The 85,249-nt window shown below is 70.8% G+C and carries 67 protein-coding genes and 1 pseudogene (1 of these 68 only partly in view); 41 read left to right on the plus strand and 27 right to left on the minus strand.

The genetic code is table 11. The features are described 5' to 3' along the window. From ACFY0P_RS08455 to ACFY0P_RS08495, 9 genes are all read left to right on the plus strand, one after another. Positions 1-714, plus strand: the 3' portion of a protein-coding gene (locus ACFY0P_RS08455; protein WP_388908682.1) for a transcriptional regulator. It extends 591 nt beyond the left edge of the window; the window shows 714 of its 1,305 coding nt (coding positions 592-1,305); the start codon falls outside the window, past its left edge; the stop codon is at positions 712-714. A gap of 66 nt (positions 715-780) precedes the next feature. Beyond that, on the plus strand, positions 781-2,301 hold the full coding sequence (locus tag ACFY0P_RS08460) for an aldehyde dehydrogenase family protein (RefSeq protein WP_388908684.1): 1,521 nt from the start codon (positions 781-783) through the stop codon (positions 2,299-2,301). A gap of 15 nt (positions 2,302-2,316) precedes the next feature. Then, the gene (locus ACFY0P_RS08465) at positions 2,317-2,694 is read left to right on the plus strand and encodes a DUF779 domain-containing protein (RefSeq protein WP_388908686.1); all 378 of its coding nucleotides are present in this window, start codon (positions 2,317-2,319) and stop codon (positions 2,692-2,694) included. Between the two features lie 10 nt (positions 2,695-2,704). Further along, the gene (locus ACFY0P_RS08470; RefSeq protein WP_388908688.1) at positions 2,705-3,718 is read left to right on the plus strand and encodes a zinc-dependent alcohol dehydrogenase; all 1,014 of its coding nucleotides are present in this window, start codon (positions 2,705-2,707) and stop codon (positions 3,716-3,718) included. Between the two features lie 51 nt (positions 3,719-3,769). Then, positions 3,770-4,885 (plus strand): NAD(P) transhydrogenase subunit alpha, encoded by a 1,116-nt coding sequence (locus ACFY0P_RS08475; RefSeq protein WP_388908690.1) that lies wholly within the window; start codon positions 3,770-3,772, stop codon positions 4,883-4,885. Beyond that, positions 4,882-5,202 carry an NAD(P) transhydrogenase subunit alpha gene (locus ACFY0P_RS08480; protein WP_388908692.1) on the plus strand — a complete coding sequence of 107 codons (321 nt, stop codon included), beginning with the start codon at positions 4,882-4,884 and terminating at the stop codon, positions 5,200-5,202. The genes ACFY0P_RS08475 and ACFY0P_RS08480 overlap by 4 nt, the downstream gene beginning before the upstream one ends. A 5-nt stretch (positions 5,203-5,207) precedes the next feature. Next, entirely contained in the window at positions 5,208-6,626 is a 1,419-nt protein-coding gene (locus ACFY0P_RS08485; protein WP_388908865.1) for an NAD(P)(+) transhydrogenase (Re/Si-specific) subunit beta, read from the plus strand. A gap of 870 nt (positions 6,627-7,496) precedes the next feature. Further along, entirely contained in the window at positions 7,497-8,366 is an 870-nt protein-coding gene (locus tag ACFY0P_RS08490; protein ID WP_388908694.1) for a universal stress protein, read from the plus strand. A gap of 100 nt (positions 8,367-8,466) precedes the next feature. Further along, entirely contained in the window at positions 8,467-10,008 is a 1,542-nt protein-coding gene (locus ACFY0P_RS08495) for an AAA family ATPase (RefSeq protein ID WP_388908867.1), read from the plus strand. Between the two features lie 132 nt (positions 10,009-10,140). On the opposite strand, the gene ACFY0P_RS08500 is transcribed toward ACFY0P_RS08495, so the two are convergent. Together ACFY0P_RS08500 and ACFY0P_RS08505 are read right to left on the minus strand one after the other, a co-directional pair. Continuing rightward, entirely contained in the window at positions 10,141-10,425 is a 285-nt protein-coding gene (locus ACFY0P_RS08500; RefSeq protein WP_388908696.1) for a hypothetical protein, read from the minus strand. 482 nt (positions 10,426-10,907) lie between these two features. After that, entirely contained in the window at positions 10,908-11,882 is a 975-nt protein-coding gene (locus ACFY0P_RS08505) for a site-2 protease family protein (RefSeq protein WP_388908698.1), read from the minus strand. 703 nt (positions 11,883-12,585) lie between these two features. Between ACFY0P_RS08505 and ACFY0P_RS08510 the strand changes: the two genes are divergently transcribed. Next, positions 12,586-12,927: a hypothetical protein gene (locus tag ACFY0P_RS08510; protein ID WP_388908700.1), complete on the plus strand. Its 342-nt coding sequence runs from the start codon at positions 12,586-12,588 to the stop codon at positions 12,925-12,927. 70 nt (positions 12,928-12,997) lie between these two features. Here the strand turns inward: ACFY0P_RS08510 and ACFY0P_RS08515 are convergent, their stop codons facing one another. Next, on the minus strand, positions 12,998-13,744 hold the full coding sequence (locus ACFY0P_RS08515; protein ID WP_388908702.1) for an SDR family oxidoreductase: 747 nt from the start codon (positions 13,742-13,744) through the stop codon (positions 12,998-13,000). Between the two features lie 102 nt (positions 13,745-13,846). After that, on the minus strand, positions 13,847-14,743 hold the full coding sequence (locus ACFY0P_RS08520) for an RNA polymerase sigma-70 factor (protein WP_388908704.1): 897 nt from the start codon (positions 14,741-14,743) through the stop codon (positions 13,847-13,849). A 274-nt stretch (positions 14,744-15,017) separates the two neighbouring features. On the opposite strand from ACFY0P_RS08520, the gene ACFY0P_RS08525 reads away from it, so the two are divergent. The 3 genes from ACFY0P_RS08525 (at position 15,018) to ACFY0P_RS08535 (ending at position 20,531) form a co-directional block, all read left to right on the plus strand. After that, a complete protein-coding gene (locus ACFY0P_RS08525) occupies positions 15,018-16,631 on the plus strand; it encodes a purple acid phosphatase family protein (RefSeq protein WP_388908706.1) in 1,614 nt (537 codons plus the stop codon). A 383-nt stretch (positions 16,632-17,014) separates the two neighbouring features. After that, complete coding sequence (locus ACFY0P_RS08530) at positions 17,015-18,922, plus strand: FHA domain-containing protein (RefSeq protein ID WP_388908708.1); 1,908 nt, start codon at positions 17,015-17,017, stop codon at positions 18,920-18,922. A 667-nt stretch (positions 18,923-19,589) separates the two neighbouring features. Beyond that, positions 19,590-20,531 carry an Ig-like domain-containing protein gene (locus ACFY0P_RS08535; RefSeq protein WP_388908869.1) on the plus strand — a complete coding sequence of 314 codons (942 nt, stop codon included), beginning with the start codon at positions 19,590-19,592 and terminating at the stop codon, positions 20,529-20,531. Here ACFY0P_RS08535 and ACFY0P_RS08540 read toward each other — a convergent pair. After that, positions 20,502-21,428 carry an EamA family transporter gene (locus tag ACFY0P_RS08540; RefSeq protein WP_388908710.1) on the minus strand — a complete coding sequence of 309 codons (927 nt, stop codon included), beginning with the start codon at positions 21,426-21,428 and terminating at the stop codon, positions 20,502-20,504. The two genes, ACFY0P_RS08535 and ACFY0P_RS08540, sit on opposite strands and share 30 nt — an antisense overlap. A 40-nt stretch (positions 21,429-21,468) precedes the next feature. Here ACFY0P_RS08540 and ACFY0P_RS08545 point away from each other — a divergent pair, with 40 nt between their 5' ends. Further along, positions 21,469-21,993, plus strand: a complete 525-nt coding sequence (locus tag ACFY0P_RS08545; RefSeq protein WP_388908712.1) for a MarR family winged helix-turn-helix transcriptional regulator — start codon at positions 21,469-21,471, stop codon at positions 21,991-21,993. A 618-nt stretch (positions 21,994-22,611) separates the two neighbouring features. Here ACFY0P_RS08545 and ACFY0P_RS08550 read toward each other — a convergent pair. The 3 genes from ACFY0P_RS08550 to ACFY0P_RS08560 form a co-directional block, all read right to left on the minus strand. Continuing rightward, on the minus strand, positions 22,612-24,465 hold the full coding sequence (locus tag ACFY0P_RS08550; protein ID WP_388908714.1) for an arabinofuranosidase catalytic domain-containing protein: 1,854 nt from the start codon (positions 24,463-24,465) through the stop codon (positions 22,612-22,614). Between the two features lie 247 nt (positions 24,466-24,712). Next, entirely contained in the window at positions 24,713-24,979 is a 267-nt protein-coding gene (locus ACFY0P_RS08555) for a hypothetical protein (RefSeq protein ID WP_388908716.1), read from the minus strand. Between the two features lie 148 nt (positions 24,980-25,127). Continuing rightward, positions 25,128-26,648, minus strand: a complete 1,521-nt coding sequence (locus ACFY0P_RS08560) for a catalase (protein ID WP_388908718.1) — start codon at positions 26,646-26,648, stop codon at positions 25,128-25,130. Between the two features lie 381 nt (positions 26,649-27,029). On the opposite strand from ACFY0P_RS08560, the gene ACFY0P_RS08565 reads away from it, so the two are divergent. Continuing rightward, entirely contained in the window at positions 27,030-27,236 is a 207-nt protein-coding gene (locus ACFY0P_RS08565) for a hypothetical protein (RefSeq protein WP_388908720.1), read from the plus strand. Positions 27,237-27,338: 102 nt separating this feature from the next. Here the strand turns inward: ACFY0P_RS08565 and ACFY0P_RS08570 are convergent, their stop codons facing one another. Both ACFY0P_RS08570 and ACFY0P_RS08575 read right to left on the minus strand, forming a co-directional pair. After that, a complete protein-coding gene (locus tag ACFY0P_RS08570; protein ID WP_388908722.1) occupies positions 27,339-28,955 on the minus strand; it encodes a cation acetate symporter in 1,617 nt (538 codons plus the stop codon). Beyond that, a complete protein-coding gene (locus tag ACFY0P_RS08575; RefSeq protein WP_388908724.1) occupies positions 28,952-29,371 on the minus strand; it encodes a DUF485 domain-containing protein in 420 nt (139 codons plus the stop codon). The genes ACFY0P_RS08570 and ACFY0P_RS08575 overlap by 4 nt, the downstream gene beginning before the upstream one ends. Before the next feature lie 673 nt (positions 29,372-30,044). Between ACFY0P_RS08575 and ACFY0P_RS08580 the strand changes: the two genes are divergently transcribed. Continuing rightward, positions 30,045-31,229, plus strand: coding sequence for a type III polyketide synthase (locus ACFY0P_RS08580; protein WP_388908725.1), 1,185 nt, complete (start codon positions 30,045-30,047; stop codon positions 31,227-31,229). Between the two features lie 33 nt (positions 31,230-31,262). Here ACFY0P_RS08580 and ACFY0P_RS08585 read toward each other — a convergent pair whose 3' ends face one another. Further along, positions 31,263-33,392 (minus strand): SpoIIE family protein phosphatase, encoded by a 2,130-nt coding sequence (locus tag ACFY0P_RS08585; RefSeq protein ID WP_388908727.1) that lies wholly within the window; start codon positions 33,390-33,392, stop codon positions 31,263-31,265. Positions 33,393-33,603: 211 nt separating this feature from the next. Here ACFY0P_RS08585 and ACFY0P_RS08590 point away from each other — a divergent pair, with 211 nt between their 5' ends. From ACFY0P_RS08590 to ACFY0P_RS08615, 6 genes are all read left to right on the plus strand, one after another. After that, positions 33,604-34,206: a winged helix-turn-helix domain-containing protein gene (locus ACFY0P_RS08590; RefSeq protein ID WP_388908729.1), complete on the plus strand. Its 603-nt coding sequence runs from the start codon at positions 33,604-33,606 to the stop codon at positions 34,204-34,206. After that, a complete protein-coding gene (locus ACFY0P_RS08595; RefSeq protein WP_388908731.1) occupies positions 34,203-35,459 on the plus strand; it encodes an MFS transporter in 1,257 nt (418 codons plus the stop codon). The genes ACFY0P_RS08590 and ACFY0P_RS08595 overlap by 4 nt, the downstream gene beginning before the upstream one ends. Before the next feature lie 11 nt (positions 35,460-35,470). Next, a complete protein-coding gene (locus ACFY0P_RS08600) occupies positions 35,471-36,388 on the plus strand; it encodes an aminoglycoside phosphotransferase family protein (RefSeq protein ID WP_388908733.1) in 918 nt (305 codons plus the stop codon). Positions 36,389-36,548: 160 nt separating this feature from the next. Then, positions 36,549-37,052, plus strand: a complete 504-nt coding sequence (locus ACFY0P_RS08605) for a DUF1203 domain-containing protein (protein ID WP_388908735.1) — start codon at positions 36,549-36,551, stop codon at positions 37,050-37,052. A 106-nt stretch (positions 37,053-37,158) separates the two neighbouring features. Further along, positions 37,159-37,374, plus strand: a complete 216-nt coding sequence (locus tag ACFY0P_RS08610; RefSeq protein ID WP_089106991.1) for a DUF4177 domain-containing protein — start codon at positions 37,159-37,161, stop codon at positions 37,372-37,374. A gap of 707 nt (positions 37,375-38,081) precedes the next feature. Then, positions 38,082-42,356, plus strand: a complete 4,275-nt coding sequence (locus ACFY0P_RS08615) for a discoidin domain-containing protein (protein WP_388908737.1) — start codon at positions 38,082-38,084, stop codon at positions 42,354-42,356. A gap of 691 nt (positions 42,357-43,047) precedes the next feature. Here ACFY0P_RS08615 and ACFY0P_RS08620 read toward each other — a convergent pair. After that, positions 43,048-44,679 carry a phosphodiester glycosidase family protein gene (locus ACFY0P_RS08620; protein WP_388908739.1) on the minus strand — a complete coding sequence of 544 codons (1,632 nt, stop codon included), beginning with the start codon at positions 44,677-44,679 and terminating at the stop codon, positions 43,048-43,050. 225 nt (positions 44,680-44,904) lie between these two features. On the opposite strand from ACFY0P_RS08620, the gene ACFY0P_RS08625 reads away from it, so the two are divergent. The 3 genes from ACFY0P_RS08625 (at position 44,905) to ACFY0P_RS08635 (ending at position 46,950) form a co-directional block, all read left to right on the plus strand. Further along, positions 44,905-45,645, plus strand: a complete 741-nt coding sequence (locus ACFY0P_RS08625) for an SDR family oxidoreductase (RefSeq protein WP_388908741.1) — start codon at positions 44,905-44,907, stop codon at positions 45,643-45,645. A gap of 62 nt (positions 45,646-45,707) precedes the next feature. Further along, on the plus strand, positions 45,708-46,607 hold the full coding sequence (locus tag ACFY0P_RS08630) for an SDR family oxidoreductase (RefSeq protein ID WP_388908743.1): 900 nt from the start codon (positions 45,708-45,710) through the stop codon (positions 46,605-46,607). 10 nt (positions 46,608-46,617) lie between these two features. Beyond that, entirely contained in the window at positions 46,618-46,950 is a 333-nt protein-coding gene (locus ACFY0P_RS08635) for a nuclear transport factor 2 family protein (protein ID WP_388908745.1), read from the plus strand. A gap of 102 nt (positions 46,951-47,052) precedes the next feature. Here the strand turns inward: ACFY0P_RS08635 and ACFY0P_RS08640 are convergent, their stop codons facing one another. Then, a complete protein-coding gene (locus ACFY0P_RS08640; RefSeq protein ID WP_388908747.1) occupies positions 47,053-48,699 on the minus strand; it encodes a ricin-type beta-trefoil lectin domain protein in 1,647 nt (548 codons plus the stop codon). A gap of 365 nt (positions 48,700-49,064) precedes the next feature. Further along, complete coding sequence (locus ACFY0P_RS08645) at positions 49,065-51,689, minus strand: PA14 domain-containing protein (RefSeq protein WP_388908749.1); 2,625 nt, start codon at positions 51,687-51,689, stop codon at positions 49,065-49,067. 157 nt (positions 51,690-51,846) lie between these two features. Here ACFY0P_RS08645 and ACFY0P_RS08650 point away from each other — a divergent pair, with 157 nt between their 5' ends. The 6 genes from ACFY0P_RS08650 to ACFY0P_RS08675 all read left to right on the plus strand — a co-directional run bounded on the left by ACFY0P_RS08650 (position 51,847) and on the right by ACFY0P_RS08675 (position 60,886). Next, positions 51,847-52,860, plus strand: coding sequence for a LacI family DNA-binding transcriptional regulator (locus tag ACFY0P_RS08650; protein WP_388908751.1), 1,014 nt, complete (start codon positions 51,847-51,849; stop codon positions 52,858-52,860). 142 nt (positions 52,861-53,002) lie between these two features. After that, positions 53,003-54,100, plus strand: coding sequence for an ABC transporter substrate-binding protein (locus ACFY0P_RS08655; RefSeq protein ID WP_388908753.1), 1,098 nt, complete (start codon positions 53,003-53,005; stop codon positions 54,098-54,100). A gap of 1 nt (position 54,101) precedes the next feature. Further along, complete coding sequence (locus tag ACFY0P_RS08660) at positions 54,102-55,619, plus strand: sugar ABC transporter ATP-binding protein (RefSeq protein ID WP_388908755.1); 1,518 nt, start codon at positions 54,102-54,104, stop codon at positions 55,617-55,619. Beyond that, positions 55,612-56,574 carry an ABC transporter permease gene (locus ACFY0P_RS08665; RefSeq protein WP_388908757.1) on the plus strand — a complete coding sequence of 321 codons (963 nt, stop codon included), beginning with the start codon at positions 55,612-55,614 and terminating at the stop codon, positions 56,572-56,574. Before ACFY0P_RS08660 ends, ACFY0P_RS08665 begins: the two co-directional genes overlap by 8 nt. A gap of 62 nt (positions 56,575-56,636) precedes the next feature. Continuing rightward, on the plus strand, positions 56,637-57,602 hold the full coding sequence (locus tag ACFY0P_RS08670) for an ABC transporter permease (protein ID WP_388908871.1): 966 nt from the start codon (positions 56,637-56,639) through the stop codon (positions 57,600-57,602). A gap of 44 nt (positions 57,603-57,646) precedes the next feature. Continuing rightward, complete coding sequence (locus ACFY0P_RS08675; protein ID WP_388908873.1) at positions 57,647-60,886, plus strand: TIM-barrel domain-containing protein; 3,240 nt, start codon at positions 57,647-57,649, stop codon at positions 60,884-60,886. A 56-nt stretch (positions 60,887-60,942) separates the two neighbouring features. On the opposite strand, the gene ACFY0P_RS08680 is transcribed toward ACFY0P_RS08675, so the two are convergent. Continuing rightward, a complete protein-coding gene (locus ACFY0P_RS08680; protein WP_388908759.1) occupies positions 60,943-62,802 on the minus strand; it encodes a glycoside hydrolase family 2 protein in 1,860 nt (619 codons plus the stop codon). A 217-nt stretch (positions 62,803-63,019) separates the two neighbouring features. On the opposite strand from ACFY0P_RS08680, the gene ACFY0P_RS08685 reads away from it, so the two are divergent. From ACFY0P_RS08685 to ACFY0P_RS08700, 4 genes are all read left to right on the plus strand, one after another. Continuing rightward, positions 63,020-64,084: a LacI family DNA-binding transcriptional regulator gene (locus ACFY0P_RS08685; RefSeq protein WP_388908761.1), complete on the plus strand. Its 1,065-nt coding sequence runs from the start codon at positions 63,020-63,022 to the stop codon at positions 64,082-64,084. A gap of 119 nt (positions 64,085-64,203) precedes the next feature. Beyond that, on the plus strand, positions 64,204-65,547 hold the full coding sequence (locus tag ACFY0P_RS08690) for an extracellular solute-binding protein (protein ID WP_388908763.1): 1,344 nt from the start codon (positions 64,204-64,206) through the stop codon (positions 65,545-65,547). Positions 65,548-65,558: 11 nt separating this feature from the next. After that, positions 65,559-66,506, plus strand: a complete 948-nt coding sequence (locus ACFY0P_RS08695; RefSeq protein WP_388908765.1) for a carbohydrate ABC transporter permease — start codon at positions 65,559-65,561, stop codon at positions 66,504-66,506. An 11-nt stretch (positions 66,507-66,517) separates the two neighbouring features. After that, positions 66,518-67,384: a carbohydrate ABC transporter permease gene (locus ACFY0P_RS08700; protein WP_388908767.1), complete on the plus strand. Its 867-nt coding sequence runs from the start codon at positions 66,518-66,520 to the stop codon at positions 67,382-67,384. A gap of 49 nt (positions 67,385-67,433) precedes the next feature. On the opposite strand, the gene ACFY0P_RS08705 is transcribed toward ACFY0P_RS08700, so the two are convergent. Beyond that, positions 67,434-68,006 carry a TetR family transcriptional regulator C-terminal domain-containing protein gene (locus ACFY0P_RS08705; RefSeq protein ID WP_388908769.1) on the minus strand — a complete coding sequence of 191 codons (573 nt, stop codon included), beginning with the start codon at positions 68,004-68,006 and terminating at the stop codon, positions 67,434-67,436. A 180-nt stretch (positions 68,007-68,186) separates the two neighbouring features. Here ACFY0P_RS08705 and ACFY0P_RS08710 point away from each other — a divergent pair, with 180 nt between their 5' ends. Next, positions 68,187-69,206, plus strand: a complete 1,020-nt coding sequence (locus tag ACFY0P_RS08710; RefSeq protein WP_388908771.1) for an alcohol dehydrogenase catalytic domain-containing protein — start codon at positions 68,187-68,189, stop codon at positions 69,204-69,206. A gap of 53 nt (positions 69,207-69,259) precedes the next feature. Here the strand turns inward: ACFY0P_RS08710 and ACFY0P_RS08715 are convergent, their stop codons facing one another. Beyond that, on the minus strand, positions 69,260-70,615 hold the full coding sequence (locus tag ACFY0P_RS08715; RefSeq protein WP_388908773.1) for a mycothione reductase: 1,356 nt from the start codon (positions 70,613-70,615) through the stop codon (positions 69,260-69,262). A gap of 297 nt (positions 70,616-70,912) precedes the next feature. Beyond that, positions 70,913-71,812 (minus strand): NAD-dependent protein deacetylase, encoded by a 900-nt coding sequence (locus tag ACFY0P_RS08720; protein ID WP_388908775.1) that lies wholly within the window; start codon positions 71,810-71,812, stop codon positions 70,913-70,915. 333 nt (positions 71,813-72,145) lie between these two features. Between ACFY0P_RS08720 and ACFY0P_RS08725 the strand changes: the two genes are divergently transcribed. Beyond that, positions 72,146-73,252, plus strand: coding sequence for a hypothetical protein (locus ACFY0P_RS08725; protein ID WP_388908777.1), 1,107 nt, complete (start codon positions 72,146-72,148; stop codon positions 73,250-73,252). A 176-nt stretch (positions 73,253-73,428) separates the two neighbouring features. After that, positions 73,429-73,869, plus strand: a complete 441-nt coding sequence (locus ACFY0P_RS08730; protein ID WP_388908779.1) for a VOC family protein — start codon at positions 73,429-73,431, stop codon at positions 73,867-73,869. Positions 73,870-74,088: 219 nt separating this feature from the next. On the opposite strand, the gene ACFY0P_RS08735 is transcribed toward ACFY0P_RS08730, so the two are convergent. Continuing rightward, on the minus strand, positions 74,089-74,718 hold the full coding sequence (locus ACFY0P_RS08735) for a hypothetical protein (protein ID WP_388908781.1): 630 nt from the start codon (positions 74,716-74,718) through the stop codon (positions 74,089-74,091). Positions 74,719-75,105: 387 nt separating this feature from the next. Continuing rightward, on the minus strand, positions 75,106-76,533 hold the full coding sequence (locus tag ACFY0P_RS08740; RefSeq protein WP_388908783.1) for an RICIN domain-containing protein: 1,428 nt from the start codon (positions 76,531-76,533) through the stop codon (positions 75,106-75,108). 704 nt (positions 76,534-77,237) lie between these two features. Here ACFY0P_RS08740 and ACFY0P_RS08745 point away from each other — a divergent pair. Beyond that, positions 77,238-78,668, plus strand: a complete 1,431-nt coding sequence (locus tag ACFY0P_RS08745) for an MFS transporter (protein ID WP_388908785.1) — start codon at positions 77,238-77,240, stop codon at positions 78,666-78,668. 41 nt (positions 78,669-78,709) lie between these two features. Here the strand turns inward: ACFY0P_RS08745 and ACFY0P_RS08750 are convergent, their stop codons facing one another. Then, positions 78,710-80,134, minus strand: coding sequence for a glutamate decarboxylase (locus ACFY0P_RS08750; protein ID WP_388908787.1), 1,425 nt, complete (start codon positions 80,132-80,134; stop codon positions 78,710-78,712). Positions 80,135-80,980: 846 nt separating this feature from the next. Between ACFY0P_RS08750 and ACFY0P_RS08755 the strand changes: the two genes are divergently transcribed. Continuing rightward, positions 80,981-81,169: a hypothetical protein gene (locus tag ACFY0P_RS08755; protein WP_388908789.1), complete on the plus strand. Its 189-nt coding sequence runs from the start codon at positions 80,981-80,983 to the stop codon at positions 81,167-81,169. Here ACFY0P_RS08755 and ACFY0P_RS08760 read toward each other — a convergent pair. The 6 genes from ACFY0P_RS08760 to ACFY0P_RS08785 form a co-directional block, all read right to left on the minus strand. Further along, positions 81,148-81,327 (minus strand): hypothetical protein, encoded by a 180-nt coding sequence (locus ACFY0P_RS08760; protein WP_388908791.1) that lies wholly within the window; start codon positions 81,325-81,327, stop codon positions 81,148-81,150. The two genes, ACFY0P_RS08755 and ACFY0P_RS08760, sit on opposite strands and share 22 nt — an antisense overlap. A 209-nt stretch (positions 81,328-81,536) precedes the next feature. Then, a complete protein-coding gene (locus ACFY0P_RS08765) occupies positions 81,537-81,911 on the minus strand; it encodes an STAS domain-containing protein (protein WP_388908793.1) in 375 nt (124 codons plus the stop codon). Between the two features lie 393 nt (positions 81,912-82,304). Then, a complete protein-coding gene (locus ACFY0P_RS08770; protein ID WP_093498613.1) occupies positions 82,305-82,475 on the minus strand; it encodes a hydrophobic protein in 171 nt (56 codons plus the stop codon). Between the two features lie 612 nt (positions 82,476-83,087). Next, positions 83,088-83,429: an ANTAR domain-containing protein gene (locus tag ACFY0P_RS08775; protein WP_388908795.1), complete on the minus strand. Its 342-nt coding sequence runs from the start codon at positions 83,427-83,429 to the stop codon at positions 83,088-83,090. Between the two features lie 166 nt (positions 83,430-83,595). Continuing rightward, a complete protein-coding gene (locus ACFY0P_RS08780; RefSeq protein ID WP_388908797.1) occupies positions 83,596-84,030 on the minus strand; it encodes a DUF2267 domain-containing protein in 435 nt (144 codons plus the stop codon). Positions 84,031-84,456: 426 nt separating this feature from the next. Beyond that, the gene (locus ACFY0P_RS08785) at positions 84,457-84,900 is read right to left on the minus strand and encodes an Hsp20/alpha crystallin family protein (RefSeq protein WP_388908799.1); all 444 of its coding nucleotides are present in this window, start codon (positions 84,898-84,900) and stop codon (positions 84,457-84,459) included. Between the two features lie 127 nt (positions 84,901-85,027). Here ACFY0P_RS08785 and ACFY0P_RS08790 point away from each other — a divergent pair. Next, positions 85,028-85,249 (plus strand): annotated as a pseudogene (locus ACFY0P_RS08790) (type III effector protein); the annotation flags it as partial.

Consider the following 85,249-nt stretch of genomic DNA (forward strand, 5'->3'; position numbering starts at 1 on the left):
CGCGGTGCCGCACTGGCCGCCGAGGCGCACCTCGCCCGCCCACCCGCGTCCGTACCCCTCCTGGGACCGGCCGCCGCTCCGGCTGAGATCCGGCTCACTGCACTGGGCCGGGACTGCGCCGTGCTGGAGTACGGGGACCATGTGCTGCGACTCAGCCCGCGGCACAGCGAGATCGTGCTGGCCCTCGCGCTCGTGGGCCGGGGCATGACCGGGGAACAGATCGCCGTGGACCTCTCCGAGCGCGAGATCCCCGCCTCGACGCTGCGCGCCGAGATGACCCGGCTGCGGGCCGTGCTGGGACCGGACCTGCTCGGGTCCCGCCCGTACGCACTGCTCCGCCCCGTGCGCACCGACGTCGACGACGTGTCCCGGCTGCTGGCCGCGGGCCGCGTCCGCGAGGCGCTCGACCGCTATCCCGGCCCGCTGCTGCCGCGCTCCGACGCACCCGTCGTCGTAGAGCAACGCCGGTGTCTGGAACAGCAGTTGCGTGGAGCCGTGCTCGCCGCCGGGGACGCCGGCCTGCTGCGCCGCTGGGTCGGCGCGACGTGGGGGGCGGAGGACACCGCTGCCTGGACGGCGCTCGCCCACACGCTGCCCGGTGGCTCCCCGCAGCGCGCCGCCGCGGCTGCGCGGGCCCGCGCGCTGGATCCCCGAGTGCGTGCGTTCCCCCAGGTCCGGTCGTATGCAGCGGTGTTGCAGCGTTCCCGCTCCTAGCGTCCTGAGTATCACCACTCGTCGTGATCGAAACGGGACGCGACAGGGAGAGAGAAGGGGACGGTCATGAAGTACCAGCCTCCGGGCACGCCGGGCAGCGTCGTGGACGTCGCCCCCCGCTACGAGAACTTCATCGGCGGCAAGTGGGAGGCCCCCACCACCGGCGAGTACAAGCCCAACCTGTGCCCCGCCACCGCCAAGCCCATCTGTGACATCCCGAAGTCGGCAGCCGAGGACATCGAACTCGCCCTGGACGCCGCGCACGCCGCCAAGGACAAGTGGGGCGAGGCCTCCACCGCCCAGCGCGCCGCGGTCCTCACCAGGATGGCCGACGCCATCGACGCCCACCGCGAGGAACTCGCCGTCGCCGAGAGCTGGGACAACGGCAAGCCGGTCCGCGAGACCCTGGCCGCCGACCTCCCCCTCGCGGCCGACCACTTCCGCTACTTCGCGGCCGCGATCCGCGCCGAGGAGAGCGAGATCACCGAGATCGACAAGGAGACCATCGCCTACCACTTCCACGAGCCGCTGGGCGTGGTCGGGCAGATCATCCCGTTCAACTTCCCGCTGCTGATGGCCGCGTGGAAGCTCGCGCCGGCGCTCGCCGCCGGCAACGCCACCGTCATCAAGCCCGCCTCGCCGACCCCGTGGTCGATCCTCAAGCTCATGGAGGTCGTCGGCGACATCGTCCCGCCCGGCGTGCTCAACGTCGTCAACGGACCCGGCGCCGAGATCGGCAAGGCCCTCGCCACCAACAAGCGCATCGCCAAGGTCGCCTTCACCGGCGAGACCACCACCGGCCGCCTGATCATGCAGTACGCGGCCCAGAACATCATCCCCGTCACACTGGAGCTGGGCGGCAAGTCGCCGAACATCTTCTTCAACGACGTCGCCGCCAAGGACGACGACTTCCTCGACAAGGCCGTCGAGGGACTCGTCCTGTACGCCTTCAACAAGGGCGAGGTCTGCACCTGCCCCTCGCGGGCCCTGATCCAGGAGGACGTCTACGAGGAGTTCATGGGCCGCTGCCTGGAGCGGATCCGCGCCATCAGGCAGGGGAACCCGCTCGACACCGCGACCATGATCGGCCCCCAGGTGTCGAAGCAGCAGGTCGAGAAGATCGCGTCGTACGTCGAGATCGGAGAGAAGGAGGGCGCCGAACTCCTCGTCGGCGGCCACCGGACCGCGCTCGGAGGGGAGTTCGCGGACGGCTACTTCTACGAGCCGACCGTGCTCAAGGGCCACAACAGGATGCGGGTCTTCCAGGAGGAGATCTTCGGACCCGTCCTCGCCGTCACCACCTTCAAGGACGAGGCCGAAGCCCTGGAGATCGCCAACGACACGCTGTACGGCCTCGGCGCCGGCGTGTGGACCCGGGACGGCGCGCTCGCCTACCGGATGGGCCGCGCCATCAAGGCCGGCCGGGTCTGGACGAACTGCTACCACCAGTACCCCGCGGGTGCCGCCTTCGGTGGCTACAAGGTCTCCGGCATCGGCCGGGAGACGCACAAGATGATGCTCGACCACTACAGCCAGACCAAGAACCTTCTGGTCAGCTACGGCACCAAGCCGATGGGGCTGTTCTAGAAGGAGCGCGGTGACATGTCCGTCAGTTCGGCGAACCTCGAGAACGGCACCGCCGGACGCGTCACCGTCACCCCGGCGGCCCGCAGGGCGATCGACGCCCTGCTCGCCGCCCAGGGCGGACCGGTGATGTTCGTCCAGTCCGCCGGCTGCTGCGACGGCAGCGACCCCATGTGCTTCCCCAGCGGTGAGTTCCTGCTGGGGGAGGGCGACATGCTCGTCGGCGTGGTGCACGGCTGCACCTTCCACATGAACGCCGACCAGTACGAGGCACTCGGCCGCCCCCGCCTCGTCCTGGACGTCGAACCGGGCACCCCGGGCGGCTTCTCCCTCGCGGCCGGGGACGGACTGCGCTTCGTCACCCGGACCAAGGCGCCCGGACGCCAGACCAGTTGAGGAGCAGATCATGAAGGCAGCGGTCGTCACCGACTTCGGCAAGCCCCTGGAACTCCAGGACCTGCCCGTACCCACCCCCGGTCCCGGCGAAGTGCTCGTGCGCATGGAGGCCTCCGGGCTCTGCCACACCGACATCCACGCCGCCCACGGCGACTGGCCCGTCAAGCCCCACCCGCCGTTCGTCCCCGGCCACGAGGGCATCGGCCCCGTGGAGACCGTCGGTGCAGGCGTCCCCGAGGACCTCCTCGGCAGGCGGGTCGCCGTCCCCTGGCTCGGCTCGTCCTGCGGCACCTGCCGCCACTGCGTATCCGGCTGGGAGACCCTGTGCGAGTCCCAGGTCAACTCCGGATACTCCGTGGACGGTTGCTACGCGGAGTACACCGTCGCGAACGCAGGCGCGATCGTCCCGGTCCCCGACGGCGTGACGTCCTTCGACGCGGCCCCGCTGACCTGCGCCGGCGTCACCACCTACAAGGCCGTCAAGGTCGCCCGGGTCGTGCCCGCCGAACGGGTCGCCGTCTTCGGCGTCGGCGGCCTCGGCCACCTCGCCGTGCAGTACGCGCGTCTGGTCGGCGGACTGGTCACCGCGGTCGACCTGGAGCCCGACAAGCTGGGCCTGGCCCACCGGCTCGGCGCCGACCAGATCGTCAACGCCCGCACCCACGACCCTGTCGAGGAGATCAAGAAGGCCGGCGGAGCGGACGTGGCCGTCGTGCTCGCCGCCGCCCCCAAGGCCTTCGAGCAGGCCTACCGGTCTCTCAACCGCGGCGGCCGCCTGGTGATGGTCGCCCTGCCGGCCGACAACGCGGCGGTCACCGTACCGATCTTCGAGACCGTCCTCGGCGGCATCTCCGTCCTCGGCTCCATCGTCGGCACCCGCCAGGACCTGGCCGAGGTGTTCGCGCTGCACGCTGCCGGTCGCACCCAGGTGATCGCCGAACCCCGGCGCCTGGACCAGGTCAACGACGCGTTCGACGAGGTCCTCGGCGGACGGGCCGAGGCCCGGCTCGTCTTCCGGTTCTGAGAGTTCCGCGGCCCGGCGGATGCGCCGGGCCGCGGGGAAAGGCAGCAGATCATGGCCACCGTCACCGTGGGCGCCGTACGCGAGCGGGCACCCGGCGAACGCCGCGTCGCGCTCGTCCCCGAGGCCGTCACCCTCCTGCGCCGGGCCGGCGTCGACGTCCTGGTCGAGACCGGGGCGGGCTCCGGCGCCTGGTTCACCGACGCCGACTACACCGACGCGGGCGCCACCGTCGTACCCCCGGACGAGCTGTACGCCCGGGCCGACGCCGTCCTCTGCGTGGCACCGCCCGACCAGGACACCGCCGAGGCCCTGCGCCCTGGGCAGACCCTGATCGGCCTGCTCGAACCGCTGCGTCACCCCGACCTCGTCGACAACCTGCGCCGGCGCGGAGTACGCACGGTGAGCCTCGACCTGCTGCCCCGCACCCTCAGCCGCGCCCAGTCCATGGACGCGCTCACCTCACAGGCCAACGTCGCCGGCTACAAGGCCGCCCTGCTGGCCGCCGACTCCTACGACCGCTTCCTGCCGATGCTGACCACCGCGGCGGGCACCATGCGCCCGGCGCAGGTCCTGGTCCTCGGCGCCGGAGTGGCGGGACTGCAGGCCGTCGCCACGGCCCGTCGCCTCGGCGCCGTCGTCACGGCGTACGACGTACGCCCCGAGTCACGAGGGGAGGTGGAGTCACTGGGCGCCCGGTTCCTCGACATCCAGAGCCGTCCCGAGGAGGAACCGGGCACCCGGCGGGGAGGCTACGCACGGGAGCTGACGGCCGAGGAACAGCAGGAGCAGCGCACCGCTCTCGACGGGCACATCGCCCGCTCCGACATCGTCCTCACCACCGCCCAGGTGCCCGGCCGCAAGCCCCCGCTCCTGGTCACCTCCGCCGTCCTGGAACGCATGCACCCCGGCTCGGTCGTCGTCGACCTCGCCGCGAGCGAACTCGGCGGCAACGTCGAGGACTCCGAACCCGACAAGACCGACGTCCTGCCGAACGGCGTGACCGTGATCGGCGCCGGACATCTGCCGTCCGCCATGGCCACCGCCGCGTCCACCGCCTACGCCCGCAACCTCGTCGCCCTGCTGCGCCACCTCGTACGCGACGACGCGCTCGTCCTCGATCCCGACGACGAGATCACCAGCGCCCTCCTCGGAGGTGAACCCTCATGAACGACCTCGACATCCTCACCGCGATCACCGTCTTCGTGCTGAGCGTCCTCGTCGGCATCGAGGTGATCAGCAAGGTGCCCGCCACCCTGCACACGCCCCTGATGTCCGGTTCGAACTCGGTGCACGGCATCGTCGTCATCGGCGCCATGCTGACCGCCGCCGAGTCGCACACCTGGCTCGGCTACGCCCTCGCGTTCGTGGCCATGGTGTTCGGCGGGATGAACGTCGTCGGCGGCTACGCCGTCACCGATCGCATGCTGGAGATGTTCCGGGCCAGGCCGCCCGAGACACCGAAAGACGAGAAGGCCGGGGTGTGACCGCCATGGACACCGTCTCCAACGCCGTCCACTACGTCTTCCTCGGCACGGCCGCCTGTTTCGTCCTCGGCCTGCACCTGATGAACCACCCCCGCACCGCCCGCCGCGGCAACGCCCTCTCCGCCGGTGCGATGGCCGTGGCCATCGCCGCCACCGTCTGGCTGGTCATCCACGAGGGCACCATCACCACGACCGGGTGGCTCGTCCTCGTCTCCGGCGTCCTCGTCGGCGCCGCGCTCGGCCTGTACGCCGCACGCGAGGTCAAGATGACCGCCATGCCCCAACTGGTCAGCGTCTTCAACGCCGTCGGCGGCGGCGCGGCCGCGCTCATCGCGGTCAACGACCTGCTTCAGGCCGACGACGCGGCCGCGCTCGGTGCCCGGGTGTCCCTTCCCGGCGCGCTGGACATCGTCATCGGCGCGGTCACCTTCTCCGGGTCGCTCGTCGCGGCGGGCAAGCTCCAGGGCGTCGTGTCCGGGGCGCCGGTGGTGTTCCCGGGAGCGCGGCTGCTCAACACAGTGCTGCCGGCGTCCTTCGTCGCAGGCACGGTCTGGCTGGTGCTGGCCCCCGACTCCCGTACCGCTCTGTACGGGCTGACCGTCGTGGCCCTGCTCTTCGGCGTCACCATGGTGCTGCCCATCGGCGGCGCCGACATGCCGGTGGTCATCGCCCTGCTGAACGCGTTCACCGGATCCGCGGTCGCGATGGCCGGCTTCGTCCTGGACGAGACCGCCCTGATCATCGCGGGCATGCTGGTCAGCTCCTCGGGCGGCATCCTCACCAAGCTGATGGCCGACGCCATGAACAGGTCCGTCCTCAACATCGTCGTCGGCGGCTTCGGTACGGGTGCCGGCGCACCGGCGGCGACCGGCGCGGACGGTGTCCCGGCCCAGGTCCGCCCGGTCTCCGCGGACGACGTGGCGATCCAGCTGGCGTACGCGAGGAAGGTCGTCCTCGTCCCCGGGTACGGCCTCGCCGCCGCCCAGGCCCAGCACGAACTCGGCGACCTCGCCAAGCTGCTGACCGATCACGGCGTCGACGTCAGCTACGCCGTCCACCCGGTGGCCGGCCGCATGCCCGGGCACATGAACGTGCTGCTGGCCGAGGCCGACGTGCCCTACACCCAGCTGAAGGAGATGGACGAAGTCAACCCCGAGTTCGCGCAGGCGGACGTGGCCCTCGTCATCGGGGCCAACGACGTCACCAACCCCGCCGCCCGCAGGCCCGGCAACGCGATCTCCGGGATGCCCATCCTCGACGTGGACAAGGCGAAGAGCGTCGTCGTCATCAAGCGCTCGATGGGCCACGGCTACGCGGGCATCGACAACGAGCTCTACACCGATCCCAGGACCGGGATGTTCTTCACCGACGCGAAGCGGGGCCTGACCGAACTGAAAGCGGCGGTCGGGGAGTTCGTCGGCTGACCCCGCGCCACGGATGGGCCTGCGCCGGTGACGGCGGGGCCCATCCGTCGCGTCGCGGCGGAACCTCCGACGGCATCGGCGCCTCGCACATCCGGATCACGACCGATCCGACCGGGTGCGTCAAGGGCGCCTGCTCCCGGCAGCCGGCCAGGCGGTGGGCGGGTACCCGCTGGTCGTACGCCACGAGGCGGCTGCGGTTGCGGACCGCGGGAACCCGCTGGGCCGGAGCGACCGGTACCACGAGGACGGCGAGGAGCGGATCCGTGCCACCTGGTTGGTCACGGTGTCCGTGATCGCGGCCAACAGGTGGGAGGTCACGGCGGCCGGACAGGACGTGTACACCCGGCAACCGCCGTCCCGGGAGTTGGCCGAGCGGCGCCCGCGGCATGCCAGGGGTCCTCCGACAGGTGGCGGGCGACGTCCGCCCCCGGTGGTTCTCGACAACCGGCACTCGCCGGATCCTGTGTTGGCTTGCCCTGCTCAAGCCGGCCGGCGGACATGGTCCGGGGATCCTTCCCCTGCCAGGCACTCCACCACGATGTCCCGGTCGGTGGTGATCCCGTACCGAGTCAGTGCTGCGCTGCGGACGGCCCGTGTCCGCCGTCGGGCAGTGGGCGGTCTCGTGGGGAAGGTGGTGGCGGTGGTATCGGTGACGAGCGCCACCGGCGCCTTCGTCCATTCGCGTCGCCTGCCCCTTTCGTGCGGGATTCCACGCCCCTGAGGCCCCTCCTCCGCGTGCGACGGGAAGGGGATCGGGGGGATCCTCGAATGGGAGAACCGCGTTCGGTATGCAGGCGACACCCGGACCATCCGCTCGAACGGACCTGTTCACCGTCGTTTCCAGCTTCATACGAGACGGAGGCCGCCACTATGCAACCAGTCGTCACCGTGGGCCTCGACGGCTCGCCCGAGAGCCTCGCCGCTGCCCGCTGGGCCGCCGACGAGGCTGAGAACCGCAGGCTCACTCTGCGCCTTCTGCACGCGTGGCCGATGCTGGCCCCCGAACCGGCCCGTGTTCCCGCAGAGGTCGACCAGAACTACTGGGCGAAGCGTCTCGTCCACACCGCGCAGGCCGAGCTCCAAGCCCTCCACCCAGGGCTGTCCGTCGTGGGGAGTCTGGTGGCCGACGATGCTCAGAACGCCCTCCTGAGAGCGGCGTCGGAGTCCGAGATGACGGTGCTCGGTTCGCGAGGTCTGGAGCCTGTGGAGAGCTACTTCCTGGGCGACGTCAGCATGCCCGTCGTGGCGCGGGCCGACCGGCCGGTGGTGCTGGTCCGTGCCGAGAGAGCGGAGGAGGGACCGCCCTCAGCCGTCCGGGGCCGCGTGGTCGTGGCCCTGAAACTGCACGGATCCTGCGACGAACTGCTCGATTTCGCCTTTCACACCGCTGCGGCCAGGGGCGCTCCTCTTCTGGCCATCCATGGCCGAAGCGTTCCGCTCCATGCCCGTCTGCCCTGGGGCGTGGACCACGACATCGCAGAAGAGATGACGCGGGACGTGCAGGAGCAGCTGAGCAAGGCGCTCCGTCCCTGGCGCGAGAAGTACCCGCGGGTGGAGGTGGCCGACGGCATCGGCCTCGAAAGCCCGGCCAAGGCCGTCGTGCAAGCGGGCGAAGGCGCCGCGCTGCTGGTCGTCGGCCGGCGGGAACGCCGTCATGGTCTGGCGCCCCACCTGGGCCCCGTGGCACAGGCCGCCATCCATCACGGGCGCTGCCCCGTAGCCGTCGTTCCTCATGACTGAGCCCGGTCTCCGCGGGACACCGGCGCGGCCGCTGCCGCAGCCGGACGAGTCAGCGCTCCGCTCCACACCCCAGCACGACGGCGGGCCGCCGCGCGCCGGGGTGTGCGAGACCCACAGCGCGACGCTGTTCTTCCTCGGCGACCGGGCCTACAAGGTCAAGAAACCGGTCGATCTCGGATTCCTGGACTACACCACCCTCGCGGCGCGCCGGGCCGCGTGCGAGCGCGAAGTCGACCTCAACCGCAGGTTCGCTCCCGATGTCTACGTGGGTCTGGGCGAGTTCCGCAGCCCCGATGCGGAGGCGCCCGAACCGCTCGTGGTGATGCGCCGCATGCCGGAGGACCGCCGCCTCTCCCGCCTCGTTCGGGAGGGGGCTGCCGTGGACGACGTCCTGCGGACCGTCGCCCGGCACCTGGCCGCGTGGCACGCGGTCGCGCCCCGCGGCCCCGACGTGGACGAAGAGGGTAGGCGGGACTCGCTGTCGGCACGGTGGGAGGCAAGCTTCGCGGAGGTCCGCGCCCTGGCCGCCGACGTTTCCGGGCCGGAATGCGGCACCGAGGCCGAGCAGCTGGTGCGCCGCTATCTCGCCGGTCGAAGGCGGCTGTTCGACGCCCGTATCGCGCAGGGGCGGGTGGTCGACGGCCACGGAGACCTGCTCGCCGAGGACATCTTCTGCCTCGACGACGGACCCCGCGTCCTGGACTGCCTCGAGTTCGACGACCGCCTCCGTCGTCTCGACGGCCTGGACGACGCCGCGTGCCTCGCCATGGACCTCGAACGGCTCGGCGCCCCGCAGGCCGCGGCGTACTTCCTCGCCCGGTACTGCGAGTACTCCGGCGACCCCGCGCCCCCTTCCCTGTGGCACCACTACGTCGCGTACCGCGCTTTCGTCCGCGCGAAGGTCTCGATGATCCAGGCCCGTCAGGGCGCGCCCGGCGCCGAAGCGGACTCGCGGCGGCTCGCCGCCATGGAATTGCGCCATCTGCGCGCCTCCGCCGTCTGCCTCGTCCTCGTCGGCGGACTCCCGGGCAGCGGGAAGTCCACCCTCTCCGGGGCGCTGGCCGACCGGCTGGGCGTCACCCTGCTCAGCAGCGACCGCATCCGCAAGGAGCTCGCCGGCATCCCGGCCGGGCAGTCCGCGGCAGCCGGCTACGGCGAGGGGCTGTACACGTCCGAGTGGACGGCCAGAACCTATGCCGCCCTGCTCGACCGCGCAGCCGTCCTGTTGTCCCTGGGCGAGTCCGTGGTGCTGGACGCCACCTGGTCCGACGCCGGGCAGCGGGAAGCGGCCGTGCGGACGGCCGAGCGCGCCGCCGCCGACCTGGTGGCCCTGCACTGCCGCGTTCCGGACGATGTGTCGGCGGCCCGCCTGAGCACGCGCTCGCCCGGTGTGTCCGACGCCGGACCTGACATCGCCCGCGCCATGGCCGCCGGGGAAGCGCCGTGGCCGGAAGCCGTACCGGTCGACACCAGCGGTGCGCTGGAATCCGCGGTCGAACGGGCGCTGACTGCCGTACGCCCGTGGGAGGTCGGCCAGGCCCCGGTCTTCCGCCGAGACCGCTCGGAAGCGGGCCGGCAGTGCACGGGCGGCCGTGCTGCCCGGGAGTACGACGCGGGAGACCGTGGAGGAGCGAGGGAGTGACCACCGTACAAGCGCTGCTCGCCCACCACGGCCGGGCACCCCGGTCGGCAAGGTCACGGACCGCCGCCCCGTCCCGCGCATGACGGAGCATCCGGGGGCCCGGGAACGGAAGACCGCCGGTCCCGCCGGTGTTCAGAGACGGTCGTGCTGAGGGACGGCGGTGCCGCCGCCTGCTCGCACGGCCTCCACCACCTCCTGATGCAGGTTTCGGCTGTTCTGCTGAGAAGGGCACGGGACGGGGCTGCCGGTCAGGGTGAGCCACTCGGAGGTGCCGCTGTACTGGATCTTCACATCGGCCTGCCTGCCGTTCCAGGTGGTACGCACGGTCAGCTCCCCGGTGACGACCCCGGCCTCGTCGGTACGGACGCCCCCCTGTCCCGTGAACACGCCTGTCGTCGTCCACGATGTCTGGACCATGGCGCCTTCAGCCTTTCTTCGTGAGTGCGGAGGCCGATGCTTCCACCGGCTCCCCGCGGGTCCGCGGCTTCGGCTCGAACGCCGCACCGCGCCCGTCCCGCGTCACCTCCGACGAACCGCTTGTGACCGGGAGCCGCCCCTCGGAACGCCAGCGGCGGCGAGCCCACACGTGCCGACCCGCTGGTTCACGGTGCCGCCAGTCTTCGTCCGCGATCTGGGCGCAGACGTCTTGGACCACCGGCATCACCGCGTTCGGCAGCTTCAGACCCGCTCCCACGCCGACGGCGCGCCTCCTCGTGACCCGATCCGAAGCGGAGTGCCTCGGCGCGATCGGGCCCTGCGGACATCATGAGCGTCAGGCCTGCGCGACGACAGGGCCGAACGGTCCTTCACGGGACCGGTCGGCCCAGCCAGTGACAGCGGGAAGCCCTCTCTGCTCGGTCGAAAGTGTGCCGGCAGCCGCACTGGCTGGGCGGTTCGCCTCAGCCCGGACGGGGTACCACGGCCACCGCGCCCTGTGCGACGTGCAGCAGGAGGGCGTGGGTGACCCTGCCGAGCTGCAGCCCGAAGTGGCCCTGCCGACGCCTGGTGCCGTCCGCAGCCAGCACCGGGAAGGCCGCATGACGGTAGGGGCCGAAGGGGCCCTCGGCCAGGAAGTCGCAGAGGGTCACCGTCGCCGCGACGGTGACCGGGGCCGGTGTCATGACGCGACGGACGGGAACGCCCTCCAGGACGCCCCGGAGCTGCGCCTGCCGGGACTCCGCCGTGGCGGCTGCGATGAGGAACCAGCCGATCAGCGCGGCCCACAGGCCGGACAGGCTGCCGGCGAACAACACGTCCGCGAACCCGGTCAGCACCATGAACCAGCCCAGCGCCCGGCCCGCTGCCGAGGCACCGCGGGTGGCCCGCAGCCGGTCACCGGTGCGGTGCCACAGGTACGCCCGCAGCAGCCGGCCACCGTCCAGCGGGGCCGCGGGCAGCGCGTTGAAGACGGCGAGCAGGATGTTGATCGCGGCGAGCCAGGCGACCGCCTCGACCACGAGCCCGGACGCGTGCAGCGAGTCCAGTCCCACGGCGGCCCCGGCCAGCACACCTCCGGCCAGCAGACTGGTGAGGGGGCCCACACCGGCGATCCGCAGCTCGGCGGCCGGCGACGGCGCCTCGCCGCGCAGCCGGGCCGCGCCGCCCAGCATCCACAGTGTGATGCCCTCCACCTCGACGCCGTTGCGCCGGGCGACCACGGCGTGCGCCAGTTCGTGCGCGAGCAGCGAGCCGAGGAACACGACGGCGGTCAGGACGGCGAGACCCCAGTACGCGACCGGGGAGTGACCGGGGTGGGCCGCCGGGAACCGGCCGTGCGCCAGTGCCATGGTGATCAGCGCGACGATGACCAGGACGCTCCAGTGCAGGCCGACCCGGACACCGGCGATCCGGCCGAGGGACAGTGTCTCGTCCATGGACCTCGCCTCGCCTTCCGGCCTTCCGCATGGCGCGGAGCACACCCGCGGCACCTACAGCGTGCGGCGACGGCCACTTGATCCGGAGGGGGCCGACCGGCTCTCAACGGGGACACTCGGCCCCGAACACGGTCGCCGGGGAGGGGCGGTTCCATAGGCCCCGCCCTCCCGGGCACGGCCCGGCGCCACCGAGCCACCGACCGCTCGCTCACCCGCAGCGCGGCGGCTACCTCGCGGTTCTTCTCCCGAGCGTCAAAGCGGACGACAGCCCGCGGGCACGGTCGGCCTGGCGCTCGGTGTCGGTTGCAGGCGCGGGACCGGGGCGCAGCACGTCGGCGTGGGCGCGGACGCACGCCCGTCCTCATGGCCTCTCCTTCGGCGCGGTCGGCCGTCGCGGCCGCACGAAGAAAGCCAGGCGCCGGCCGACGTGATCGATTCCGTCAACTGACGTAGTTCGCAGAACACGCGGTACCCGTACGGCGCCGAGACCCTTGCGGCCGCGTGCGGAAGTTGCCACGCTGGACGTTCACCGCTTGTTCCGGCTCTCACCACGGCGTTCGCGAGACCGCCGGCCCCGACCAGTCAGTCCCGGCTCGATACGTTCGTGCGCGCAGCTCTCCCTCCCGGCGCTGATGCGCGTACACCGCGCCCGAGCACCACAGCGTCTGACCGGACGGCCGCCGCCTCACCTGTGGAGCACACCATGGACACGAGCGAGGAGGCCGCCCGCGGCCTGACCGACATCCAGGAATTCCTCTACCAGCAGGCCCATCTACGAGCGGCACGCCGGCGCGTCTCGGCCTTCGTCGCACGGGAGCCTGGGCTGTCCCAGGAGCAGAAGTCGGACATCGAGCGCTGGTATCTCCAGGAACAGACCTACGTGGCCCACATGGTGACCGAGCACATCGCCGCCAGCGTCAGCGCGGTGGAACAACGGCACCGCGCCCGCTTCGGACGGTGGCTGCGCGGCACACTGACCGCGATGCTCCTGGTCACCGCGGCGATGGCACTGTGCGTCACCGTGGTACTGGTCGGCGCGTCATAGGCCGGCAGCACACGGAGCAAGGGGCCCCGCGTCCGCGCCGGGCCCCTCCATGCCGGTGCCGATGCCGGCCCTACTTCTGCGCGGCGAGCCAGTCGGCGAACCTGACCTTGCCGAGGTCCGCGTCCGGGCCCGGCAGAAGCGTGTCCTCCTGGAGCTCGGCGCCCCAGTAGGTCGCCTGCGGGTCCGTGACGATCTTGCGGGGGTCGTCCTGGGCGGCGAGGCCCATCCGGATGAACTCCTCCAGTTCGAAGCTCTCCGGGCCGCCGGTCTCCACCACGCCGTTCACCGGGGCCCCGACCGCGGCGCGGCCCACGGCCGCGGCCACGTCGTCGGAGACCATCGGCTGGATCCGGCCGGCGGGCAGGCGCACGGTGTCGCCCTCGGTGACCCCGTCGGCGAGCCCCTTCGCGAACTCGAAGAACTGGGTCGCGTGGACGATGGAGTAGGGGATGCCCGACGCCTTGATCAGCTCCTCCTGGGCCTGCTTGGCCCGGAAGTACCCGCTGCCCTGGAGCCGGTCGGTGCCCACCACGGACAGCGCCACATGGTGCCGCACCCCGGCCTCGGCCTCCGCCTTCAGGAGGTTGGCCGTGGAGGCGCGGAAGAAGTCCATGACGGCCTGGTCCTCGAACGAGGGGGAGTTGGACACGTCGACCACGACCGACGCGCCGTCCAGGGCCTCGGCCAGGCCCTCTCCGGTGAGGGTGTCGACGCCGGTGCTCGGCGCGGCGGCGACCGCCTCGTGACCCTGCTCGCCGAGTCCGCGGACCAGCTTCGAGCCGATGAGCCCGGTGCCACCGATCACTACGACCTTCATGACGGAATTCCTCTCGGGATCTCTCTGGTGCTTCCATCAGAAGAGACCGGACAGCCCCCTCACGTGTGACACGCGGTCCGGGAAACCGGAGGAACGGGTGCGTCACCCGTCCAGCGATGCCACGTAGGGAGCCAGCTTGGCGGGGTTCATCACCCACAGGAGGCGTTCGATGCCGCGCTCCGACACGTCGGCGGAGAGCAGGGCCACCGCCGTCCCCGAGGCCGAGACCAGGACCGCCGGCCTGCCGTTGGCCTCGACCCAGCGCACCTGGGCCTGCGGCCAGAAGCGCGGGGCGAAGGCGACGAGGTACTTGGAGACGTGCGGCAGCCCGGACACCGGGATCCGCGACGCCCCGCGGATGCCGCCCCCGTCGGCGTAGCTGACCACGTCCTCGGTGAGGACCTCCTCCAGCACCGACAGGTCGCCGCTCTGCGCGGCGGCGAGGAAGACCTCGAGGAAGCGCCGGTGCTCGGCAGGGCCGACCGGCTCCCGGCGCTCCGCCGCCAGCCGTTTGCGGGCCCGGCTCACCAGCTGCCGGGCATTGGCCTCGCTGGTCTCCACGATGTCCGCGATCCGCCGGTACGTGTAGTCGAACGCCTCCCGCAGCACGTACGCGGCCCGCTCCACCGGGTTCAGCTTCTCCAGCAGGAAGAGCACCGCCATGTCGAGCGCCTCCGCGCGTTCGGCGCCCAGCTGCGGATCCAGGCTCGTGTTGACGGGCTCGGGCAGCCAGGGTCCGACGTACGACTCCCGGCGCACCCGGGCCGACTGCGTGAAGTTGATCGCCAGCCGGGTGGTGACCGTGGCCAGGAAGGCGGCCGGCTCGTGGACACCGGAGCGGTCGGTGTTCTGCCACCGCACCCACGCCTCCTGGACGATGTCCTCGGCCTCCACGGCGCTGCCGCTCACGCGGTAGGCGATACCGAAGAGCTGCGGACGCGCCGCGACGAATGCCTGCGTCGCCCGGTCCAGGGAGTCGGCGTGGTCACCGGCGCGCATCCATGTCCTCCAGGGTCGGACCAGCATGCTACAAGCCGGTCCGGCCCCGGCCGGCGCACCGTGGGCCGGGGTGTCGGCGGCCCTCGAAGGTCCTCGGAGCTCCCCGACGGTCAAGGGCGGGGCAGCGGCCGGTAAAGGCGCGGGCAGGTGCCGGTGATGTCGGCCTGATGCCTGACATGTGATGGCCAGGTGGTCATGTGGTGTTCATGTGGCAGCAGTTGGGCTGGGCAAGGGTGCGGTCGTTGTCTGCTCAGCTGCTCGTCGGGAGGGCGTCATGACCACACACACAGAGTCCACAGAGGACAGATCGGCGGAGGGCCCGGAGGGGCTCAGCCGTCGGCACGCGCTGGGTCTGCTGGGGACCGCGGGGGCGGGCGCGGCCGCCGGCGGCCTGCTGGGGGCGGGTACGGCACAGGCCGCACCGCTCGCCGCTCCGGCCTTCCACCTCACCGCGGACTCCTCCGGCGCGCCCCCCGTCCAGGGCCTGCACCTGACCTTCGGGGCGGACCCGCGCACCCAGATGACGGTGTCGTGGATCACGGACCGTCCGGTGACCAAACCCGTCGTACGGTACGGCACCCTGGAGCACGGCTTCGGCTCCAGCAAGAAGGCACAGACCGTCACCTACGTCGACGGCACCTCGAACCGCACCGTCTACGTCCACCACGCCCTGCTGAAGGGGCTCACCCCGGACACGGACTACCTCTACCTCGCCACGCACGAGGGGGCGACCCCCGACAGCGGCACGTTCCGCACGGCTCCGCAGGGCCGCCGCCCGGTCACCTTCACCAGCTTCGGCGACCAGTCCGCCCCGCAGGTCACCTGGGCGGCCGACGGCTCCGTCGGCCTGGACGCCAACTCCACGCCCGCGACGAAGGACATCGTCACCGGCATCGAGCAGGTCGCCCCGCTGTTCCACCTCCTCAACGGCGACCTCTGCTACGCCAACCTGGACGTCGACCGGGTGCGCACCTGGAACAACTTCTTCACCAACAACACCCGTTCGGCGCGCTTCCGCCCCTGGATGCCGGCGGCCGGCAACCACGAGATCGAGAAGGCCAACGGCCCGCTCGGCCTCGGCGCCTACCAGACGTACTTCTCGCTGCCCTCCACCGAGACCGACGCCGAACTCGCCGGCCTGTGGTACGCGTTCACGGCCGGTTCGGTGCGGGTCATCGTGCTGCAGAACGACGACAACTGCCTCCAGGACGGCGGCGACATCTACATCAGCGGCTACTCCGGCGGCCGCCAGCTCGCCTTCCTGGAGAAGGAACTGAAGGCGGCGCGTTCCTCGAAGGACGTCGACTGGGTGGTCGTGGCCATGCACCAGGTCATGGTCAGCTCCTCGGACGCCAACGGCGCGGACCTCGGCCTGCGCGAGAAGTACGGCCCGTTGTTCGACCGCTACGGCGTCGACCTGGTGCTCTGCGGTCACGAGCACAACTACGAGCGCTCGCTTGCCGTGCGCGGCGTGGTGAACGGGAGCGAGACGCTGACGCCCAACCCGGTCTCCCAGGCCACCGACGACATCGACGCCGACCTGGGCACCGTGCACATGATCCTCGGCGGCGGCGGTGTCTCCGGCACCACGAACCAGAAGTTCTTCAACGACGGCACCGGCAAGGTGATCACCGCCGTGTCGTCGACCGCCGGGTCGAACGGCAAGCGCACCTCCACCTATGTGAAGGAGCAGGCCGTCTGGGTGGGCGTCCGGGACGTGGAGCACCCCTACGGTTTCGCCGCCTTCACCGTCGACCCCGGCCGGCACCCCGGTGACACCACCCGGATGCACGTCACGTACTACAACGTGAACAAGCCGAACGGCGACCTGTCGGTCTTCGAGAACTTCACCCTGCACCGCAAGCGCTCCGACGGCCACGCCGGCTGATCAGCCACCAGCGGGAAACGCGGGCCGGGCGGCAACCGCCCGGCCCGTGCCACGTGCCGGTTCGAGCCGGCCGGCGGCCTCCCTCATCGGTGTGGCCGAAAACGGCGAACTCCCGCTGCGCAGACACGAGATCACGGCGCGGTGCCCACTGGAACTACTTGGCTGAGCAGGGATAAGCTCCCGGATGGGGGCGAAATGGTGAGGAAAGCCGGACGTCGCCTGCAGAACCGTGGCGCCGTCATATCCGATCGATCTCACGGTTCGGCAACATGTCAAGCGTGTCGCTGTTCCGCCGGTTGACTGCCGCCCGGCGTGGACGCGCGTGGCAGTGTCCGGCGGTGCCGCAGTGATGTCGAGGTCAATCACTCCTGGAAGGAAGTGCCGTGGCACCGGTGCTGGTCGGACTCGAAGGTCTGCTGGCGGGGGAGCGCATCCCGGTCCTGGACACCCGCGTCACCTTCGGGCGCAACGCGGAGAACACCGTCGTCATCTCCAGCCTGAGCGTCTCCCGCTTCCATGCGGAGATCGTCTTCGACGAGGACAAGGGTTACGTCCTGCGCGACCTGGAGAGCAGCAACGGCACACTGGTCAACGGGGAGGAGGTGGAGTCCCGGCTGCTGCAGCCCGGCGACGAGATCACCCTGGGCGACCAGGAGTTCCGTTTCGAGGTGGCGGACGCCATGGAGACGCTGATGGCGCTCTCCCTGCCCCGCTCCGTCACGCACGCCGGGCAGAAGAGCGAACAGGGGCCCGTACTCAAGGTCACCGTCGCCGGCGGCGGCCCTGTCGGTCTGTCCCTGGCGCTGCTCCTCGAGCATTTCCTCGGACCCCAGGTGAAGATCACCGTCTACGAGGGCAGGTGGCGCAAGCAGGGCCGTACCGTCGTCTGGAAGGGCCAGGACGAGGGCAACGTACGGCGCCAGCAGGTGGTGACCGTGCAGAGCCGCCAGTACCTCGCGTGGCCCGAGGAGGTACAGGCGCGCCTCTTCGACCCGGAGCACTACACGGAGATGTGGCCCTCCGGTCCCGACTCGGTCGGCGACCACAGCCCGCGCAACATGCGCATCGCCTACATCGAGGACCGGCTGCTGGAGCTGGCCAACGAGAAGCGGGACCGGATACGCCTCATACCCGCCCGGTTCGACGCGGCGGAGCAGCAGGAGGCACTCGCCTCCCAGCACGTGCTCGCGATCTGCGACGGCGGCCGGTCGCGCACCCGCGAACACTTCGCCGCCCGCTTCGGCAAGGCCGACGAGTCGATCTACTCCCTCGAGGGCCGCCACCTGCAGGACGTCGTCCTCGGCCTGCGCGTGAAGTCCGGACTGACCGACCCCATGGCGGTCCTGCTGACGGTCGCCCAGAACCGCTTCCTGCTCAACTCGCTGCGCGGCGAGGGCTTCCTCAACATGCGGCTGACCGACGCCGAGGCGGCCGAGGTGATCGGCCTGGACCCGGTGCGCCGGGTCTTCGAGGAGTGCATCGCCTCGCGGCCGTGCCTGATGGACCGCGACGAGTACGGCGACTTCCAGTGCTCGACGCACGGCACGCTGTTCCTGCCCGCCCTGGTCAAGGGCTCCGCCCTGTGGCGGCGGGTGCAGGAGGGGCTGCTGCTGTACGGCGTCGAGGCCGACGACCTGTCGGCGGTCACCAGCTTCCGCCTGGACATGGTGCAACGCCCCCGGTTCTCCGCCGAGTTGCTGCCTCCCACCACCACCTCGCCGGGCACGTACGGCTTCCTGCTGGGCGATGCGGCCAACGCGATCCACTTCTGGCCGGGCCGCGGCCTCAACAGCGGCCTCGCCTCCGCCATTTCGCTGGCCCGTTCCCTGAACGGGGCATGGAACGGCAGGTCGTTCCGGGACGCGGACTTCCTGCGGCACGAGGCGGCGATGTCCATGCTGCAGTACCGGCACAAGAGCCGGGCCTGGAAGGCGATGGTCACCACCGACGACCGGGGCGTCACCTGGGCGATCAAGGACATCATCGGCCACGGCATCGACGGGATCCCCGAGGAGCCCGACCGCGAGGCCGACACCAAGACGCTGCTGGAGCGCATGCAGGCCATCCGCGACCGCCTGGCTCCCCGCCTGCCCGGCATGCCGGACGACGAGGCGATCCTGGAACGCCTGCGCACCCTGCAGCCCGCCACCCTGCGCATGCTCGTCCTCAGCGGTGCCTGGGACACGCTGACGATGGGCGGCGAGGAGGTCGACATCGACATCTTCTACGGCCAGGACTCGTCCGCTGCCGCCGCGGCAGTGGAGGCACTGGAACCTGCCGCCCAGGCCTGAGCGCTCCGCTGGAAGCGCCGGGATGTGCCGTCCGCCGGCTCCGCCGCGTGGGCGCGGTCGTGGCTGATCGCGCCCACGCGGCGGAGCCGCACAGGGACACAGCCCCGCGTCCCTCCGGGACGCTGCGAACCGCCGCGGACTTCGACGGACCCGCTGGGTACGCCGGTTGCTCCAGGCCCCGGACACCCCGCCCGCCGGACCGCTCGTACCGGTGGACGGGGTGGGCCTTCGGCCCTGTCGTCGTGCACGGGCGGTCAGCTGTGCGGGCGGTGGCCCTTCTCCTGGCGCGGGAACCGCCGGTCCGCGCCCGGCAGCGTCGGCTTCGGCAGCGTCGCCACCCGATGACGGACGTCATGGCGGGCGCTCGGCACTCCTGATTCGCTGCCGTGCATCTCCCCGCCGGTCCCGCCCGGCGCAGGACAGCGCTGCGGCGCCCGTGGGGACACTTTCGGCGCGCCGGGCTCATCGCGCGGCGCCGGACGCCCCGCGCCGGTGGTCGGCCATCGATTCTTGATCCATGTTTTACGTCCCCGGGGGAACTGGAACCCGTGCTGCAGGAGTCTGACGGACAGTGGGGCCTGTCGAGGCCGCAGAGCGAGACGAGTGAGTGGGGCAGGGCGTGGGACGGCGCAAGGGTGGCATAGGCATCGCAGTCGGTACGGTCGCAATGCTGGTGGGCGTGACCGCCTGCGGCGGCGGGGGCGGCAGCGACAAGGCGAGCGGGGACGACGCGAAGGCGTCGGGGAAGCCGAGCGCGAGCGCCTCGCCCAGCCCCACGAAGCCCGCGGGCCCGCCGATGCTGCTGGACACGATCACTCCGCAGACCGGCACCACGGTCGGCGTGGCCATGCCGATCTCGGTGATCTTCACGAACCCGGTGGCGGCCAAGGCGCGGGCCGACGTCGAGAAGCACATGAAGATCAGCACCTCGCAGCCGGTGGTCGGCGCCTGGCACTGGATGGGCGACCGGCGTGCCGACTGGCGGCCTAAGACGTACTGGCCCTCCGGCACCAAGGTGAAGATCGACGCCGACATGACGGGCGTCAGCAACGGCAACGGCCGCTACGGCGTGCACGGCTACACGCACACCTTCACGATCGGCGACGACGTGCGGGCGGACGTCTCGGTGACCGGCCACACCATGAAGGTGACCCGCAACGGCCAGACGGTGCGCACCCTGTCGATCAACGCGGGCAGCGCCCAGTATCCGACCTGGGACGGCACGATGGCCGTCATCGACAAGCAGGAGAAGGTCCACATGACCTCCTGCAGCGTCGGCATCAGCTGTGACAAGGGCAGCCCCAACTTCTACGACCTGACGCTGCCCTGGGACGTCCACCTCACCCAGTCGGGCACCTACGTGCACTACTCGACCGGCGACCCCAACCCGGGCAGCGGCAGCGCCCGCGGTTCGCACGGCTGCGTCCACCTGTCCCTTTCGGACGCCAAGTGGTTCTACGGCCAGGTCAAGCAGGGCGACCCCGTCACCATCACCGGCTCGCCCCGGGGCAAGGCCCCGGCCGACAACGGCTACGCCGACTTCAACCTGGGCTGGGACCAGTGGCTCACGGGCAGTGCGTCAGGAGAGGAGACGTCCTCGGCGCTCTGACCCGTGGCGGGAGGGCGGCCGGCTCGCTTCCGGGAGGGGCGGCCGGACCTCCCGCCGCCTGGGCCGGCCGAGGACGACTCCGGCCAGGACCAGGACGAGTCCGCACAGTTGCTGAACGGTCAGCACCTCTCCGGCGACCGCCGTACCGAGCAGGACGCCCGTGACGGGGTTGAGCAGTCCTATCAGGCCGACCGTTCCCGCGGACAGGTGCCTTAGCCCGGTGAACCAGGCGGCGAAGGCCAGCGCGGTGGCGACCAGGGAGACGTAGCCGAACGCGAGAAGCGCGGGTGCGGAGAGCGCGGGTGGCGGGCCCTCGACCGCCGCGGCGACCGGGAGCAGGAAGAGGCCTCCGGCGGTGAGTTGCCAGGCCGTGGAGGCGAGCACGTCGGTGCCGGCGCTCCACCGCTTGGTCAGGACGTGCCCGAAGGCCGACACCAGCATGGCGGCGGCGGAGGCCAGGACTCCCGGGACGCTCGTGGCCTCCACTCCCGTGAGCAGCATGAGGCAGACCCCGCCCAGTCCGAGCACGGCGCAGGCCAGTTGGGCGGCCCGGGGCCGCTCGGACACCAGGGGCCAGGCCATGAGCATCATCGTCAGCGGGGACACGGCCATGACGGTCGAGGCGACGCTCGTCGCAAGCAGCTGGGAAGCCGCGTAGACGAGGACGAAGAACACGCTCATGTTGAGCAGCCCGAGCACCGCCGACCGCCACCACCACGCACCGCGCGGCCGCCGTCTGCGCAGGGCCAGCAGGACGAGACCGGCGGGCAGCGCCCGCAGGGCGGCCCCGTAGAGCGGACGGTCGGCCGGCAGGAACTCGTGTGTCACGTAGTAGTTGGCACCCCAGGCCACCGGTGCCACCGCGGTGATCGCCACCCAGCGCGAATTAGCTTCCATGGAAGCCAATATAGCTTCCCGGGAAGCTATCATGGGATGCATGGAACACGGTGAACCCATGGACCGCGTGGCCCGGATCCAGGCCGACTGGCGCCGCGAGCGACCCGACGTCGACATCACGCCGCAGGGGGTGATCGGCAGGCTGCACCGCCTGGCCGGCCGGCTCACCGAGGAGCTCTGCCTCGTGTACGGCCACTACGGCCTCGGCGAGGGAGAGTTCGACGTCCTGTGCGCCCTGCGCCGTGCGGGCGAGCCCTACGAGAGGGCGCCGGGCGAACTCGCCGCGCACACCATGGTCACCACCGGCGCCATGACGAAGCGGATCGACCGTCTGGAACGGGCCGGACTCGTCACCCGCCGCCGTTCCGACGACGACCAGCGCGGCCGCATCGTCGCCCTCACCGTCCCGGGCCGCGAACTCGTCGACCGGGCCTTCACCGACCACATGCGCAACGAACGCCGTCTGGTGGACCTGCTGACACCCGCCGAGGCCGCATCGCTCGAGACACTGCTCACCACCTGGCTCTCCCGCCTGGAGGATCCACGGACGCCCGGCGGCGAGTGACCCGTCTCCCCGCTGCGGTCACGATCCCCGGTTCACCCGGATCGGTGATCCTCGCGCGCGCGGCAGTGCTCGTTCCAGAGTAGAGACCGGGGGAGCGGCGGACGCGGCAATGCAGTGATCGGCTCATCGCGCATCGGCTCGCCAGGAGGATGGGGGGCGTGGTGTGGATGATGTGGGACGCGGACACCTCCTTCGTCGGCCGGGCGGCGGAACTCGACCGGATCGCCGCGGTGATGGGCGGGAGCAGACTGGTCACCCTCAGCGGCGCGGGCGGGGTCGGCAAGACCCGGCTCGCCCAGCGTCTCGTGTCCCTGGGGGCAGCGGCCGGGGGAGGCACGGATCGCCTGGGCAGACCTGTCCCCGCTGCGCAACGGACACCTCCTGGCGGCCACCGTCGCGGACGCGCTGGGGCTGTCCGACCACACCCCGCGGATGCCGGCGGACGCGATCTGCGCGTGGATCGGGGACCGCAGGACGCTCCTGGTGCTCGACTCGTGCGAGCGGCATGGGACTGAAGCGGTACGGTCAGACCTTCCGGCGTGCGGCCACGAGTGAGGCACGCTCACTCGTGGCCTGGGGAGCGTCCGGCGGACCGGTGCCCGAGGAGTGACACGTCGTTCAACTCAGGCTGAAGGCCTGTGCGGTGGAACCGTTGCAGTCCCAGATCTGCAGGCGGGTGCCGTTGGCGGTGGCGCCGCTGGGGGAGTCGAGGCAGCGTCCGGACTGCGGGTTGAGGAGGGAGCCGTCGGCCTGCTGGACCCATTTCTGGCCCCCGACCCCGTTGCAGTCCCACAGCTCGACCTTGGTGCCGTTCGCCGTGCCGTTGCCCACGATGTCCAGGCAACGCCCCAGCGTGGAAAGGGAGTTGTCCGAGCCGTGGTACCAGTGCTGGTCGATGGCGTACGACTGGCAGCCCCACAGCTGAACGGCGGAGCCATTGCCGCCGGTGTCGTCGGCGGCCACGTCCACACAGGTGCCGCCGGGGCCCTTGACCGGCCCGCCGCCGTTCACCGAGAACTTCTGCGCACCGGCGCCGTTGCAGTCCCAGATCTGCAGGCGGGTGCCGTTGGCGGTGGCGCCGCTGGGGGAGTCGAGGCAGCGTCCGGACTGCGGGTTGAGGAGGGAGCCGTCGGCCTGCTGGACCCACTTCTGGCCCCCGACCCCGTTGCAGTCCCACAGCTCCAGCTTCGCCCCGCCTGCCGTGCCGTTGCCCTCGATGTCCAGGCACCGCCCGAGGGTGGACAGCGAACCGTCGGGATTATGGGTCCAGTGCTGGTCCTCGGCGTACGTCTGGCAGTCCCACAGCTGTACGGCGGCCCCGTCGGTGCCGGTGTCGTCGGCGGCGACGTCCACGCACTTGCCGCCCGGGCCGGTGATCGTCCCCTGCGGGCCGTTCGGCACGTCCGTCCCGCCGCCGTAGCCGACGGACACGATGTTCGCCTGCACGGCGTTCTCGGCGTCGTCGGTGGGATAGCCGGAGACCATCACGCCCTCGAAGAAGGTGCCGCGGTTCCAGTTGCTGTTGTCGCCCCCGATGCCCAGGATGATGCCGCCCTCCTGCTGCATGGGCTGATACCCGTCCCGGGTGGGCAATGCCCCGTCCCACCAGGTGGTGAGCCCGCCGGACCGGGAGTCACCGCCCTTGAGCGCGTACCGGGTCTGTCCGTTGTTCTTCAGCACGGCGGTGACGAAGGTCGAACTGTTGCCCCGGTTCGCCGTGTTGGAGCCGTTGTCGCCCTGGAACATGCCGTTTTCCAGGTCGGCCTCCACCCACGGGCCGTTCCCGGTGCACGGAGCGAAATAGCAGGTGGTGGCGATGGACACGGCGTCCATGTGCCCGTTGCCGGTGTCGGCAGGGGTGCTCTCGGCGTTGCCGTAGTCGAAGCAGCAGGCGGATCCGACATGGGTGCCGCTGGCCACCATGTAGGCGCCCTCGGGCCGGCCGTTCACCGCGGCCCCGGAGGCGACCCCGGTGTAGCGGTAGCCCACTCCGGGCGAGATCCACAGCCCGTACACCTTGTGCCCGCCCGCGGTGACGGCGATCTCGGACGCGTCGGCACCCCGGTCGGCACCCATGCCGGAGGTGCCGGCGGGACCGGGTGTGAGGTCGTTGTGCCGGCCGCTCTGGTCGTAGATCTTCGTGATCCTGCAGCCGCCGTCGGCCGCGCAGAAGACGTCCTGGGCCGCCGCGTCGGCGTACCCGCCCTGCGTCAGCGTCCCGATGTCGGCGGTGGCCCCGTCCGACACGCGGGTCACCCGGTAGAGCGGGCCGTCGTAGGAGGAGAGCAGTGCGCGCGTGACGCTGTGCGCGGCCACGCACGGGGTACCCGCCGCGGCGTAGATGTCGCACGGCAGCGAGCCGGCGGCCTGCGAGGCGGCCGGGAACCCGAGCAGCAGCCCGAGCGCGAGTCCGAGGGAGGCCAGCACGGCCACCACCCGCGGCCTCCGCATCCAGGCTCTTGGCGAGCTCATGACATTCCGGGCGTACGGGGATCCAGGCATGCACGTCCCTTCGAAGCTGGAGTGGGGGAGGCCGCACCGAGGTGCGGCGACACAGCTCTCAGATCGGCTCGGCCCGGAACTTACGCACGCTGTTCGAGTGCGTCAATATTTGTTTCCTTTTTTGGTTCAGACCAGGCCCGGCAGGTTAGTGGTTGCAGAAGCACAGGCCGCGTGTGTGACATCGCCGTTCCGGGCAGCCGGTTGTGGTGTGAGGTGTTCACGTCTGCCAAAGAATTCGCTTCGGCGAACCCCTGAGCTGCCCCGGCAGGTCCGCGACGAGCTCGTCCGCAGGCTCCGGCGGCGGACCGAAGCCCGCCACCACGGGCGCAACCGGCGGCGCGGGCGCGATCCGCGGCGGTGCGACGGCGGTTGACGCATCCAGCAGGGCCCGCAGCTCGCCCTCCCGCGTGGCGAGGTCCTCGGCGAGGCCGGGCGGCGGGACGGCGGCCCACTCCAGGACGTCGGGTCCGAGCAGTGCCGGCAACTCCTGCGCCGTGGGGCGGGATTGCGGTGCCTTGTGAAGACAGGCCGCCAGTGTGGTGCGTACGGGGAAGTCGGGTACGCGGAGGAGCCGTGCGAGCCCACGGCTCGCACGGCACCCTCCGTTCGCCGTCCGCTCTTCGCGGACGGGGTCAGGCCTTGTCCTGCATGGAGCGTCGTGCCGGACTGCCCTGTTCGGCGGCCTTGGGGTCCTTCTCGTCGCCCTTGGCGCGGACACCGTCGGCGATGCGCTTGCCGATCGTCTCGTCGATGTTCGACCAGTACGCGAACGCGCGCTGGAGGACCGGGTCGGTGACGCCGTTGAGCAGGTGACCCACGACGTTGTCGACCAGCCGGTCGCGGGCGGCGTCGTCCAGCACCTCGCGGACCATGGTGCCGGGCTGGCCCCAGTCGTCGTCCTCGGGGTGGGAGACGTACGCGGCCCGGACGATCTCGCCGTCCGCCTCCCAGGTGGGCGGCGGCCCGAAGCGGGCCGGATCGGCGACGGGGCCGCCCTTGGAGTTCGGGGCGTACACCGGGTCGGAGGTCTTGCGGTAGGCCATCGCCCCGTCCTTGGAGTACGTGTGGACGTCGACGACGGGGGCGTTCACCGGGAGCTGCTGGTAGTTGGCGCCGATCCGGTGCCGGTGGGCGTCCGCGTAGGAGAACAGCCGGGCCAGCAGCATGCGGTCCGGGCTGGGCCCGATACCTGGAACGAAGTTGTTGGGCTGGAACGCCGCCTGTTCGATCTCGGCGTGGTTGTCGGTCGGATTGCGGTCCAGGGTCATCCGCCCGACCGGGATGAGCGGATAGTCACCGTGCGGCCACACCTTGGTGAGGTCGAACGGGTTGAAGCGGTAACCCGCGGCTTCCGCGTACGGCATGAGCTGCACGTACAGGGTCCAGCTGGGGTACTGGCCGTCACGGATGTGCTCGAACAGGTCCCGCATGTGGTAGTCCGTGTCGACGGCGGCCATCTGGTCGGCCTCGTGCTGGGTGAAGAACTCGATGCCCTGGTCGGTCTTGAAGTGGTACTTCACCCAGAACCGCTCACCCCTGGCATTGATCCACATGTACGTGTGCGAGGTGTAGCCGTTCATGTGGCGCCAGGTCCGGGGGATGCCGCGGTCGCCCATCAGCCAGGTCACCTGGTGGGCGGACTCCGGGGAGAGCGTCCAGAAGTCCCACTGCATGTCGTGGTCGCGCAGGTTGCTGTCCGCACGGCGCTTCTGGGACCGGATGAAGTGCTGGAACTTCATCGGGTCCTTCACGAAGAACACCGGCGTGTTGTTGCCGACCATGTCGTAGTTGCCCTGGCTGGTGTAGAACTTCACCGCGAAGCCGCGGGGGTCGCGCCAGGTGTCGGGGCTGCCCCGTTCACCGGCGACCGTCGAGAAGCGGATGACCAGGTCGGTGCGGGTGCCGGGCTGGAAGAGGCCTGCCATGGTGTAGGCGCTGACGTCCTCGGTCACCTCGAAGTGACCGAACGCGCCGCTCCCCTTGGCGTGCGGCTGGCGCTCGGGGATCCGCTCCCGGTTGAACTGTGCCATCTGCTCGATCAGATAGGCGTCCTGCAGCAGGACCGGTCCCCCGGGCCCCACGGTCAGCGAGTGCTCGTCGCTCTCGACGGGGGCACCGGAGTCGGTCGTGGTGAGGGGTGGCTTCTGCGTCATGACTCTGCCTTTCTCCGCATGGAGCAGTGGGTGCCGGTCCTGGCGGGGCTGGGCGTCCTTGCGGTGTCCGGGAATCGGGGACGGGGCCGGCACACCGCGGCCGCTCCGCGGTACGGGTGTGCTCGCGTCCTCGCATCCTTCGTGTTGTCCGGAGCCCGCCGGCTCCGACAGAGCGGGTGACCCGGCGTGAGTGAGGCAAACACCGAGCCCCGGCGCCCGGTGCCCGGTGTCGGAACCGAGGGCCGCCGGCGGCCCGGCCCGGCTCTCCGGGATCCAGCGTGGTGCCACCGGGCCGGAGCCGCCACTCGGGGGCCGGGGACGTTTTTCGAGGGCGGCCGCCGCCGGTCGTGTCCCCGGCCGGGGACGGTCGTTCCTCAGGGCATGAAGAGGATCATCACTGCCGCCGCGCTCGCCCTGACGGGCGTGGCCCTCGCCGCCCCTGCCCACGCGGACGGAACCGGCCCCGGCCCGTCCCGTGACCTCGCCACCAAAGTCGCCGGGGCGCTGCCCAAGGCCGCGGTGGCGGGTCTCAACGCGGCCGCCACGTCCATGGCGACCGGCCTGCAGGACCGGCACCCGGCCACCTAGGACCGCCCGTCGGACAGGTCCGTCCGACCTCGACCCGGTTCCTTCTCGGCGGCACGGGTCGGGGCGACCTCTCTCGCCCGGCCCTCCGTGCCTGACGACTCCCTACCGGGGTGAGGGGCGTGGGGGCGAACCGGTGAGCAGGTGGCGCTCGTGGGACGCGTAGCGGCTGCGTTCGCGGTCGGCGGACCTCCTTCCCGCCAGGACGGTGGTGAGCCAGCCGGTGAGGAAGCCCGCCGGCACGGAGACCAGCGCGGGCGTGTTGTAGGGGAACCAGGCGAAGTCGGCCTGCGGGAAGGCCGACAGCGGTGTCCCGGAGACGAGGGTGGTACCGGGGGCCAGGGCGAGCACGGTCAGCGAGCCCACGACGAGGGTGGCGAGGAGTGCCGTACGCGTGTAACGGCGCCAGAAGAGGGTGTAGAGCAGCGCGGGGGCGATGGCGGAGGCGCCGAGGGTGAAGGAGACCGTCGCCAGGGGCTGAAGACTGCGGTGCTGGGCGAGGACGGCCAGGAGGATGGTGGGGACGCCCACGGCGAGGGCGCTGCACCGGGCGAGGGCGAGCTCCCGGGCCGGTGCCGGGGGAGTGGCGCGGGACGCCGTCAGATCGTGGGCGAGGGTGTTGGCGCAGGCCAGCGTCATGCTGGCGACGGAGGCGAGCAGGGTGAGGAAGACGGCGGTGGTGACGGTGGCGAAGAGCAGGCTCTCCGGCCGGGACAGCGCGGTTCCGAACGCGGCGCGGGCACCCAGGAGGTAGGCGGTCGTGCCGTGCGCGTCGGCGGCGGCGATGCGGTCGTGGCCGACCAGCGCGGTCGCGCCGGTGCAGATCAGCGTGAGCATCAGGATGAAGAGGGTCACCGAGGACACCGCCCAGGACATCGCCCGGCGGACCTGGCGCGGCGTGCCCGCCGTGTACATCCGCATGGTGACGTGCGGCAGGCAGGCACCGCCCAGCACGATGGCGCACTGGGTACTGGCCATGTCCAGGGCCGGATGCGGGCTGCTGGAGTACTGCAGACCCCAGGTCAGATAGGCGTCACCGGCCCCGCTCCGCCCGGCCGCCGCGTGGAACAGCGCCTGGGGCTGCCAGTCGAACGCCCGCAGGATCAGCACGCTCACGACCAGCCCCGAGCCCAGCAGCGCCACGGTCTTGATGATCTGGACCAGCGCGGTGCCGGGCATCCCGCCGAGCGCCGCATAACTGATCATGAGGACGCCGGCCCCGGCCACGCACCCGTTCTTCATCCCGGGATCGGTGAACCCGAGGACGTACGCCAGGAGTTCGCCGACCCCGGCGAGCTGGACGACCATCATCGGGACGAGTGCGGCGAGGGTGACCAGGCAGGCCGTGACGCGCACCGACCGGGCCGGATGGCGGCGGGCCAGCGCGTCGCCCATGGTGTAGCGGCCGGTGTTGTGGAGCGGCTCGGCCAGCAGGAACATCAGCAACAGCAGGGACAGCAGGGCGCTGAGGGCCAGGACGATGCCGTCGTAGCCGCACAGCGCGATGATCCCGCCGATGGTGAGGACGGTGGCGGCGGAGATGTAGTCACCGGCCACGGCCAGCCCGTTGCGCAACGGCGACAGGGACCGGTAACCGGTGTAGAACTCGGCGAGGTCGTCCGACTCCGGGCCGGTGAGCACACACAGCAGCAGGGTGAGGGCGACGACCGAGCAGAACGCGACGAGCGACCAGGACTGGGCGGAGCCGCCCAACCCGGTCACGGCGCCTGCTCCCGGTCCGCGACGGCCACGCCCGTCTGACGGCGGGCGCGGCGCGCCAGGGGATCCACGAAGCGGTGCGCGGCGGCTTCGTGGAGAAGGACCGCCAGCCAGGTCACGGGGATCTGGACGAGGGCCAGGAGCAGCCCGATGGGCAGGCCGCCGGGGCCGGGGCGGGCCATCAGGGAAGGCGCCTTGACGGTCAGGGTCAGGAAAGCGACGAAGTAGCCGAGCGCGGTGACGGTCGCCACCCGCCGGTGCCAGCGGTACGCCCGGCGCAGCAGGCGCAGGGTGCGGTGGGCACCGGAGCGAGGGCTCGCCGGAAGGATGGCGTACGGCTCCTCGCGGGTCGACCAGGTCGGGGACGGGCGGTCGTAGGGCAACTGATCCGAGGGTAAATCAGGGACATCGTAGGACATTTCGGCAACTCCTCGGTGGGGACCGCGGACCCGGCCGTGACGGGTCGCGAGCGGGGAGAGCGGTTCGGGTGGCCGCACGGTGTGCGACCAGGTGGTCGTGGGAAGCCGTATGCGCCGGTCGTCCGGGGTGCCGTCATCTGGGGGAGCGGTCGGGTGAGCAGGGCGCCATGGTCTCCGGCATGGGCCTTGTCCGCCAGAGGTCCGGCCGGACTCGGTGCGGGTGGTCCACGGTGCGTGGGGCTGACGTTGGGATCTCCGTCCGGGGGTGATGAAGCATGGGCGGAGCGCGGGGTGGCGCGATTCGTTCGAAAAGTGCGCCGTCGCACACCCCATGAGCCCCACGTCGCCCGCCGGTTGGCCCGCCCGTGCGGGGCGCGACTGTGACGCACTTCATGGGTGGCGTGGGTCTCGGGTCGTGGCTCGATCCGTACAGTGCTCAACTTCGCGAAGGCGCAAGGAGTTTGCGCGGCAACGATCTGTGCCGGGTGGTCACCCGCCCCTGCGGCGCTAGTGCCGCAAGGAACTGCCGTGGCTTCCCTGGCGTATGAGGCAGCCCAGGAGTTGTCGAATGCGAAGTACATTGCAATGACAGTGTCTTGACCTCAAGTCTGTGTAATCAGGAGCGTTTCGGACACTTCATCCATTTAATGGCTTTCTGTGAAAGATGCGTGCTATGGGCGCCTATCTGACTCCTCCAGCCGTAGTACAAGGCGAACATGCCGTGAAGACCGGCGAGATCCTCGCGGAGGTGCGCGGCCGGCATCCCCGGGCGCCGTGGCTGCCGCGGATCGACGGCATCGCCGCGAGCACGGGGATCGACTCCCGCGGGTGGATGCTGCCGCTGGAGACGGCCACCGCGCCCGGCAGCGGGACGGGCCTGCGAACTCCGGGCGCCGGCCCGGCCCGTGCGGCACTGGCCCACAACGGGTTCACCGAGCACGAGGTGAACCGCGCGATCGCCGCCCTGGAGGCGATACCGGCGCCGCAGACCGTCCAGGAGCGCACCGCGCCGGCCTGGGCGGCCGTGCAGACGTACGGGGAACGCGCAGCCCGTCAAGCCCTCCGGACCGCCGGACTGGACCCCGCCGACGTCGACTGTCTGATCACCAGTCACTCCACCACCCCGGCCCTGCCGGGGCTGGACCTGTCCCTCCTCAACCGCCTCGAGCTGCGCGGCGACGTACTGCTGCTGCCGGCGACCCAGTGGGCCTGCATCGCCGGCACCCGATCGCTGGCCATGGCGGCCGACCTGGTCGCCGCGGACCCCGACCGGGTCGTGCTGGTCGTGATATCGGAGGCGCTGAGCACCACCTACCAGCCCGCCGACGACACGCTGGAGTCACTGATCGTGCGGCTGCTCTTCGCCGACACCGCCGTCGCCGTGGTGGTCACCGGCCGCCCCCTGACCGACTCGGTCCTGCGACTGGACGCCGCCTGGCACCACACCCTGCCCGGCACCACGGACCTGCACCGGCTGGAGACCCGGGAGGACGGCACCCATTTCGTGATGGACCGCCGGGGGCCACGCGCCGTGCAGGAGACGGTGGCCGCGATGTGGGAGTGGTTGCGCGCGCGGCACGAGGACGACGGGCACTCCTGGCATCCCGATCTGCTGCTCGCGCATCCCGGTGGGACGCGGGTGCTGGAGTACATGGAACAGACGATGCCCGACGGGTGGCCGGATGCGCTGCTGGCCTACAGCCGGGACAGCTACACCACGGGCAACCGCGGCGGTGCCGCCGTACTCGACATCCTGCGCCGTGCCCACGACGCAGGCCAGAAGCCGGGGAGCCGTACGGTGCTGTACGCGGCCGCGCCCGGGCTGACGGCCACGGCCGTGGAAGCGGAGTGGCTGTAGCGGAAGCCCGCCGCTCTCCTCACGGCACCCGCGCTACCCCTCCAGTTCCGCCCAGACGGCTTTGCCGGTTTCCGTCCACCGCACCCCCCAGCGCGTGGTCAGCTTGTGGACGACGTGCAGACCCCGCCCGTTGTCGTCGAGCACGTCACCGTGGCGCAGGCGCGGCCGTCCGTTGCCGGTGTCGCCGACCTCGCACGTCAGTCGGCTTCCGGCCCGCACCAGCCGCACCGTGACGGGCCCGGTGCCGAACCGGACGGCGTTGGTGACGAGTTCGCTGATCACCAGCAGCGCGCCGTCCCGGGCCTGTGCGCCGATGTGCCAACGGCGCAGGAGGGGCGAGGCGAGGGCGCGGGCGTGGGCGGCGGTGTCGTCATGGGCGGGCAGCCGCCAGGTGGCGGTGTCCCGGCTGCGGCGGCCGGTCATCCGGGCCAGCAGCAGGGTGACGTCGTCGCGCAGCGGCTCCTGCGGGCCCAGCCTGGCCACCACGCGACGCGCGGCCTGTTGCAGATCGTCCCAGGGATGCACCTCGCGCACCACGTCCGTCAGCCGGCCGATGCCGTCGTCGATCGAGGCCGCCGGATCCTCCACCAGGCCGTCGGTGTAGAGGACGAGGAGGGAGCCGGGCGGCGCGGCGAACTCGTGCACCTCGAACGGCTCCCGTACGACGAACTCCGCTCCGAGGGCGGGGTGCGGCTGCGCCGCGACGGTCTCGGCGGTGCCGTCGGGACGGACGAGGACAGGGGGCAGGTGGCCGGCGTTGGAGATCAGTACCCGGTGGTCGACCGGATCGTAGAGCGCGATGCAGCACGTCGAGCCCAGCGCGCTGTATCCGGCGGCGAGGCCCGCGTCCGTGTCGTCCAGCAGCGTGACGGTCTCGTCCAGACGCTCCAGCACCTCCCCGGGGCCGAGCCCCGCCGACAGCAGCGCGCGGGCCTCCATGCTCAGCTGGCCCATGGCCGCCGCGGCCCCCAGGCCGTGCCCCACGACGTCACCGACCACCAGCGCGGTACGGTCTCCCGGCAGCGGAAAGCTGTTCACCCAGTCACCGCCGACGCCCGCACTGTCCGGGGTGGTGGGCTCGTAGACGCTGGCGACCTCGATGGTGTCGCTGCCGGCCCGCGGCAGCAGCCGGCGCTGCAACGCCAGGACCTGGGCGTGCTCGCGCTGGTGCTGGCGGGCCAGGTCCACGTGCCGGGCGGTCTTGGCCACGAGCTCCTGCAGGTCGAGCAGTTCACCGTCGCCGAAGGGGCACTCCGGCCGCCGCCAGACCTCCGTCACGCCCAGCACGATGGGCCCCGGCGTGCCGTCCGGTCCTTCCACGACCAGGGGTATGCAGGCGACGCTCACCGGCCGGTTGCCGGGTACCAGGGCACGCACCAGTTGCGGATCGTCCAGTGCCCGCTCGATCGCCGCACGGTCGGCAAAGACGATGGCCTGCGGAACGTCGTCGCGCATGACCGCACCGGCCAGCAGACGGCTCGCCTCACGGGGGAGGTTGTCCCCGGGCGTCAGGTATCCCTCGGGCCAGGCCCGGTCCGGCACCAGGGCAGCCCGCCGCAGCCGGATGCGGTCCTGCGCCTGCTCGGTGACCGCCTCGCCCGTCCACACGGCGTAGTCGAGGTTGACGGCGGCCACGTCCCCCCAGGCCAGCAGGGACTGGGCGAGGGACTGCGCGGTCTCCCCGATGTCCAAGGACGTCCCGATCGCGGTGGCCGAGGCGTACAGGTGCAGCCGCTTGGCCATGGCGATCAGCGAGACGGTCAGTCCCTCCTGCGGTGGCGCGGCCGGCAGGATGCTCATCGAGACCACCAGCTCCGTGCCGTCCTCCCGCCGAATCCGCTGGACCCGGGCGACGTGCGCCTCCCGTGTCTCGAGGACCCGCCGCAGACGTCGCGTGACCGTCGGCACGTCCTCGGGCGGCAGCAGGTCGGCGAAGGCCGCCCCCGGCGCGGCACGCACCCCCGCGAACGGAGCGGCGTCCAGATTGGCCCCGCTGATCCGCAGATTCCGGTCGAGACCGACCACTCCCAGGATCTGTTCCCCGCTGTCGGCCCCTGAGGCGCGCTGCTCACCCACCGCCGTCGCTCCGCCCTTGGGGATGTAGTCCCCCAGGGCGCTGCTGACCATGTCGAACGGCGAAGCAGAGGAGGGTGTGGGGTCCATGCAGCTCACACAGTTCGCTGACTCCGGCGCGTACCGGGAGAACGTCCCGAGTCCATGCGGGCAGGTCCCGAGAACCCACTCCCGCACATCTCATGAGTAACACAAATACCCTGCTCACCGAAGGTGTAAAAGTGACCAAAAGAACACAAGCCGTGAGTAATGTCGTCGAAGCCACATTGTAAAGGTTTCTTTAGAAAGATATCTTTACATCATGGACCGGCGACAGCTCACCGACCCGCGCGCGCTCCGGGCGTACGCCCATCCGTTTCGCCTGACGCTCATCGGGCTGCTGCGCAGGGAAGGTGCGGTGACCGCGACCAGGGCCGCCGGGCTGACGGGGGAATCGGTGGCCAGCTGCTCTTACCACCTGCGGATGCTGGCCAAGTACGGCCTCGCGGAACAGACGGGGGAGGGACAGGGCCGGGAGAAGCCGTGGCGGGCGACGGCGTCCTTCACCTCCTGGCCCGGCTACACGGCGGACCCCGAGGTACAGGAGGCCGCCACCGCGCTCAGTCTCGCGGTCGTCGAGCGGTACTTCACCGAGGCGACCCGCTGGCTGGAGAACCGGCACACCGAGCCCGCGGACTGGCAGGAGGCGGCGCCCCTGGGGGACGCCACGATCTTCGTCACCGCCGCCGAACTCAAGGAACTCGACGAGAGGGTCTGGGAGCTGCTCGAGCCGTACGTCCGCCGGGCCGACAGCCCGGAACAGCGCCCCGCCGCAGCCCGCCGCGTGTCCTACGTCCACTTCGGCCACCCGGCACGGGAGATCGACCCGCCGAGGCGGGGCGAGACGGAAGGGCCGCGCTCGTGACCGCGGGCGGACGGTTACCCGCCCTCCTGTACGACCCGGCGTTCCGCCGTTACTGGACCGGGCAGACCGTCTCGCTCTTCGGCGACCAGATCACACAGATCGCCCTGCCGCTGCTCGCCGTCCTGGCCCTGGACGCGGGTCCCGCCCAGATGGGGTGGCTCACGGCCGCCGGGCTCCTGCCGAGTCTGCTCTTCTCGGTACACGCCGGTGTCCGGGCGGACCGCAGCGGGCGACGGCGGCAGATGATGATCGTCGCCGACCTCGGGCGAGCACTGGCCCTCGTCTCGCTCCCGGCCGCCTGGGCCCTGGGCAGGCTCGGCCTCGGCCAGCTCTACGCGGTCGCGTTCACGGTCGGCACCCTGAGCGTGCTGTTCGAGGTGTGCAACGCCGCCCTGTTCGTCTCCCTTGTGCCCGCGGAACGCTACGTCGACGGAAACTCCCTGCTCAACGGCAGCCGCGCCCTGTCCTACGTGGGCGGCACCAGCGCCGGAGGAGCGCTGGTCCAACTCCTGTCCGCCCCCGTCGCGTTGCTCGCCGACACCGCCTCCTACCTGACATCGGCCTGGCACCTGTCCCGGATCCGTCCCACCGAACCACCCGCCGCCACCCATGCCAAGGGCGACCTGACGGCCGGCTTCCGCCACCTGGTCCGTTCCCGGATCCTGCGCGGCTACTACGGGGCGGTGACCACTCTCAACCTGTTCAACTTCTCCTTCCAGGCAGTCTTCGTCCTCTATGCCACCACCGAACTCGGTCTCAGCCCCGGCCTCCTGGGCGCCGTCCTCGGCTGCGGCGCCGTCGGTTCGGTGATCGGAGCCCTGCTGACAGGCCGGATCGTGCGCAGGCTCGGGACCGGCCGGGCGGCCCTCCTCGGCCTCTTCGCCTTCCCCGCGCCACTGGTGCTGGTCCCGCTGGCACAGGGTCCCGTCCCTGTCACGGCGGCATGCCTGCTGCTGGCGGAGTTCGGCTCCGGGTTCGGCGTCATGCTCCTCGACATCGCAGGCGGATCCATGACCGCGTCGCTGATCCCCGACACCCTGCGATCCCGCGCCGCAGGAGCCGGCCGTCTCTTCAACTACGGCATCCGCCCCATCGGCGCACTCGCGGGCGGATGGCTCGCCGCGACGATCGGCCTGCGCCCCACGCTGTGGATCGCAACCCTGGGCGCACTCCTCGGCCTGGCGTGGGTACTGCCCTCCGGGTTGCTCCACAGAGTCCCGGTTGACGTGCTCGATGTCGCAGCCACGGACTAGCGTTCCCCCACATGACGGCCACCGAGACGGACATCACCGAGGAGCTGATCCGGGATCTGCTGCGCGAGCAGCATCCCGACCTGGCGGATCGCCCCGTGCAGCTCGGAGCGCTCGGCTGGGACAACCAAGTGTGGCGGCTCGGCGACGACCTCGCCGTCCGGTTGCCCTGGGCGACGCGGTCCGCGGACGCGCTGCTCCGCAAGGAACACGACTGGCTGCCCCTCCTCGCCCCGCACCTTCCGCTGCAAGTCCCCGTTCCGCAGCGCCTGGGTGAGCCCTCCGAACGGTTCCCGCGGACCTGGCTCGTCACCACCTGGGTGCCGGGCGAGCCCGCCGACCGCGCCCCCGCCACGCTCCCCGCGGAGGCGGCGGTCGCCCTGGCCGACTTCCTGACCGCTCTTCACCGGCCCGCCCCCGACGCGGCGCCCGCGGGCCGACAGCGCGGTGGCCCGCTGGCCGACACCGCCGAATCCTTCGCCCAAGGGCTCGCCTCCGCCACCGAACTGGGACTGATCCCCGACCCGGACGCCGTCCGGGCGGTCTGGGAGGACGCCGCAACCGCGCCGGAGTGGACGGGCCCACGGCTCTGGCTCCACGGCGACCTGCATCCGGCCAACATCCTCACCGCGAACGGCACCTTCTGCGGCGTCATCGACTTCGGCGACCTCTTCGCCGGCGACCCGGCCCTGGACCTCGCCGCCGCCTGGATCCTGCTGCCGGACGGCGCCACCGACCTCTTCCACGCGGCCTACCGGCCGAGCCCGGACGCCGCGACCCTCCGCCGCGCCCGCGGTTGGGCGGTGCTGCGGGCCCTCGCCTGCCTCCACATCGCGGACGCCGGGGTCCACGGCCGCCCGGGAGGCAAGCCCACCTGGGGCCCACCCGCCCACGCCGCACTGCGGCGCCTCACCGCGACGACCGACCGTTGAGCAACCACCTCGGCCTGCGACCGGCCGGTCCGGAGTCGTGTCCGGGCCGCCGCTGACGCCGAGAACATGTCGAGGGCCTGGAACGGGCGGACGAGCCGGACGGACATCGGAGTCCGATACCCGCCAGCGACCCGCGTCGCCCCGCGCCACGCTGAACGGCATGCCCATCACCTTCCCTCCCGTCCCCATCCCCTCCGCGACCCTCGAGGAACTCCTTGTCCGGGACGACGCCGGGAAGCCGCCACGCCCGTACACGGACGACGAAGGCGGCGCACCACTGCGCTGCTGCCTGCGGTCCAGCACCGCAGGCGAACGCATCGCTCTGCTCTCCTACGCCCCGCTGCGCCGCTGGGCCGCGCAGACCGGCGCCGCCCCCGGGGCCTACGACGAGCAGGGGCCGGTCTTCGTCCACGTCGAGGACTGCGGCGGCCCGGCCGGCGAGCACCTCGGCTACCCGTGGGCCCGTCCCGGCGCGCTGCGCGTCCTGCGTCGCTACGACAGCCGAGGGCACATCACGGGCGGCCGCCTGCTGGAGCTTCCCGACGACGCCCAGGCCGCGTTCGCACATGCGCTGGCCGAGGCCTTCGCCGATCCCGAGACCGCCCAGGTACACGTGCGCGCCGTCGAATACGGCTGCTACCACTTCCGCGTCGACCGCCCCTGAAGCAGAGGAGCCGGGCCCGGCGCTGCGCCACGGGGCCCGGGATGATTGGCTGACCCCGGCCGATTCCACCCCGACCCGGCTCTGCCGGCAGGAGGACCCCGCAGTCATGAGCAGTGCCTACGCCTACGAATACAAGGTCGTCACCTTCCGGGAGTCGCTGATCGGCGACGCACTGGACAGCGACAAACTGGAGAAGGTCCTCAACAAGCACGCCGAGGACGGCTGGGCCCTCAAGGCCATCACCTCGGCGGACGTCAAGGGCCGCATAGGTCCCGGAGCCGTCGAGGGCCTGCTCCTGACCTTCGAGCGCCCGCGCGGCTGACCGTAACGCAGCCGGCAGCAAGCCGAACGCCCCCCGACCCGCCGCTTGAGGTCCGGGGGGCGTTCGCCGTCCTCCCCGACCCGGACTCGCGCATGCCGGACAGCGAGTCGATCCGCGGCGGCCCCGCCTGCAAGTGGCCGAAAGGCGACGTGACGATCGTCCAAGCGCCGTGGGCCGCCGCTGACCACCGAGTCCGTGCGGACAGGGCGCCTCATCCTTCACTCTGAGCTCACTTGCCTGTCGGACCGCACTACACGGGAGCGCAATAATTTGCGCAACTTGCGTTCGCTTGCGCTGCGGGATGCAAATGCGGGGCGCGACTCGCGTGAGGGGTCAGGTCGTACGCCCCAGGTGAATTCCCTTTTCCAGTGCGCCCTTTGGGTGCCTCTTGGTCTCCGGTGCGGCGTGCGTGCCGCCTGTGCCGCCGTTGCGTGGGTGCTTCTGGTGAAATTTGTGCAGTCCTGGCAGTAGACGGGCCCACATTGCTCTGCAATATTTCGATGAAACAATGCAAAAGTCTGCGTATGGCTTCTCCCTTGGATCCCTCCGGGGACCACCCATGACCGTCGGCCCGGCCCCGCCGGTCCGATGCGTCGCGCCACTGATTCGCACCGCACCGCACTGCACCTTTCTGCACCACTCCGCCAGGAACGAGCCGCCCTCGCCGCCCCCTCCGGCGCGCGAGCCTCCGCAGGAAGTGACCCCGCATGACTCGACACAAGCCGAGTTCCTGGAGACGGCGCGCAGCGACCGCTGTGCTCGCCTCCGCCGTCATGGTTCTGGGCCTGCCGGCCGTCGGCGCACACGCGGCCGGCGGCCCGAACGCCGCCGCGGACGCCAAGACCACGGCAGGCAGCGCCCGCGCCGCACACGCGGCCGCCAACGTCACCGACGGCGACACCGACACCTACTGGCAGGCCGGAAAGAAGTCGGCCCAGTGGGTCCAGACCGACCTCGGGAAGACCAAGCGCGTCCGCGAGGTCGTGCTGCGGCTGCCCGAGCAGTGGCAGACCCGCAAGCAGACGCTGGCGCTCCAGGGCAGCGCCGACGGCAAGAGCTTCGCCACCCTCAAGCCGACGGCGCAGTACGTCTTCGGCCCGGGCAACGACAACACGGTGAAGGTCTCCTTCCCCGCGACCCTCGCCCGCTACGTACGAGCCGACTTCAGCGCCAACTCGGTGGGCGGCACCGCCCAGCTCGCCGAGATGCAGGTCCTCACGGCCGCCGCATCGACCCCCAACCTCGCGCTGGGCAAGACCTTCAGCGAGAGCGGGCACGCCGACGTCTACGGCGCGGCCAACGCCGGAGACGGCAACCGCAGCACCTACTGGGAGAGCACCAACAACGCCTTCCCGCAGTGGCTCAAGGTCGACCTCGGCTCCTCGGTCCAGGTGAACCAGGTGACGCTGCGGCTGCCCAGCGGCTGGCCGAGCCGCAACCAGACCCTCAAGATCCAGGGCTCCACCGACAACCAGAACTTCACCGACCTGACGGCGTCGAAGGCGTACGCCTTCAACAGCTCCGACGACCAGTCGGCGACCATCAGCTTCGACACGACCACGACGCGGTACGTGCGGGCGTACTTCACCGCCAACGACGGCTGGCCCGCCGGGCAGGCGTCCGAGCTGGAGGTCTACGGACCGGCCACCGGCGACACCCAGGCACCCACCGCGCCGGCCAACCTGGCCTACACCGAACCGGCCTCCGGACAGATCAAGCTGACCTGGAGCGCGGCCACCGACGACACCGGCGTGACCGGGTACGACGTCTACGCCAACGGCCAGTTGCGGGCGAGCGTGGCCGGGAACGTCCTGACCTACACCGACACCCAGCCGGCCGGCACCGACGTCACGTACTTCGTGCGGGCCAAGGACGCCGCGGGCAACGTCTCCGCCAACAGCAACAGCGTCACCCGCAAGGGAGCGAGCGGCGACACCCAGGCCCCCACGGCACCCGGCAACCTCGCCTACACACAGTCCGGCAGCGACGTGAAGCTCACCTGGCAGGCGTCGAGCGACAACGTGGCGGTCACCGGGTACGACGTCTACGCCAACGACCAGCTCGTCAAGACCGTGGCCGGCGACGTGACGACGTACACCGACACCCCGTCGGCGACGGCCACCGTCACCTACTACGTGAAGGCGAAGGACGCCGCAGGGAACGTGTCGGTGGCGAGCAACAGCGTCACCCGGCCCGGCAACGGCGCAGGCTCCGACCTCGCCCAGGGCAAGCCCGTCGAGGCCTCCTCGTACACCTTCACCTACGTCGCCGCGAACGCCAACGACGGCCAGATCGGCACCTACTGGGAGAGCGCGGGCGGCGCCTACCCGGCCACCCTCACCACCAAGCTGGGCGCCAACGCCGATCTCAGCCAGGTCGTCGTCAAGCTCAACCCGGACCCGGCCTGGTCGACCCGCACCCAGAACATCCAGGTGCTCGGCCGCGACCAGGACGCGACCACCTTCACCAGCCTCGTCGCGGCGAAGGACTACACGTTCAACCCGGCCACCGGCAACACCGTGACCATCCCGGTCTCCGGCGCCGCCGCCGACATCCAGCTCAAGTTCGCCTCCAACACCGGCGCCCCCGGCGCACAGGTCGGCGAGCTCCAGGTGATCGGCACCCCGGCCGCCAACCCGGACCTCAAGGTCACCGGCATCACCAACTCGCCCGCCGCGCCCGTCGAGTCGGACGCCATCAGCCTCTCCGCGACCGTCACCAACAGCGGCAGCAAGGCGTCCAAGGCCACCGACCTCAACTTCACGCTCGGCGGCACCAAGGCGGCCACCGCCGACGTCCCCGCCCTCGCGGCCGGCGCCTCGGCGACCGTCACCGCGAGCATCGGCACCCGGGACGCGGGCAGTTACCCGCTCGGCGCCGAGGTGGACCCGTCCAACAAGGTCATCGAGCAGAACGAGGGCAACAACACCTTCACCCGCTCCGACGCCCTCGTCGTCAAGCCCGTCTCCAGCTCCGACCTGGTCGCCGCACCCGTCGCCTGGACGCCCTCCAGCGCCTCGGCCGGCGACAACGTCGCCTTCACCGTGGCCCTCAAGAACCAGGGGACCATCGACTCCGCCTCCGGCGCGCACGGCGTCACCCTCACGGTCCAGGACGCGAACGGCGCCACCGTCAAGACGCTCAGCGGCTCCTACAACGGCACCATCGCCTCCGGACAGACGACCGCGCCCATCAGCCTCGGCTCCTGGACGGCCGTCAACGGCAAGTACACGGTGAAGACGGTCATCGCCGACGACACCAACGAACTGCCGGTCAAGCGCACCAACAACACCACCACACAGAACCTGTTCGTCGGCCGCGGCGCCGACATGCCGTACGACATGTACGAGGCCGAGGACGGCACGGTGGGCGGCGGCGCCAAGGTCGTCGGCCCCAACCGCACCATCGGCGACTTCGCGGGCGAGGCGAGCGGCCGCAAGGCGGTCACCCTCGACGCCACCGGCGAGTACGTCGAGTGGACGACCCGCGCCGCGACCAACACCCTGGTCACCCGCTTCGCGATCCCGGACGGCACCGACGCCACCCTGGACGTCTACGTGGACGGCCAGTTCCTCAAGGCGATCGACCTCACCTCGAAGTACGCCTGGCTCTACGGGAGCGAGACCGCGCCCGGCAACTCACCCGGCTCCGGCGCCCCGCGCCACATCTACGACGAGGCGAACCTGCTGCTCGGCAGGACCGTCCCGGCCGGCTCGAAGATCCGCCTCCAGAAGGACGCGGCCAACACCTCCTCCTACTACGCCATCGACTTCATCAACACCGAACAGGCCACGGCGATCCCGAACCCGGACCCGGCCGCCTACACGGTCCCGGCCGGCTTCACTCAGCAGGATGTGCAGAACGCCCTCGACAAGGTCCGCATGGACACCACGGGCAAGCTCGTCGGCGTCTACCTGCCCGCCGGCGACTACGACACCTCCAGCAAGTTCCAGGTCTACGGCAAGGCGGTCAAGGTCGTCGGCGCCGGGCCCTGGTTCACCCGCTTCCACGCCCCCGCCTCGCAGGAGAACACCGACGTCGGCTTCCGCGCCGAGTCCACGGCCAACGGCTCGACGTTCGCCGGCTTCGCCTACTTCGGCAACTACACGTCGAGGATCGACGGCCCGGGCAAGGTGTTCGACTTCTCCAACGTCTCGAACATCACCATCGACAACATCTGGGCCGAGCACATGGTGTGCCTCTACTGGGGTGCCAACACCGACAACATGACCATCTCGAACTCCCGCATCCGTGACACGTTCGCCGACGGCATCAACATGACGAACGGCTCCACGGACAACCACGTCGTCAACAACGACGCCCGCGCCACCGGCGACGACAGCTTCGCGCTCTTCTCGGCCATCGACGCCGGCGGTGCCGACGAGAAGAACAACCTCTACGAGAACCTGACCTCCACCCTCACCTGGCGCGCGGCCGGCATCGCCGTCTACGGCGGCTACGACAACACCTTCCGCAACATCCGCGTCGCCGACACCCTCGTCTACTCCGGCATCACGATCTCCTCGCTGGACTTCGGCTACCCGATGAACGGCTTCGGCACCGATCCCACGACGATCGAGAACGTCTCCCTGGACAGAACGGGCGGCCACTTCTGGGGCTCTCAGGTCTTCCCCGCCATCTGGGCGTTCTCCGCCTCGAAGGTCTTCCAGGGCATCCGGGTCAACGACGTCGACATCGACGACTCCACCTACGGAGGTGTCATGTTCCAGACCAACTACGTCGGCGGCCAGGCGCAGTTCCCGGTGAAGGACACCATCTTCACCGACATCTCCATCACCAACTCCAAGAAGAGCGGAGACACCTTCGACGCCAAGTCCGGCTTCGGGATCTGGGCCAACGAACTGCCCGAGCCCGGCCAGGGTCCCGCCGTCGGCGAGGCCACCTTCCGCAACCTTCGGATGAGCGGCAACGCCCAGGACATCAAGAACACGACCAGCACGTTCAAGATCAACATCGAGTAGATCCCGAGGGACGGTGAGGGAAGGGGCGTCCCGGTGGGGACGCCCCTTTCCGCCGTGTCCGGCACTACTGCACGCGAAAACTTCGCAGCAACCCCTTCAGACCTGGCTGATCGTGCCCGACCGCCCTGACCGCACCCGACCAGGCGGTCTGCACGCGAGCGCGGCCGAAGGCGGCGAATGCCGTGCGCCGCGAGTGCCGGCGTGGGAGTCTGAGCGGGTCCGGGCCCGCCGCTTTCCCCCGAAGCGGGTGGGCCCGGACTCGTCTTCAGCGTGTTTGCCGCCCCGCCCGTACCGGCCGCGCGGTGGACGGGACGCCCAGGTGGCAGCGAACCTCCGCGACCCGGCTACGGTGTGGACGGCTGCCGGTGCCCGGCGGGTCCGCTGGCAGCGGCTGTGCGGGGAAAGGGTCTGGCCGAAACGGGCGCCGTGGTCGGGGGCGTGCAGGGTGCCGCCGTTGAAGGACCACGAGGGGTTGGGAGAGGGCCCGCCGCCGGCGGCCGGGAAGACCCGCACTCCGCCGTTGTCGCCGTCCTCGCCGCGGGCGCCGGCGATCAGGTCGGCCCGCTTGCCGCGGTCGGTGTCGATGAGCCGCGCCGGCCTGCCGGGTTGCCGGTGCGCCCGGCTCTGCCGCCCGGCGGGGAGCGGGGCGGCGGAGCCGGGAGGTGGCGCCTGGAGTTGTCGCGCGGGCTGGTCAGTCCTGTCCGGCGCGCGGCAGGACCTGGACCGTGTCGCCGACGGCGCGTTCGCCGGTGGCGTCGGACGTGGTGTTGACGAGGCTGCCGTCGACGGCCATGGCGGTGGATCCGCCGCCGTCCAGGTTGAGCGCCTGTACCGCGCCGAGTGAGCGCATGAACCGGGCGGCCTCGGCGAGCGTGAAGCCCTCGCTGACACCGGGCTGCCGGCCGTCGACGGTCACGAGGAGCAGGCGCCCGCGACCGTCGACGCCGGCCAGGGTGCGCGGCTGGCGCACGTTGGACCAGGCGAACCCGAAGGAGAGGTCCAGCGGGTCGAGTGTGCCCTCGGCGGCGGCGTCGATGTGGACCCGGCCGTCCTCGACCAGGGTCGGGGCCGCGCTGACGACGCTGTCGTCGGGGCCGAGCCGGACCTGCCTGCCCGAGGCGTCCCGGACCGTCTCCCGCAGCTCCAGTCGGCGGCCCGGCACGGCGTGTTCGGCGAGCCAGGCGGCCGAGGCCCCGGTGCCCTGGAGGACCGAGCCGCCGGCGGGCACGGAGCCGCCGCGCTCGCCCTGGGAGAGGACGACACCGTGCGCGTCGAGGACCACCTGGACGCCGGTGCCGGACGGCAGGGGCGCCCCGAACTCGGAGGTGAACCTCACCAGGTCGTCCGCGAGCGAGCAGGTGAGGTCCTGGCGGGGGAGTTCGGTGGGTACGGCGCCGGGGCGGCCGCAGTTGCGCACCTTGCCCGGGACCCGGTTCACGCCCTGCACCGCGTGGACGGCGGAGCCGGAACGGACGGTCACGGTGGTGGACAGGTCCCCGACCCGGACGTGCCGTCCCCCGTCGGCGAGGATCAGCGCGGCACGGGAACCGGCCGCCATGGACTGCACCTCGCCGTGCACCGCGGACAGTCCGGCCGAGGTGCCCTGGACGCCGTCCGTGTCGGAGGTGACGAAGAATCCGCCGTTGACACCGACCAGGGAGCCCAGGCGGGCGGCCACTGTCGAGGTCTTCTCGCGGTCGGCGGAGTCCCCGCCGTCGGTCGCCTCGATCGTGCCGTGCAGCCGGGCCGGATCGACGACGGCGACGTGGATGCGTTCCGCGTCGGCGGGGCGGCGTCCGTCGTAGCCCGTCCACTCGACGGAGGTACGGAAACCGGCGGCCGACATCGCGGAGCCCAGCGCCCCCGCCTCGGCCTGCGTGGCGTACTCGCCGGCCCTGACCTGCCAGCCCATCGTGCTGTGCGGCGTGTCGGCGTACTGGTCCCAGGGCACCTCCTCGACGCGCGGCGCGAACCCGGCGGCCCGCAACTGCCCGGCGGTGGTGTCGGCCCACCCGCGGTCACCCAGCGGGGCCCAGGTGGCCGCACCCGTGAGGCGGTTGACGGCCGGAGCCTGGACGGTGACCGTCCACACGCCGGCGGTCCGCGGGTCACTGAGCACCCCGGTACGGACCTCTACCCCGGGCGCAACGTGGCGCGTTGTCCACGCGACGGCATCCGCGGCGGCGCCCCCGGTCCGCGTGCTCGCACCGGCCGGCGGAACGAACGCGACCAGGGCCAGCACGGTCCCCAGCACGAAACCCCGTCCCGCCCTCCGGCGTCCACTCCGTACCGCGTGCCCGAACGTCTCGGCTCTGACAGACATGCCTCTCCTGACGTACGACTCGACGTGTGCGGCGCCACCCGTCGTACCTGCACCGCCCCGCCATCCCAGGCCGACTCCAAGGCCCCTGCGTGAAGCGGCGGGCACCTGGTGGAGAAGCCTGTACGACATCCGGTACGAGACTCGCCCCAAGATATGGACGGCTCGTTCATTTCATGGTTATATGAACGTGTCGTTCATATCGACGCACCTGAGAAGGAGACCCCCATGAGCACCCCCACCACCGAACGCGTCGCACTGGTCACCGGAGGCTCGGGCGGCATCGGCCGCGTCACGGCCGAACGGCTCGCCCAGGACGGTTTCGCGGTCGCCGTGCAGTACGCGGGGAACAAGGCCAGGGCCGAGGAGACCGTGGCCGCGATCACCGCCGCCGGCGGCAGGGCCCTGGCGGTGGGCGGCGACGTCGCCGACGAGAGTGCGATGAGCGCGGCCTTCGACGCCGCCGAGTCGGCCTTCGGCGGCATCGACGTGGTCGTGAACACCGCCGGCATCATGATCCTGTCCCCGATCGCGACGCTCGACCTCGCCGACCTGGACCGGATGCACCGCACGAACATCCGCGGCACCTTCGTCGTCTCCCAGCAGGCGGCACGCAGGGTCCGCCCGGGTGGCGCGATCGTCAACGTCTCGACCTCGGTGGTCCGCACCCAGCTGCCGACCTACGGCGCTTACGTCGCCAGCAAGGCCGCGGTCGAGGGCCTGACCCTCATCCTGGCCCGTGAGCTGCGCGGCCGGGACATCACCGTCAACGCCGTCGCACCCGGCCCCACCGCCACACCGCTGTTCCTGGACGGCAAGGACGACGCCACCATCGCGAACTTCGCCAAGGCGACCCCGCTGGAGCGGCTCGGCGGGCCCGAGGACATCGCCGAGGTCGTCTCGTTCCTGGCCGGTCCCGCGCGCTGGGTCAACGGCCAGGTCCTCTACGCCAACGGCGGACTCGCCTGACCCCCGCCGCACACGCACCGTCCCTTGCCCCCGCACTGTCATCGCGGAAAGGAACCACGTCCATGCCCACCACCGGCAACGTCGTCGTCATCACCGGCGCCTCCAGCGGTTTCGGAGCACTCACCGCCCGTGCGCTGGCGGACGCCGGCCACACCGTCTACGCCGGCATGCGCCAGACCACCGGCCGCAACGCGCCCCAGGTCCGGGCCGCCGCCCACTACGCCGACGAGCACCACGTCGACCTGCGGTCCATCGAGCTCGACGTGAACTCCCAGCTCTCGGTCGACACCGCCGTCGCACAGGTCGAAGCCGAGCACGGCCGCGTCGACGTGCTGATCCACAACGCCGGGCACATGGTGACCGGGCCGGCCGAAGCCTTCACCCCCGAGCAGCTCGCCGAGCTCTACAACGTGAACGTCCTGTCCACCCAGCGCGTCAACCGCGCCGTGCTGCCGGGCATGCGCCGGCGCCGGCGAGGACTGGTGCTCTGGGTGTCCAGCACCAGCGTCAAGGGCGGCACCCCGCCCTACCTCGCCCCCTACTTCGCGGCCAAGGCCGCCATGGACTCCCTCGCGGTGTCCTACGCCGGCGAACTCGCCCGCTGGGGCGTGGAGACCTCCATCGTCGTCCCCGGCTCGTTCACCAGCGGCACCAACCACTTCGCTCACTCCGGCCACCCCGAGGACACCGCCGTCGAGGCCGAGTACGAGAGCCGGTACCCCGGCCTGATGGACCAGGTGGCGACCAAGCTCGCCGCCCTGGCCCCGGAGGACGCGTCCGCGTCGCTCGTCTCCGACGAGATCGCCCGCATCGTCGCCCTGCCCGCCGGAAAGCGCCCCTACCGCGTGCACGTCGACCCCGCCGACGACGGATCCGAGGAGGTCTCCGGGACCGCCGACCGTATCCGCCGTGAGTTCCTCACCCGCATCGGCCTCGCCGACCTGCTCACCGTCCAGAGCTGAGGAATCCGCCATGAGCACCATCGAAGTCCCCGCAGCCATCCGGACCTTCGTCGAGGCGACCAACCGCGGCGACGCCGAGGCGTTCGCCGCCGCGTTCACCCATGATGCCGAAGTCGACGACTGGGGCCGCGAATACCGCGGCCGCGACGGTGTGCGCGCCTGGGACCGGACCGACAACATCGGCGTCCGAGCGCATTTCACGCTGGACGCGATCGAGCCCGGTGCGTCGCCGGATACCTATGTCGTGACCCTGACCGTGACCGGCAACGGCCACAACGGCACCGGCCCCATGACCTTCCGCCTGCGCGACGGGTTGATCGCTAGCCTGCGGATCGCTCCGTGACACCGCGCGTCCCGCCCGCGGCACCGCTGCGATCAGCGCCGCGCAGGACCGGGCGGGCAGGTGCGTGGTCCCCGCCGGCTGCGGGGACCACGCACCACCGGCTCATGCCAGGGCGAACTTCTGGGCGCCGGAGCCGTTGCAGTCCCAGATCTGCAGCCGTGTGCCGTTCGCGGTGGCGCCCGAGGGCGAGTCGATGCACCGGCCGCTGGTCGGGTTGTACATCGAGCCGTCGGCGTTGACGACCCAGTTCTGGTACCCCCCGCCGTTGCAGGTCGCGAGTTGCAGCTTCGTGCCGGCCGCGCTGACACCACCCGCTATGTCCAGGCACCTGCCCAGCGTGCGGAGGGTCTGGCCGTTCCAGGTCCACTTCTGGTCGAGCGAGGTCGCCTGCTGACAGTCCCACAGCTGGACCGCCGTGCCGTCGCCGCCGGTGTCGTCACCGGCCACGTCCACACACTTGCCGCCCGGCCCGTAGATCGGGGTACCGATGGCGAACTGCTGGGCGCCGGAGCCGTTGCAGTCCCAGATCTGCAGGCGTGTGCCATTGGCCGTGGCACCCGACGGTGAGTCGATGCACCGGCCGCTGGTCGGGTTCCGCAGCGTACCGTCGGTCTGCCGCACCCATGACTGGTAGCCGCCGCTGTTGCACGTGGCGAGCTGCAACTTGGTACCCGCGGCGCTGTTGCCGCCGGCGATGTCCAGGCACTTGCCGAGGGTCTGCAGGGTCTGGCCGCTCCAGGTCCAGTGCTGGTCCCTGGCCGCCGACTGGCAGTCCCACAGCTGGACCGCGGTGCCGTCGCCGCCGGTGTCGTCGCCGGACACGTCCACGCACTTGCCGCCAGGACCGGTGATCGTCTGGCCGGTAACCGAACCGCCGCCACCGCCGCCAGGACCCTTGTTGTACACGGCCACCGAGTCGATGACCAGTTTGCCGCCGGAGACCGTGGCCGCGTTCGGGCCCCCGCCGAACGCGTCCGGGAATCCGCCGCCGATCGCCAGGTCGTAGATGATGAAGAAGGGGTGGTCGATCGCGTCGGACCAGGTCGTCGCGTCCACCTGGTTGGCGTTGACCGTGAAGAAGTTGTTCCCGTCCAGGTAGAACCGGATCTGCTCCGGCGCCACCGAGCGGTCGATCTCCACCGCGTAGTCGTGGAAGCCGGTCTGGCAGCCCGCACACGCGCGTTCACCCGAACTGATACCGGTCGACTCGTTGCACGGCCCGCCCGGGTTCACGCCGCAGTGGATGGTGCTGAAGTCGGAGCTGCGGCCGTTGATGTCCTCCATGACGTCGATCTCGCCGGACTTCGGCCAGACCACACCGTCGCGCAGCGGTGCGCCGAGCATCCAGAACGCCGGCCAGTAGCCCGCGCCGTTGGCGGTGGTGACGTCGGGCTGCTGCAGGACGGACTCGATGCGGACGACTCCGCCGGCCGGGGCGCCGAAGGCAGCGGACTGGGTCTCCACGCGCCCCGAGGTCCATCCGCTGCGCGGGTCGGAACCGGAGTGCAGGGCCTGGAGCACCAGATGGCCCTGGCCGTCGTAGTAGACGTTCGAGGTGCTGCTGGTCATGGTCTCTATCTCACCGGTGCCGAAACTGCTGCCCGGCCCGGTGTCGTACTTCCACAGGCTCTGGTCGATGCCGGTGCCGGACGCACCGTTGAAGTCGTCGCTCCAGGTGAGCGAGAAGCCCGCCGGCGTCGGGGGCACGGCCGCCTGGGCGGTGGGCGACGAGCCGGCGGTGGCTGCCAACGTCAGCGCGACGACGGGAATCAGACCGAGGGTTCGTCTCCACCCACGGCGAAGTGGTCTTGCGAGACTCCATCGCATGTACCTGACCTCCGAGTGAGGGAAATGACGGCGCGAGCCTCCTGGCACGATCCGGGACGTGCGGGGACCAGGGCCCGCGAGTTGAGCATCGGGGCGCCTGGGAATTTCAACGTTGGAAGGTACAGACCAATCCGCATGACAGCACGGACCGGGGACCATGTCCAGAGGGTGCGCGGGATCCGGGGCGGTCCGCCGTCGCGCGTACGGCGGCGGACCGCATCCTTTTCACGGCCGGCGCAGGTGACTCGGCGATGCGCGGGGAGGCGTTCGCCGGCTCCGGGCGGGCGTCAGGGAGTGCACCCGGCCGGCGTGGCCCGTGAGGCGTCCGAGATCAGCGCCTGCTGGGCCGTCCTGAGTCGCTGGACGTCGGGCTTGACGACCCTGCGGTCGTACGTCAGCAGGCCGTTGAGCTCACCCTCGACGTCCGAGATCTGGGTGTAGACCGCGCCGTTGCCGCCCTGGCAGGCCAGCGCGTGGACCTCGGCGAGCTTGGCCAGGTAGTCGTCGGTGTAGGTCGCCGGGTCGACGTCGACATACGACTGCTGCACGGACCAGGCGTGTCCCGGTACCGCGAGGCCGAGACCGCCGTACTCGCCGCTGACCAGGGCCCGTCGGCCGTCGGGGTGGGGCGGCAGGGCCGGACTGGGATATCCGTGCTCGTCCATGATGTCGCCGGTGCCGCCGTCCCCGCCGAGGTTGAGCCCGGACATGGAGTCGACCAGCCGGGTCGGGTCCCAGGACTTGGCCTGGTCGGCGATGCGGGCCATGTCGTACTGGCCCCAGCCCTCGTTGAAGGTGACCCACATGACGACCGACGGGCTGCTGTAGTGCTCGTCGATCATCTGCTTCATCTCGCGCTCGTACTCGGCGCGCGCCTGCGCGGACGGGTTCACCCCGGCCGTCATCGCGGGCATGTCCTGCCACACCATCAGTCCTAGCCGGTCGGCCCAGTAGAACCAGCGGTCGGGCTCGACCTTGATGTGCTTGCGCACCGCGTTGAAGCCCATGCTCTTGTGCATCTTCAGGTCGTGGGCGAGCGCCTCGTCCGTCGGGGCGGTGTACAGGCCGTCCGGCCAGAAGCCCTGGTCCAGGGTGGCCATCATGAAGACCGGCCTGCCGTTGAGGAGGGTGCGCGGGACGCCGTTGACCTTCTCGACCTTGACCGACCGCATCCCGAAGTAGCTGCCGACGCGGTCGGCTCCGACGCTCACCTTCAGGCCGTAGAGGTACGGGTCGTCCGGCGACCACAGACGCGGGTTCCGGATGCGCAGGGTCAGCGGCTGGCCGCTGCGCCCGGTGACCGTGGCCACCTTGCGCTTGCCCTGGTAGGCCGTCGCCGTTACCGGCAGGCCGGCGCGGACGCCCTGCGGCTCGACGGTGAGCGTGCCGGCGTCGACGTCCGGGGTGAGCTTGAGCTGGTCGACGTGGTCGGCGGCCACCGGCTCCATCCACACCGTCTGCCAGATCCCGGAGGTCGGCGTGTACCAGATGCCGCTCGGGTCCAGGCGCTGCTTGCCGACCGGCGGGTTCTCGCCGTCGGCCGCGTCGGTGGGGTCGTAGACGCCGACGATCAGTTCCTGAGTGCGGCCGGGCTTCAGTGCGTCGGTGACGTCGGCGCTGAACTTGTCGTATCCGCCCTGGTGTTCGGTCACCTTGGTGCCGTTGACGTACACCTCGGCCCGCCAGTCGACCGCGCCGAAGTTCAGCTGCAGCCTCCTGCCGGAGCCGATCTTCCAGCCGGCCGGGACGGTGAAGGTACGCCGGTACCACATGCGGTCCTCGTGCCGTTCGAGCCCGGACAGCTGCGACTCCACGGGGTACGGGACGAGGATCCTCTCGCCGAGCTTCTTGCCCACCGGCGGTTGTTCGCCCGCCTTGGCGGCGGCGAACTGCCAGGTGCCGTTGAGGTTCTGCCAGTCACCGCGCGTGAGTTGGGGCCGCGGGTACTCGGGGTGGGCGTTGCGCGGCCCGACCTGGTCGGCCCACTTGGTGCGCAACTCGTACGTCGACTTGTTGGCGCCGCTGCTCCAGAAGGAGCTGACAACGTTGCCATCGGTGCCGGTCAGGCCGCCTTGACCGTCGTAGCGCACGTCGGCGAGACCCGGCGCGGTGCCGGTCTTGTTGCCGACGACGGGCTCCTTCAGCGTGATCAGCAGCTTTCGGGGGTCGGCGGAGTCCAGCCGGGCCTTCCCCAGCGGCCAGGTGGCGCCCCCGACGACGGCGTCGAGGTGCTCGGCGAGACCGGCCGGCGGCGCGCCGAGCGGCTGTGCGAACTCCAGGGCGAGGGTGCGGCCGCTCGCCTGGACGGCGGTGGAGACGGCGCCGTCGTAGTCGAAGCCGTCGGGCAGGCGGAACGCGGACTGCGGTACGGCCGTCTTCGTGCCGCCGGACGGGGTCCAGCGCAGGTGGAGGTTGGAGCCGCCGTAGTGCTCGAAGTACTCGACCTTGATGTCGTAGGCCGTGCCCGCGGTCAACTCGACGGGCTGGCCGGTCTGTTCGATGTCCCAGTCGTCGACCCAGTGGTCGATGACCAGCCGGCCGTCCACCCACAGCCGGAAGCCGTTGTCGCCGATGATCGAGAAGGTGGTGGGGCCGGTCCTCTCCGGGACGATCTTCCCGGTCCAGCGGACGCTGACGTCGTCCGACTGGCCGGTGGCGAAGTTCAGGCGCGGCTCCAGGGTGTCGAAGTCGAGGTTCGGGTCGAACCCGGTGGCCTTGAGCTCGTGGAAGTCGAAGGCGCCCGGGGCGGACTGGGTGTAGTAGTCGCCCCTGAGGCCGTGGACTTCGACGGGATCGTCGGCCGCGGAGGCCGCGGAGGCCGCGGTGGCGGCGGGTGGAGCGGTGAGGCCGGCCAGGCCCAGTGCCGCGGCGAGCAGCAGGGCGAGGCGTTGCCCGAGAGGTCTGATGCGCACGAATCCTCCTTGGGTGAGGAAGGGTGGCGGCTCGTTGCTTCTGTCTGTACAACGTTGGAAGGAACGGCAGTTGGCATGAGAGCACGGCTCTCGGCCTGTGTCCAGGGACATGACAATCCCGGGGGCGCGGGGCACTCATCGACGCGGAGGAGATCCCTTGCGGGTCAGCCTGAGGGACGTGGCGGAGCGCGCGGGCGTTTCGATCAAGACCGTGTCCAACGTGGTGAACAACTATCCGCACGTCACCCCGGCCATGCGAGCCCGGGTGCAGGCGGCGATCGACGAGCTCGGCTACCGGCCCAACCTGACCGCGCGACATCTGCGCAAGGGCCGGACGGGGATCATCGCGCTCGCCGTTCCCGAACTCGGCAATCCCTACTTCGCGGAGCTGGCCGGCGCGGTGATCGACGCGGCCGCGGAACACGACTTCACCGTCCTGCTCGACCACACGCGGGGCGAGCGCGAACAGGAGATCCTGGTCAGCCAGGGCTTCCGGGGCGGGGTGATCGACGGGCTGATCCTCAGCCCACTGACCCTGGAGGCCGAGGACCTGCGGGGCCGGTCCGGCGACGTGCCGCTGGTGCTGCTCGGGGAGCGCGAGTACGGCCTGCCCTTCGACCACATCGCGATCGACAACGTGGCGGCGGCCCGGTGCGCGGTGCGTCATCTGCTGGGCCGCGGCCGGACCCGGATCGCCTACCTCGGCGTGCGCACCGACACCGTGAACCGGCCCGCCCACCTGCGCCTGGCCGGATGGCGCGGGGAGCTGGCGGCGGCCGGGGTGCCCGCGCCGGACAGCCTGGTGGTCCCGGTCGGCGGCTGGGACCGGGACGACGGCGCGCGTGCGATGGCCGAGCTGCTGGACTCCGGCGTGCGTCCGGACGCCGTCTTCGCCTTCAACGACCTGATCGCGATCGGCGCCATGCGGGTGCTGCACGAGCGCGGTCTGCGGGTGCCCTGGGACGTGGCCGTGGTGGGTTTCGACGACATCGCGGAGGGGCGCTTCGGTGCCGTCACCCTGACGACGGTGTCACCCGACAAGCAGGCCATCGCGAAGATGGCCGTGGCCTCGCTGCTGCGCAGCCTGTCGGGCCGCGCGGAGCCCGGCGGCCGCGAACTGACCGCGGAATTCGAGCTGGTGGAGCGGGAGAGCACCCTGGGCCGACGGTGACGAGATTTCGGACGGAAGGCTTTACACGGCCCTTCCAACGATGTAAAAACCTCCCCTGAACGACGAGCACGCCGAGTTGACGCAAGAGCAAGCCTCCCCGAGAGCGCTCTCAGCTCCGGGGCCGTGCCGTTTGGGGACACTCATGAAGCCCACCGCACTTGCCCGTCGCACCTCCGCTCGCACAGTTCTCGCCGCCGGTCTCGTGACGAGCCTCGCGCTCGCGACCGGCTGCACCAAGTCCGAGGACGACTCGGACACGAAGCCCTCCGCCTCACAGCAGGACAACGCCGGTCAAGTGGTCGCCTCGCCCGGCACCGCCTCCGGCCCGACCTGCACCCTCGACGCCTACGGCGGCAAGAGACTCGACCTGAAGAGCGCCACCGTCGGCTTCTCCCAGTCCGAGAAGGAGGCCAACCCCTTCCGGATCGCCGAGACCGCCTCCATCAAGGCCGAAGCCAGGGCACAGGGCGTCAAACTGCTCACCGCCAACGCCCAGTCGCAGTTCTCCAAGCAGATCAGCGACGTCCAGGACCTCATCGCCAAGGGCGCGAACCTGCTGGTCATCGCACCGCTCAACTCCGACGGCTGGGAGCCGGTGCTGCGCACCGCGGCCGCCAGGCACATCCCGATCGTGACCATCGACCGCAAGATCAACGCGACGGCGTGCAAGGACTACGTCAGCTTCATCGGCTCCGACTTCACCGAGCAGGGCAGACGGGCCGCGGACCAGATGATCGCGGCGACCGGCGGCAAGGGCGAGATCGCCGTCCTCCTCGGCGCGGCCGGCAACAACGTGACCACCGAGCGCACCAAGGGCTTCGAGGACCGCATCAGGGAGAAGGCACCCGGCCTGAAGGTCGTGTTCCGCCAGACCGGCGACTTCGCCCGTGAGAAGGGCCAGTCGGTCACCGAGAACCTCATCCAGTCCAGGCCCGGCATCACCGGGATCTACGCCGAGAACGACGAGATGGGCCTCGGCGCCGTCAATGCCCTCAAGGGCGCGGGCAAGAAGCCCGGCGACGTCAAGATCGTGACCATCGACGGCACCCGCAACGCCGTACAGGGCATCGTGGACGGCTGGATCTACGCGGTCATCGAGTCCAACCCGCGCTTCGGGCCGCTCGCCTTCCAGACCCTCGACACCTTCACCAAGGGCGAGAAGGTCGGGCAGGACATCGTTATCAAGGACAGCGCCTACGACAGGAGCAACGCCCGGCCGGACCTCGGCAAGGCCTACTGACATGCTCTCGGTCACCCGGCTGTCCAAGACCTTCCCCGGCGTGCGCGCGCTGTCCGACGTGGACTTCACCGCGCGCGCCGGACAGGTGCACGCGCTCGTCGGCGAGAACGGCGCAGGCAAGTCGACGCTCATCAAGGTGCTCACCGGGGTGTACCGGCCCGACCACGGCGAGATGACGTACGACGGCGAACCGGCCCGCTTCACCACCCCGCTCCAGGCCCAGCAGGCGGGCATCTCCACCATCTACCAGGAGGTCAACCTCGTCCCGCTGATGAGCGTGGCCCGCAACCTGTTCCTCGGCCGCGAACCACTCGGCCGGCTGGGCCTGATCGACTTCCGGCGCATGCACCGCGAGGCCGGCGAGGCGCTGAGCCGACTCGGCATCCGGGTCGACGTCCACCGGCCGCTGCGCGAACTCGGCGTCGGCGCACAGCAGATGGTCGCGCTCGCCCGCGCGGTCGCCGTGGACGCCCGCGTCGTCATCATGGACGAACCGACCTCCTCCCTCGAACCACGCGAGGTGCAGACCCTGTTCGAGGTGATCCGCATGCTGCGCGAGCGGGGTGTCGCGGTCGTCTACGTCAGCCACCGCATGGACGAGCTGTACGAGATCTGCGACACGATCACCGTCCTGCGCGACGGCCGCGTCGTGCACACCGGCCCGCTAGCCGAGCTCGACCGGCTGCGGCTGGTGGCCATGATGCTCGGCCGGGAGATCGGCGAGGTGCGCGCGGAAGGTCTGACCAAGTTCTCCGGCTCGCACGACACCGACGCCGAACCGGTCCTGACCGCAACGGGTCTGACGGCTCGTCACCAGCTGCGGAACGTGTCGCTGTCGGTCCGTCCCGGCGAGGTCGTCGGCCTGGGCGGGCTGCTCGGCTCCGGCCGCAGCGAGACCGCGAAGGCCATCGCCGGGGCCCTGCCCACCGACACCGGCCGGGTCGTCGTCGCGGGCGTCCCGGTACGGCCGGGCTCGACCGCCGCGGCCATCCGCGCCGGGGTCAGCCTGCTGCCGGAGGACCGCAAGAGCGAGGGCATCCTGCCCGGTCTGTCGGTCCGCGAGAACATCGCGCTGGCCGCGCTGCCCGGCCTGTCCCGCTTCGGACTCGTCGACGACGCCCGCGTCGACCGGATCGTGGACACCTTCATGAAACGGCTCCGGATCAAGGCCGCGGGAACGCACCAGAAGGTCGGCGAACTCTCCGGCGGCAACCAGCAGAAGGTCCTGCTGGCCCGCTGGCTCGCCCTGCACCCCAAAGTCCTGCTCCTGGACGAGCCGACCCGCGGCATCGACGTCGGCGCCAAGGCGGAGGTGCAGGCACTCATCGACGAACTCGCCGACGACGGCCTCGCCGTCCTCCTCATCTCCTCCGACACCGAGGAACTGATCGAGGGCAGCGACCGGGTGGTCGTCCTCAAGGACGGCGCCGTGGTCCGCGAGCTGACCGGTGACGCCGTCACCGAGGACGAGCTGATGCGCGCCATCGCCGCCGTACCCGCTGGAGGGAGCGATGACTGAACTCAGCCTCGCGCGCGGCACGCTGGACCGTGCCCGGCTGCTGCGCCTGCTGCAGGAGTACGGCGTGTACACCGGCGTCCTGGTGCTGCTGCTGTTCGACTTCGCCTTCACCCCCCACTTCGCCTCCGTGGAGAACTTCCGCACCCAGGCCGTCCAGGTCGCCCCCGTACTGATCGTCGCGCTGGGCATGGCGCTGGCGATCGGCACCGAGGGCGTCGACCTGTCGGTGGGGTCGGTGATGGCCCTGGCCACCTCCCTGCTCTCGCTCTACCTCGGGTACGGGCCCTGGATCGCCACGTTGATCGCCGTGATCGCCGGTGCCCTCGTCGGTGTCGCGAACGGCGCGCTGATCGCGTTCGTCGGCGTCCAGCCCATCGTCGCCACCCTCGCCCTGATGGTCGCCGGCCGCGGACTGGCCCTGGTCCTGCTGCCCCAGCTCAAGGACGTACGCGATCCGGGCCTCGCGGCACTCGGCTCCGGTGACGTCCTCGGCGTGCCCTACCTGGTCCTCATCGCCGCGGTGCTCGCCGTGCTGGTCGCGGTCGTGATGCGCCGCACCACCTTCGGACGGCACGTCCTGGCCATCGGCGACAGCCGCCCGGCGGCCCGGCTCGCCGGACTCCCGGTACGCCGGGTCCTGGTCGTGGTCTACGTCTGCTCCGGCGCCCTCGCCGCGATCGCGGGCGTGCTGGCCACCGCCCGCCTCGCCGCGAGCGATCCCACCTCCCTCGGCACCCTGATGGAACTGTCCGCCATCACCGCGGTGGTCGTCGGCGGCACCCCGCTCAGCGGCGGGCGGGTGCGCATCGGCGGCACCGTCGCGGGTGCCGTGCTCATCCAGCTGCTCACCACCACCCTCATCAAGCACGACCTGCCGCCGTCGTGGACCCAGATCGGCCAGGCCGTGGTGATCGTCCTCGCCGTCTACACGGCCCGGGAACGAGGCAGGCGATGACCACGCGGACCGAAGAGGCCGGACTGCCGGCCGACGCCGCGAGCCGCAAGGGCGCCGGTGCCATGCGCACCAACCGCTCCGAGCGGCTGAGCGGGCTCGCGCAGCAACACGGCGCCCTGGTCACCCTCGTGATCGCCATGGCCGTGGCGTCGCTGGGCTTCGACACCTTCCTGACGGGCGACAACCTGGAGAACATGGCGCTGTCCTCGGCGTTCCTCGCCGTGGTCGCCCTCGGCATGACGTTCGTGATCGTCACCGGCGGCATCGACCTGTCGGTGGGCTCGCTGTTCGCCCTCGGCGGTGTCCTCGCCGCCTGGGGCTCGCGGTACGGCACCGCGGTGGCCCTGCTGCTGCCGCTCGCCGTCTGCGGACTGATCGGCCTGGTCAACGGAGTGCTGATCGCACGGGTCCGGCTCGCGCCGTTCATCGTCACCCTGGCGGCGATGCTGGGCGCCCGGGGCCTCCTGCTGGCCGTCACCGACGAGGGCTCGACGACGTATCTGGTCGACAAGGACTCCTTCTTCGCCACCCTCGGACAGGGCTCCCTGCTCGGCATCGGTGTGCCCGTGTGGATCACCGTGGTGCTGTTCGTGCTCGGGGCAGTCGTGCTGCGCCGGACCCGATTCGGGCAGTACGTGTACGCGGTCGGCGGGAACGAGGACGCGGGAGCCCTGATGGGCGCGCCGGTGGCCCGTACGAAGATCTCCGTGTACACGCTCTCGGGCCTGTGCGCCGGGCTCGCGGGCGCGCTCAACGCGGCCTGGCTGCTGTCCGGCGTGACGATCCTCGGCAGCGGCATGGAGCTGGACGCCATCTCGGCCGTGGTCATCGGCGGCACCCTGCTCAGCGGCGGTTCCGGCTTCATCAGCGGCTCCCTCGTCGGGGTGCTGCTCCTGAAGGTCATCCAGAACGTGATCAACCAGATCGGCTCGCTCGACTCCGCCTACCAGCAGGTCGTCAGCGGTGCCTTCCTGGCCTTGGTGGTCGTCGCCCAGACATGGCTGGGCCGGAGACGGAGAGTGCTGTGAAACTTTTCTCGTCGAGATCCCGCCGCACGCCGACCGCAGTGGTGGTGGCCGGCACGTTGGCGGGGCTCTGCCTGGCCACACCGGGCGTCGCGGCAGCGGGCGCCGCGCACCGCGAGGCCCGCACCGCCACGGTGAGCGTCGACAACGCCCGATTCGAGGTCCTGTCACCGACGTTGATCCGGACCGAGTACTCCGGAGACGGCCACTTCGAGGACCGTGCCACCTTCAACGCGATCGGCCGGGACTCCTTCACCCCGCCGCACTACACCTCGTCCGTGAGCGACGGTGTCCTGACCATCACCACCAGCGCCATGACCCTGCGCTACCGGCTCGGCTCCGGCCCGTTCAGCACCGACAACCTGACCACGTCCTTCAAGTCGGGCCGGACGCCGGTACTGGCGGCGCCCTGGCAGCACGACGTCTGCGCCGTCGGCGCCCTGTGCGAGGCCGAGGACCAGCAGTACGACGGTCCGGGCCTCGCCGCCGACCACGGCGGATTCACCGGCAAGGGCTTCCTCGCCGGATTCGAGGTCGACAACAACTCCCTCGCCGCGGACATGAGTTCACCGGCCTCCGGCACCTACGACCTCGCCGTGCGCTACGCCAACGCCGTCGGCAGCGACGGCCGGCACGAGGCCCGCACCCTCAGCCTCAGCGTGGACGGCGGCGCCGACAGGACGTTCACGCTGCCCGCGACCTCGGACTGGAACACCTGGGGCGTGGCCCGGCTGCCGCTGACCCTCGGCGCCGGACCGCACACCGTCCGGCTGCACCGCACGGCCGCCGACTCCGGAAGCGTCAACATCGACAGCCTCGCCCTGCTCAGCTCCGGAGCGGACTACCCCTCCCGAGCGCAGAGCATGGTCAACGACTGCCGGTTCGGGACCAGTTGCGAGGCCGAAGACGCCCTCCTGGCGGGCTCCGCGACCGTCGCCACCGACCACAGGAACCACGCCGGCTACGGATTCACCGCCGAACTCAACCAGGGATCGAGTGTCGCGGACCGCGTCACGGGCGTACCCGAGGACGGCACGTACGTGCTGAACCTGCGCTACGCCAACGGGACGGGCAGCGACGGCCTGCACCAGGCCCGCACGATCAAGGTCGACACCGGCAGCGGTGCCTCCCAGACCCTCACGCTCCCGGCCACCGACAACTGGGACGCCTGGCAATCGGCCGCCGCCCCGGTCGAGTTGAAGGCGGGCACCGACGAAGTCGCCCTGAGCTGCCCGGACGCCGGCAGCTGCCACGTGAACATCGACACCCTGGCGCTGAGCCGGCAGGACGAGGCCGCCCCGGCGCCCCACCTCACCCTGGGCGGCTACCGGCGCAGCCTGGACGGCCTCAACGGCGACAACGACCCCACCCCCTGGACCACACCCGGCCTGTTGCACCGCGACGGCTGGTACCTGCTCGACGACACCTCGTCCGCGATCTACGACACCGCCACCGGGAAGGCGTCCGCACGCCCCGCCCATGACGGCCGCCCCTATCAGGACGGATACCTCTTCGGCTTCGGACACGACTACCAGCAGGGTCTGTCCGACCTCGCGACACTCACCGGACCGTCGGCGCTGCTGCCCCGCTGGGCCTACGGCGTCTGGTACTCCGAATACATCGACCGCACCGCGAGCGACTACGAGAACACCATCCTGCCCGCGTTCCGTGCCGCGGACGTCCCCCTGGACGTGCTGGTCACGGACACCGACTTCAAGTCGCCCAACACCTGGAGCGGCTGGAACTTCGACCCGGCCAAGTTCCCGGACCCCAAAGGCTTCTTCGACTGGTCCACCGGACAGGGGCTGCACAACACCCTGAACGTGCACCCGAGCATCCTCGGCTCCGATCCGCAGTTCGCGCAGGCCCAGGGCACGGCCAAGGGCAAGCTGCGCAAGGGCGGTTGCGCGGGCGGCGCGGGCTCGGACTGCTACACCTTCGACTTCGGCGACCCGGACCAGCTCAAGGCCTACCTCGACCTGCACCGGCCGATGGACCTGGCCGGCAACGACTTCTGGTGGCTCGACTGGTGCTGCGACGCCTCCCGCTCCTCCCGGTCCGGTGTCACCCCGGACGCGTGGATCAACCAGAAGTACGCCGACCTCACCTCCTCGGAGACCGGCGACCGCGGCTTCGTCCTGTCCCGCGCCTACGGCTCCCTCCAGGCCGGCGGCTACAGCGGTGGCGTGGGGCTGCCCACCGGACCCTGGGCCGACAAGCGCAGCACCCTCCACTTCACCGGTGACACCACCTCGAACTGGGGCACCCTGCGGGCCGAGGTCGGCTACACGCCGGGGGAGTCGGCCGCCACCGGCCTCGCCGCCGTCAGCCACGACATCGGCGGCCACAACGACGGGTACGGCATCCCCGGAGCCGAGACATACACCTCGAACGGCCAGACCCACCGCACCACCAGACTGCCCGACGACCTGTACGCACGCTGGGTGCAGTTCGGCACCTTCCAGCCCGTCGACCGGCTGCACAGCAACCACAGCGACCGCCTGCCGTGGCAGTACGGTCCCGAAGCACAGAACTCCGCGGAGAAGTTCCTCCGGTTGCGCGAGGCGCTCGTGCCGTACACGTACACCCTGGCGCAGCAGGCCAACACCACCGGCACCCCGATCGTGCGCCCGCTGTACCTCCAGTACCCGGAGGAGGAGAACGCCTACACCCGGGCGGACAGCGAGTACCTCTACGGCCCCGACATGCTGGTCGCCCCCGTCACCACCCCCGGCACCGGCACGACCACGTCGGTGTGGTTCCCGCCGGGCCGCTGGACGGACTACTTCACCGGCCGCACCTACACCGCACCCGCCGGGGGAGCCACGTACGACATCACGACCACCCTGGACACCATGCCGGTCTTCGTCCGGGCGGGCGGCATCGTCACCACCCGGTCCGACAACGTGCCGAACGACAGCCAGAGCCCGCTCGACAAGGTCACCGTCACCGTGGCCCCGGGAGCGTCCGGCGCATTCTCCCTCTACGAGGACGACGGCACGACCTCAGACCCTGGACGTACGGCAACCACCCGGATCCGCTACGCCGAACACAAGGGCACCCATCTGCTGAACATCGCACCCGCCAGGGGCGCCTTCCTCGGCCAGGCAACCCGCCGCACCTGGACCGTGTCCTTCCTCGGCGTCAGCGCGGCACCGAGCCGAGTGAGCGCGGGCGGTGCCCGGTTGGCGACCTCGGCCTGGCACTGGGACGCCGACACCCACGTACTGCGGATCACCGTGCCCCCGCGGAGCATCCGCGCTGCCACGGCCGTCTCGTACAGATAAGAGGGGCGGGGCCCGGCAGACCTCGGCACGGTCGGCGTGCCGAGGTCTGCCGCCGGTCACTGCTCCTCGTCGGCCAGGGCCGCGGACGCGGGCTTCACCTCGGGGGCGGCCACGGTGCCGGTGACGATACGGCGGATCGTCTCCAGCGGCAGCTTCGGCGAACCGTCCGCGTACAGGAGGCCGTTGGTCTCCTGGGCGGTGTCCATGAACTGCGTGTAGCAGAAGCCCGCGACGATCGGGCTCCTGTGCAGTACCCCGAAGACGTCGTCGAGCAGGGCGGCGTACTGCGTGTCCGAGGTGGTCCGTGTGTAGGAGAACTCGTCCTCCTCGGCGCCCACGGACAGTCCGCCGAACTCGGTGACCATCAGGGGGACTTCACCGGCGAGGTAGCGCTCCGTCTGCCGTGCGGTCAGGGAGAGGGTGCGCCCGGCAGGGCCCGGCGAGGCCAGCAGCGCCTCGAACCCCGCGGCGTCGCCGTAGCGGCGGGTGAGCAGTTCGGGGTCGGAGGAGTAGTCGTGCACGCCCATGATGTCGCTGTCGGTGTGCTCCCAGCCCTCGTTGGACATGACCGGCCGGGTCGGGTCCAGAGCGCGGGTGAGGTTCGCGAGCGCGACCGTGTAGGCCCGCTGCGCCGGGTCGTTCGCGATGTCGGAGCAGCCCCAGCTCTCGTTGACCGGCACCCAGGTGACGATCGAGGGGTGGCTGCGGTCCCGCCGCACCATGTCCAGCCACTCCCGGGTGAGCAGCTCCACGGCCTCGGTGCCGTACTCGTACGCGGCTCCGGTCTCGCCCCACACCAGCAGGCCGAGACGGTCGGCCCAGTAGAGGAAGCGGGGGTCCTCGGCCTTCTGGTGGACACGGACCGCGTTGAAGCCCATGGCCTTGATCAGCTCGACCTCGCGGCGCAGTTCGGCGGTGCCGGAGTTCGCGATCAGGGTGTCGGGGCGGTAGCCCTGGTTGAGGACGGAACGCACGTAGTAGGGGCGGTCGTTGAGCAGGAAGGCGCCCCGGCCGACGCCGGCGCTGCGCAGGCCGACGTAGCTGTCGACGGTGTCGAGCACCTCCGAGGTGGCGGCGTCGCGGACGGTCACCCGCGCGTCGATCAGCGTGGGCCGCTCGGGGCTCCACAGCAGGTCCTCACGGTCGATTCCGTTGCGCAGGGCGGGGACGACGAGGTCGACGCGGCCGCGCGGGGTGCGGACGGCGGTGGTGGACTCGGCGAGCACCTGGCCGTCGTGGTGCAGCACGATCTCCACGCTCACCGGGGCGGCGGGCACCGAGGCCAGGGTGATCTCGGCCGCGACACCGCGCTTCGGGTCGGGGATCCAGGCCAGGTCGCGGATGTGCTGCGCGGTGACGGTCTCGGTCCACACGGTCTGCCAGATGCCGGTGGTCCGCTCGTACCAGACCGCGTGCGGGCGGTCCTGCCAGTCCTGCTTGCCGCGCGGCTGTGCCAGGTCGGCCGGGTCGTCCTCGGCGCGGACGACGAGTACGTGTGCGTCGGCGCCGGGGCGCAGCGCATCGGTGACGTCGGCGGTGAACGGCGTCTGGCCTCCGACGTGTTCGGCGACCAGGCGGCCGTCCAGCCAGACCTTCGCGCGGTGGTCGACGGCTCCGAAGTGCACCAGGGCCCGGTCGCCGCCGCCGACGGCGAGGACCTCGTGGGGGATGCGGCGGCGGTACCAGACCACCGGGTGCGCGGCGGTCTCGCCGATACCGGAGGCGGGGGCCTCGGGCGGGTACGGGACGGTGATCTCCCGGTCGAACACATCCGTCGCCGGGCCGGAGAACCACGCGTCGCGCTCGCCCTCGCGGGCGTCGTCGTACCCGAACTCCCAGACGCCGTCGAGGCTGTGCCACCGCTCCCGCCGCAGGATCGGCCTCGGATACGTCCCGTCCTGCTCGCTCGCCTTCACGAACCCTCCTCCTGCCTTTTCCGGAATTCCCGGCACAGGCGTTTCCACGATCGAAGTCCCGCCATCATGAGTGATCGTTTGCATCGATGCAATACCCAGGTGAGATGCGACGATGAGGCGGGGCTCCCCGGTGCGGCAGACTCGGAGAGCCTGTCGGGCGCCCGATCGAGGCCGGCCGGCGGGCTCGGAGTGCCGGCACGACGGGAAGGAGGCCCCAGTGGCCAAGGTGCGGATGCGGGACGTGGCCGAGCACGCCGGGGTGTCGGTGCGGACGGTGTCGAACGTGGTCAACGGCTATTCGCACGTCAGCCCCGACACCCGCGCGAAGGTGCAGCGCTCGCTCGACGAGCTGGGCTACCGCATGGACTACCTGGCCCGTGGCCTGCGTTCGGGCCGTACCGGCTTCATCGCCCTGGCGGTGCCGTTCCTCGCCGAGCCCTACTTCGCCGAACTGGCCCAGGCCGTGATCCGGGCCGCGGGCCGGCGCGGCATCACGGTGCTCGTCGAGTCGACGGCGGGCGACAGCGAGGTGGAGCGGCGGATCATCGAGGGCGGCCTGACCAATGTCGCCGACGGTGTGCTGCTGAGCGCCCTGACGCTGCCGACCAGCGACATCGCCGCCAAGAAACCGGACTTTCCGCTGGTCATGCTGGGTGAGCACAGTGTCGGCGACCAGTTCCCGCGGGTCGGCATCGACAACGTGGCGGCCGCGCGGACGGCCGTCGAGCACCTGCTGGAGCAGGGCTGCCGCTGGATCGTCGCGCTCGGCCGCAACGGCAGCGAGAACGGCCGCCAGCGCACCGAGGGGTACGAGCAGGCGATGTCGGCGGCCCGGGTGCGGCGGGTGAACTGGCTGGTCGTGCCCGTCGAGGACTGGACCAGGGAGCAGGGCTACGTGGCCGTGCGCGAGCTGCTGGAGGGCGACGGACCGCTGCCCGACGCGATCTTCGCCTTCAACGACGCCCTCGCCGTCGGCGCGCTGCGGGCCCTGGACGCCTCCGGGGTGCGGGTGCCCGAGGACGTCGCCGTCGTCGGTATCGACGCCGTCCAGGAGTCCGCCTACACCCACCCGCCGCTCACCTCCATCGCCCCCGACCTCGACGCCATCGCCGAACGTTCACTGGCCCTGCTGGAGGAGCAGATGGCGGCCCCCGGGGAGTCCGAGGAGGCCGCACCGGGCGAGGACGCGCAGGCGGGGGCGGCGGTGGCGGCCCCCCAGGAGGCCACGCCGTACCGGCTGGTCGTCCGCGAGTCCTCGCGTCGGGCGCCCGTGGGGGAGTGACCCCGGGCCGTGACGACGGCCGGGGTCACTTCTTCCCGGCGATCTATTGCATCGATGCAAAAGCTGTGCGAGGGTCTGCGCCATCGAGTTCACATCGAATTAACGAGGTGAATACCCCCATGAGCGGAGCGATGGCGCGCCGACGGTTTCTTGCCCTCGGCGGTGGCCTTGCCCTGACCGGAGGGCTCGCGGCGTGCTCCTCCCCGCTCGCGTCCGGTCTGACGGGCTCGCAACCGAAAACGGCGGACGTCGTCTTCTGGAACCTCTTCACCGGCGGTGACGGCGCCAACATGGTGCTGATGGAGAAGGCGTTCCAGAAGGCCAACCCGGGAAAGACGGTCGAGGCGACCGTCCTGGGGTGGGGCAATCCGTACTACACCAAGCTGGCACTGGCCATCGCGAGCGGCACGCCGCCGGACGTCGGCATCACCCACCTCTCACGGCTTCCGCTGCCGGCCGCCTCCGGCCTGCTGGAGCCGATCGAGCGGACCCCTCTCGCGGAACTGGGTGTCACCCAGGACAAGTTCACCCCGGCGGCCTGGAAGAAGGCCACCGTGGACGACACGGTGTACGCGGTCCCGCTCGACACCCACCCCTTCGTCCTCTATTACAACGTGGAAATCGCCCGCAAGGCCGGCCTGCTGAACTCCGCGGACGACGATCTCGTGCCCCTCGACGGCAAGCAGGACTTCGTCGACGCGGTGAAGGCGATGAAGGACGCGGGCGGCGCCCAGTACGGCGCGGTCATGTCGATCACCGCCGACCCGTCCACGGCCTGGCGCTTCTTCAGCATGGTCTACTCCGGCCTCGCCGGGCCGATCGTCACCGACTCCGGAACGAAGATCGCCGTCGACGACGGGGCGATGCGGGAGACGGTCGCCTTCATGCAGAACCTGACCGGCCCGGACCTGATGCCGAAGAACCTCACCGGCGCCGGCGCCAACGCCCTCTTCAGCACCGGCAAGGCCGGCTTCCTCTTCGACGGCGAGTGGCGGATCCCCACCTACCGGCAGGTCAAGGACCTGAGGTTCAACGTCGTGCCGTTCCCGGCGCTGCTCGGCCCGAAACCGGTGGCGTACGCCGACTCGCACGCGCTGATCCTGCCGCGCAACGAGCGCGGCGACGAGACCCGCACCCGGAACGCGGCGAAGTTCGTCAGGAGCCTCCTCGACAGCAGCGCGGTCTGGGCCGAGGGCGGCCACATCCCCGCCTGGCTGCCGACACAGGGCAGCAAGGCGTTCCTCGACCAGTCGCCGCAACGCAACTACGTCGAGGCCGCGTTCAACGCCCAGTACGACCCGGTGGCCTGGTACACCGGCGCCGGCTCGGACTTCCAGGGGGTGATCGGCGGGACGGTCATCGAGGCACTCGCCGGGCGGATCACGCCGGGGGGCATGGCGGCCGCGATGCGCTCCGCCCTGAAGCGGTACACCACGTCCCGACCGCCGGTCACGATGAAGTAGGAGGAGTCACCATGACGACCGTCGTCCCGACGCGACCGGCACGAGCCGCATCCCCGGCAGTCCTCACCACCGACCGGCCCACCCCTTCCGAACGCCGGGCGGGCGGACTGCTCACCGCCCCCTTCCTCGTGATCTACCTGCTGTTCCTGGTCGGCCCGCTGCTCGTCGGCGTGGTGCTGAGCTTCTTCAACACCACCACCGTCAAGAGCGGTCTCGGGGACTTCGTCGGCCTGTCGAACTACCACGAGGTGCTCACCGACTCCCTGTTCTGGGGGAGCATGTGGCACTCGGTGCTCTTCACGCTGCTGACCACGCCGCCGCTGGTGATCCTCGCGCTGGGCGTCGCCGTCCTGGCCTCGCGCATCCGCCGCGGCCGGCTCTTCTACCGCATCGCCTTCTTCGTGCCGTACGTCGTGCCGTCCTCCGTGGTCACCCTGGTCTTCCTGTGGATGTACACCCCGCAGATCGGCCTCATACCGAAGATCTTCGACGCCGTCGGACTGCCGGTACCGGACTTCATCGGCAGCACCTCGGGTGGCTGGACCGCCGTCGTGCTGATGACCGTGTGGTGGACGTTCGGCTTCAACTTCGTCCTCTACACCGCCGCCATCCAGGACGTCCCCGCGGACGTCTACGAGGCGGCGGCGATCGACGGCGCGAGCCCCTGGCAGCAGATCCGCCACATCACGGTGCCGCTGCTCGGCCGGACCACCAGCCTGGTGCTGATCCTGCAGATCCTCGCCTCGCTGAAGGTGTTCGACCAGATCTACCAGCTGCTCGGCGGCGGACCCAACCAATCCACCCGGCCGGTCATCGAGTACATCTACGACACCGGCTTCACCGCCTACCGGGGTGGCTACGGCGCTGCCGCCACCATGGTCTATTTCGTCATCATCGTCGCGATCTCGGCGGCCTGGTACGGGCTGCGGCGCCGCCGCGCGACCGGCAGCGCGGCCTGAGCGGAGGACCCATGACCACCATCACCCAGCCGCGGACCGCCGAACCGAAGGGCGCGGTCGACGGCGCCAAGCTCTTCAACCGGCTCTGCGCCGTGTGCCTGACCCTGTTCGCCCTGATCTGGCTGGTGCCCTTCGCCTGGGCACTGATCACCTCGCTGCGCGACGACGCGTCCATCACGCAGAGCCCCACGTCGATCTTCGCCGGCGGCTGGTCGCTCGACGCGTACGCGACCGCCTGGGACAACCACCCGATCGGTACCTGGTACCTCAACAGCCTGGTGATCTCGACCCTCGCCGTGATCTTCACGGTGGCCTTCTGCTCGATGGCCGGATTCGCCCTGGCCTTCCTCCGCTTCCGGGGGCGGACCCTGGTCATGGCCGTCGTCACCGCCGGCCTGATGCTGCCGACCGAGGCGCTGGTGCTGCCCCAGTTCATCGAGTACCGGTCGTTCCACCTGCTCGGCACGTTCTGGGCGCTGGTCCTGCCGTCGGTCGCGGCACCGATCTCGGTGTTCGTCTTCCACTCCTTCTTCCGCGGCATCCCCACGGCACTGATCGAGGCGGCCCGCATCGACGGCGCGAGCTGGTGGCGGGTCTACGCCACCGTCTGCATGCCGATCTGCCGCCCGGCGGTGTCCACGGTCGCGATCCTCACCTTCATCGGCTCCTGGAACTCCTTCCTGTGGCCGCTGCTGGTCCTCAGCCAGACCAAGTCCCAGACCATCCCGGTCGGCCTCGCCTCACTGGTGGACCCCACCAGCCCCCAGTACGCCGAGATCATGGCCTCCTCGGTCCTCGGCTTCATCCCGCTCATCGCGGTGTTCCTGGTCTTCCAGCGGCAGATCGTCCAGGGAATCGCCACGACGGGCATCAAGTGACCGACCTGGCCCCGCTGTTCGCGGCCGGTACAGCCGTCGCCGGGCAGGGTCAGCGCAGCACGACGTCGAACACCAGGTGGAAGAACGCGTCGATGGGGGCGGAGGACTTGTCGGCGCGGGCCGCTATCAGGGCACCTTCCCAGGCGCTGAGGACGAAGAGCGCCGTCGCCGGCACGTCGAGCGAGGCGCTCACCTCGCCCGACTCCTGGGCTTCGGCGAGTACACGCTCGATGTGCGCGGCCCACTCGCGGAAGCCGCGCTGGACCGCCGAGCGGATCTCCTCGGAGTGGTCGGCCACCTCGGCGCCGAAATTGCCGACCAGGCAGCCGCGGACGTAGCCGCCGTCCACCGTGTCCGAGCCCATGAACTCGAAGTGCGCCCGGAGGCGTTCCAGCGGCGGGCGCCCGGCCGCGTCGAGCATGTCGAAGCGCAGGCCGGCGGCATAGCGGTCGAGCGCCTCCAGGGCGCTGTCCTCCTTGCTGGCGAAGTGGTTGTAGAAAGAACCCTTCGGGGCGCCGGCGGCCGAGGTGATGTCGCTGATGCCGGTGGCGTTGAAGCCTCGGGCGCGGAACTGCTCCAGTGCCGCCTGCGCGATCTCCTCGCGCTTCGACGCACGTGCCATTCGGATCACCTCTCATTCAATATGTCCGGTCGTCTTGGTTACTGTCAAGTCTGGAACCTGGCCCCGCGCACCCATGGCGACCGGGCTTGACGCCATCTAAGACGACTGGTCATATTGATTTGCAAGAGACACACCGAGCCCCGTCGACCCACGCCCGGCGGGCGGCGCAAAGGAGCCACCATGTCCACCACCTACCGAGCCTTCGAGGCCACCGGAGTCCACAACCTGCGGCTGGTCGAGCGCGAGCCGGTCGACCCGGCACCCGGACACGTCCGCCTCCGGGTGGAGACCTGCGGCGTCTGCCACTCCGACGTCCTCGCCGTGGAGGGCCTGCGCGCCGACCCGTCGAGTCCGATCGTGCCCGGCCACGAGATCGTCGGCGTCATCGACGCCGTGGGGCCGGGCGTCACCGCCTGGCACCCCGGCGACCGCGTCGGCGTCGGCTTCCTGAACGGGCACTGCGGGGAGTGCGAGTCGTGCCGCCGGGGCGACTTCGTCAACTGCCTCGACCAGGCGCAGACCGGCACGAACGTCGACGGCGGCTACGCCGAGGTGACCTACGCGCGCGCCAGCGGACTGGTCCGCATCCCCGACGGCATGCCCGCGGCCGAGGCCGCCCCGCTGCTGTGTGCCGGACTGACCACCTTCTCCGCCCTCCAGCAGGACTCCGTCAGGGCGGGCAGTCTGGTGGCCGTGCAGGGCATCGGCGGGCTGGGACACCTCGCCCTCCAGTACGCGCGCAGCCTGGGTTACCGGGTCGCCGCCGTCGCCCGCGGCAAGGACAAGGAGCCGCTCGCCCGTGAGCTGGGCGCTCACGAGTACATCGACAGCTCGGAGACGGACCCCGGCGCGGCGCTGGCCGGCCTGGGCGGCGCCTCGCTCGTCGTCGCCACGGCGTCGAGCGGCGCGTCCATGAACCCGCTGCTGCGCGGCCTGGCGCCCGGCGGGAAGCTCGTCGTCGTGGGTGCGGCGCCCGACCCGCTGTCGGTGGCCACCGCCGACCTGATCTTCGGCACCCGGAGCATCGTCGGCAGCCTGACCGGCTCCTCGATCGAGAACGAGGACAACCTGGCCTTCAGCCTGGCCCACGGCATCCGCCCCGCCATCGAGACGATGCCTTTCGAGCGGGCCATGGACGCCTACGAGCGGATGCTCTCCGGCAAGGCGCGGTTCCGCGTCGTCCTGGACGTCACCGCCTGATCGTCCGCGCCGTAACCCCACCCGGCGTCACGCGTCCCGTCCGCCACGCCTGACTACAGCTCCAGCAGCGCCTGCTCGACGGCCTCCGTCAGAGCCGGGTGGATGTACAGGACGTCGTGCCCGATGCGGTCCACGGTCAGTCCCAGGGACATCGCCTGGATCAGGGGCTGGATGAGCGTGGCGGCCTGGGGCCCGATGATGTGCGCGCCCAGGAGCATGCGATCGGCGGGGTTCGCGAGGAGTTTGACGAAACTGGTGGTGTCCTCCAGGGCCCATCCGTAGGCGGTCTCGGCGTAGTCGCGGACGCTCACCAGGCAGGCGATGCCGCGCCGCCGCGCCTCCTGTTCCGTGAGGCCGACACCGGCGATCTGCGGGTGGGTGAACACCGCGTGCGGCGCCACCTTGTTCGGCAGCGTCCGCACGTCCTGCGGATGGAGGATGTTGTGCCGCACCACCCGCGACTCGGCGTTCGCCATGTGCTTGAGCTGGAAGTGGTTCACCGCGTCGCCGAGTGCCCACACCCCGGCCACGGAGGTGCGGTAGGCGTCGTCGGTGACGAGGTGGCCGTGTTCGTCCAGCTCCAGCCCGCCGTCGACGGCCCGCAGCCGGTCGGTGTTGGGCCTGCGGCCGACGGCCACCAGCAGCATGTCGGCCTCCACGGCCTGCTCACCGCCCGGACCCGCCACCCGGGCCGCCACACCGTCCCCCTTCGGTCCGACGGAGACGACCTCGGAACCGAGCAGCAGACGGTGCCGCCGTGCGGCGAGTTCGGTGAAGCGCTGCGACACCTGCTCGTCCTCCGCCATGAGAAGGCGGGGCCCGCGCTGCACGATCGTGATGTCCACGCCGAACGAAGCGAACACGTGGCCGAACTCGGCCGCGATGAAGCCGCCGCCGAGCACCAGCATGGAGGCGGGCAACTCGTCGATCCGCATGATCGTGTCCGAGGTGTGGAAGGGCACGGTGTCGAGCCCGGGGATCTCCGGCACCACCGGCCGCGACCCGACCGCGACGACGAACGTCTCCGCGGTGATCCGCTCCGTCCCGACCTCCAGCTCCTTCGGGGCCACGAAGCGGGCCGCCTCGGTGAACACGTCGACGCCCTGGCTTCTGCGGTATTCCACCGCACTCTCGTGGAGCGGATCGATGCGGTCGAACACGCGGTCCCGGACGGACTTCCAGTCGACGTGCGAGACGCTCGCGTGGACACCGAGACGCCGCGCCTCCCGCGCACCCTCGGCGGCGTCCGCGGCGACGACGAACATCTTGCTCGGTATGCACCCCCGGTTCAGACACGTGCCGCCGAACCGGTCCGGCTCGACGATGGCGATCCGCAGACGCTCGAACTCCTCGGAGAGCAGCATGTTGCCGCTGCCTGCCCCCAGGATGACGAGATCGTAGTGCCGCACGTCTTCCACCCTCCGTCGGCGGGGCACCGGCTTTGCGGCGCGTGGCTGTGAGAAGACGGTCCCACGGATCACAATTCTGTTCGCATACGCCGCTTTCCACCACTGCCGGACATGGGGACGGCCCGGGCCCGCGGTCGGCGCGTCCGGACACCCGCCCCTCCCGCCGGTACGCCGATCCGCCGGTATGGCCGCTGCTGTCGGCGCGCCCCCGGCCGGTGACCCGAGTCCGCAGGGTGCGCGACTTCGCCTTCCTTCCACGGCGAACGGCACACGGCTCGTCCACCGGTGGGCGCCGCCTCAGCCCGCGGACCCGCCGCCGACCGGAATGCCCAACCGCTGGGCCACGGTCGTCAGGGCCGACCCGAGGGGGAGTGCGACCCGGGTGAGGGCGAGCGGGTCGCCCCGGGTCGGGTCCTGGTTGACGATCAGCACGGGCTTTCCCTCCTGGTGCGCCTGGCGGACGAACCTGAGCCCGGACATCACCGTCAGCGAGGAGCCCAGGACCAGCAGTGAGGACGCTTCACGGACCAGCCGCCGGCAGTGCTCGACGCGCTGCGGCGGAACCGCCTCGCCGAAGAACACCACGTCCGGCTTGAGGACGCCGCCGCAGTGGGCGCAGGGCACGATGCGGAAATCCCCGACCTGGGCGTCGGTGAGGTCGGCGTCACCGTCCGGGTTGATTCCGGCGGCCACCGGGTCGAAGCCGGGGTTCGCGGCCTCCAGCCGCCGGGCGAGTTCGCTGCGCGGGCCGAAGACGCCGCAGGAGAGGCAGACGACCCGGTCGAGGCTGCCGTGGAGTTCCACGACGCCCTCGCTACCGGCGGCCTGGTGCAGGCCGTCGACGTTCTGGGTGATCACAGCCGAGACATGGGCGTGCCGTGCGTAGGCGGCCACGGCCCGGTGCCCGGCGTTGGGGACGGCGCGGCCGAAGGTGCGCCAGCCGAGGTGGCTGCGCGCCCAGTAGCGGCGCCGCGCATGAGCGCTGCCGGTGAAGTCCTGGTAGGTCATCGGGGTGTGCCGGCTCAGGCTCCCGCCCTTGCCCCGGTAGTCCGGGATGCCTGACTCCGTGGAGAGTCCCGCGCCGCTGAGCACCAGCACACCGCCGGTGCTCAGCGCGTGGACGACCGGTTCCAGATCGGTGGTGCCCGGCGGCAGATCCGCGGCAGGGGTCCAGCTCAGGGTGGGGCGCATACGCATGCCGCCAGGGTACGGAGTCGACGGCGCCTCGCAGCCTGCTCCGGCCCGGAATCCTGCCGGAGCAGACTTCCGGCTCCTCTCCGGCGTCGGTGCACGTCGGCTGCTCTCGCAGAGACTCCGCGGCGGCCTCCACGGCGCGACGGCCCTGTCGACCGCGTCTTCCCGGAGAGGCAGGCCGCCGAGGCCCAGCGTCATCTCGTCGAAGGCGGCCGTTTCGGCCGTGTGCTCCTGAGCCTGTGACCGCGCCCCCACCCCGCCCCTCGGGAGGAGAAAACCTCTTGGCCGGCTGCCGGCGAGCTGCGACGATGCGCCTGATTCCCAGACGGAGGGCATTTGTTCGTTTTCGTGTGTGCGGGATGCGGCGCCGAGTTGACGACCCCGCTTGCCCAGGTCGCCCTGCCGGTTCACGCCTGTCAGAAGTACGGGAACGGGGCTCAGCTCCCGGTGCTCATGGAGTCGGGGACGTTTGCCGTGGACCCGGAGCCCTGGGGAGGGCCGTGGCGGAGGTGGGACCGGATCGATCCGGGCGAGGCCGAGGCACGAGGCATCTACGCACCGGTCCACGCGCTGTCCGACAGCACGCCCGGGGCGAGTGTCATCGCGCCCGGTGACATCCGCGGAACCCGGCTGATTCCCGAGAAGCGCGGCGGCGCCTGCTGCGGACTCGACGGGGCCGACGGGCCCAACATGGCCTGCGGGACATGCGACCTCCCCGTGGCGACCAGGGTCGACGACTGCTCGCTCTGGCAGGCGGTACGGCTCAGCGCGGACGCCGTCCACCGTGTCCACGTCGACGGCGTCCATGCCGCGCCCCTCTCCTGGGGGGAACTGGCGGAGAAGGGCGAGCGAACGCCCCCGTTCGAGCCGATCGCCACCTGGGGAGGACGGTTGGGGTCGAGCCACCACTGGTCGTGGAGCCCGCAGTGGGAGGCGGCAGCCGGCCATGCGCTCGCCCACCTGCTGGTCGCCTCCCAAGGGCAGCCGGTGCAGGTCCCGGCCGGTCTGACCGCGGACGTGTTCCAACGCGCCCTCGACGCCCTGCTGCCCGCAGGGAACCCGAAGCGGCGCGCCGTCCTGGCCGGACCGGGACGGCCCTGCCAGGATGCGGGCGTCGACATCCTCCTCGTACCGGTCCATCCCGGGACGGGCCGGACCTGGACCCCCGCCGGCCCGGCCGCGTCGGCGTACCCGGTTCCCCTGCCGCTGGGGGTGTGGCTGTGGCTGGTCTCTCCCCAGCCGTACCCGCCGGTTCCCGCGTCGGGCCGCATACCCCGGGACGTCCTGCGCGACGACCCGCTCCCGCTGCTCCCCACCCACCTGTTCCGCGCCGACCGGGGAACGTTCCAGCACACCTTGGCCCGGCTGCCGGCCGTTCGCAGCCCGTGGCTGCGCACGATCCTCGAGAACCTCACGCGGGGCACCCCGGCCGATTTTCTCTAGCCGTCCGGAAATCGCACAGCGCCGGCCGCTCGTGCCTGCGACGGCGATCGTGATCTGCTGTCCTGCTGTCTCTTTCGGAGCTCGGTGGTCCGCGGCTGTCGGGAACGTGCCACCGGCTCCGTCCCAGGGACGGCGGTGGCCGCCACCGGCCGCACGAACAAGAAGGAGAAACCAGTATGGCGATTCAGCGGATGGACAACGTCGGCATCGTCGTCGAGGACATGGACGCCGCCATCGCGTTCTTCGTGGAACTCGGTATGGAGCTGGAGGGCAGGGCGGAGGTCGAGGGCCGCTTCGCCGATCAGTGCACCGGACTCGACGGCGTCCGCTGTGACATCGCGATGGTCCGGACCCCGGACGGCCACGGCCGGCTCGAGCTGGCGAAGTACCGCAGCCCTGCGGCGATCAGCGCCGGGCCGCGCAACCGGCCGCACAACATTCTGGGCACGCACCGCGTCATGTTCGCCGTCGACGACATCGAGGACACCGTTGCCCGTCTGCGCCCTCACGGCGCCGAACTGGTCGGCGAGATCGCCCGGTTCGAGGACAGCTATCTGCTCTGCTACCTCCGCGGCCCGGAGGGCATCATCGTCGGCCTGGCCGAGCAACTGCGCTGAGAAGGAGGAACCGAACCCCGGCCACGGCGGCTGCCGTCGTCGCCGTCCCCGGGCCCGCTCGGTCTGCCGCTCTGTCAGCCCCTGCCGCGAGCATCTCTCTTCAGCGTCATGCGACGAGGGTTCGGCCGGGCAGGAAGTCACGCCGGGGCGAGGACGCGGCCACGCGCTCAGGTCGGGCGAGATTGGCGCGGCACGCCGGGACTCCCGCAGAGCGCCACGTCAGCAGTGTCTGCCGGTGAGCCAGAAGCAGGTGCCGGCTCCCAGACCGAACACGAGGTGTGCGCTCAGGTCGTCCGCCAATGTCCTCCGGCTGTATTTCCAGATCGGCTGGTAGAGCCCGGCCTGCGGGAGTACCAGATACGCACTGGCCCACACAGCCGCGCCGAAGGGAATGCCGAGCAACGGGTTCGGGCGCCGGACCGATCCCGCAGCGATCCCGTACAGCGCACCCCAGACGGAGCCGTACGACCAGTGCATCGCGGTGCTCATGAGCCACGCCCACCGGTCAGGGACCTCGCGCTGGGTGAACGCCTCCAGCAACCGCTTCGCCATCTTGCCCGGATCCGGGGCCTCTTCCCAGCCTTCGACCGGCGCGAACTCCCAGCCCTTGGGGCTTTCGGTGCCCCCTGCGCGGCGATATCGCAGATAGCGCGTGGCATCCATGCACACCGTCCCCGCGACACCGGCGAGGACGCCGTCGACGACGGCGGCCAGCGGCGTGAGGGGCCGTCGTCCAGGAGGTCCAGTTCTCATGATGCCCATCACATCGACCACCTCGGGCAGCTGCCGGTGCCTGGGGCTGCGCTGTCGCCCGTCGGCTTCCAGGAAGTACAGAATCCCACTGGCCATCTTCGCCCGCACTCCAGGAACGCACCATCGTGGCGCCTGGGTCGACCGGGGTGCCGGTACCGCACGCAGTCTGACGGCCATCGGATGCGTCGACCCCCGTGTCGACCCGTCCGACGTCCTCGGGCTCAAGCTCGGCGAGGCGGCGGTGATCCGCAACGTCGGAGTACGGGTCACGCCCGGGCGACGTCCCGCGTGACAGACCCACGGCTGGAACATGTGCTCACTTGTGTCCGGATCGCCGGGCCCTCGTCGCCGTGCTCCAGCACCAGCACGGCGACGAGGATGAGGCTGCCGAAGGCGGGTCGGCGCCGTGCGCACGGCACGGGTGCGGGACAGGAGGCCGTACATGGGCCGGGCCTCGACCGCTGCGGTGGACGTACTGTCCTGTCAGGTCGGCAAGTGGAACTGCTGGTTGGTGCCGCCGGCGCAGGTCCAGATCTGCAGCCGGGCTCCGTTGGCCGTCGACTTGTCCGTGACATCGAGGCACTTGCCGGACGCGGGGTTCACCAGAGTGTCGCCGCTGCCCCGCTGCCAGACCTGAGCACCGGTGCCGTTGCAGTCGTACAACTGGACCTTCGTACCGTTGGCGGTGCCGGCGGCGGTGAGATCCATGCACTTGCCGAGACTGCGGACGGTGCTGTCGGAACCCACGGTCCACTGCTGGGCCGTGGTGCCGTTGCAGTCATACATCTGAACGGCGGTGCCGTTGGCGCTGTTCGCCCCCGCGACGTCCACGCACTTGCCGCCGAGGCCGGTGATCTGGCCGGTTGAACCGGTGGGCGGCGGCGTGGTCGTACCGCCGGTCACGGTGTTGAAGGTGCTGGAGAACTGCCAGGCGCTCTGCGGGGTGCCGCTGCAGGAGTCGGAGAGCTGGCCGTTGGTGGCGCACGCCTTGTCGCGGCCGAGTGCCCAGAAGGCGAGCTCCTGGATCCCCTTGGACTTGGCGAAGTTGGCGAGCGTGGTGGCGTTGCCGGTGGTGAAGATCTCGCTGGTGTCGTCGTTGACCCCGATCATCGGGGTGTTGCCCTCCATCGCCCACAGCTGGGCGTCGGACTTCTCCGGCCAGATGGCGCCGAGCTGGGTGCGCAGGGCGGTGGCGGCGTCGGTGGCCGCCTTGCCCATGTCCCGGGTTCCGTCGTAGTAGTCCATCGTCATGATGTTGACGAGATTGACGTCGAGCCCGTTGCTCTTGGCGTTGGACAGCAGCTTCGTGCCGTTGTCGTCCAGGCCGTTCGGCATGGACGGCAGGGTGTACTGGACGTCCAGCCTGCGCCCGGCGGCGGCGTACTCCTGCTGGAGCTGGGCGAGGGCCTTGTTCCGGCGGTCGTTGGCGGCGGTGTCGGCGATCGCGCTGCCCTCGACGTCGAAGTCGACCCGCGTGAGACTCAGGGTGTCGATGACCTTCTTGTACTGGGCCTTGAGCGAGGCCACGGTGGTACAGGCCTGGGCCTCCTCGGTGCCGGAGGCGCCGCCGAAGGAGGCGATGACGTCACCGCCGGCGGCGCGCAGGGAGTTGATCGCCGAGGTCCAGCCGGCGTCGGTGACGGGAGTGTCGCCGTTGAACATGGCGTTGCAGCCGCCGCCGTCGATGACGAAGGCGAGCGTGAAGAACTTCAGGCCTGTGGCGTTGCGGGCGTTGGCCATGGCCGAGGGCGAGTTCCACGTCTCGACGTACGGCGCGGCGTAGTGGGCGGGGAAGCCGGGGCCGGGGTTGGTCGCGGCGCTCGCGGAGCCACCGGTGGCGACGAGGACGGTGGCAGCCGTCGCGAGGAGCGCGGGAACGGTGGAGAGGGCTCTGGCAGCGGATCTGATCACAGGACGGCTCCTGTCATGAACGCGGGAAGCGCGAGGTGGGGGTGCCGAGGCGGAGCATTCGGGAGCTGGGGCAGCAGTTCACATCACTGAACGATGGTTTCCCTGCTGAATCGTCGACGGTTGAAGACCGTATGGACTAGACCAGCCGTGCGTCAATACCCCGTACATCGGCAGCAGTTCAGGTGGCCATCTCCGAGGCTTGCCCCGGCAGGGGCCTCCGGCGGCGGGCGAAGTGGCGGAACTCCCGCTCCCGACCTGCCCACTTGACCCCGGCCTCGCCTCGACGCTCTTCGGCCCACCGGCTACGACCCCTGCGGCAAAGAGGCCGCCACCGACGCTGTCCGGGGCCGTTGCTGACTTCCCGAAAGGTCGCCGTACGCCAGGGCCTCCCCGTCGTCCGAGCCCGGCCGCCGCCCCCGGGCCGTTGCTGCGATCCGTCATTCTCTGGCGTACGTGCCGACCTTCGGTCGGGCCGGACGCGATCGTGCCCGAGCTGTGGAGCCGTTACGGGTGCCGGCCACGCGAAGCGGAGTGGCTCACCGACGGCTCGATGGGCATGGTCATCCCGTCGGGCACGCCCGGCGGCCAGGTTGCGCCTGCGAGACGTTGCGCGAACCCGTCAGCGCGCGACCTCCCGGCCCGCAATATGTCCCCTATTGTGGCTTTCCGTGTCGTGTCTCGGTCGATGGGATGGAGTTGGAGCCGTGGCGTTCGCGGAGTCGTCGGCCGGCGACGGTGGGGCGAAGTCCTCTCCCGGTACGGCCCCGGAGCCCGGGCAACGGTCCTGGGCGCCGTTGCTGGCGGTGTGCGCCGGGTATTTCATGGTGATCCTGGACGTGACGGCCATCAACGTCGCCGTGCCGGTGATCGGCCGGGAACTGTCGGCCTCGCTCACCGGCATCCAGTGGATCACCGACGGATACACCCTGGTCTTCGCCGGACTCCTGCTCACCGGCGGCGCGTTGGGCGACCGGCTGGGCAACCGGCGGGTCTTCTGCGCGGGCGTGGCGGTGTTCACGCTCGCGTCGGCCGCCTGCGCGCTCGCGGCGAGCGCCCCCTTCCTGGTCACGGCCCGGCTGGTGGAGGGGCTCGGCGCGGCCCTGATCGTGCCCGGCTCCCTGGCCCTGCTCCAGCAGGCCTACCCGGGGACGGCCGCACGCTCCCGGGCTTTCGGACTGTGGGGTTCGATGGCCGGCATCGCGGCCGCCGCCGGTCCGCTGCTGGGCGGGCTGCTCGTCTCCACCCTCAGCTGGCGCTGGGTGTTCCTCATCAACCTGCCCGTGGGCGTGGCCTGCCTGGTACTGACGCTGCGGCATGTGGCACGCTCGCCCCGGCGCGCGGACCGGGCCCTGGACTGGCCGGCGCAGTGCGCGGTGATGGCGACGGCGGCACTGCTGACCGCGGCGCTCAACGAGGCCGGACGGCGCGGCTGGTCCGACCCGGCCGTGCTCGCCGGGCTGGGCCTGGCGGTCCTGGCCGCCGCCGCGTTCGCGGTGCGCGAGCGACTCGCCCGCTCTCCGGTCCTGCCACCGAGCCTGCTGCGCTCCCGGGCGATGAGCGGGGGAGCCGTCATCGGCCTGCTGTTCAACTTCGGCTTCTACGGCATGGTGTTCACCGCCAGCCTGGAATTCCAGCACCAGCGTCACTTCAGCGCCCTCGGCACCGGGCTGGCACTGTTCCCGGCGGTGGCGATGACCATGTTCGCCTCCGTCCTGTCCGGGCGGCTGAGCCGCCGCACCGGTGATCGTCCACTGGTGATCTCCGGCATGCTCCTGGCCGCCCTCGGGCTGGCCGGCTGGGCCGCCGCAGGCGCCGACCCCGCCTATCCGCTGCTGGTGGCCCCGATGATGGCAGCGGGATTCGGTACCTCCTTCGCCCTCACCGGCTCGACCGCCACCGTGATGGGGGCCGCGCCTTCGGCCTACTCGGGCGCCGCCTCGGCCCTGTTCAACACCACCCGCCAGATCGGCAGTGCCACCGGCGTCGCGCTCGGCGGCAGCCTGCTGGCCACTGCCACCGACTACAACACCGGTCTGCGCACCAGCATGGCCGTCGGCGCGCTCGCCTACCTGACCGCCGCGGGCCTCGCGTGGCTGTGCGTACCGGCGGTGCCAAGAAAGCCCAGGACTGCTTGAGAACGTCGTGCAGGTCTGCGGACGCGGAAGGGTTCCGGGCCCTACGCGGAGGTGTTGGCGTGCGCCGGCTCCGCTGCGACGACGAGGGGCTTGACGGCCGGCGCGGGCATGGACCGGCGGAGACGGAGCTGCCGCGTGACTTCCGACAGGTCCGCGATGAACTGGCCCGCGAGCTCGGCGGTGAACCCGGTGCGGACGACGAGGCGCAGGACGGAGACGTCCTGGCAGGGCGCGGGGAAGGTGTAGGCGGGCAGCTGCCAGCCGCGTGCGTGCATGGCGCGGGAGACGTCGAAGACGGTGAAGCCGTGGGCGCCGTGCGCGAGGCGGAAGGCGAGGGCCGGGAGTTCGGATCCGTCGGTGACCAGTTCGTAGGGCGGGAGGGCCCGGATGCGGGCGGCGAGGGCATGTGCCGTCGTACGGTTCTGGACCGCGAGGTGGTGCAGTCCCTCGAAGCCGTACCGCAGGAAGCTGTAGTACTGCGCGACGACGTGGGCACCCGGACGGGAGAAGTTGAGGGTGAAGCTGGGGGAGCGGCCGCCGAGGTAGTCGACCTCGAAGACCAGCTCGTCCGGAAGTGCCCCGGCGTCGCGCCACAGGGCCCAGCCGAGGCCGGGGAAGACGTGCCCGTACTTGTGCCCCGAGGTGTTGATGGAGGCGACGCGCTCGAGCTGGAAGTCCCACATCAGACCCGGGTCGAGGAACGGGGCCACCATCGCGCCGGAGGCGCCGTCGACGTGCACGGGGATGTCGGTGCCGGTCGCCGCCTGGTAGCCGTCCAGGGCCATGCAGATGTCGGCGACGGGCTCATAGGAGCCGTCGTAGGTGGAGCCGAGGACGGTGACGACGCCGACGGTGTTGTCGTCGCAGTAGGCGGTGAGGGTGTCGGGCGTGAGGTGGTAGCGGCCGGGTTCCATCGGGACGTAACGCGGCTCGACCTCGAAGTAGTTGGCGAACTTCTTCCAGCAGACCTGGACGTTGGCGCCCATGACGATGTTGGGGCGGGCGGTGTCCTTTCCCTGCGTGCGCCGGCGCTGCTGCCAGCGGCGCTTGAGGGCGAGGCCGCCCAGCATCGCCGCCTCGCTGGAGCCGGTGGTGGAGCAGCCGCGGACCTGCTCCGGGTGCGGTGCGTGCCACAGCCGGGCGAGCATCCGCACGCAGCGTTCTTCCATCGCGGTGATCTGCGGGTACTCGGCGCGGTCCGCGAGGTTCTTCTCCGCCGTGTCGGCCATCAGCTGCCGTGCCTGCGGTTCCATCCAGGTGGTCACGAAGGTGGCGAGGTTGCGCTGTGCGTCGCCGTCGAGTGCGAGTTCGTCGCGTACCTGCTGCAGTACGAGGTCCGGCGGGGACGCGGACGGCGGCAGTTCGTCGGCGGGTCCGGGGAGGTGGGTGGCGGCGTGCGGGGTGTCGGTGTCGGTGCCGGTGTGGAAGTCGGTCGCGGAGATGACGTCGGTATCCGGGATGGGCATGTGCGTCTCGGTGCTTTCTGGTGCGTGTGGCCCCCGTGCACTTTTGACGCTAGATCGCCGCGCGGTGCGGCATCTGTGCCGATTACACCGATCCAGCGATCGGTTTGCGGACCGATGAACTGAATTTTCCCGCGACATTGCACGGAGGCTGCTGATGGCGCCTCCTGGATCCGGCCGGCGGCAGACGAGCAGCAGGGCGGCGGCGGAGCGAAAATCCGTCCGCGCCGTCAGCAGCGCGGCATGAGTGCGGCGGACACGGCGGGGCGCGCGGACCGAGGAAGCCCGCGCTGCCGCAGCTGGAGGCCGGCAACGGCAATCCGTGCCCTCATCATCGACGAAATGGCCGGGGCGTCCCACCCAGAAAGCGGTGGTCGTCTCCGGGCGCCCTCCCTACTCTGTCGGCATGTGCCGATACGCGACCCCTTACAAGCCGCACTTCGTGTGCCTGGCCTGCCGGTCGTCGTTCAAGCAGAGCTCACTACCGCCGCGGGCGCATCCATGCCCGCGCTGTCGCACCCCGATGACCAATGCCGGGTACGACCTCGCCCTCCCCCGCCGTGGCGACAAGAACGCCTGGGAAGCACTTGGCGCCGCCCTCCGTGCCGGCCTCACCTTCCATTCATGCGGTTGCGGCGGTCCCGGCTACCGGCCGCGGTCGACTGCAGAGGTCCGGGAGCGACGCCGGGCCGCCAAACGGCTCGGGCTACCGGAACAGACGGCACTGAAGCGCTACGACCCGTGGGAGAACCCAGCACGGTGAGGGTGTGCAACCGGCCGTCCGGGACGACGTGCAGGGGGCGACTGGCTGAAGGAGACAGCGCGAACCGTGCCCTGAACAGGGGGACCATGAGCAGGAGACGCTACGTTGCCCGAGGCGTGCCTGGTGGATACCGGATCTGGGACAACCGAGGACGTCGATGGTGGGGCGATCTCTACGAGCTGTGCCCTGACGATCTCGTGACCGAGCTCAACGGCCAGGCGGACCACGCGCGGATAACTGCGCTGATGAACCGTTACAGGGCACAGAAGCGGTAGATGGCGCCGGAGTGCGGATGCCGAATGCACGCACCACAGCCGCACTGGAGCAGGCCGGTGAGGCCCGCGCGGACCGGGTTGCCGCGCTCGCCCGCGCCTACCTGTCCTTCGCCGGCGGCCAACACCGTGGTGATGGTCTCGGTCTTGTGGCCGTACATCAGGTCGAGCAGTGCGGCGATGGCAGTAGGTTCGCGAGGGCCCGGTCGACCGCCTCGCCGTGCCGCGCACCGCCGCGCTCCACGGTCTCACCGCACTGGCGCTGAGCGGCGCACCCTCCGCGGAGCAGATCGAGGACGGCCTGGACGAGACGGTCGCGGTTCGCCTACGCGGCTATGCGCCTCAAGACCGGCACAGCTCCGGCCTCGCCTCAGGGAACGATCGCGTCCTGCACCGTCGGTCGGATGTCCAGAACCGTGTCCGCGCCGGTCAGTTCCAGCACCCGCTGAAGCTGGTGCGCGGGCCTGGCCAGACGCAGGCGGTGACCGTGGTGGAAGTTCAGCAGCACATTCAAGACGGTGGAGTCGGCAAAGGTCAGTTCGGCCGCGTCCACGACGACCGTCGCGTGGGTGGTTGCAGCATCCTGCAGGGCCGCAGCGAGGAGTGAAGTGGAGTTGGCGTCGAAGGCGCCGTGAACGGCCACCACCCACGCACCTTGCTGCTCGTGCTGGGTCAGGCGAGGCGGCGACGCCGCGTGCGACGTGGTCGGGTCCGGCCGGTTGTCGCCGCCGTTCGCGGAACTCATGCCGGTGAGTATGCCGTGAAGATCCCGCACCTGCGACGAATCTCCAACTACCGAGTGGTGAAGAGGGAGCTGTCCATGAAGTCGCCCGCCTCACCGCAGCAGTTCCCGGCGGATCGATCAGGTCCGCCGTTCGTCGGGCACCCGGGAGCTGATGGCGGTCCCGGCGGCGTCAGCAGACCGCGTAGGCGACGACTCCTTTCCATGGCGGCGTCACGCCGAAGCGACGCCGACAGCCTGATCCGTGGTGGGCAGGACGCCCCTACCCCGATATCCCGGCGTGACTCGTCGGAACACTTTCGCTGCGGGATGTTCCTCTGATCTGGCCGCGGCACGAGTGAAGGACCCGCCACGGTCGCGGACGGGTCCTTCAGCGGAGCGCGGGATGCGGTCAGGTCACCATCGGTACCAGCGACCCCGGCCGCCCCCGGTGGTGGTGGACCGCATGACGAAGCCGAGGAGCCACACGACCAGAACGACGACCGCGACCCACCAGAGGACCTTCAGGGCGAAGCCCGCGCCGAACAGAATGAGTGCCAGAAGCAGAACGAGAAGCAAGGGAACCATGGTTATCAACCTCCTGCGCCCCGAATTCCCTGCGGTCGTCCGTTCATTCGCCGACGATGCCTTGTTTATGTAGGGGAACTCGGGGAATTCCGTGGGCCGCTACCGATCGGGGCAGGGGAGTGCCGGCGCCCCGCCGACCGTACGTGAGTCGGCCTATGGAGAGTGGGTGTTCGAAGGATTCGAGACCGCGCTGATCGAGGGCAGTGAGGCTTCCGTCATCGTCCGCCTCGGGGGGCCGGCTTCGCGGTGGTCTTGCTGCACGGGCATCCGCGCACAGCGACGACGTGACACCGGGTCGCGCCCCTGCTCGTACCGGCGGGTCACACTCACTGGTGCGTCGGTGCCGGGAGACCCGGGCGTTCGAGAGGACCACGGGTCGTCATGAAACGCGCGACGGCCCGATAGAGAGTTTTCGCGGGTGTAGGGCCGGAGCCCGCGGGTAATCGAGGCAAGCTGGTGAGGGAGCGGCGCAGTGCCTGGGGAGGTCTGGCGCCGCTCCCTGCCTGAAGAGGGGGGCATGCACGGGCCGCCTCGGCAACCAGCTGCGCAACCTGCAGCGGGGAGGCAGTGTCCCTGGGAAGATCCTCCGGCAAACCTGGCTCGTCTGCCTGTTCAGGCGGAGCCCGTTTGAGACAGAGCGACCTCCAGGGCCTGCCGAATGTCCTCGGACAGCTCTTTGCCGGCGGGCCAGGCGACGATCTGTTCCGCGACCTCCCGCAGTTTGATGTTCGTCTTCTGGGAGACCGTCCGCAGAACGCCGAAGCCCTGGTCCGGAGGAAGCCCACCGAGGGACACGACGACGCCGATGGCCTGGTCGATCACCGCATGCGAGACCACGGCTTCCTCAAGCTGGCCTATTTCCCGCTGCAACTGACCGATCTTTCGAGCAAGCTCTTCCGGCCCAGGGCCGTCGGCGCCGAAATGCGAAGGGTCCTCCTGACTGTGCTCCGTCATATTCGTCTCCTGACAGGCTGCGCCCACGGACCGGATGCCGCTGGGCAGCCAGTTCTCTCTGCTGATACGTCACTTCGTTCCCGCGATGGGCCGGGAGCGCGCGCCCGGGGGCAGGGCGGACATCGATGGAGGCCGTCGCTGTCCGCCCGAGCACGCATGTTGCTGGCTAGGCGGCGGGGGTGAGTTCGGCGCGGCCGAACAGCAGCGCATAGCCGGAGGGGAGTTGGTGCAGGATGCGGGTCAGCAGGTCGGGACCGGCAAGGGCGGCGACGGCGGAGAAGACGGATCCCGTGTCCCAACGGGTCGTGGCCTGGGAGGCACCGGTGCGGGCGGCGAGGTCCTTGACGAACGCCCAACCGGTCAGCGGCTGGGGGTCGGGGATCTGGGCGGTGAGGATTCGGGCGGCCTCGAAGGGCAGGCGGGCGGCCAGTTCGACGCGTTCGTCGCCGGTCAGCTGGCGTCCCAGTCCCGCCAGGACCAGGCGGACGGCTTCCTCGGCCTTCTCGCGGGTGGGGTAGGCGCCGTCGTAGCGGACCTTCTCCAGCAGCTGCTCGTAGGCCCTGCCGTAGGGCTGCTGGAACGGTGCGGGTCGGTCGGACATCACTGCGGTGGTTGCCTTTCTGTCACCAAGGTCATGGTGCCGGTGTGCGGTCACCGGTGGATGGGGGGTCAGGTGGGCCGGGAGCGGCCGAAGGACAGGTCGCGCCAACCGCTCCGAGGGCAACGGCCCGGTGCTCTGCAACGGGCTGGCTCTGCAACGGGCTGGCTCTGCAACGGGCTGAGCAGGATCAAGCGAACCCGCCCGCAGCGCAAGCACCACGCGGGTCGCAGGCTCGGCTTCCTGCAGTGCTGTACGCGCCGCGTTCCATCACATGCACACGGTCGGGGAATGCCCCCCGTCGCACAGTCCTGTCGGAGGCGACCGTTCCTCGGCCCTCGGCCCGGCCCTTGGCCCTCGGCGCGGAGGACGGGCGAGGGGGAGATGAGGTACCCGTCCTCCGCCGCTGTCAGCCCTTGCCGGTCCGGCTCAGCCGGAGATCTCCTCGCGGCCGCTCCCGGTCCCGGTCCCGGCGCTGATGGCGATCTTGCGGGGCTTGGCGCGCTCGGTGATCGGGATGCGCACGGTGAGCACGCCCGCGTCGTAGTCGGCCTGGATGTGCTCGGTGTCCAGCGTGTCGGCGAGCACGATCTGGCGGGAGAAGACACCCAGCGGCCGCTCCGACAGTTCCATCTGCACGTCGTCGGCCTTCGCCGCCGGCCGGCGCTCGGCCTTGACGGTCAGCATGTTGCGTTCGACGTCGATGTCGATCGCGTCCGCGCTGACGCCGGGGACGTCGAAGGCCACCACGTACTGGTCACCCTCGCGGTAGGCGTCCATCGGCATCGGCGACGGCCGCGACCACGTGCCGGGGCCCCTCAGCTGCTGCGCCAGCCGGTCCAGCTCACGGAAGGGGTCAGTGCGCATCAACATCGGAAAACACCTCCAGAGGGTTCGGGCAGTTGCTGCCAATGCGCCTCACGGAAACCGTTGTAACATGTCATCGAATGGATGACAAACACGATGTCGTCCAAGAGGTGACAACCCGAAGGAGGTGCCCATGACCCCGGCCGACCAGCCGACTCCACCCAGCGCCGACACGAACAGCCCGGCGTCCTTCCTCGCCGCCGCAGCAGCCCTCGAAGCCATAGACCACGCCCTGCGCACCGCCCGGCACGAGGACCCCGGCCCTCCCGGGCCCGACAAGGTCGGCGCGGACCAGGCCCTGGCCTCCCTCCTCCTGCTCCGACAGGTACGCGAACGGCTCGCCGGATGGGAGACC

Source organism: Streptomyces sp. NPDC001714, assembly GCF_042892755.1.
Taxonomy (GTDB): domain Bacteria; phylum Actinomycetota; class Actinomycetes; order Streptomycetales; family Streptomycetaceae; genus Streptomyces.

Coding starts and splice junctions, on each gene's coding strand:
- ACFY0P_RS08695 (WP_388908765.1), top strand. CDS start 65,559: ATGACGACCGTCGTCCCGACGCGACCGGCACGAGCCGCATCCCCGGCA.
- ACFY0P_RS08560 (WP_388908718.1), bottom strand. CDS start 26,648: ATGACGCAGAAGCCACCCCTCACCACGACCGACTCCGGTGCCCCCGTC.
- ACFY0P_RS08600 (WP_388908733.1), top strand. CDS start 35,471: ATGACGGCCACCGAGACGGACATCACCGAGGAGCTGATCCGGGATCTG.
- ACFY0P_RS08535 (WP_388908869.1), top strand. CDS start 19,590: ATGCTGGTGGGCGTGACCGCCTGCGGCGGCGGGGGCGGCAGCGACAAG.
- ACFY0P_RS08630 (WP_388908743.1), top strand. CDS start 45,708: ATGCCCACCACCGGCAACGTCGTCGTCATCACCGGCGCCTCCAGCGGT.
- ACFY0P_RS08475 (WP_388908690.1), top strand. CDS start 3,770: ATGGCCACCGTCACCGTGGGCGCCGTACGCGAGCGGGCACCCGGCGAA.
- ACFY0P_RS08755 (WP_388908789.1), top strand. CDS start 80,981: ATGAGCAGGAGACGCTACGTTGCCCGAGGCGTGCCTGGTGGATACCGG.
- ACFY0P_RS08775 (WP_388908795.1), bottom strand. CDS start 83,429: ATGACGGAGCACAGTCAGGAGGACCCTTCGCATTTCGGCGCCGACGGC.
- ACFY0P_RS08585 (WP_388908727.1), bottom strand. CDS start 33,392: ATGGACCCCACACCCTCCTCTGCTTCGCCGTTCGACATGGTCAGCAGC.
- ACFY0P_RS08525 (WP_388908706.1), top strand. CDS start 15,018: ATGACCACACACACAGAGTCCACAGAGGACAGATCGGCGGAGGGCCCG.
- ACFY0P_RS08670 (WP_388908871.1), top strand. CDS start 56,637: ATGCGCACCAACCGCTCCGAGCGGCTGAGCGGGCTCGCGCAGCAACAC.
- ACFY0P_RS08515 (WP_388908702.1), bottom strand. CDS start 13,744: ATGAAGGTCGTAGTGATCGGTGGCACCGGGCTCATCGGCTCGAAGCTG.
- ACFY0P_RS08605 (WP_388908735.1), top strand. CDS start 36,549: ATGCCCATCACCTTCCCTCCCGTCCCCATCCCCTCCGCGACCCTCGAG.
- ACFY0P_RS08510 (WP_388908700.1), top strand. CDS start 12,586: ATGGACACGAGCGAGGAGGCCGCCCGCGGCCTGACCGACATCCAGGAA.
- ACFY0P_RS08490 (WP_388908694.1), top strand. CDS start 7,497: ATGCAACCAGTCGTCACCGTGGGCCTCGACGGCTCGCCCGAGAGCCTC.
- ACFY0P_RS08540 (WP_388908710.1), bottom strand. CDS start 21,428: ATGGAAGCTAATTCGCGCTGGGTGGCGATCACCGCGGTGGCACCGGTG.
- ACFY0P_RS08780 (WP_388908797.1), bottom strand. CDS start 84,030: ATGTCCGACCGACCCGCACCGTTCCAGCAGCCCTACGGCAGGGCCTAC.
- ACFY0P_RS08690 (WP_388908763.1), top strand. CDS start 64,204: ATGAGCGGAGCGATGGCGCGCCGACGGTTTCTTGCCCTCGGCGGTGGC.
- ACFY0P_RS08735 (WP_388908781.1), bottom strand. CDS start 74,718: ATGGCCAGTGGGATTCTGTACTTCCTGGAAGCCGACGGGCGACAGCGC.
- ACFY0P_RS08730 (WP_388908779.1), top strand. CDS start 73,429: ATGGCGATTCAGCGGATGGACAACGTCGGCATCGTCGTCGAGGACATG.
- ACFY0P_RS08785 (WP_388908799.1), bottom strand. CDS start 84,900: ATGTTGATGCGCACTGACCCCTTCCGTGAGCTGGACCGGCTGGCGCAG.
- ACFY0P_RS08500 (WP_388908696.1), bottom strand. CDS start 10,425: ATGGTCCAGACATCGTGGACGACGACAGGCGTGTTCACGGGACAGGGG.
- ACFY0P_RS08565 (WP_388908720.1), top strand. CDS start 27,030: ATGAAGAGGATCATCACTGCCGCCGCGCTCGCCCTGACGGGCGTGGCC.
- ACFY0P_RS08615 (WP_388908737.1), top strand. CDS start 38,082: ATGACTCGACACAAGCCGAGTTCCTGGAGACGGCGCGCAGCGACCGCT.
- ACFY0P_RS08505 (WP_388908698.1), bottom strand. CDS start 11,882: ATGGACGAGACACTGTCCCTCGGCCGGATCGCCGGTGTCCGGGTCGGC.
- ACFY0P_RS08520 (WP_388908704.1), bottom strand. CDS start 14,743: ATGCGCGCCGGTGACCACGCCGACTCCCTGGACCGGGCGACGCAGGCA.
- ACFY0P_RS08655 (WP_388908753.1), top strand. CDS start 53,003: ATGAAGCCCACCGCACTTGCCCGTCGCACCTCCGCTCGCACAGTTCTC.
- ACFY0P_RS08465 (WP_388908686.1), top strand. CDS start 2,317: ATGTCCGTCAGTTCGGCGAACCTCGAGAACGGCACCGCCGGACGCGTC.
- ACFY0P_RS08750 (WP_388908787.1), bottom strand. CDS start 80,134: ATGCCCATCCCGGATACCGACGTCATCTCCGCGACCGACTTCCACACC.
- ACFY0P_RS08550 (WP_388908714.1), bottom strand. CDS start 24,465: ATGAGCTCGCCAAGAGCCTGGATGCGGAGGCCGCGGGTGGTGGCCGTG.
- ACFY0P_RS08460 (WP_388908684.1), top strand. CDS start 781: ATGAAGTACCAGCCTCCGGGCACGCCGGGCAGCGTCGTGGACGTCGCC.
- ACFY0P_RS08470 (WP_388908688.1), top strand. CDS start 2,705: ATGAAGGCAGCGGTCGTCACCGACTTCGGCAAGCCCCTGGAACTCCAG.
- ACFY0P_RS08580 (WP_388908725.1), top strand. CDS start 30,045: ATGGGCGCCTATCTGACTCCTCCAGCCGTAGTACAAGGCGAACATGCC.
- ACFY0P_RS08610 (WP_089106991.1), top strand. CDS start 37,159: ATGAGCAGTGCCTACGCCTACGAATACAAGGTCGTCACCTTCCGGGAG.
- ACFY0P_RS08625 (WP_388908741.1), top strand. CDS start 44,905: ATGAGCACCCCCACCACCGAACGCGTCGCACTGGTCACCGGAGGCTCG.
- ACFY0P_RS08635 (WP_388908745.1), top strand. CDS start 46,618: ATGAGCACCATCGAAGTCCCCGCAGCCATCCGGACCTTCGTCGAGGCG.
- ACFY0P_RS08590 (WP_388908729.1), top strand. CDS start 33,604: ATGGACCGGCGACAGCTCACCGACCCGCGCGCGCTCCGGGCGTACGCC.
- ACFY0P_RS08575 (WP_388908724.1), bottom strand. CDS start 29,371: ATGTCCTACGATGTCCCTGATTTACCCTCGGATCAGTTGCCCTACGAC.
- ACFY0P_RS08620 (WP_388908739.1), bottom strand. CDS start 44,679: ATGTCTGTCAGAGCCGAGACGTTCGGGCACGCGGTACGGAGTGGACGC.
- ACFY0P_RS08720 (WP_388908775.1), bottom strand. CDS start 71,812: ATGCGTATGCGCCCCACCCTGAGCTGGACCCCTGCCGCGGATCTGCCG.
- ACFY0P_RS08760 (WP_388908791.1), bottom strand. CDS start 81,327: ATGTACGGCCACAAGACCGAGACCATCACCACGGTGTTGGCCGCCGGC.
- ACFY0P_RS08545 (WP_388908712.1), top strand. CDS start 21,469: ATGGAACACGGTGAACCCATGGACCGCGTGGCCCGGATCCAGGCCGAC.
- ACFY0P_RS08765 (WP_388908793.1), bottom strand. CDS start 81,911: ATGAGTTCCGCGAACGGCGGCGACAACCGGCCGGACCCGACCACGTCG.
- ACFY0P_RS08660 (WP_388908755.1), top strand. CDS start 54,102: ATGCTCTCGGTCACCCGGCTGTCCAAGACCTTCCCCGGCGTGCGCGCG.
- ACFY0P_RS08710 (WP_388908771.1), top strand. CDS start 68,187: ATGTCCACCACCTACCGAGCCTTCGAGGCCACCGGAGTCCACAACCTG.
- ACFY0P_RS08770 (WP_093498613.1), bottom strand. CDS start 82,475: ATGGTTCCCTTGCTTCTCGTTCTGCTTCTGGCACTCATTCTGTTCGGC.
- ACFY0P_RS08700 (WP_388908767.1), top strand. CDS start 66,518: ATGACCACCATCACCCAGCCGCGGACCGCCGAACCGAAGGGCGCGGTC.
- ACFY0P_RS08705 (WP_388908769.1), bottom strand. CDS start 68,006: ATGGCACGTGCGTCGAAGCGCGAGGAGATCGCGCAGGCGGCACTGGAG.
- ACFY0P_RS08480 (WP_388908692.1), top strand. CDS start 4,882: ATGAACGACCTCGACATCCTCACCGCGATCACCGTCTTCGTGCTGAGC.
- ACFY0P_RS08665 (WP_388908757.1), top strand. CDS start 55,612: ATGACTGAACTCAGCCTCGCGCGCGGCACGCTGGACCGTGCCCGGCTG.
- ACFY0P_RS08485 (WP_388908865.1), top strand. CDS start 5,208: ATGGACACCGTCTCCAACGCCGTCCACTACGTCTTCCTCGGCACGGCC.